Source organism: Rhodococcus sp. MEB032 (assembly GCF_030208925.1).
Lineage (GTDB): Bacteria > Actinomycetota > Actinomycetes > Mycobacteriales > Mycobacteriaceae > Rhodococcus_F > Rhodococcus_F qingshengii.
On sequence record NZ_JARVSY010000020.1, the window covers coordinates 1 to 115343 of the forward strand.

General features: G+C 63.4%; 110 protein-coding genes and 6 tRNA genes. 64 read left to right on the plus strand and 52 right to left on the minus strand.

Annotation, left to right across the window (positions count from 1 at the left end):
* Positions 1-115: 115 nt before the first annotated feature.
* Positions 116-382 carry a hypothetical protein gene (locus QRN54_RS20640; RefSeq protein ID WP_003942156.1) on the minus strand — a complete coding sequence of 89 codons (267 nt, stop codon included), beginning with the start codon at positions 380-382 and terminating at the stop codon, positions 116-118.
* Positions 383-399: 17 nt separating this feature from the next.
* On the opposite strand from QRN54_RS20640, the gene QRN54_RS20645 reads away from it, so the two are divergent.
* A complete protein-coding gene (locus QRN54_RS20645; protein ID WP_003942163.1) occupies positions 400-1098 on the plus strand; it encodes a hypothetical protein in 699 nt (232 codons plus the stop codon).
* On the opposite strand, the gene QRN54_RS20650 is transcribed toward QRN54_RS20645, so the two are convergent.
* The 3 genes from QRN54_RS20650 to QRN54_RS20660 form a co-directional block, all read right to left on the minus strand.
* Entirely contained in the window at positions 1084-1764 is a 681-nt protein-coding gene (locus QRN54_RS20650; protein WP_003942237.1) for a PhzF family phenazine biosynthesis protein, read from the minus strand. The genes QRN54_RS20645 and QRN54_RS20650 overlap by 15 nt on opposite strands.
* A gap of 80 nt (positions 1765-1844) precedes the next feature.
* Positions 1845-2384, minus strand: a complete 540-nt coding sequence (gene ahpD, locus QRN54_RS20655) for an alkylhydroperoxidase, AhpD family (RefSeq protein ID WP_003942122.1) — start codon at positions 2382-2384, stop codon at positions 1845-1847.
* Positions 2385-2386: 2 nt separating this feature from the next.
* The gene (locus QRN54_RS20660; RefSeq protein WP_003942119.1) at positions 2387-2974 is read right to left on the minus strand and encodes a peroxiredoxin; all 588 of its coding nucleotides are present in this window, start codon (positions 2972-2974) and stop codon (positions 2387-2389) included.
* A 229-nt stretch (positions 2975-3203) separates the two neighbouring features.
* Between QRN54_RS20660 and QRN54_RS20665 the strand changes: the two genes are divergently transcribed.
* Positions 3204-4124, plus strand: coding sequence for a hydrogen peroxide-inducible genes activator (locus QRN54_RS20665; RefSeq protein ID WP_042920013.1), 921 nt, complete (start codon positions 3204-3206; stop codon positions 4122-4124).
* Positions 4125-4152: 28 nt separating this feature from the next.
* Here the strand turns inward: QRN54_RS20665 and QRN54_RS20670 are convergent, their stop codons facing one another.
* Together QRN54_RS20670 and QRN54_RS20675 are read right to left on the minus strand one after the other, a co-directional pair.
* Positions 4153-5553 (minus strand): FAD-binding oxidoreductase, encoded by a 1401-nt coding sequence (locus QRN54_RS20670; RefSeq protein ID WP_285182967.1) that lies wholly within the window; start codon positions 5551-5553, stop codon positions 4153-4155.
* Positions 5554-5675: 122 nt separating this feature from the next.
* Positions 5676-6524: a LysR substrate-binding domain-containing protein gene (locus tag QRN54_RS20675; protein WP_003942255.1), complete on the minus strand. Its 849-nt coding sequence runs from the start codon at positions 6522-6524 to the stop codon at positions 5676-5678.
* 56 nt (positions 6525-6580) lie between these two features.
* On the opposite strand from QRN54_RS20675, the gene QRN54_RS20680 reads away from it, so the two are divergent.
* Positions 6581-6988, plus strand: a complete 408-nt coding sequence (locus QRN54_RS20680; protein WP_007732807.1) for a DUF5997 family protein — start codon at positions 6581-6583, stop codon at positions 6986-6988.
* A 53-nt stretch (positions 6989-7041) separates the two neighbouring features.
* Here the strand turns inward: QRN54_RS20680 and QRN54_RS20685 are convergent, their stop codons facing one another.
* From QRN54_RS20685 to QRN54_RS20695, 3 genes are all read right to left on the minus strand, one after another.
* A complete protein-coding gene (locus QRN54_RS20685; protein WP_003942173.1) occupies positions 7042-9546 on the minus strand; it encodes a DEAD/DEAH box helicase in 2505 nt (834 codons plus the stop codon).
* Positions 9547-9572: 26 nt separating this feature from the next.
* Positions 9573-10610, minus strand: coding sequence for an alpha/beta fold hydrolase (locus QRN54_RS20690; protein ID WP_007732813.1), 1038 nt, complete (start codon positions 10608-10610; stop codon positions 9573-9575).
* A gap of 181 nt (positions 10611-10791) precedes the next feature.
* A complete protein-coding gene (locus tag QRN54_RS20695) occupies positions 10792-11751 on the minus strand; it encodes a proteasome assembly chaperone family protein (protein WP_003942198.1) in 960 nt (319 codons plus the stop codon).
* A 355-nt stretch (positions 11752-12106) separates the two neighbouring features.
* On the opposite strand from QRN54_RS20695, the gene QRN54_RS20700 reads away from it, so the two are divergent.
* Together QRN54_RS20700 and QRN54_RS20705 are read left to right on the plus strand one after the other, a co-directional pair.
* The gene (locus QRN54_RS20700) at positions 12107-12862 is read left to right on the plus strand and encodes a sensor domain-containing protein (protein WP_042919947.1); all 756 of its coding nucleotides are present in this window, start codon (positions 12107-12109) and stop codon (positions 12860-12862) included.
* 155 nt (positions 12863-13017) lie between these two features.
* The gene (locus QRN54_RS20705) at positions 13018-14151 is read left to right on the plus strand and encodes a DUF4192 domain-containing protein (RefSeq protein WP_285182968.1); all 1134 of its coding nucleotides are present in this window, start codon (positions 13018-13020) and stop codon (positions 14149-14151) included.
* Here the strand turns inward: QRN54_RS20705 and galE are convergent.
* Together galE and QRN54_RS20715 are read right to left on the minus strand one after the other, a co-directional pair.
* Complete coding sequence (galE, locus tag QRN54_RS20710; RefSeq protein WP_003942257.1) at positions 14148-15137, minus strand: UDP-glucose 4-epimerase GalE; 990 nt, start codon at positions 15135-15137, stop codon at positions 14148-14150. The genes QRN54_RS20705 and galE overlap by 4 nt on opposite strands.
* Positions 15138-15145: 8 nt before the next feature.
* Entirely contained in the window at positions 15146-15832 is a 687-nt protein-coding gene (locus QRN54_RS20715; protein ID WP_003942150.1) for an iron-dependent transcriptional repressor DtxR, read from the minus strand.
* Between the two features lie 176 nt (positions 15833-16008).
* Here QRN54_RS20715 and QRN54_RS20720 point away from each other — a divergent pair, with 176 nt between their 5' ends.
* Together QRN54_RS20720 and QRN54_RS20725 are read left to right on the plus strand one after the other, a co-directional pair.
* The gene (locus tag QRN54_RS20720) at positions 16009-17280 is read left to right on the plus strand and encodes an acetoin utilization protein AcuC (protein ID WP_285182969.1); all 1272 of its coding nucleotides are present in this window, start codon (positions 16009-16011) and stop codon (positions 17278-17280) included.
* Positions 17273-19984 carry a bifunctional acetate--CoA ligase family protein/GNAT family N-acetyltransferase gene (locus QRN54_RS20725; RefSeq protein WP_030536893.1) on the plus strand — a complete coding sequence of 904 codons (2712 nt, stop codon included), beginning with the start codon at positions 17273-17275 and terminating at the stop codon, positions 19982-19984. Before QRN54_RS20720 ends, QRN54_RS20725 begins: the two co-directional genes overlap by 8 nt.
* Before the next feature lie 124 nt (positions 19985-20108).
* On the opposite strand, the gene QRN54_RS20730 is transcribed toward QRN54_RS20725, so the two are convergent.
* The 3 genes from QRN54_RS20730 to QRN54_RS20740 all read right to left on the minus strand — a co-directional run bounded on the left by QRN54_RS20730 (position 20109) and on the right by QRN54_RS20740 (position 23125).
* The gene (locus QRN54_RS20730) at positions 20109-21080 is read right to left on the minus strand and encodes a sigma-70 family RNA polymerase sigma factor (protein ID WP_003942639.1); all 972 of its coding nucleotides are present in this window, start codon (positions 21078-21080) and stop codon (positions 20109-20111) included.
* Positions 21081-21239: 159 nt separating this feature from the next.
* Entirely contained in the window at positions 21240-22739 is a 1500-nt protein-coding gene (locus QRN54_RS20735; protein WP_075833058.1) for a DUF7782 domain-containing protein, read from the minus strand.
* Positions 22740-22765: 26 nt separating this feature from the next.
* Positions 22766-23125 carry a DUF3099 domain-containing protein gene (locus QRN54_RS20740; protein ID WP_003942638.1) on the minus strand — a complete coding sequence of 120 codons (360 nt, stop codon included), beginning with the start codon at positions 23123-23125 and terminating at the stop codon, positions 22766-22768.
* Between the two features lie 83 nt (positions 23126-23208).
* On the opposite strand from QRN54_RS20740, the gene QRN54_RS20745 reads away from it, so the two are divergent.
* Positions 23209-23445 (plus strand): DUF3039 domain-containing protein, encoded by a 237-nt coding sequence (locus QRN54_RS20745; RefSeq protein WP_003942602.1) that lies wholly within the window; start codon positions 23209-23211, stop codon positions 23443-23445.
* Here the strand turns inward: QRN54_RS20745 and QRN54_RS20750 are convergent.
* Positions 23418-24680 carry a YihY/virulence factor BrkB family protein gene (locus QRN54_RS20750; protein ID WP_075833060.1) on the minus strand — a complete coding sequence of 421 codons (1263 nt, stop codon included), beginning with the start codon at positions 24678-24680 and terminating at the stop codon, positions 23418-23420. The two genes, QRN54_RS20745 and QRN54_RS20750, sit on opposite strands and share 28 nt — an antisense overlap.
* A 256-nt stretch (positions 24681-24936) precedes the next feature.
* Between QRN54_RS20750 and QRN54_RS20755 the strand changes: the two genes are divergently transcribed.
* Positions 24937-26715, plus strand: coding sequence for a DEAD/DEAH box helicase (locus QRN54_RS20755; protein ID WP_003942642.1), 1779 nt, complete (start codon positions 24937-24939; stop codon positions 26713-26715).
* 133 nt (positions 26716-26848) lie between these two features.
* On the opposite strand, the gene QRN54_RS20760 is transcribed toward QRN54_RS20755, so the two are convergent.
* The gene (locus QRN54_RS20760; RefSeq protein WP_003942643.1) at positions 26849-27040 is read right to left on the minus strand and encodes a DUF7455 domain-containing protein; all 192 of its coding nucleotides are present in this window, start codon (positions 27038-27040) and stop codon (positions 26849-26851) included.
* Between the two features lie 234 nt (positions 27041-27274).
* Between QRN54_RS20760 and QRN54_RS20765 the strand changes: the two genes are divergently transcribed.
* The 4 genes from QRN54_RS20765 to QRN54_RS20780 all read left to right on the plus strand — a co-directional run bounded on the left by QRN54_RS20765 (position 27275) and on the right by QRN54_RS20780 (position 30232).
* Positions 27275-27652, plus strand: a complete 378-nt coding sequence (locus QRN54_RS20765) for a DUF952 domain-containing protein (RefSeq protein ID WP_007732832.1) — start codon at positions 27275-27277, stop codon at positions 27650-27652.
* 86 nt (positions 27653-27738) lie between these two features.
* Complete coding sequence (locus tag QRN54_RS20770) at positions 27739-28221, plus strand: cation:proton antiporter regulatory subunit (RefSeq protein WP_021344116.1); 483 nt, start codon at positions 27739-27741, stop codon at positions 28219-28221.
* 7 nt (positions 28222-28228) lie between these two features.
* Entirely contained in the window at positions 28229-29401 is a 1173-nt protein-coding gene (locus tag QRN54_RS20775; RefSeq protein WP_003942634.1) for a cation:proton antiporter, read from the plus strand.
* 21 nt (positions 29402-29422) lie between these two features.
* On the plus strand, positions 29423-30232 hold the full coding sequence (locus QRN54_RS20780; RefSeq protein ID WP_270007904.1) for a tyrosine-protein phosphatase: 810 nt from the start codon (positions 29423-29425) through the stop codon (positions 30230-30232).
* 67 nt (positions 30233-30299) lie between these two features.
* Here the strand turns inward: QRN54_RS20780 and QRN54_RS20785 are convergent, their stop codons facing one another.
* Positions 30300-31724 (minus strand): RNA polymerase sigma factor, encoded by a 1425-nt coding sequence (locus QRN54_RS20785; RefSeq protein WP_370333980.1) that lies wholly within the window; start codon positions 31722-31724, stop codon positions 30300-30302.
* Between the two features lie 112 nt (positions 31725-31836).
* Positions 31837-32604, minus strand: a complete 768-nt coding sequence (ppgK, locus tag QRN54_RS20790; RefSeq protein ID WP_042449945.1) for a polyphosphate--glucose phosphotransferase — start codon at positions 32602-32604, stop codon at positions 31837-31839.
* 169 nt (positions 32605-32773) lie between these two features.
* Between ppgK and QRN54_RS20795 the strand changes: the two genes are divergently transcribed.
* Positions 32774-33652 carry an inositol monophosphatase family protein gene (locus QRN54_RS20795; protein WP_214926232.1) on the plus strand — a complete coding sequence of 293 codons (879 nt, stop codon included), beginning with the start codon at positions 32774-32776 and terminating at the stop codon, positions 33650-33652.
* A 6-nt stretch (positions 33653-33658) separates the two neighbouring features.
* Here QRN54_RS20795 and cei read toward each other — a convergent pair whose 3' ends face one another.
* Positions 33659-34342 carry an envelope integrity protein Cei gene (gene cei / locus QRN54_RS20800; protein ID WP_003942618.1) on the minus strand — a complete coding sequence of 228 codons (684 nt, stop codon included), beginning with the start codon at positions 34340-34342 and terminating at the stop codon, positions 33659-33661.
* 533 nt (positions 34343-34875) lie between these two features.
* Here cei and QRN54_RS20805 point away from each other — a divergent pair.
* On the plus strand, positions 34876-35178 hold the full coding sequence (locus tag QRN54_RS20805) for a DUF4193 domain-containing protein (protein WP_003942593.1): 303 nt from the start codon (positions 34876-34878) through the stop codon (positions 35176-35178).
* A gap of 80 nt (positions 35179-35258) precedes the next feature.
* On the opposite strand, the gene QRN54_RS20810 is transcribed toward QRN54_RS20805, so the two are convergent.
* The gene (locus QRN54_RS20810; RefSeq protein ID WP_214926234.1) at positions 35259-35756 is read right to left on the minus strand and encodes a DUF3093 domain-containing protein; all 498 of its coding nucleotides are present in this window, start codon (positions 35754-35756) and stop codon (positions 35259-35261) included.
* 41 nt (positions 35757-35797) lie between these two features.
* Between QRN54_RS20810 and dut the strand changes: the two genes are divergently transcribed.
* Both dut and QRN54_RS20820 read left to right on the plus strand, forming a co-directional pair.
* Positions 35798-36292 (plus strand): dUTP diphosphatase, encoded by a 495-nt coding sequence (dut, locus tag QRN54_RS20815; protein ID WP_003942635.1) that lies wholly within the window; start codon positions 35798-35800, stop codon positions 36290-36292.
* Positions 36293-36295: 3 nt separating this feature from the next.
* Entirely contained in the window at positions 36296-37135 is an 840-nt protein-coding gene (locus tag QRN54_RS20820) for a DUF3710 domain-containing protein (RefSeq protein WP_003942585.1), read from the plus strand.
* Between the two features lie 11 nt (positions 37136-37146).
* On the opposite strand, the gene QRN54_RS20825 is transcribed toward QRN54_RS20820, so the two are convergent.
* On the minus strand, positions 37147-37872 hold the full coding sequence (locus QRN54_RS20825; protein ID WP_217018777.1) for an alpha/beta fold hydrolase: 726 nt from the start codon (positions 37870-37872) through the stop codon (positions 37147-37149).
* 138 nt (positions 37873-38010) lie between these two features.
* On the opposite strand from QRN54_RS20825, the gene QRN54_RS20830 reads away from it, so the two are divergent.
* Positions 38011-38385: an OB-fold nucleic acid binding domain-containing protein gene (locus QRN54_RS20830; RefSeq protein ID WP_003942613.1), complete on the plus strand. Its 375-nt coding sequence runs from the start codon at positions 38011-38013 to the stop codon at positions 38383-38385.
* A 52-nt stretch (positions 38386-38437) separates the two neighbouring features.
* Positions 38438-39151, plus strand: coding sequence for a DUF3159 domain-containing protein (locus tag QRN54_RS20835; RefSeq protein ID WP_003942611.1), 714 nt, complete (start codon positions 38438-38440; stop codon positions 39149-39151).
* Here QRN54_RS20835 and QRN54_RS20840 read toward each other — a convergent pair.
* From QRN54_RS20840 to QRN54_RS20850, 3 genes are all read right to left on the minus strand, one after another.
* Positions 39144-39437, minus strand: a complete 294-nt coding sequence (locus QRN54_RS20840; protein ID WP_003942641.1) for a GNAT family N-acetyltransferase — start codon at positions 39435-39437, stop codon at positions 39144-39146. The genes QRN54_RS20835 and QRN54_RS20840 overlap by 8 nt on opposite strands.
* A gap of 33 nt (positions 39438-39470) precedes the next feature.
* Positions 39471-40133 (minus strand): potassium channel family protein, encoded by a 663-nt coding sequence (locus QRN54_RS20845; protein WP_003942632.1) that lies wholly within the window; start codon positions 40131-40133, stop codon positions 39471-39473.
* Between the two features lie 86 nt (positions 40134-40219).
* The gene (locus QRN54_RS20850; protein ID WP_003942587.1) at positions 40220-40885 is read right to left on the minus strand and encodes a potassium channel family protein; all 666 of its coding nucleotides are present in this window, start codon (positions 40883-40885) and stop codon (positions 40220-40222) included.
* 171 nt (positions 40886-41056) lie between these two features.
* Here QRN54_RS20850 and QRN54_RS20855 point away from each other — a divergent pair, with 171 nt between their 5' ends.
* From QRN54_RS20855 to QRN54_RS20870, 4 genes are all read left to right on the plus strand, one after another.
* Complete coding sequence (locus QRN54_RS20855; protein WP_007732857.1) at positions 41057-43051, plus strand: APC family permease; 1995 nt, start codon at positions 41057-41059, stop codon at positions 43049-43051.
* Positions 43052-43099: 48 nt separating this feature from the next.
* Positions 43100-44368, plus strand: a complete 1269-nt coding sequence (locus tag QRN54_RS20860; RefSeq protein WP_050656625.1) for a class I SAM-dependent RNA methyltransferase — start codon at positions 43100-43102, stop codon at positions 44366-44368.
* A gap of 154 nt (positions 44369-44522) precedes the next feature.
* Positions 44523-45011 carry a MarR family winged helix-turn-helix transcriptional regulator gene (locus QRN54_RS20865; protein ID WP_003942624.1) on the plus strand — a complete coding sequence of 163 codons (489 nt, stop codon included), beginning with the start codon at positions 44523-44525 and terminating at the stop codon, positions 45009-45011.
* 5 nt (positions 45012-45016) lie between these two features.
* Positions 45017-46663: an MDR family MFS transporter gene (locus QRN54_RS20870; protein WP_007732863.1), complete on the plus strand. Its 1647-nt coding sequence runs from the start codon at positions 45017-45019 to the stop codon at positions 46661-46663.
* Between the two features lie 51 nt (positions 46664-46714).
* Here QRN54_RS20870 and QRN54_RS20875 read toward each other — a convergent pair whose 3' ends face one another.
* Positions 46715-47380 (minus strand): SIMPL domain-containing protein, encoded by a 666-nt coding sequence (locus tag QRN54_RS20875; RefSeq protein ID WP_003942616.1) that lies wholly within the window; start codon positions 47378-47380, stop codon positions 46715-46717.
* Between the two features lie 9 nt (positions 47381-47389).
* On the minus strand, positions 47390-49216 hold the full coding sequence (gene glsA / locus QRN54_RS20880; RefSeq protein ID WP_047269337.1) for a glutaminase A: 1827 nt from the start codon (positions 49214-49216) through the stop codon (positions 47390-47392).
* A gap of 252 nt (positions 49217-49468) precedes the next feature.
* Here glsA and dxs point away from each other — a divergent pair, with 252 nt between their 5' ends.
* Positions 49469-51415, plus strand: coding sequence for a 1-deoxy-D-xylulose-5-phosphate synthase (gene dxs / locus QRN54_RS20885; RefSeq protein WP_007732868.1), 1947 nt, complete (start codon positions 49469-49471; stop codon positions 51413-51415).
* 97 nt (positions 51416-51512) lie between these two features.
* Here dxs and QRN54_RS20890 read toward each other — a convergent pair whose 3' ends face one another.
* Complete coding sequence (locus tag QRN54_RS20890; RefSeq protein WP_285182974.1) at positions 51513-52955, minus strand: sugar porter family MFS transporter; 1443 nt, start codon at positions 52953-52955, stop codon at positions 51513-51515.
* A gap of 350 nt (positions 52956-53305) precedes the next feature.
* A complete protein-coding gene (locus QRN54_RS20895; protein ID WP_083057294.1) occupies positions 53306-54322 on the minus strand; it encodes an iron-siderophore ABC transporter substrate-binding protein in 1017 nt (338 codons plus the stop codon).
* A gap of 124 nt (positions 54323-54446) precedes the next feature.
* Here QRN54_RS20895 and QRN54_RS20900 point away from each other — a divergent pair, with 124 nt between their 5' ends.
* Both QRN54_RS20900 and QRN54_RS20905 read left to right on the plus strand, forming a co-directional pair.
* Positions 54447-54998, plus strand: coding sequence for a TetR/AcrR family transcriptional regulator (locus QRN54_RS20900; protein ID WP_042920005.1), 552 nt, complete (start codon positions 54447-54449; stop codon positions 54996-54998).
* Between the two features lie 102 nt (positions 54999-55100).
* Entirely contained in the window at positions 55101-56672 is a 1572-nt protein-coding gene (locus QRN54_RS20905; RefSeq protein ID WP_083197661.1) for a GMC oxidoreductase, read from the plus strand.
* 66 nt (positions 56673-56738) lie between these two features.
* Here QRN54_RS20905 and QRN54_RS20910 read toward each other — a convergent pair whose 3' ends face one another.
* The 5 genes from QRN54_RS20910 to QRN54_RS20930 all read right to left on the minus strand — a co-directional run bounded on the left by QRN54_RS20910 (position 56739) and on the right by QRN54_RS20930 (position 63585).
* Positions 56739-58844 carry a 3-hydroxyacyl-CoA dehydrogenase NAD-binding domain-containing protein gene (locus QRN54_RS20910; protein WP_285182980.1) on the minus strand — a complete coding sequence of 702 codons (2106 nt, stop codon included), beginning with the start codon at positions 58842-58844 and terminating at the stop codon, positions 56739-56741.
* Positions 58845-60065, minus strand: a complete 1221-nt coding sequence (locus tag QRN54_RS20915; RefSeq protein ID WP_003942598.1) for a thiolase family protein — start codon at positions 60063-60065, stop codon at positions 58845-58847.
* 161 nt (positions 60066-60226) lie between these two features.
* Positions 60227-61516 (minus strand): HRDC domain-containing protein, encoded by a 1290-nt coding sequence (locus QRN54_RS20920; RefSeq protein ID WP_007732879.1) that lies wholly within the window; start codon positions 61514-61516, stop codon positions 60227-60229.
* 11 nt (positions 61517-61527) lie between these two features.
* Positions 61528-62934, minus strand: coding sequence for a WS/DGAT/MGAT family O-acyltransferase (locus QRN54_RS20925; protein WP_003942594.1), 1407 nt, complete (start codon positions 62932-62934; stop codon positions 61528-61530).
* A gap of 60 nt (positions 62935-62994) precedes the next feature.
* Entirely contained in the window at positions 62995-63585 is a 591-nt protein-coding gene (locus tag QRN54_RS20930; RefSeq protein ID WP_003942604.1) for a DUF3000 domain-containing protein, read from the minus strand.
* 168 nt (positions 63586-63753) lie between these two features.
* On the opposite strand from QRN54_RS20930, the gene hemE reads away from it, so the two are divergent.
* The 7 genes from hemE to QRN54_RS20965 all read left to right on the plus strand — a co-directional run bounded on the left by hemE (position 63754) and on the right by QRN54_RS20965 (position 71020).
* Entirely contained in the window at positions 63754-64851 is a 1098-nt protein-coding gene (gene hemE, locus QRN54_RS20935; RefSeq protein WP_030536874.1) for a uroporphyrinogen decarboxylase, read from the plus strand.
* The gene (locus QRN54_RS20940) at positions 64848-66209 is read left to right on the plus strand and encodes a protoporphyrinogen oxidase (protein WP_165638346.1); all 1362 of its coding nucleotides are present in this window, start codon (positions 64848-64850) and stop codon (positions 66207-66209) included. Before hemE ends, QRN54_RS20940 begins: the two co-directional genes overlap by 4 nt.
* Before the next feature lie 4 nt (positions 66210-66213).
* The gene (gene hemQ / locus QRN54_RS20945) at positions 66214-66909 is read left to right on the plus strand and encodes a hydrogen peroxide-dependent heme synthase (protein ID WP_003942644.1); all 696 of its coding nucleotides are present in this window, start codon (positions 66214-66216) and stop codon (positions 66907-66909) included.
* A gap of 54 nt (positions 66910-66963) precedes the next feature.
* Positions 66964-69240, plus strand: coding sequence for a molybdopterin guanine dinucleotide-containing S/N-oxide reductase (locus QRN54_RS20950; protein ID WP_285183017.1), 2277 nt, complete (start codon positions 66964-66966; stop codon positions 69238-69240).
* Positions 69241-69322: 82 nt separating this feature from the next.
* Positions 69323-69796, plus strand: coding sequence for a YbaB/EbfC family nucleoid-associated protein (locus QRN54_RS20955; RefSeq protein ID WP_285182987.1), 474 nt, complete (start codon positions 69323-69325; stop codon positions 69794-69796).
* Complete coding sequence (locus QRN54_RS20960) at positions 69789-70100, plus strand: hypothetical protein (RefSeq protein ID WP_285182992.1); 312 nt, start codon at positions 69789-69791, stop codon at positions 70098-70100. The genes QRN54_RS20955 and QRN54_RS20960 overlap by 8 nt, the downstream gene beginning before the upstream one ends.
* Positions 70100-71020, plus strand: a complete 921-nt coding sequence (locus tag QRN54_RS20965; protein WP_003942627.1) for a WXG100-like domain-containing protein — start codon at positions 70100-70102, stop codon at positions 71018-71020. The genes QRN54_RS20960 and QRN54_RS20965 overlap by 1 nt, the downstream gene beginning before the upstream one ends.
* Before the next feature lie 54 nt (positions 71021-71074).
* Here the strand turns inward: QRN54_RS20965 and msrB are convergent, their stop codons facing one another.
* The 4 genes from msrB to QRN54_RS20985 are packed head-to-tail and all read right to left on the minus strand — an operon-like array spanning position 71075 to position 75182.
* Positions 71075-71506 (minus strand): peptide-methionine (R)-S-oxide reductase MsrB, encoded by a 432-nt coding sequence (msrB, locus tag QRN54_RS20970; protein WP_285182994.1) that lies wholly within the window; start codon positions 71504-71506, stop codon positions 71075-71077.
* 9 nt (positions 71507-71515) lie between these two features.
* Entirely contained in the window at positions 71516-72799 is a 1284-nt protein-coding gene (locus tag QRN54_RS20975) for a glycosyltransferase family 87 protein (protein ID WP_007732903.1), read from the minus strand.
* 60 nt (positions 72800-72859) lie between these two features.
* A complete protein-coding gene (locus tag QRN54_RS20980; protein WP_047269330.1) occupies positions 72860-74413 on the minus strand; it encodes an alpha/beta fold hydrolase in 1554 nt (517 codons plus the stop codon).
* A 19-nt stretch (positions 74414-74432) separates the two neighbouring features.
* Entirely contained in the window at positions 74433-75182 is a 750-nt protein-coding gene (locus QRN54_RS20985; protein ID WP_047269329.1) for a pyrimidine reductase family protein, read from the minus strand.
* A gap of 43 nt (positions 75183-75225) precedes the next feature.
* On the opposite strand from QRN54_RS20985, the gene zapE reads away from it, so the two are divergent.
* The gene (zapE, locus tag QRN54_RS20990; RefSeq protein ID WP_003942629.1) at positions 75226-76242 is read left to right on the plus strand and encodes a cell division protein ZapE; all 1017 of its coding nucleotides are present in this window, start codon (positions 75226-75228) and stop codon (positions 76240-76242) included.
* Between the two features lie 12 nt (positions 76243-76254).
* On the opposite strand, the gene QRN54_RS20995 is transcribed toward zapE, so the two are convergent.
* Entirely contained in the window at positions 76255-76788 is a 534-nt protein-coding gene (locus QRN54_RS20995) for a GNAT family N-acetyltransferase (RefSeq protein ID WP_007732909.1), read from the minus strand.
* A 67-nt stretch (positions 76789-76855) separates the two neighbouring features.
* Positions 76856-78052, minus strand: a complete 1197-nt coding sequence (locus tag QRN54_RS21000) for an MFS transporter (protein ID WP_285183001.1) — start codon at positions 78050-78052, stop codon at positions 76856-76858.
* 116 nt (positions 78053-78168) lie between these two features.
* On the opposite strand from QRN54_RS21000, the gene QRN54_RS21005 reads away from it, so the two are divergent.
* Both QRN54_RS21005 and QRN54_RS21010 read left to right on the plus strand, forming a co-directional pair.
* Positions 78169-79554, plus strand: a complete 1386-nt coding sequence (locus QRN54_RS21005; protein ID WP_285183003.1) for a GH1 family beta-glucosidase — start codon at positions 78169-78171, stop codon at positions 79552-79554.
* Between the two features lie 174 nt (positions 79555-79728).
* The gene (locus QRN54_RS21010) at positions 79729-80205 is read left to right on the plus strand and encodes an alpha-isopropylmalate synthase regulatory domain-containing protein (protein ID WP_042919911.1); all 477 of its coding nucleotides are present in this window, start codon (positions 79729-79731) and stop codon (positions 80203-80205) included.
* 146 nt (positions 80206-80351) lie between these two features.
* On the opposite strand, the gene QRN54_RS21015 is transcribed toward QRN54_RS21010, so the two are convergent.
* From QRN54_RS21015 to QRN54_RS21035, 5 genes are all read right to left on the minus strand, one after another.
* Positions 80352-80426 (minus strand) — tRNA-Val (locus QRN54_RS21015).
* Between the two features lie 16 nt (positions 80427-80442).
* Positions 80443-80518 (minus strand) — tRNA-Gly (locus QRN54_RS21020).
* A 92-nt stretch (positions 80519-80610) separates the two neighbouring features.
* A tRNA-Val gene (locus QRN54_RS21025) sits at positions 80611-80685 on the minus strand.
* Between the two features lies 1 nt (position 80686).
* Positions 80687-80757, minus strand: a tRNA-Cys gene (locus QRN54_RS21030).
* 25 nt (positions 80758-80782) lie between these two features.
* A tRNA-Gly gene (locus QRN54_RS21035) sits at positions 80783-80855 on the minus strand.
* A 293-nt stretch (positions 80856-81148) separates the two neighbouring features.
* On the opposite strand from QRN54_RS21035, the gene QRN54_RS21040 reads away from it, so the two are divergent.
* From QRN54_RS21040 to pdxS, 9 genes are all read left to right on the plus strand, one after another.
* A tRNA-Val gene (locus QRN54_RS21040) sits at positions 81149-81220 on the plus strand.
* A gap of 187 nt (positions 81221-81407) precedes the next feature.
* Positions 81408-81860: a TIGR02611 family protein gene (locus tag QRN54_RS21045; RefSeq protein ID WP_030536868.1), complete on the plus strand. Its 453-nt coding sequence runs from the start codon at positions 81408-81410 to the stop codon at positions 81858-81860.
* A gap of 133 nt (positions 81861-81993) precedes the next feature.
* Complete coding sequence (gene thrS / locus QRN54_RS21050; protein WP_007732914.1) at positions 81994-84051, plus strand: threonine--tRNA ligase; 2058 nt, start codon at positions 81994-81996, stop codon at positions 84049-84051.
* Positions 84048-84602 (plus strand): ATP adenylyltransferase, encoded by a 555-nt coding sequence (locus tag QRN54_RS21055; RefSeq protein WP_003943307.1) that lies wholly within the window; start codon positions 84048-84050, stop codon positions 84600-84602. The genes thrS and QRN54_RS21055 overlap by 4 nt, the downstream gene beginning before the upstream one ends.
* Positions 84603-84683: 81 nt before the next feature.
* Positions 84684-85361, plus strand: coding sequence for a phosphatidylinositol phosphate synthase (gene pgsA / locus QRN54_RS21060; protein ID WP_007732918.1), 678 nt, complete (start codon positions 84684-84686; stop codon positions 85359-85361).
* Entirely contained in the window at positions 85358-86260 is a 903-nt protein-coding gene (locus tag QRN54_RS21065) for a phosphatidylinositol mannoside acyltransferase (RefSeq protein WP_030536867.1), read from the plus strand. The genes pgsA and QRN54_RS21065 overlap by 4 nt, the downstream gene beginning before the upstream one ends.
* Positions 86257-87384, plus strand: coding sequence for a glycosyltransferase family 4 protein (locus QRN54_RS21070; protein WP_047269325.1), 1128 nt, complete (start codon positions 86257-86259; stop codon positions 87382-87384). The genes QRN54_RS21065 and QRN54_RS21070 overlap by 4 nt, the downstream gene beginning before the upstream one ends.
* Complete coding sequence (locus tag QRN54_RS21075; RefSeq protein WP_285183009.1) at positions 87381-88403, plus strand: NUDIX hydrolase; 1023 nt, start codon at positions 87381-87383, stop codon at positions 88401-88403. The genes QRN54_RS21070 and QRN54_RS21075 overlap by 4 nt, the downstream gene beginning before the upstream one ends.
* 171 nt (positions 88404-88574) lie before the next feature.
* Positions 88575-89483, plus strand: coding sequence for a pyridoxal 5'-phosphate synthase lyase subunit PdxS (gene pdxS / locus QRN54_RS21080; protein ID WP_003943338.1), 909 nt, complete (start codon positions 88575-88577; stop codon positions 89481-89483).
* A 101-nt stretch (positions 89484-89584) separates the two neighbouring features.
* On the opposite strand, the gene QRN54_RS21085 is transcribed toward pdxS, so the two are convergent.
* Positions 89585-90061 (minus strand): RidA family protein, encoded by a 477-nt coding sequence (locus QRN54_RS21085; RefSeq protein ID WP_050656607.1) that lies wholly within the window; start codon positions 90059-90061, stop codon positions 89585-89587.
* 196 nt (positions 90062-90257) lie between these two features.
* Between QRN54_RS21085 and QRN54_RS21090 the strand changes: the two genes are divergently transcribed.
* Complete coding sequence (locus tag QRN54_RS21090; RefSeq protein WP_285183010.1) at positions 90258-91766, plus strand: HNH endonuclease signature motif containing protein; 1509 nt, start codon at positions 90258-90260, stop codon at positions 91764-91766.
* Between the two features lie 114 nt (positions 91767-91880).
* Complete coding sequence (locus tag QRN54_RS21095) at positions 91881-92702, plus strand: acyl-CoA thioesterase (protein ID WP_003943337.1); 822 nt, start codon at positions 91881-91883, stop codon at positions 92700-92702.
* Positions 92703-92737: 35 nt separating this feature from the next.
* Here the strand turns inward: QRN54_RS21095 and QRN54_RS21100 are convergent, their stop codons facing one another.
* Positions 92738-93361 (minus strand): nucleoside/nucleotide kinase family protein, encoded by a 624-nt coding sequence (locus tag QRN54_RS21100; RefSeq protein ID WP_125052600.1) that lies wholly within the window; start codon positions 93359-93361, stop codon positions 92738-92740.
* A gap of 79 nt (positions 93362-93440) precedes the next feature.
* On the opposite strand from QRN54_RS21100, the gene tesB reads away from it, so the two are divergent.
* The gene (tesB, locus tag QRN54_RS21105; RefSeq protein ID WP_007732935.1) at positions 93441-94310 is read left to right on the plus strand and encodes an acyl-CoA thioesterase II; all 870 of its coding nucleotides are present in this window, start codon (positions 93441-93443) and stop codon (positions 94308-94310) included.
* On the plus strand, positions 94310-94915 hold the full coding sequence (pdxT, locus tag QRN54_RS21110) for a pyridoxal 5'-phosphate synthase glutaminase subunit PdxT (RefSeq protein ID WP_007732937.1): 606 nt from the start codon (positions 94310-94312) through the stop codon (positions 94913-94915). The genes tesB and pdxT overlap by 1 nt, the downstream gene beginning before the upstream one ends.
* Before the next feature lie 25 nt (positions 94916-94940).
* Here pdxT and QRN54_RS21115 read toward each other — a convergent pair whose 3' ends face one another.
* Both QRN54_RS21115 and QRN54_RS21120 read right to left on the minus strand, forming a co-directional pair.
* Positions 94941-95618, minus strand: coding sequence for a response regulator (locus tag QRN54_RS21115; protein ID WP_270007894.1), 678 nt, complete (start codon positions 95616-95618; stop codon positions 94941-94943).
* Entirely contained in the window at positions 95573-96790 is a 1218-nt protein-coding gene (locus QRN54_RS21120) for a sensor histidine kinase (protein WP_285183011.1), read from the minus strand. The genes QRN54_RS21115 and QRN54_RS21120 overlap by 46 nt, the downstream gene beginning before the upstream one ends.
* Before the next feature lie 108 nt (positions 96791-96898).
* Here QRN54_RS21120 and QRN54_RS21125 point away from each other — a divergent pair, with 108 nt between their 5' ends.
* The gene (locus QRN54_RS21125) at positions 96899-97099 is read left to right on the plus strand and encodes a hypothetical protein (RefSeq protein ID WP_003943331.1); all 201 of its coding nucleotides are present in this window, start codon (positions 96899-96901) and stop codon (positions 97097-97099) included.
* 1 nt (position 97100) lies between these two features.
* Complete coding sequence (locus QRN54_RS21130) at positions 97101-97802, plus strand: GAP family protein (protein WP_285183012.1); 702 nt, start codon at positions 97101-97103, stop codon at positions 97800-97802.
* 13 nt (positions 97803-97815) lie between these two features.
* Here QRN54_RS21130 and QRN54_RS21135 read toward each other — a convergent pair whose 3' ends face one another.
* Positions 97816-98736 carry a hypothetical protein gene (locus QRN54_RS21135; protein WP_285183013.1) on the minus strand — a complete coding sequence of 307 codons (921 nt, stop codon included), beginning with the start codon at positions 98734-98736 and terminating at the stop codon, positions 97816-97818.
* Positions 98733-99089, minus strand: a complete 357-nt coding sequence (locus tag QRN54_RS21140; protein WP_003943322.1) for a GntR family transcriptional regulator — start codon at positions 99087-99089, stop codon at positions 98733-98735. Before QRN54_RS21140 ends, QRN54_RS21135 begins: the two co-directional genes overlap by 4 nt.
* A gap of 145 nt (positions 99090-99234) precedes the next feature.
* Between QRN54_RS21140 and QRN54_RS21145 the strand changes: the two genes are divergently transcribed.
* The 10 genes from QRN54_RS21145 (at position 99235) to QRN54_RS21190 (ending at position 110814) form a co-directional block, all read left to right on the plus strand.
* Positions 99235-99987 carry a YebC/PmpR family DNA-binding transcriptional regulator gene (locus QRN54_RS21145; RefSeq protein ID WP_007732951.1) on the plus strand — a complete coding sequence of 251 codons (753 nt, stop codon included), beginning with the start codon at positions 99235-99237 and terminating at the stop codon, positions 99985-99987.
* A 124-nt stretch (positions 99988-100111) separates the two neighbouring features.
* The gene (gene ruvC, locus QRN54_RS21150; RefSeq protein ID WP_003943325.1) at positions 100112-100681 is read left to right on the plus strand and encodes a crossover junction endodeoxyribonuclease RuvC; all 570 of its coding nucleotides are present in this window, start codon (positions 100112-100114) and stop codon (positions 100679-100681) included.
* Positions 100678-101277 carry a Holliday junction branch migration protein RuvA gene (gene ruvA / locus QRN54_RS21155; RefSeq protein ID WP_007732953.1) on the plus strand — a complete coding sequence of 200 codons (600 nt, stop codon included), beginning with the start codon at positions 100678-100680 and terminating at the stop codon, positions 101275-101277. Before ruvC ends, ruvA begins: the two co-directional genes overlap by 4 nt.
* Positions 101274-102371, plus strand: a complete 1098-nt coding sequence (ruvB, locus tag QRN54_RS21160; RefSeq protein WP_003943304.1) for a Holliday junction branch migration DNA helicase RuvB — start codon at positions 101274-101276, stop codon at positions 102369-102371. The genes ruvA and ruvB overlap by 4 nt, the downstream gene beginning before the upstream one ends.
* A gap of 138 nt (positions 102372-102509) precedes the next feature.
* Complete coding sequence (yajC, locus tag QRN54_RS21165; RefSeq protein ID WP_003943339.1) at positions 102510-102857, plus strand: preprotein translocase subunit YajC; 348 nt, start codon at positions 102510-102512, stop codon at positions 102855-102857.
* Between the two features lie 197 nt (positions 102858-103054).
* On the plus strand, positions 103055-104776 hold the full coding sequence (gene secD, locus QRN54_RS21170; RefSeq protein ID WP_007732956.1) for a protein translocase subunit SecD: 1722 nt from the start codon (positions 103055-103057) through the stop codon (positions 104774-104776).
* Positions 104773-105996: a protein translocase subunit SecF gene (secF, locus tag QRN54_RS21175; protein WP_007732958.1), complete on the plus strand. Its 1224-nt coding sequence runs from the start codon at positions 104773-104775 to the stop codon at positions 105994-105996. The genes secD and secF overlap by 4 nt, the downstream gene beginning before the upstream one ends.
* Before the next feature lie 2 nt (positions 105997-105998).
* Positions 105999-107729: an ABC transporter substrate-binding protein gene (locus QRN54_RS21180; protein ID WP_165638354.1), complete on the plus strand. Its 1731-nt coding sequence runs from the start codon at positions 105999-106001 to the stop codon at positions 107727-107729.
* Positions 107726-108304, plus strand: a complete 579-nt coding sequence (locus QRN54_RS21185) for an adenine phosphoribosyltransferase (RefSeq protein WP_165638376.1) — start codon at positions 107726-107728, stop codon at positions 108302-108304. The genes QRN54_RS21180 and QRN54_RS21185 overlap by 4 nt, the downstream gene beginning before the upstream one ends.
* 98 nt (positions 108305-108402) lie before the next feature.
* Positions 108403-110814: a RelA/SpoT family protein gene (locus QRN54_RS21190; protein WP_003943344.1), complete on the plus strand. Its 2412-nt coding sequence runs from the start codon at positions 108403-108405 to the stop codon at positions 110812-110814.
* A 52-nt stretch (positions 110815-110866) separates the two neighbouring features.
* Here the strand turns inward: QRN54_RS21190 and QRN54_RS21195 are convergent, their stop codons facing one another.
* Both QRN54_RS21195 and QRN54_RS21200 read right to left on the minus strand, forming a co-directional pair.
* A complete protein-coding gene (locus tag QRN54_RS21195; protein WP_370333875.1) occupies positions 110867-111679 on the minus strand; it encodes a peptidylprolyl isomerase in 813 nt (270 codons plus the stop codon).
* Entirely contained in the window at positions 111679-112560 is an 882-nt protein-coding gene (locus QRN54_RS21200; protein WP_003943303.1) for a peptidylprolyl isomerase, read from the minus strand. Before QRN54_RS21200 ends, QRN54_RS21195 begins: the two co-directional genes overlap by 1 nt.
* Positions 112561-112755: 195 nt before the next feature.
* On the opposite strand from QRN54_RS21200, the gene QRN54_RS21205 reads away from it, so the two are divergent.
* From QRN54_RS21205 to QRN54_RS21215, 3 genes are read left to right on the plus strand one after another with little or no spacing between them, the layout of a single operon-like run.
* Positions 112756-113436: an MBL fold metallo-hydrolase gene (locus QRN54_RS21205; RefSeq protein ID WP_058227934.1), complete on the plus strand. Its 681-nt coding sequence runs from the start codon at positions 112756-112758 to the stop codon at positions 113434-113436.
* Positions 113437-113451: 15 nt separating this feature from the next.
* Complete coding sequence (gene hisS, locus QRN54_RS21210) at positions 113452-114723, plus strand: histidine--tRNA ligase (RefSeq protein WP_007732972.1); 1272 nt, start codon at positions 113452-113454, stop codon at positions 114721-114723.
* Complete coding sequence (locus QRN54_RS21215; RefSeq protein WP_042919891.1) at positions 114713-115342, plus strand: hypothetical protein; 630 nt, start codon at positions 114713-114715, stop codon at positions 115340-115342. The genes hisS and QRN54_RS21215 overlap by 11 nt, the downstream gene beginning before the upstream one ends.
* Position 115343 lies beyond the last annotated feature (1 nt).

Below are 115343 nucleotides of genomic sequence, written 5' to 3' on the forward strand. Positions count from 1 at the left end.
GTATTTCGGGTCGCGCGGCGGGTCAGGGTGCGATGCAGATTTCGCCGACGTTCGTCATGACCGACGATCAGGTCGCGGAGATGGCAGCAGGAATCCTCGCAGCCCTCGGCTGAAGTCAGCTGCGGCGCCGAAAGAGTTTCTCGATTCGGCGCCGCACAGCGTTGGGCGCAGGTTCCAGTTCCAGAACCTCTTGTTCCGACTGCTTGGCGTACGCCTGGGTGTACCGCTCGTGTAGCACCGAGCGAATTTCGTCCGGAGAGTAGGCCCGACGCTGGCGTTCGCCGCGCGCAACGAGAACCCCGGTGGCGGCAACGCCCATTGCACCGGCGAGGCCGACCAGTTTCCAAACGTGCGAGGCGCGCAGAGGAGTACGGAGTTTCATCCCTCTACGCTAGAGGCATGGACCGACGATTGCTTTCGCAGGTGAGTCTCGACGAGGCCGCCGCGGCGACCCGCACGGGCGACATCTGGATCTTTCGCGGAGAGTCGACGGCCGATCGAGCCATCCAGACGCTGACCAACAGCCCCGTCAACCACGTCGGAATGTCGGTCGTGATCGACGACCTCCCACCGCTGATGTGGCATGCGGAACTCGGTCACTCGCTGCAGGACATGTGGACCGGACGCTTCCAGCGTGGTGTCCAACTGCACGATCTGCGATCGGCCGTTCAGGTTTGGGGCGCCAAGTACGGGCAGCGTGGATGGTTGCGCCAGCTCGACCACGAAGTCACCCGGGAGCAGGAAGACGCTCTGCTCGAGACGATCGCGCGGCTGGACGGTACGCCTTTCCCGTCGACGGCCAAGCTTGCTTCGCGCTGGTTCGGAGGCCGAATCCCGAAGCTGCGCAAGAAGTCCGACGTATCGGCAGTGGCCGTCGAGAGCGCCTACTGCGCCGAAGTGGTTGCCAAGACCTATGAAGCGATGGGTCTGCTCGTCGGCAATCGTCGTGTCAACTGGTTCGACCCGGGCAAGTTCTGGAGTGGAGATCAGTTGCCCCTCGCGCCGGGAGTTGCGCTCGGTGACGAGATCTCGGTATCACTGAGTGCACGTGACCTCGAGGCCGGACGCAATCCCGCCGGGTACTCACAAGGTTCGTGACGGCTCGGCGACGACGCGGCCGCCGACTTCGAGCCAACCTTCCGGAGAGAAGGTGGTGTGAAGCACCGATCCGCGTCCCTGGGTGATGAGCAATGATTTCCTCAATCGGTCCGTGATGCGCAGCGCTGCAGATCCGGTCGCCTCGTCCTCGGCGATTCCCATCACCGGTGCGAACATGCGTGCGCGGATGGCAGCTTCGAGCTTGTCCTGCCACGCCCACAGATACGAATGATCCGCCTCGTAGTCGGACGGATCTGCGTCGATGACGTCGTCCACCGTGTCCATCGGATAGATCGCGAATTCCGGTGCCCATTCGGCACGCGCGCGTACCCACGTCAAAGCGCCGGATTGGCGGACGTCGACACTGCCGGCAGGAACGTCGAGGGCGCTCACGCGACGGCCCTGTTCGCCCAGCCACCACGTGGCACCGACGGTCGGGTGTCCGGCGAAGGGGAGTTCTGCTGCCGGAGTGAAGATCTGGACCCGCGCACGCGAGGCGCCGTCATCCGGAACGTCGATGAAGATGGTCTCGCTGTAGTCGAGTTCCTTCGCGACGGCTTGTCGATCCGATTCTGCAACCGTGGACGCGTCGACGATTCCCAACGGATTCCCGTGCTTGCCGTTCTCGTCCGTGAAGACCCGGACCACACTCACCTCGATACCCATCGGTCCACCCTAGCGCGCGAAAAGCCCTCCCCACCTTCACGGTGGGGAGGGCTCGTCGAACTGCACTCAGGTCCGAGTGATCAGACCTGTGCGGCAGAGAGGATCTCGTTGGCTTCGACAGCCTGTGCGACGCCCGCGACGATGGAACCGGCGCGGATCGCTTCGAAGATGACCTCGCGGTCGACACCTTCCTGGCGGAGGGTGTTCTCGTGAGCTTCGAGGCAGTGGTTGCAGCCGTTGATCGCGGACACTGCAAGCGACCACAATTCGAAGTCGGCCTTGTCGACGCCCGGGTTGCCGATGATGTTCATCCGCAGGCCGGCACGAAGGTCGTCGTACTTACCGTCGAGGTAGCCCTTGGTGCGGTAGAAGACGTTGTTCATGCCCATGATCGACGCTGCGCCGAGAGCGGCGTTGTATGCCTCTGCCGACAGGTTGTCGGCAGCCTCGGAAGCAATCTCCTTGAGCGTGGACGCAGACTTGGTGGCTGCGGCCGTTGCGAGGAGCGTTCCCCACAACTGCTGCTCGTTCAGGACCGTCGTGCGCGCAATGGAACTCAGGTTGAGCTTGAGGTCCTTCGCGTACTCCGGAAGCGAGTTCTTGAGGTTCTCGACGCTCATACTCAGACGCTCGCAGTCAGGAGCTCGCCGGCGTTGATGGTCGGGTCGCCCTTCTTCCAGTTGCATGCGCACAGCTCGTCGCTCTGGAGAGCGTCGAGGACGCGGAGAACCTCGTCGACGTTACGGCCGACGGAACCGGCTGTGACGGAGACGAACTGGATCTCGTTGTTGGGGTCGACGATGAACGTCGCGCGGTCTGCAACGCCGTCGGCGTTGAGGACGCCGGTGGCCTCGGCAAGCTCGCGCTTGAGGTCCGAGAGCATCGGGAAGGGGAGGGTCTTGAGCTCTTCGTGCTGTGCACGCCACTGGAAGTGCACGAACTCGTTGTCGACGGAAGCGCCGAGAACCTGAGCGTCACGGTCTGCGAACTCTTCGTTGAGCTTGCCGAATGCAGCAATCTCGGTGGGGCACACGAAGGTGAAGTCCTTGGGCCAGAAGAAGACGATGCGCCACTTGCCTGCGTAGTCGTCACTGGTGACGGTGGTGAAGTAGTCATCGGGCTGCTGGGCATCGACCTTGGACAGGTCGCCGCCGATGACAGCCGTGAGGTTGTAAGCGGGGAACTGGTCGCCGATTGTGAGCAGAGCCATGTGTCTCATTCTCCTACGTGTCTCGTGAACAGGAATTTCTTGCGCACACGATCCGGCTGTTCGGACTGTGACGGCCGAACGTGCTGGATCGAGAGGGTTTGTCACCGTCAGCGGGTCGGACGGTTTCGACTGGAGTGTCGAGGTTGTGACCGGCGCTTTTTGGTATGAGTCCATTCTGCATCAAACCGTTCAAAAGGTAAAGGTGATGGGTGGCACTACACTGATAGGCATGTCTGATCAGACTTATCAACCTTCCTTGTCACAGCTGCGTGCCTTCGTGTCGGTCGCCGAGTATCGGCATTTCGGTACTGCCGCAGCGCGTTCCGGTGTGAGCCAACCCACACTGTCGCAGGCGCTGGCAGCTCTCGAGGCGGGACTAGGGGTCAAACTGATCGAACGCAGTACGCGACGCGTGCTCGTGACCGCGGACGGACAGCGCTTGCTCGGTCAGGCCAAGCAGATTCTCGAAGCTGCCGACGGTTTCGTCGCGAGCGCGGCCGGCTCCGGCGACTCTCTGACCGGACCGCTACGCATCGGGTTGATCCCGACCGTTGCGCCCTACATTCTTCCGGGGTTGTTGCCGGAGCTGCGCGAGAAGTTGCCGTCGTTGGCGCCGCAAATAGTCGAGGATCAAACGGCGCGCTTGCTTGATGCCCTGCGATCGGGAGCGCTCGACGTCGCGGTGTTGGCGCTTCCTGCCGGAACACCTGGCCTGGTGGAAGTTCCTGTGTACGAAGAGGATTTTGTGATGGTCGTGCCGAACGATCATTCCTTGGCCGGACGTGTCGATCTCACGGCGGACGTGCTCGACGCGCTGCCGTTGCTCTTGCTCGACGACGGCCACTGCCTGCGTGACCAGACGTTGGATCTGTGCCGTTCGGTAGACGCCCATCCGCTTGCCGGCGACACGCGGGCTACCTCTCTCGCGACAGTCGTGCAATGTGTGGCCGGGGGACTCGGGGTGACTTTGGTCCCGGAATCGGCTGTTGCAGTGGAGGTTCGACGCGGGGACTTGTCGACGGCGCGTTTCGCTTCGCCAGCTCCAGGTCGCACGATCGGCGTCGTGTTCCGCTCGTCGAGTGGCCGAGCAGAAGGATTCCGTCAGCTGGCCGAGCTGGTCCGTTCGGTCAGCCCGACGGTTCCTCGATGACGTGACTCGTTCGACGTCGACGTGAAAGCTAGTCGAGAGAGCCTTCTTTCGCGGCAATGACGGCTCCGGGATTGAGAATTCCCAGCGGGTCGAGCGCATCCTTGACCCTGCGATTGAGGGCCATGACGTCTTCACCCAACTGTGACGGCAGCCAGTCGCGCTTGAGTCGACCGACCCCGTGTTCGCCGGTGATCGTGCCGCCGAGCGCGATGGCGAGATCCATCACCCGTCCGAATGCGATCTGTGCGCGTTCGGACATGTCCGGGTCTGCGGGGTCGAAGACGATGAGCGGGTGGGTGTTTCCGTCTCCGGCGTGCGCCACCGTGCAGATCAGGACGTCGAGGTCGTCTGCGATGGCTTCGACCCCGGTTACCAGCTGGGGGAGTGCGCGCATGGGAACGCCCACGTCTTCGAGAAGCAGACTTCCCATCGCGAGCACGGCCGGGAACACCGCTCGCCGTGCCGCCGCAAAAGCGTCACCTTCGGCCTGGTCATCGGTGGCGAATACTTCGGTGGCTCCGTTGTTTTCGCACGCCTGAACAATCGTCTCGATTTCCAGCACGCCTGCCGCGCCGGGTGCGTCGGACTGCGCGAGCAGTAGTGCGTGAGCCTTGCGGTTGAGACCCATGCGTACCGAATCCTCGACAGCATTGATACTGGCGTGATCCATGAACTCGAGCATCGCCGGACGCATGTTGCTGGTGATCGCCAAGACCGCGTCGGCAGCTTCTTGTACCGAGTCGAACGACGCGACGACGGTTGATGCGGGCGGCTGCGCGGGAATCAAACGCAACGTGATTTCCGTGATGATGCCGAGAGTGCCCTCGCTGCCCACGAACAGTTTGGTGAGTGAGAGTCCGGCGACGTCCTTGAGAAGGGGACCTCCGAGGCTGACAGCTGTACCGTCCGCCAGCACGACCCGGAGTCCGAGAACGTAGTCGGTGGTAACTCCGTACTTGACGCAGCAGAGCCCGCCGGCGTTGGTGGCTGCATTGCCGCCGATGGAACAGATCTCGAAGGACGACGGGTCAGGTGGGTACCAGAGTCCGTGCTCTGCGGCGGCTTTCTTGACCTCCGCATTCATCAAGCCGGGCTGAGTAACCGCCACCCGGGCGACCGGGTCGATCGTGATCTGTCGCATTTGCTCGGTGCTGACCACGATGCAACCGTCGACGGCGCTGGATCCACCGGACAGGCCCGACCCGGCACCTCTGGGAACCACCGGTACGCGATTGGCGGTTGCCCATCGCATCACGGTTTGGATGTCTTCGGTGCACGTAGCGCGAACCACGGCAGCGGGGTGGCCGGCGGCCGGATCGGCAGCCCAGTCCTGGCGGTAGCCCGCGGTCACGTCCGGATCCAGCAGGACGGCTCCCTCGGGGAGTGCCGCTACCAATTCGTCGAGGGCTGAAGAACTCGCGGGAGTCATACTCTCATCATGCTCGACGGAGTTCGACGATGCGCCAATTCGCGAGACCACAGCCCGAGTCTGTCGCGCCTGATCAGTTCAGCATTGTCCGGCAGCGATCCTCCGAGTTGCCAGTTGAAGCCCTAGCGGCCCTTCTGCTTTCCGGAGAACCGGCCACCCGAACTCTTGGTCCCACCGGACTTGCCGCTGCCTGATTTGCCGCCCGCCTTGGCCTTACCGGAACCGGCGTTGCGTCCGGATATGTTCTTTGCGGTGCCGGCGCCCTTAGCTTTCTGCCCGTTCTTGGCAGCTTCTGCGCGACGCTCGCGGGCCGCGATCTTGGCCTTGACGGAGCCCTTGATCTTCTCCGCCGGCTCACCGTTTCGGCCGCGGGAACTCTGCGCCGTTCGGCCCCGCACGATGCCGATCAGTTCCTCGACCAGATCTGTGGTCTTGGACTCCATCCATGCCAAAGCCACAGGAGCCTCGGGCGCACCGTCCACCGGACGGAAGGTCAGGTCCTTGCGATGGTGGAACCGCGCCAGCGAATGGGGAACCACGACAACTCCGACGCCGGCGGCCACCAACTCGATGGCGTCGGCGATGGTCGCGGGTCGCTCGGCGGCGGTCTTTCCGGGACGGGTCGGCCAGTCGAGTCTGTCGTCGAGAGGATCGAGCACTATCTCGTCGGCCAGATCGTCGACGGAAATCTGATCGACAGTAGTGAATACGTGATCTTTCGGTACCACCACCACCGGGGTTTCCGCGTACAGCGAGATGGCGCTGATGCCGGTCCGGTCGATCGGCAGTCGAACCAACCCTGCATCTGCTTCACCGGCGCGAAGTGCAGCTTCGAGTTCGAGAACCGGGAACTGAACAAGTTCCAGACGCACCTCGGGGAGCCGCTCGTGCCACACCCGGACCCACTTGGTGGGCGTCACCCCCGGGGCGTACGCGAGTCGAAAAATTGCCTGACTATCCGCGTCTGTCACCAGGCAAGGCTACCGCCTTGGTAAAAGCACCCGTATCGGCTGGTTACTCTTGTTGCATGACGTCGAACAAAACTCCCCAGACGATGAAGCCGACGACGGCTGCCAAGAAGCTGGGTGTGTACTTGGAAGCAACACCTGCGCAGTTCCAGGAAGGCGACGTGACTCGTGACGAGCTGACCGCTCTGCAGACCGATCCGCCGGAGTGGCTGCTGGAGCTGCGACGCACCGGACCGCATCCTCGCCCGGTCATCGCAGCCAAGCTGGGCGTATCGATCGCCGGCCTGGCCCGCGGCGGCGTCGAAGAAGCACTCACCACGGATCAGATCGCCGCACTCCTCGAAGAGAAGCCCGAATGGCTCGAAAAGGAACGCGCTGTTCAGGCCGAGGTGCGGGCCGAGAACGTTCGCATCAAGGAAAAGCGCGCTGCTCGCCGCAACCAGCCGCGGAAGGCTCGAAGGGGCTGACGCCCCCTGTGCGCCTTTTTGGTAGCGCCGACTACCAGAAAGGCGCACAGGCGCTAGCCTTCCACGACGCTCAGCTCGTCGAACACGATTTCACCCGCGGCATCCGATTCCGGGATGTCGACGACGGCAAGCAGTGCCCATCCGTGATCGCCCTCCGGATCCTCGAGCACCTGCCGCACCCGCCAGAACTCACCCTCTTCGGTGACCTGGAAGAGCGCCGGCCCGCGCGCCGATGGCCCGGTTCCGATTGTTGCGTACTCCTCGAAGTACGGGAGTAGTTGCTCCTCCCACTCGGCGGCGTCGATACCGTCCTCGAGGTTTTCCAGCTCATTCCACTGCCGACGCGACGCGAGGTCGATGCGTCGGAACATCGCATTGCGCACCATGACGCGGAATGCGCGCGGGTTCGCCGAGATGGGACGGGGAATGTCGGCGCCGAACGCAACCTCTTCCGTGTCTGCCTCGGCTCCGGGGTCGGTGAGTGACTCCCATTCGTCGAGCAGGCTCGAGTCGACCTGACGGATCAGCTCACCCAACCACTCGATGATGTCTTCGAGTTCCTCGGTGCGCGCTTCCGTCGGGACGGTCTGTCGCAGCGCGCGGTAGGCGTCGGCGAGGTAGCGCAGGACGAGGCCCTCGGACCGGGTGAGTCCGTAATGGCTGATCAACTCGGCAAACGTCATGGCGCGTTCGATCATGTCGCGCACCACGGACTTGGGGGAGAGGGCGAACTCGGTGATCCACGGGTGGCCACCCCGGTACATTTCGAAAGCCGGGAACAGCAAGTCCGACAACGGTTTCGGCCACGTAACCTCTTCGAGGAGTTCCATGCGCTCCTCGTACTCGATGCCGTCGGCCTTCATCTGCGCAACCGCTTCGCCACGAGCGAAGTGCTGCTGCGCCATCAGAACCTGACGCGGATCGTCGAGCGTCGACTCGATGATCGAGACGACATCGAGTGCGTAACTGTCGGATTCGACGTCGAGAAGTTCGAATGCCGCCAAGGCGAACGGTGAGAGTGGCTGGTTCAAGGCGAAGTCGCGTTGCAGGTCCATCGTCAACCGAGCCATGCGGCCGTACTCGTCGGGTTCGTCGAGGCGTTCCACGATGCCGGCGCTGAGCAATCCGCGATACAGCGAGATCGCTTTGAGGATGTGCTTGCGCTGCGCCGGACGCGATTCGTGGTTGTCCTCCAACAGGTGCCGCATCGCGTCGAAGCAGTTACCCGGGCGGGCAATGACATTGAGCAGCATCGAGTTGCTGACCGAGAATCGCGACACCAACGGCTCGGGCGAGGCGGCGACCAAGCGATCGAACGTCGCTTCGCTCCAGGACACAAACCCCTCGGGAGCCTTCTTGCGTTGAATCTTCTTGATCTTCTTCGGATCGTCGCCGGCCTTGGCGACTGCCCGCAGATTCTCTACTTCGTGTTCCGGTGCCTGGACGACGACGGTGCCCATCGTGTCGTAGCCTGCACGACCCGCGCGGCCGGCGATCTGATGGAACTCGCGGGCTTTCAGATGCCGAGTGCGGACGCCGTCGTACTTGGCCAGACCCGTGAGCAGCACCGTGCGGATCGGGACGTTGATGCCGACGCCGAGGGTGTCGGTACCGCAGATCACCTTGAGAAGCCCGTCCTGTGCGAGAACTTCGATGAGCCGTCGGTACTTGGGCAGCATGCCCGCATGGTGAACGCCGATGCCGTGCCGGACCAGGCGGGAGAGTGTTTTTCCGAACCCGGTGGTGAAGCGGAAACCACCCAGCGCCTCGGCGATCGCTTCCTTCTCTTCTTTGGAACAGAAGTTGACGCTCGTCAATGCCTGGGCGCGTTCGAGCGCGGCGGCCTGCGTGAAATGCACGATGTAGACGGGGGACTGGTTGGTGGTCACCAGATCTTCGATGGTTTCGCCGACCGGCGTGGTCGCGTAGGAGAACATCAAAGGCACGGGGCGTTCTGTGCCGGAGACGACGGTGGTGGGTTTCCCGGTACGCCGCGTCAGATCTTCGGAGAAGAAGTCGACCTCACCGAGAGTTGCCGACATCAACAGGAACTGGGCGTGCGGCAACTCGATGAGCGGAACCTGCCACGCCCAACCTCGATCGGGTTCGGAGTAGAAGTGGAACTCGTCCATCACGACCTGGCCGATATCGGAGTTCGGGCCCTCGCGCAGTGCAAGATTCGCGACGATTTCGGCCGTCGCACAAATGATCGGCGCCGACGAGTTCACGGCGGCGTCGCCAGTCATCATGCCGACGTTCTCGGCACCGAAGACCTCACACAGTGCAAAGAACTTCTCGCTCACCAAGGCCTTGATCGGCGCTGTGTAGTACGTGCGCTTGCCGAGCGACATCGCATAGAAATGCGCGCCGATCGCCACCATCGATTTGCCTGACCCGGTCGGCGTCGCAAGGATCACGTTTGCACCCGAGACCAACTCCATGACGGCCTCTTCTTGGGCCGGGTAGAGCGTCAAACCTCGTTCGATGGTCCACGAAGAGAAGGCGTCGAAAACGGAATCAGGATCCGCGTTGTCGGGGAGAAGTTCCGTCAGCAGCACTCGTACAGGCTAGCCGCAACCGTGGATCAGGTTGCGCTTCGCTCGTCCGAGCCCATGGCGTCGAGCACCGCCATGCGGGTGGACGACGTTCCGGTGATGGTGTTCTCGCCGACCCCGGAGATCAGCATGTGGCGCCAGCGAGCCTCGTCGAAGACGAGTGGTGCGGTGCTGGAAAGAAAATCTTCGACGATCTGCAGGAAACGCATCGGATCGTCGCGGAACGGGAAGTGGCCCGAGCCGCGGAAGACTTCGAGGCGTGAGTTCGGCATCGCCGCGTGCGCGAGATGAGCGTGGGAGACGGGAATGACGGAGTCGTCGTCGCCCCAGATCAGTTGAACCGGCAGATTCTCGGTCAGATAACAGCGGTCGAGCATCGTGACGACCTGTCCGCGCCAGTCCACGACGGCCCGCAGCGTACGAAGGTAGGCCTCGTAGGCAGTGGGGTCGGGGAGATCAGCGAGCACGCGAATCAGGTCCGGTGTGTCATGCAACATGGTGCCGGGACGCAGATTTGAACCGTGAACTACGCCGGCAAGGTTCCCGGCCATCCGGACGAGCGGCATCGCACCAGGTATCCGGAGCAGCTTTACCACCTCGTTGACCACCGGAACGGACATGAGGCGCAGCAGCGGATGGACGTCCTTGGTGACGCCACCGGCCGAGACCAGCACGAGGCGATCCACCATGTGTGGGAATTGGTAGGAGAACTGCATCGCTACGCCGCCGCCGAGCGAGTGCCCGATGACGGTGACGTGCTCGATGCCGAGCGTCGACAGAAGATCCCGCATGCCGTTGGCGTACGCGGCTACCGAGTAATCCGCGCGTGGCTTGTCGGAACGGCCGTGACCCAACAGGTCAGGTGCGATGACCGTGTACTTCTTGGCGAGGTGGGGAATGATCTCGGTCCACGTCGACGAGTTGTCGCCGATTCCGTGCAGGAGCAGTACCGCCGGACCCTCGCCGGCTATCCGAAATGCGCGTCGGTAGCCGTGAATCGTCCGGAACATCATCCGCGGTTCCTCGTCGGGGACCGGTCGGAGCTGACGGTTCCGTGGTCTGCTCATGTCGCCTCCTGGCTCGGCGTGTGACCACGTTGACTGTCTGCTCCAGTTGTTGAGCCGTCAACGAAAATCACACAGAGTTTGAGGCTATCCGACGGATGTGTCCTGAACAACAGCCCAGGTAACGGAGGGGTTGCGGAATGCGCACAATGTCGAATTATGCGCCCCGCCCGTCACATTTTCGTCAGTTGTCGCCTCGATCGAGGTCTCCAGCTGAGCCGAAGTCGTCATTTCCTGCCTGTTCGGCCAGGAACTTTTCGAACTCTGCGCCGATCTCGTCACCGCTGGGAAGGTCGGCCTCGCCGGCCAGAAGGGACGACTGTTGTTCCTGAGCGGCGACAAAAGTGTCGTATTGACGCTCCAAAGCGTGGACTACAGTCTGAACTTCTTCGTTCCCGGCTATGTGCTCGTTAACCTGTTCCCGAACGCGCGCCGCGGCCTCACCCAGTGCAACCAAGGGCAACTCCAGATCCGAAACCTCGGAAACGTTTTCGAGCAAAGTTTCTGCGGCGCCCGGGTAGTCCGTTTGCGCGAGGTAGTGGGGGACATGCACCGAAAAGCCCATCGCCTCGTGCCCGTGCTGAGACATACGAAGCTCGAGCAGTGATGATGCGCTGCCGGGAACCTGCAGTTCACCTGACCAACGCTGATGGTCCTGGATCAGGTCCTTGTTGGTCGAATGTGCTGTCACACCCAGCGGTCGGGTGTGCGGGATTGCCATCGGAATGGCGTTGAGCCCGATGGTTCGACGCACTCCCAACTGTTCGGACAACAGTCGAACAGCTGTGGTGAACCGCTCCCACTTGAGGTCCGGTTCCATCCCGGCGAGCAGCAGGAACGGCGTGCCGGCCGTATCGCGCAGTGCGTACAGATTGAGCGCCGGAGCGTCGTAATCGGAGAAATGATCGGCCTTGAACGTCATCGTCGGTCGACGCGAGCGGTAGTCGATCAACTCGTCGACAGCAAACGACGCGACAAGCTCGGTCTCGAGGCTTTCGCGCAGATGCGTCGTCGCCAACTTCACGGCGTGACCGGCGTCGGAGTAACCCTCGAGTCCGTGAATCAGGATCGGTCCCTGGCCGTCGGCAGCCGCCAACTGGGGCGCCGGAAATTCCAGCTCGTACATCCTCGACTGTTCGTCCATCGCAGTCCCCTTCGCTCTTCGGTCTTGATCTCAAGTGTCCACTATCGGCGCACGCGCGACAGCATCGGAGTCAGGTGCCCGACAGCACTGGATCAGACGTTCATCGGTAAGAACACCGAGTCGGTGACCGATCATTCCCGATCCGACGAGACGGGCGTTCGCCGAGAGCGAAGCTGAGCGGTATCTTTCGACACTTGGCCTGGGCGTTCGTTAGATGTCGGGTGCGCGGCTTCGGACATGGCAGAGTGGAACACAAGGTCGGCACGGCCGATTTGTCCGAAATGGATTGGTCGATTGTCGGGATCGGTCGAGTGCGGAGGCTTACATGCGGGTGTGTCCACGATCGTCCAGGCGAGTGGCCGCATGCTCACTTGCTGCGGTGGCCGCCGTTGCATTACTCGCGGGCTGCTCCGGGTCTGTCCAAGGAGCACCCGTTCCGGACTCCGCGCCGGCGACTGCCGGTGCGACCGACAGCGGCACGGCGGCGCCGAGTACGACGGCTGCACCCAAATCCTCGACGCCGAAATCCACCTCTCCGAAAACGGCGGCACCGCTGTCCGAACTGCTGCTGACTCCCGAGGAATTCCCCGAGCCCTTCGGCGCTGTTGTGCTGCCCCCGCAAGCCGTTCCGATGGCAGCGCCGGATCTAGTCGGCGTCCCGCGCGGTGCTACCGTCGATCCGTCCGAATGTGAGCCACCGGAACAGGATTACGGTCCGAACGGGACCGTGATGGCGGTCGGGACCGACAACGCGACGAGGGCAACGATTTCGGTTGAACTCACGAAGGTCGATGCACCACTGGACGAGTTGGAAGCGCAAACTCGGCAGTGCCCGTCCATGACTGTCACTGCGAACGGCGTCACTACGACAGTGACGACGGAAATTCTTCCGCCGTCGCCGATCGATGCCGACAAGACGATGTCACTTCGCCGCACTGTCGTGTCCCCCAAGGCCACAGCCGGTGATCAGACGATGCTGACCTTGATCGCGCAGGTCGGCGACGTACGGGTGGCGACAACACTGATGACGTTCGGTTCTGCGACGCCCTCGACGGCACCGCTGGATCAAGCGTTCACCGCAGCCGTACAGAAGGTCAAAGCAGGCAAGTGATTTCGCAGCACACAGGTCCGACAAGTAGCGGAACTGCTCGGTGCGGCGCGGTACTTGGTCCCCAACAAATGCGGTAATCCACAGACGACTTGGACGCAGCTGTTTTCCCTGGTCGAGCAGACGGCCGGGTCAGGGTGATCAGCGACGGTGTGTGCATGACGACATCACCTCTTCCGGGAGAATTCGAATTCTCCGACGACGACCTTGCCGCCCTTCTCGGATGCGTCGAACGCGTCTCCGATCCAGGCGAATTGATCGCGGCAATACCCGCACTCCTGGGCTTCCATCCGTCCAACTCTGTGGTTGCGCTGTCTCTGATGGGCGCCTCCGCCTCGACGCTCGGACCAGTGATGCGGCACGACTACTTTCCCAGTGTCAGGGGGAAGCCCGCGAGGCAGATGAGCGCGGCGCTGCGCCAGTTCGCCGCCGTCTGTGACGGGGAAGGCGCGCGTGCGGTCGTTCTCGTGGTGATCACCGATTGCTCGGCAGCTGAAACTCTGATCGATGAAACCATCGAGCTGGCCGAGGTATTCGAAGACATGCTCGGCGGAACCTGCGTCGAGCTGGCCGACGTATTGTGCACGGCCGCAATAGAATCTGGCCAGCCGTGGACGAGCGTCATGCGTTCGATTCACCGCGGCACCCTGCCAGACCCGGCATCTTCGTCGGTTGCAGCAGCACAGGTGTTGGGCGGGAGGGTCATTCGCCGTTCGCGTGAGGAACTGGTCCGGTGGGTACACGGCGCCGCTCGCAATCACGACACGATTGCCCGACTGATCGCGAGCCGACGAGAGTCGAGCGCGCACAGTGGGGGACCGAGCGGTGAAACCGCAGTTCAGTGCCGGATCGATCTGGTGTTGGAACACGTCCGCCGTGTCGAGGCAGGCGCTCACCGCCCTGACCCGCAGGAATGCGCCGATCTGGTGGTCGCATTGACGGACGTACGCGTGCGCGACGTGGTGCTGGGATTGGCGATCACGTCCGTTGCGGCACATGCTGAGCAATTGTGGCTCGTGCTCACCCATGAAGTACCGTCGCCCGAACGAGCTTGGCCGGCAACACTTCTCGGCTTCTTTGCTTACGTGCGTGGCGACGGCCCTCTGGCAGGTGTTGCGCTGTCGGCCGCACTGTCGGCCGATTCGGAACACACCTTGGCGGGATTGCTGGATCTATCGCTGCAATCCGGTGTGCGCCCCGACGGAATCCGTGACCTCGCGGCCGTCGGATTGTCCATCGGGGAATCGCTCGGAATCACCGGCTTGCCGCCGGCACTGCCGAGTGGAAGCTAGCGAGCAGCGTGTGAGCGGTCGCCCAGATCCTGGAGGAACTGCCATGCGTCGGCGACGATGACGTCGAGATCGGTACGCGTGGGCGTCCAACCGAGCTCGGCAATCGCCTTGTCGCTCGATGCGATCAGTACCGCCGGATCACCTAGCCGTCGTGACGCGTCCTCGACGTTGATCGGCAGGCCGGTGACCCGCGCACAGGCGGCGATCACCTCGCGCACGCTGAAGCCGGCACCGCTTCCGAGGTTGTAGATGCGGTGCTCGCCGGGAACCGAGGATTCGAGCGCCAGTAGATGTGCTTCGGCGAGGTCCAGCACGTGGATGTAGTCGCGTACCGCGGTTCCGTCCGGCGTGGGCCAGTCGGTTCCGAAGACCGAGATCTTGTCCCGCTGTTCGAGCGCGACCTGCAGGACGAGTGGAATCAGGTGGGTTTCGATCACCCGGTTCTCGCCGGCGGACTTGTACGCACCTGCGACGTTGAAGTAGCGCAAGCTCGTCGCACCGAGGCCGTGGGCGATCGAGTACGAGGTGATCGCATGATCGATCGCGAGCTTGGTCGCGCCGTACGGATTGGTGGGGCGGGTCGGAGCGGTCTCCACGATGGGGGACTGCTCCGGTTCGCCGTACGTAGCTGCGGTGGACGAGAACACGAGGCGCGGAGTACCGGAGACACGGATCGCCTCGAGCAACTCGATGGTCGTGACGACGTTTCCGCGCCAGTACTTTTCGGGGTGCAGCACCGATTCGCCGACCAGCGACTGCGCCGCGAAGTGAAGCACACCGTCGAAAACCGGTGAACCCGCACTGCCGAGGACGTCGGCAGCAAGCGCTCCCACGTCTCCTTCGATGAACTCGGCACCGGCAGGCACCGCGTCGGCATTTCCGGTGGAGAGGTCGTCGATGACGACAACCTCGTGTCCACGCTCGAGCAACACAGTGCTGCACACACTGCCGACGTAACCGGCGCCGCCGGTGACCAGGAGTTTCATCTACTTCCTCAGACCTGCTTGACCTGAACGGCGTGAGCCATTTCCTCGGACAGGTCGAACCCGCTGTGACCCGGCACGATGATCGTCACCGAGCCCGGACGGGTTTCGACCGTCACCCTGGCGTCGGGAACGACGCCGGCGTCACGCAGCTGCGCGATCACCTCGGGATCGGACTGCACGTGCTCGGCCAGTCGCCGAACGACCACAGCTGTCTGTGCGCCGTGCGGAATATCGGTCAGGCGCACCAATGTTTCGGTGGTGGCAACCGGGCCGTCGAGTCCCAACTGGTCCAAGCCCGGAATCGGGTTGCCGTAGGGCGACGTCGTGGGGTTGTTCAGAACGACGACGAGCCGACGCTCGACCTCCTCGCTCATCACGTGCTCCCAACGGCATGCCTCGGCATGTACGTCTTCCCATTTGAGACCGATGACGTCCACCAGCAGGCGCTCTGCCAACCGGTGCTTACGCATGACAGAGATCGCGAGATCGCGACCCTTGTCGGTGAGTTCCAGATGTCGATCGCCGGCGACCATCAGCAAGCCGTCACGCTCCATGCGCGCAACAGTCTGGCTGACGGTGGGTCCGCTCTGTTCGAGCCGTTCGGCGATCCGCGCCCGGAGTGGGACTACGCCCTCTTCTTCCAAGTCGTAGATCGTCCGGAGATACATCTCCGTGGTGTCGACTAGATCCTTCACACTCAACCCCTTCGTCAGTTGATCATTCTACCGTTCAGTTCGTGGTTCCGGTGCCGCCTCCACCGCGGCGAGTCCAGCGCGTGTCCGAATTGGATTCGTGTCACTCGATCTCGGTCTCCGAAGCGGGCCACGAGTGTGGTGTGCAGCACGAAACGAGAAGGAAGTAGCGTGATCCCATGACCGCGTCGATCAGATCTGACGGGGACCCCGCGGCGTCTCGAGCGAATCGAGTCGTGGTGTGGAGTCCGGAGTACCTGAGCTATCGGTGGAGCGCCGATCACCCGATGAATCCCACTCGCCTCGATCTCACGATGGCACTCTCGCGAAGCCTCGGACTTCTCGAGGGCGTCGAATTTCTCGAACCGAGTGCCGCGTCCGATGCCGACCTCCTCAGAATCCACACACCGGCATATCTTGCAGCGGTCAAAGACGCGGGTAACTCTGCGAACAACGGTGTGAGCGGCCAGGATGTTCCCCACGGGCTCGGTACCGAGGACAACCCGGTCTTCCCGCACATGCACGAAGCCAGTGCGATCCTCGCCGGCGGCTCGCTGGCCGCAGCGCAGGAAATCGCTTCGGGACGTACGAGGCGCGCGGTCAGCATCGGCGGCGGCATGCACCACGCGATGGCGGATTGGGCCTCTGGATTCTGCGTCTACAACGATGCGGCGGTTGCGATTTCGTGGCTGCTCGACAACGGCTACGACCGCATCGCCTACATCGACGTCGACGCTCACCACGGCGACGGAGTGCAACATGCGTTCCTCGGGGACCCGCGGGTGCTCACGGTCTCGCTGCATCAGCACCCGGCAACCTTGTGGCCGAACACCGGATGGTCGAGCGAAGTCGGCGACGGGGCCGCCGAAGGTACGGCGGTGAACATCCCGGTGCTGCCCGGAACCGTCGACGCGTTGTGGCTGCGTGCATTTCACGCCGTCGTCCCGGGAGCCATTGCAGCCTTCCGCCCGCAGATCATCATCAGCCAGTGCGGAGTCGACTCGCACCGCGAGGACCCGCTCGCGGATCTCGCCCTCACCGTCGACGGTCAGCGCGCCGCGTTTTTGGCGATGCGTGACCTCGCCGACCGCTACTCCGAGGGGCGGTGGCTGGCAGTCGGAGGCGGGGGATACGGACTGGTGCGCGTCGTGCCGAGGGCATGGACTCACTTGATCGCTGCAGCGCTCGATCGCGAGATCGACGTCGACATCGCTGTCCCCGAAGACTGGAAGGAATCGACGAAGCTGCGAGCGCCGAGCGTCGACCTCCCGCCGACCATGGGGGACGGCGGTGATGTCGCCTACACGCCGTGGGACGGCCCGGGTGGTACACCGGAGACAGGTGTCGCCTCGGTGGACCGTGCACTCACCCGCATCGACTCGGCGATCATCGCGACACGTCGCGCTTCGTTCCCGCTACTCGGACTCGACCCGGAGGATCCCCGTGACTGAACAGTCCGATACCGAAGCTGCAGGCGGCGAGGCGAGCGGCCAGGCGCCGAAGACCGACCCCGCTCACACCTATCCCCATTCCTGGGTAGTCGATGTTCTCGCCTCCGACGGCGGAGCGGTGGCGTTGCGACCCATCGTTCCCGAAGACGCGGACAAGCTCGTCGAATTCCACGGCAAACTCTCCGAGCGCACCCGGTATCTGCGCTACTTCGGCCCGTACCCCACGATGTCGGCGCGCGACGTCAAGAACTTCACGACGGTCGACCACCACAACCGTGTGGCGTTCGTGATGATGCTCGGCGACGAGATCATCGCGGTGGGTCGATACGAGCGACTGCTCGACGTCGGTGACGGAAAGTCTGCCGAGGTCGCCTTCGTCGTCGCCGACGCACACCAGGGGCGCGGCCTCGGCCCGATCCTGCTCGAGTACCTGGCAGCGGCAGCGGCCGAGAACGGTCTGACGATGTTCGTCGCCGAGGTCCTCTCCGAGAACCGCAACATGGTGACGGTGTTCCGTGAGGCGGGGTATCAGGTGAGCCGCTCTTTCGACGGTGGCGTGCTGAGACTCGAATTCGCGATCGACCCGACGGAAGCGCTTGTTTCAGTACGCAATTCGCGTGAGCGGGCAGCTGAGGCCCGCAGCATGGGAAACGTGCTCAGCCCGCGATCGGTGGCGGTGATCGGCGCATCAGCGGACCCGGCCAAAGTGGGTAACGCGGTGTTGACCAACCTGCTGCGCGGCGGATTCACCGGACCGGTCTATCCCGTCAACGCGGAGCATCGTTCGGTACACGGCGTTCGGGCATATCCGACGGTTCGTGACATCCCCGACGACGTCGATCTCGCCGTCGTGGCTGTACCTGCAGAATCGATCAATTCGGTACTCGACGACTGCCTCGACAAGGGCGTCAAAGCGCTGGTGGTCGTCTCGTCGGGCTTCAGTGAGAGTGGTCCGGACGGGCGCTCGTCCGAACGCAAACTGGTCCATGCAGCGCGCGCTCACGGTATGCGCCTCATCGGCCCGAATGCGCTGGGTGTCGCGAACAACGACCCGGCGATTTCGTTGAATGCGACGCTCGCGCCGGTCTTGCCGGTGGCAGGCAACGTCGGCTTCTTCTGTCAGTCCGGCGCGCTCGGTATCGCCATTCTCGACGAAGCCGCTCGCAGCCGAATCGGATTGTCCGCCTTCGTTTCCGCCGGTAACCGTGCGGACGTCTCGGGTAACGACCTTCTGCAGTACTGGGATTCCGACCAGTCCACCGAAGTGGTCCTTCTCTATCTGGAGAGCTTCGGCAACCCACGGAAGTTCTCTCGCATCGCGCGTCGAGTTGCGCGGAAGAAGCCGATCGTCGCGGTGAAGAGCGGTCGGCACGCGGTTCCGCCGGTGCTCGCCGCCACCGGAGTCGAGATCGACGATTCGATCGTCCGCGCCCTCTTCGAACAGGCGGGCGTCATTCAGGTCGGGTCCATTTCACAATTGTTCGACTGCGCCTTGCTCTTCGGATACCAACCGTTGCCCGCCGGCCCACGGCTTGCGGTCATCGGCAACTCGACCGCGCTCGGTGTCCTTGCTGCGGACGCGGCCCGCAGTGAAGGTCTGCAGGTCAGCGACCCGGTCGACCTCGGCGCCCAGGCGAGTCCGGAACTGTTCGCCACTGCCGTGCGCGACGCTTTGGCGTCGTTCGACGTCGATGCCGTCATCGCCGTCTTCGTTCCTCCGGTAGCCATTCCGGTCGAGCCGTTCGCGAAAGCACTCAAGGACGCCGTCGCAGGCTCGGACAAGCCGATTCTCACCACGTTCCTCGCAGCTGAGGGTGTGCCGGACGTCCTGGCAGTTCGTGACGAAGTCGGTAACCCGACCCGCGGTTCGGTGCCGTCCTACCCGGGGCCGGAGCGTGCTGCCCTGGCGTTGGCGAGGGCTTGGCGATACGCGGAGTGGCGCAGCAAGCCTGCGTCGAAGGTGGTTCGCCCCGTGGGTATCGACTCCGAGCGAGCCCAGAAGATGGTGGCTGATTGGCTTGAAAACTCTCCTGGCCGTTGGCTTTCAGATGTGGAAGCGGCGGCGCTGCTCGAGTGTTACGGGGTCGCCGTCGTCGAATTCCGTTCGGTCCTGAGCGAAGACGAAGCAGTAGAGGCAGCGGATGCTGTCGGCTACCCGGTCGCGGTCAAGGCAACCGGCGAAATGTGGCGACACCGACCGGATCTGGGCGGCGTCAGGCTGGATCTGAGTGGACCGGAATCGGTGCGCCTCGCTTACCGAGATCTTGCGGCCGCGTCGGGTGAACCGCTGCTGCACGTGCAGAAAATGGCAACCAAGGGCATCGGATGTGTGGTTGGTGTCCAAGACGACCCGTCGTTCGGTTCGCTGATCTCGTTCGGGCTTGCCGGTGTGATCTCCGATCTCCTCGGTGACCGTGCCTATCGCGTACTGCCTCTCACCGAGGACGCTGCTACGGAATTGATCGACGCGCCCAAGGCCGCGCCGCTTCTCTCCGGATACCGCAACGCCGTTCCGGTCAACAAGGGTGCGTTGGTTGATCTGGTCCAGCGCATCTCGGCGCTGGCCGACGACATTCCCGAAGTCCGCGAACTGGCCTGTGAGCCGGTACTCGCTTCGGCTACCGGCGCGGAGATCACCGATTCACGTGTCCGAATCGGACCTGAGCCGAGCGCAATCGACCTGGGGCCCAGGCGGCTGCGGTAGACACAGCGAACAACACCGGCCACCGCACATTCCCGAGGGGGAGGGAAGTAGCGGTGGCCGGTGCTTTGTGCGGTGCGTCAGCGCGCGTGGTGTGGCGCGCTGACGCACGTGCTGTGTTGTTTGATCAGCTCGCGTAGGACCGCAGTTTCTCGGCGCGATCGCCGACGCGGAGCTTGCCCATGACCTCACGCTCGATCTGACGAACCCGCTCACGCGAGAGGCCGAAGAGCTTGCCGATCTGATCGAGGGTGCGGGGCTGGCCGTCGTCGAGACCGTAGCGAAGTCGGATGACCTGCTGCTCCCGCTCGTCGAGCGTCCCGAGCACGCTGCGCACATCGCTGTGCAGCAGACCGGCGATGACGGCGTTCTCGGCCGAGGTCGCCTCGGAATCTTCGATGAAATCGCCCAAGGGCGCTTCTTCGTCGTTGCCCACAGGCATGTCCAGGCTTACCGGGTCGCGGCTGTGGTCGAGCAGGTCGGCAATCTTGTGCGCCGGGATGCCCGACTCTTCGGCCAACTCGTCGTCCGTGGCTTCTCGCCCGAGCTGCTGGTGCAGTTCGCGCTTGATGCGGGCGAGCTTGTTGACCTGCTCCACGAGGTGGACTGGGAGCCGGATGGTGCGGCTCTGATCAGCCATTCCGCGGGTGATTGCCTGACGGATCCACCAGGTGGCGTACGTCGAGAACTTGAAGCCCTTGGCGTAGTCGAACTTCTCCATTGCACGGATGAGTCCGAGGTTGCCTTCTTGAATCAGATCGAGGAGCGGCATGCCGCGGCCGGTGTAGCGCTTGGCCAGCGACACGACGAGTCGCAGGTTCGCTTCCAGGAGGTGGCTACGTGCCGACTGTCCCTCGCGAACGATCGTTGCGAGATCCCTCTTCTTGGCGACTGTCAGGCGCTTTCCCGTGGCAAGGACGTGGCTGGCGTACAGCCCCGCTTCGATTCGCTTCGCCAGTTCGACCTCGTCTGCTGCTGTCAGCAGTGCGGTACGACCGATCCCGTTCAGGTAGACGCGGACCAGGTCTGCGGCCGGGCTCTGGGCGTCCAGATCTGCGGCGCTCGGACGAATGCGAGTAGTGGTGCTGGGGCTTGTCATGACTTGCCTCCCTATCGGCGGTCTCTCACACAGTTCAACGTGTGAGAGTTCCGGGAAAGTTCCCGTGCCGATTTCCGCTAAATCGCCGTGACCTGCAGTTATTTCCCAGTCGTCCTGAGAAGTTGCTGAGAACACAAAGATCTGCAACTCACCGGGAACTCAGTTCGTGACGGGAAGCACCAACCCGTGTCGAACCAGCGAGACCATCATTGTGACGACGGCCTCACGTAGCTGGTCCGGGTCTTCGCCGTTCGCCGCGGCAAGAAGTTCGATCAATTCGTCGACCACCAGTCCATCCGCTCGGAGTCCGGCCAACAGCGCAGCACCGAGCTCGTCGATCTCGTGCTGCCAGTGCGGTCCGTTGCCGCGGTGCACGCGCGTGACCACTTGTTGCCATCCCTCGTCACCGGGGAGGTAGACGCGTTCGAGAGCCGTGTCCGGATCGAGGACGAAGCGTTCCTCGAGGACGTCGTGTTCACGCAACCAGGCAAGACGGTCGAAGTATGCGAGCGCCTCGGCCCCGAGCGGGTCCGAGAAGCCGTGCATGAGGTCCTCGGCCATCAGGTCGGTGGGGGAGTCGGTGCGGCGAAGAAACACGAAACCGAAGCCGACGCCCTCGACATCGGCTTCTTCGAGGTGATCCAGCCAGGCGTTTGCTCTCGATGCCGTTTCCGGATCTCGAGGATCCTGCCCGCCGTCCTTGAGCCACGTGCCGACGTACAGAGCCGGATCCGCGACATCGCGCTGGACCACCCAGGCATCAACGCCGTGGGCCGGCAGCCACGACGCGATCCGCGACCGCCAGTCCTGCCCTTCGACGTGCACCCAGGACGCCAGCAGAGCTGCCGTGCCGCCGGGGTTCAGGTAATCGATCGATTGCGAGATCATCAATTCGCTCGCACCGTCGAGATCGAGGCCGGAATCGCGGTACGTGTGATGGACGCGTGCCTCGCCGACGACAAACGGCGGATTGGCGACCACCTGGTCGAAGGTTCGACCCTCGACGGGTTCGAACCAGGACCCTTGAAGGAGTTCGACGTCCAGTCCGTTGAGGGCCATGGTTGCTGCCGTGAGGTCGACAGCGCGTTGATTGATGTCGGTTGCGGTGACCGAATCGGCGTACGTGTTCGCGTGCAGGGCTTGGATGCCGCATCCCGTACCGAGGTCGAGCACGCTGCCGACCCTCGCGGTGGGCGTGGCCTGCAGCAAGGACAGTGACGCATGCCCGACGCCCAGCACATGATCGGCCGTGGCCTTCTTGGGACGGATTCCGCCGTCGAGATCCGAGATCACCCAACGATCGCCGTCGCCGACGTCGATGGGGCGAAGATCCACCGCGGCCCGCACGAGCGGATTCTCACTGTCGAAGTTCTCACCTTCGAGCAGACCGGCGTCGACGCACTGCGCGATTGTCAGCGGAGCCAGCGCCGCGGCGACGTCGCCCGCCGGGCAGTCATCGGCGAGAAGGAACAGTCTGATGAGAACGCCCAGGTCCCCGAGTTCTCGGGTGGCGCGGCGCACGGGCACCGGCTCACTTCGACCGAGAGCAGCGTGAACTTCGGGACCCAACGCCTCGAGCATGGTTCCGGTGTCGAATCGATTGCGAAGCAGAGCCTCACGCAGCGCAGGGGTGATGGACAGGAGCGTTTCGCTTCTCACCCTGTCATTCTCGCAGGCGGAACTTGTCAGCCTTCGATGGTGTGGTGCGTCGCGGATTCGATCTCGCCTGCGGTCTTCTTTCGTCCGTCGTATCGACTCGGTTCGTCCTTGGTGCGCGGTGGTCGGTCGTTGGCGATCAGGACGGCGATCCAGGGAAGCGGAATGGATGCACCGATGATGAGCATCGAGATCCAGGCGTTGGCCCAGATGCCGTACGCGATCGCCGCGAGGATCAACGCCGGGAACCGGAAGGACATGATGATCATGTACTTGCGCACTCGGGCTTTGTGCTGTTCTTCGACGGACTGCTGCGCTTCGGTGATCAGTACGGGATTGTCGGGAGTCCCGGCCTCGTCGGACCTGCCGAACGCGCCATTTCGTGCCATGACTCCACTGTTCCACTCTCGGCCGACAATTGCACACGACCCGTGGGTCGCACCGCTGTGACGGAGACGGCATTATTGGAGGGGTGAGCACTCAAACCAAGGAACGTCCCGACGTCTCCACCGACGAAACGACCGACGACGACACCCCGAAGTTCTTCCACTACGTGAAGAAGAACAAGATCGCCGAGAGCGCCGTCATGGGAACCCATGTCGTCGCGCTGTGCGGTGAGGTGTTTCCCGTGACGAAGTCCGCCAAGCCGGGATCACCGGTGTGCCCGGACTGCAAGAAGATTTACGAAGGACTCCGTAAGGGCGACTGACCTCGGGTCACGCGAGCGGGAGTACTTCCGGAGCTCGGCGGATCGACAGCCTCGACGCAGTCGGCCGCCGGGCTCTTCGCGTCTGCGTGCGGTTCATCGCAGGGATCTTGGTCGACGCACGAGTTCTGGCGCGACTCCGATTGTCTGCTCTCGGTTTGTCTGCTGCGGGGCCGCCCGTACGAGGGGACCGTGGCCGGGTCCGCTTTGTCGCCCGAGATGCGGATGGGGCTGGTGGCCAGGTGCCAGGTCAGGTTGGTGACCGGACCGGTCTTTTCGTCGGTGTTCTGAGCCGCAAGCCACTCTCGCATCTGCTCCATCCGAGTGGCACGAGCGGGCCAGAACTCCTGAACCGTCGCGTTGAACTCGGCGCCGAGGACGACGGCAAAACCGAGGAAGAACGTGAAGAGCAGAAACGCGATCGGCGTTGCCAACGCGCCGTACGTGTAGCCGGTGCTGGTGACGAATCCCAGGTACCAGCGCAATCCGGTGCTGGCGGCCATGAAGAACACACCGGCGACCAGGGCGCCCGCGAGCAGCCGATGCCACGGCAGCGACTTCGGCAGAGCGACCTTGTAGAGCGTCGTGAGGCCGATGATCACCAGCAGACCGACAGCGGGGTAGTAGAACGTGTCGACCAGATTCGATCCGACCACGTACCAGGAGGCCGGCAGTGCTCGCCCGACGAGCGTCGGCCCCAGAGCTACCAGCGGCAGGATGAACACCGCCATCACCAGGAACATCACGTAGAGCAGCAGGGCGAAGATGCGCTGCCAGATGGGATTGCGGGCATCCTGCTGCCCGTGTGCTTCCACGATCGAGTCGACGAACGTACTGATCGCCGATGATCCCGCCCACAGGGAGAGCAGGAAGCCCACCGAGATGATCTCCGGGCGTCCGCGCTGAAGGACGTCCGTCACCGTCGGGCGGATGATCTGGTCGACGACGCTTTCGCTGAAGATCGTTCCGCTGAACGTGACGATCTTGGATTCGATGATCTCGACGGTGTTGGGTCCGAACCACCCACCGATGTAGCCGATCATTCCCAGAAGGCCGAGCAGCAGGGGAGCAAGCGACAGCGTTTGCCAGAACGCGGCCGTAGCCGCCTTTCCGAAGATGGAATCGTCCCAGGCCTTGCTCAGGGTTCGACCGATCAACTGCCCGGTGCGGCGTAGCGGATGCCATCTGCGGTGGTGCAGATCACTTCCGCTCGACTTCTCGCCTCGCGCTTCACTCATGATGTCTCCAGCATCCCTGACGACACACCCGGTTGCCCAACCATGGCGCCGACGTGTCGCACATTTCTGAGACAATTCGCGTGCAGGTCGGCAGGATGCGAGAGAAGCGAAACCTCGCCGGCCGGAGTGAGAACGGCCATGAGTACGCGCTTCGAGTGCGGCTTTCGTCGGTGGCGGCGGCTAGGCTCGTCGCCGGACATTGATGAAAATTCGAGGAGCGCGAGACAACAGTGCGATTCCAGTGGAGGCGCGGCCTATGACGTCTGAGACCGTGGCAGCCGAGTTCGGCAAGTCGCCCGAACCCGCCGGAGCTCAATCCGCGGGAACCCAACCTGGCGCCCCTACCGGTTCCCTTCGTGCATGGCAGCGCCGTGCACTGACCAAATACCTTTCCAGCAGTCCGCGTGACTTTCTGGCGGTCGCAACGCCGGGAGCAGGTAAGACCACCTTCGCTCTGCGGGTAGCTTCGGAATTGCTCCGTGACCGGACGGTCGACCAGATAACCGTCGTGGCGCCGACCGAGCACCTCAAGCACCAGTGGGCGGAGTCCGCTCAGCGCTCTGGCCTCGCATTGGACTCGCGGTTCTCCAACTCGACCGGCCAGACCTCGAGTGACTATCACGGCGTCGTGCTGACCTACGCCCAGGTTGCCTCGCACCCGTCGAAGCATCGTGTGCGGACCGAGGGCCGCAAGACGCTGGTCATCCTCGACGAGATCCACCACGGCGGCGACGCCAAGAGCTGGGGCGACGCCATTCGTGAAGCGTTCGGCGACGCGACCAGGCGTCTCGCACTGACCGGAACCCCGTTCCGCAGTGACGACAGTGCCATTCCTTTTGTCGAGTACGAGCCGGACAAGGAAGGTCTGCTCCGCTCGAAAGCCGATCACTCCTACGGATATTCGGATGCCCTCAAGGACGGTGTGGTTCGCCCCGTCGTGTTTCTCGCCTACTCGGGCGAGGCACGGTGGCGAAACAACGCCGGCGAGGAATTCACCGCTCGACTCGGCGAGCCGCTGAGCGCCGAGCAGACGACTCGGGCATGGCGTACGGCCTTGGACCCTGCCGGCGACTGGATTCCTGCCGTGCTGCAAGCAGCAGACACCCGTTTGGCGCAGCTGCGCAGTACCGGTATGCCCGATGCCGGCGGACTTGTCATCGCGACGGACCAGACAGTGGCCCGCGAGTACGCGAAGGCCCTGACCGCGATCACCGGCGAACAGCCGGCTGTCGTGCTGTCCGACGACCCCACCGCGTCCAAGCGAATCGCCGAATTCGGTGCGAGCGACCAGAAATGGATGGTCGCGGTCCGCATGGTGTCCGAGGGCGTCGACGTTCCCCGTCTGGCGGTCGGTGTGTACGCGACCAGCGCGTCGACTCCGCTGTACTTCGCTCAGGCGATCGGGCGCTTCGTGCGCTCGCGTCGTAAGGGCGAAACTGCCAGCGTCTTCCTGCCGTCGGTGCCGGTGCTTCTCGACCTTGCTGCACAGCTCGAGGCTCAGCGTGACCACGTACTCGGCAAGCCGCACCGCGAGAAGGACGGCCTCGAAGACGACCTGCTCGCCGATGCGAACAAGCAGAAGGACGAGCTGGGCGAGGAGGAGAAGGCGTTCACGTCCCTTGGCGCCGATGCCGAACTCGACCAGGTGATCTACGACGGATCATCCTTCGGTACCGCGACATTCGCCGGAAGTGACGAGGAAGCCGACTACCTCGGTCTGCCAGGCCTACTCGACGCCGATCAGATGCGGGCATTGCTGCGTCAACGCCAGCAGACACAGGTCGAGGCCAACTCGGCCAAGGCCGCCGCACCGCAACCCACGGCGGCAGTGGTATCCGATCGAGCGGCCACGGCAGATCAGCTCGGAGCGCTCCGCAAGGAGCTCAACGGGTTGGTGGCGATGAACGTCCACCGCACCGGTAAGCCGCACGGCATCATTCACGCGGAACTGCGCCGGGTGTGCGGCGGTCCGCCGACGGCCATCGCTACTGTCGATCAGCTGACCGAGCGCATCGCGATTCTCCGCAGCTGGTAGCAGCCGATACCGGTCCCGCACGCTTCGCGTGCTTGCGGCCCCGGAATGGCAGAACGGGCGATCACAGTGACTGTGATCGCCCGTTCTGGCGTTCATGGCGCGCCTCGTGAAGAGGCCACCCCCGGCTGACAGGTCAGATTGCGGGTTCGCTTTCGGAGACGACGGCATTCATCTCGCGAAGTCGATCCGCGTGTTCGGTTGCGTGGTGTCCGCAGAAGAGAAGCTCGCCGCCGGTGGGAAGCACGGCGCGTACGCGTGCTCCGGCACCGCACCGGTCGCACCGGTCGGCAGCGGTCAACTGTGGGCTGGTCAGTGTTCCGGGCATGACTCCTCCGTACTGGCTTTGCGGCATTCGGGCCGCGTGCCTGGGGCCTGGTCCGCCGCGTCGGAATGGCGCGGTAGATCCACTCTTACAGACGTTTGGGGTTTACGGGTTGTTCCCGAAGGCGTTTCTTAGTGTTGTGTCTCACTGGAAATGCGCTGGGCAGGCATTCTCGGGTGAAGATTGTTCGCTGACAGCTGATTCGGATCGCCGACCTCAGCCCGATATTCTGGGCGGATGAACCCGGGACGCGAACCACTTGTCGACGAGAGCGTCGAGTTGCTCCACATGTGCACGCGCGAGGAGTGGGCGCGGGCACAACAGCTCGGTGAACGTATCCCCGACGGATTCGAGGCGGAGGGATTTGTCCACATGTCGACTCCGGCGCAAGTGCATCTCCCGGCCAATCGGATCTTTGCCGGCCGTGACGACATAGTCCTTCTGGCTATCGATCCGGCCTTGCTCGGCGGTCAGGTCAAGTACGAACCGGGTGTCCCCTCGGACCCGGAATCGATGCGATTCCCGCATCTGTACGCCCCGATTCCCGTCGCAGCCGTCACCGCTGTCGTCGAGTATTTTCCGGGCGAGAACGGCGTGTTTTCGCCGGTTCGGTAGGTCGCCGGTTGGCCGGTCGTGAACTGTGCCCCGCGGATTACGGCCCTCCCGCGATGCAGGTCACCGATCGGCGCTACCGTTGATATATGAACGTAGAAGTCACCCCACTACCGGGGATCGGGACGCGCAAGGATTTTGTTCTGTCTTCCGGTCGTCGCGTGGGTGTCGTCACCCATCGGGACGGTCATACCGACCTCATCGTTTCCAAGGCAGACGACCCTGACGCGTGTGCTGCTTCGCTGCCTCTGACCACCGAGGAAGCGGCAGCGCTCAGCAATCTCCTGGGTGCCCCACAGCTCGTTGCTCAGCTCGAGGAAGAGCACCGTGATCTTCCGGGCATTCGAACCAAACAGCTCTACATCAAGGACGGTTCTCGCTACGACGGACAGACCCTCGGGGACACCGGCATGCGCACGCGTACCGGAGTGTCCATCGTCGCCGTCATGCGGGCAGGACAGGTGAGCCCGTCTCCGAACCCCGACTTCACGTTCACCGGGGGAGACCTTCTCGTGGCAGTCGGAACGCCGGACGGTTTGGCTGCAGCGGCAAAAATCTTGGCCAACGGCTGACTGGCGCGTGGATACAACCACCCTCGCACTGATCGAACTCGGCGCGGTCTTCTTCGCGCTCGGACTGCTCGGACGGCTCGCTGCTCGCGTCGGCATGTCGCCGATCCCGTTCTACCTGATCGGCGGCCTGTGCTTCGGACAGGGCGGTTTCATCCAGCTCGGCGACATCGGCGAGTTCTCCCATCTGGCAAGTGAGATCGGGATCGTCCTGCTCTTGCTGCTGTTGGGGCTCGAATACACTGCGGCCGAGCTCGTCACCGGTCTCAAACGCTCGCGGGTAGCCGGCATCGTCGACATCGTCCTCAACGCCACACCTGGCGCGGTTGTCGGCTTGATGCTCGGCTGGGGCGTCGTGGGGGCGACGGTCATGGCCGGCGTCACCTACATCTCGTCTTCGGGAATCATCGCCAAGGTGCTCAGCGACCTGGGGCGCCTCGGTAACCGCGAGACACCGGTCGTGCTGTCGATTCTGGTGTTCGAAGACCTGGCGATGGCGCTGTACCTGCCGATTCTGACCGCGATGCTCGCGGGCGTGAGCTTCATGGGCGGGCTCGAAGCGGTCGGGATCTCGTTGTTGGTCATCACCGTGGTTCTTGTCGTGGCCCTCCGATACGGACGGTACGTTTCCGCCCTCCTCGACAGTCCCGACAGTGAGACGCTCCTGCTCAAGCTGCTCGGTGCCGCACTGTTGGTCGCCGGCATCAGTTCGGCGATGCAGGTGTCGGCGGCTGTGGGCGCATTCCTCCTCGGAATCGCGATCTCGGGGTCGACGGCGCACAATGCCAGTCGCGTGCTCGAGCCCCTTCGAGATCTGTTCGCCGCAATGTTCTTCGTGGTCTTCGGTCTCAACACCGATCCCAGTTCCATTCCGCCAGTCCTCGGATGGGCCGCGATCCTGGCAGTGGTCACGGCGATCACGAAGCTGGTAACCGGCGCTTGGGCGGCCAGACGTCAGGGTGTCGCGCGAATGGGTCAGGCGCGCGCCGGTGCCGCTCTGATCGCCCGCGGTGAGTTCTCCATCATCATCGCAGGCCTCGCGGTGTCCGCAGGCGCCGTCGACGCCGAACTTGCCGCATTGGCAACTGCTTACGTGCTCCTGATGGCGGTCATCGGCCCGGTGGCGGCAAGAGTTATCGAACCGGTCGCCTCGTTGTACATCAAGGTTCGTACGAAGTCCTGATTGCGGTCCTATTCTGTCCGGATGTCGAACAGAATCGCCCGTCCCGCCGCGACCGCTCTGTGTGCGCTGATCATCTCGTGTGCACCGGTCCCGGCGCTCGCCGGTGGAATTCCCGCTCTCGACCACGCCGGACCCACAGCTGCGCAGGTTGCCGCGGATCGATCGCTACACCTCGAGGGTGCGTCGAACGCGCGTGACATCGGTGGCTACGACGCCGCGGACGGGCAGACCGTTCGGTGGGGGAAGGTATTTCGCTCGAATGCCCTCGACAAGCTGACACCGTCGGATCTCGCGTCGTTGAGCGAACACGGAGTGGAATCGGTCGACGACTTCCGTACGGTCGTCGAACGAACGCTCTCGCAGGATCGCCTTCCGAACGGGGCGCGAAGCAACTGGTTCGACGTCATCGGAACCAACCCCGCCAACCTCCCGGCGCTGGTGGACATGCCGACGATGTACGCGTTGATGGTGACCGATCCGGGGGCGAGCCGCGCATTCCACGACGCGCTGGTGAACGTCGCGAACACCGACGGTGCAGTCCTCTACCACTGCTCGGCGGGCAAGGACCGTACCGGTTGGATGACCGCAGTTCTCCTGACCGTCCTCGGCGTGAGTCGCACCGACGTGAACGCCGATTACATGCTCAGCAATCAGTACCTCACCGGACCCCGCACGGGGAGCGCGTTCATCGACGGCGTCGAACAGTCTTGGCTGGACACGTCTTTCGCCACGGTGGATCGGGTGTACGGCAACTTCGACAACTACGTCCGGGACGGCCTTCAGTTGAGCGAGGACGATGTCGCACAACTCCGGGACACACTCTTGGTCTGAGGCGGCAAACGCACAAGAGCCGCTCTCCGGAGATCCGGAGAGCGGCTCTTCTGTGCATAGCTGGTGACTAGTCGAGGTAGTCGCGCAGAACCTGCGAACGCGACGGGTGGCGCAGCTTCGACATCGTCTTCGATTCGATCTGGCGGATACGCTCACGCGTGACGCCGTAGACCTGTCCGATTTCGTCTAAAGTCCTCGGCTGACCGTCGGTGAGACCGAAGCGGAGGCGAACCACGCCGGCTTCGCGCTCGGACAGCGTCTCGAGTACCGACTGCAGCTGATCCTGCAGCAAGGTGAACGAGACGGCATCGACTGCGACAACAGCTTCGGAGTCCTCGATGAAGTCACCGAGCTGGCTGTCGCCCTCGTCGCCGATGGTCTGGTCGAGAGAGATCGGCTCACGCGCGTACTGCTGGATTTCCAGCACCTTCTCCGGCGTGATGTCCATTTCCTTGGCGAGCTCTTCCGGCGTGGGCTCACGGCCCAGGTCCTGGAGCAGCTCACGCTGGATACGGCCGAGCTTGTTGATGACCTCGACCATGTGTACCGGGATACGGATGGTGCGAGCCTGGTCGGCCATTGCGCGGGTGATGGCCTGACGGATCCACCACGTGGCGTAGGTCGAGAACTTGTAACCCTTGGTGTAGTCGAACTTCTCGACTGCACGGATCAGACCGAGGTTGCCTTCCTGGATGAGGTCCAGGAACGCCATGCCGCGGCCCGTGTAGCGCTTGGCCAGCGAGACGACCAGGCGGAGGTTGGCCTCGAGGAGGTGGTTCTTGGCGCGGTTGCCGTCGCGGCAGATCCAGCTCATGTCGCGTCGCTGAGCCGCAGGCAACTTCTCGCCCTTGTCAGCGAGGTCCTGCATGATCTGCACGGCGTAGAGGCCGGCCTCGATGCGCTTGGCCAGTTCGACTTCCTCTTCGGCGTTGAGGAGTGCGACCTTGCCGATCTGCTTGAGGTAGGCGCGAACCGAGTCGGCGGACGCCGTCAGTTCGGCATCCTTGCGTGCCTGGCGGAGAGCCTCGGACTCTTCCTCGTCCCAGACGAAGTCGCCGGAAGCCTTGTCCTTCTCGGACGGCTCTGCAGCGGTCTCTTCGTCTTCGCCGACTGCTACGACCTCGACGACATCGGACTCGACCTCGGCAAGGTCGCCGTCCGTGATGTCGATGTCTTCCAACTCGACATCGCCGTCTTCGGCGTCAGGATCGCCGGCCTTCTTGGGGCTGGCCTTCTTAGCTGCTGCCTTCTTGGCCGGAGCTTTCTTGGCCGGAGCCTTCTTTGCTGCTGCCTTCTTGGCGGGGGCCTTTTTCGCCGGAGCCTTCTTGGCTGCCGGAGCGGTGACGGTGGCCGCCTCCACGGCTGGAGATTGTGGCTCTGACTCTGATGGAGAATCAGCAGTCTGACGTGTATCGGTGGCTGCCACGTACGCCCTTTCGTGACGGTGTCGTGCGGCGTCACGCCAGAGTGGTGATCCGGCGGAGAGGTCAATGGTTGTTGGCCGGCGCGCAGCCGGACTTCACCATTGTAACGACTCTCAGGAAACTCTTACGTCACGGCGGGCCGTAACAGGTAGATTTTCCGCTTTTCACGTGCGGGTTTTCTCATCCGGCGACGGAGGCCGGCCTGGTCAGTCCGACCGATGCGAGCGCAGCTCCGGCAATTCCCGCGGTGTTGAGAAGGGTGGCGGGGACGACCTTGGTGCGGTTGGTCAGATGCGGAATCCACTTCTCGTGCTTGCGGCTTATACCGCCTCCGGCGATGAAGAGGTCTGGCCAGAGCAGGTTCTCGAAGGTGGTCAGAACTCGCGAGACCTCGACGGCCCACTCCTTGTAGCTCCAGTCCTTCTTCTCCTTCACCGACGACGCCGCCCGGTGCTCGGCTTCCTTGCCGTCGACCTCGAGGTGACCGAACTCGGTGTTGGGCAACAGAACTCCGTTGTGCAGCACGGCAGATCCGATTCCGGTGCCGAAGGTCAACAAGATCACGACGCCGGAGGTGTCCTTGCCCGCTCCGAACGAGTCCTCGGCGATTCCGGCAGCGTCGGCGTCGTTGAGGACGGTGACCTCGCGCCCGCCCAGTGCCTTGCCGAACAGAGCGGCGGCGTCGGTGTCGATCCAGGACTTGTCGATGTTCGCGGCGCTTCGCGCGACGCCGCCGGTCACGACAGCGGGCAAGGTGATGCCGACCGGACCGGTCCACTTGGCCTGCTCGACGATCTCGGCGACAGTGCCCGCGATCGCATCGGGTGTGGACGGCTGCGGGGTCAGGATCTTGATGCGGTCACCGATCATTTCCCCGGTGCTCAGGTCGATCGTGCCGCCCTTGACACCGCTGCCGCCGACGTCGATCCCGAAACCTGTGGTTGTCATCGTCCTGCGCTCCTGAGTGTCGAATTCGAGGTCACGATCTACCGTTGCAAACACTAACCCGAACGAGGACCCGGGCGCGTCCTCTCGAACCGCCCGCCTCGAGACGTTCGAGTGGTGCCCCTCGGTAGAGATGTGTTGCGATGGTCCGGTGCGCCCTTCAGAAAGAACGTTGCCCGACTTTTCCGCCGATTCTCTGGACCCCGCACAGTTGCGGGAAGTAGCCGTAGCCGTCGCCGAACGCGCAGCCGAACACGTCCGCTTGCGTCGGCCCGAGGTATTCGGCCTGGTGGGCTCCGGTGCCGCCGAGGGTGGTTCGGTTGCGGCGAAGAGCACGCCCACCGATCCCGTCACGGTGGTCGATACCGAAACCGAACAGGTGATTCGCGACCTTCTAGCGCAATGGCGGCCTGCAGATTCGATCCTGGGTGAGGAAGGTGGCGGAGACACCGACGATTCCGCGGGAGTTCGATGGGTTGTCGATCCCATCGACGGCACGGTGAATTTTCTCTACGGAATCCCCGCGTTCGCCATCTCGGTGGCCGTACAGATCGACGGGTTCTCGGTAGCCGGGGCTGTCGTCGACGTGTCGTTGGAAACCACGTACGCCGCGCATCGGGGCGGCGGTGCAACCATGACCACGGCCGACGGCGTCGTCAGCGACCTGCAAGCCAATGAGGTGACCGAGCTGTCAATGGCGCTGTTGGCCACCGGCTTCGGTTACGGAGCGGATCGCCGGAAGGTGCAGGGCACGTTGATCGGGCAGATCCTGCCGCAGGTCCGCGACATCCGACGCATCGGTTCGGCTGCGTTGGATCTGTGCATGGTTGCCACCGGCCGGGTCGACGCTCACTTCGAACACGGACTGAGTCCGTGGGACTGGGCAGCCGGCTCCTTGATCGCTTCCGAAGCGGGCGCCGTGATCAACGTCCCGGCGCCCAATTCCACGTCCGCCGACGGCGATGTCGTTTACGCAGTCGCTCCGGCGATCGCCGAGCAGTTCGCGCACATGCTCAGTTCGATCGGCGCAGATCAGCCGATTCCGAGCTGAGGCCTGTCAGCAGCGCGCCGTGCGCGCTGCTTTGAGCAGTGCGATGTCCATCGGAGCGACTTCGGCGTTTGCGGGCTGCTCGGCCAGAGCATGCAAGATCGCGGTGGCGTCGGTGTTGGGGGTCAGGGCGCCCTTGTTGTAGGTGCCGAGAGCCAGGTCGACGGTGTCGTCGCCGCGGCCGTCCTGGACCAGTTCGGCGCAGGGGGCGACCAGCCAGACGGAACTGGCGGCGGCAAGGCCGTTCGCTCCGAATCGGATCTGACCCTGGCACTCCATGTTCTGGTCGACGTAGACGGGGTCGTTTCCGACCTGGACGTCCGGCGCGCTGGAGAAGCCGAACTCGCTCAGTTGCGCTGCCACCTGGGCCGCCTGGCCGTGTTCACCGTTGGCGTTGAACACACGAACCTTGGTGGCGGCGAGGGGAGCGGGATCCACGTCGAGCAGCTTCGAGCGGTCGACGACGGTTCCCAGCGGTAGTGGCGCCGCTGCCGAAGGATCGGACGAAGGTTGCGGCAGGTTGCAGGCGACGGTGTCACTGACTTCCGCCTCGGCGCTCAGGATGCGGACCCACAAGACACTGCCGATCAATGCGAGTACCGCGAACACGGCGATCACCGGCCACGCGCGCCGACGGCGGAACGGACGTCCCTGGTCATCGGTAGAGCTGCCTTCGGTGATCAGAGAAACCACGGTATCCCTCGACTTTCTTGACGAAACTTCTACTTCGCCATCGGGCCGAGCGGCGCCGGCATGACGTTCGGTGCCTACCTTAGAGGGCCTGTGTGACGAGACAGCCGAAGCGAGGCTCGACGCGTCGAGTCCTTGTCGATTGCGAAACGGCAGTTGGCCGATTACCGGCCTGTTTCTACCCGGATTCGGCCCGAAAACATCGTGGAAAGGTCACAGCTTGCTCTTGCCTTGGTGACAATTCGCAGTCATTTTTCGGAAATTTCCGATTCGGTTACTACTTTCGTGCTCACGTCGGCTACTGTCTGGCGGCCCAGGTCGTTCAACTGGGCATCGGCCGGACGCCGAAATGACAACCAAATGAGGCGCAGATCACGTTCTCGGAAGGAACTTCCGGGCACTAATTCCGGTCCTGCAGCGTTATGCAGCGACAGGGAATGATCTGGATGCCACGGCGGTTTCCATGCGCATCAAGGATCTACCGGATTCTCGGCGCACACGGGACCGGGATACACGAAGAGGATGGGGTAGACGAGATGGCAACTGACTACGACGCACCGAGGCGTACAGAGTCCGACGAGGTTTCGGAGGACTCGCTCGAGGAGCTGAAGGCGCGACGCAACGAAGCGCAGTCAGCCGTCGTCGACATCGACGAGACGGACACCGCGGAGTCCTTCGAGCTGCCGGGTGCCGACCTTTCCGGCGAGGAACTCTCGGTTCGAGTTGTTCCGAAGCAGGCAGACGAGTTCACGTGTTCGAGCTGCTTCCTGGTTCATCACCGCAGCCGCCTGGCCAGTGATGCCAACGGACAGCTCGTATGCATGGACTGCGCTGCCTGATCTCCCTTCCCGGTGGTCGACCCGTCAGCGCGAGGGTCGACCAAGGGTCGGGAAGTACTGCTTTGCTGTGACCGCGCTGGTCAGAGGCCCAGCGCAGCCAGCAGATCAGCGGGCCGACGTGTGCTTACCAACCAGTACGGCGTGGGATCCTCCGGGTCGTCGAGCACGATCAACACCATTGTCTTGACCCATGGGCGATGCTGGACGAACGCCGACGGATCGAGTTGGCGCCCCATCGCAGCACTCTTCGCGGAAGCCGGCACTGCTGCCGCCCGTGAAATCAATTCGACCGGCAGGTGGGCTCTACCCACGTGCAATTCCTTCACCCCTGCTGTCTCCACCACCTCGACGCGCATCCGGCTGAGCCAGAATGCCGCCCAGATCGGGATCGGGAGTAGTACGACGTACGCCAGGTACGAGAGAAGCCCCGGGCGGCCCATGTGGACCTCGGCCGCGAGGAGTCCGGCTACGGCCAACCCGGCGATCCACCACCAGATCGGCACCCACAGGCGCTCGGAGTACAGCGTCGTGGACGGGGGCGTTGTGGTGGCGACGTCAGGTCGAGATGTTTCGGGCACCTGTCAAGGATAGTCCGTCGCTACGAGTAGTCTTGGCCCACGTGAGCGACCATCTCTCCATCGCCTTGAAGCGACTGGATCCAGACCTGCCCGTTCCACAGCGTGCGCATCCCGGAGATGCGGGTGTGGATCTGTGCTCCACCAGCGACGTCACCATCGAACCCGGACACCGAACACTGGTCGGAACGGGGATCGCGATCGCTTTGCCGGTGGGCACCGTCGGGTTGATCCATCCGCGTTCCGGACTCGCCGCCAAATCGGGACTGTCGATCGTGAATGCGCCCGGAACCGTGGACGCGGGATACCGGGGCGAACTCAAGGTCTGCTTGATCAATCTCGATCCGGCCACAGCCATCGACATCCGCCGCGGTGACCGAATCGCTCAGCTCGTGGTTCAACGAGTCGAACTTCCGGTTTTCGAGGAAGTCGAATCGCTGGACGACACGACCAGAGGAACCGGAGGCTACGGTTCCAGCGGCGGGCACGCGATACTCGATACCGATGCGCCTGGCGCGGTAGTCGGAGAGGGAGTCTGAATCATGTTCGGACGCAAGAAGAAGACAGATGTCGACGAGGAAACCACCAGCTTCTTCGGTGACGAGAACGACGAGTCGGTGGAGATCGACGAGGTCGAAGACGATCTCGAAGTCACCGGCGACGAGTTCGGTGACGAATCGGAAGGCCCTTACGACATCTCGGAGATCGATTCCGACGATCCGACGGCAGGCCGTGACGGTCAGCGTCTTGATCTCGGTTCCGTTCTGGTGCCGATGCCGACCGGCGGGCAGTTGCAGGTCGAGATGGCGCCCAACGGTTCGCCGCAGGCCGTGCACCTGGTCACCGAGCACGGCCGCATCACGGTTGCTGCCTACGCCGCCCCGAAATCGCCCGGTCAGTGGCGTGAGGTCGTTGCCGAGCTCGCGCAGTCGCTTCGCGACGACAATTCCGCGGTGAGCGTCGAGAACGGCCCGTGGGGCCGTGAACTGGCTGCTGTGACGGCCAACATGGACCTGCGGTTCATCGGCGTCGACGGTCCCCGGTGGATGGTGCGATGCGTGGTCGCGGGTCCGAGTGGATCCACCGCCGCGAACGCCCCTCTGGTGGCAATCGCACGGGACATTTTGCGTGACACCGTCGTCAACCGAGGATCAGAGCCGCATCCGGTGCGGACACCGCTGCCCGTGGTGCTCCCGCAGGTGCTCGCCGAGCAGTTGGCGGCCGCACACGAGCAGCAGTTGGCGGCAGCGCAGCAGCAACAGGTCGCCGCCCAGCAGCAACAGCAGTCAGCACCGCCCGCTCCGCCGGCACCTCCAGCACGGCCGACCCCGCCGCCTCGTAGCGGCGAATCCGGTTCTGCCATGCAGCAATTGGGTCAGTAACAGGATTTTCTTCAGGCGCTCGCGGTGGTATCGGATTCGATCGCCGCGAGCGCTTTGATGCAGGTGGACCCGAGAATCGCGGGGTCGCGCCCGATCATGTCGAGCGTCGTCGTGGCGACTGCGCCGCGGGGGAGTGAAGCCGCCCAGGCCTGCGCCACTGACGCGGGATGAACCGGATCGTCCACCGCCGACGCAATGCCGACCGGAACGCCCACCGCCCGTAGCGCGCTCTCGCCGAGTGAGTGGTATGACGCCGCCTCGTCGAGCGCAGCCGGGAGATCGGGCCACTGAGAGCGCCAGGAGCGCTCGAGTTCGGCTCCGAGCCACGCCGGACTCGACGCGAGCATCGCAGCGATCACCGACTCCAAGCCTTCGGAGCGCAGTTGCCCGGCGGTGAACCGCGCGCTCGCTGCTGCGGGGGCGTCGTCGGCCGAGCCCGTCCAGGCCGGAAGCGCTGCCAACACACTCACGGTTCGATCGGGATTGTCGGCGGCCCACTGGAGTGCAACGGCCGCTCCGATCGAGACCCCTCCGACGATGATTCGGCCGTGCGTGTCCGCGGCTCTGTCCATCGCGTCCAGATAGCCGTCCACGACACGCCGAGGGTCCGGTTCAATTGCGACGATGCGCACACCCAGAGCCTCCAGCGGCGCCCGGAATGCGCGGTCCGCGAAGTGGGCGTCAGAGCCTGTACCTGGGAGAACGACGGCAACGGTCGCCGATTCAGAGTTCTGCATCTCTTGATCTTGCCCGGTGCCCCCGAGACGCGGACTGACCGGTGTGGTTACACGCTCGTAATGGGTCTACAGTGGCGATCACACAGCCCTTCACGTGACGCGAAACCCTTGCGTCACACATGTTCGCAGGAGCGCGCAATGGCACCCGCCGCCGCAGGATATTTTCGTCGACTGACCCAGCGTCTGACCGAGGACGTCGACCAGTTGGACGCCCAGGAGATGGCCGAGTCCAACAAGGCTTCCGGAGGTCAGAAGGCATGCGATTGTCGTCGCGGTGAAGAAGTCACGATGGTGGGCCGACTCCGCAGCGTCGACGCGTGTCCCAAGTCGGGAAATGCCAGTATCGAGGCCGAGTTCTTCGATGGCACCGAGGTGATCAATCTCGTCTGGATCGGGCGTCGCCGGATCCCGGGAATCGAGACCGGTAAGACCCTGCTGATCCGCGGTCGTGTGGGCGAGCGTGACGGTCGCAAGGCGATCTTCAACCCTTACTACGAACTGCGCGGCGAATAGGCGCGTTTCCCGCATTTACCGTGCAACTCGGTGACTGTGGCACCCTCGACAGGTGACTGAAACACAACAGCGATCGGTAATCGACCAACTCGGCGGGCTGAGTGGTCTGATCTATTCGTCTTTGCCGATTCTGATTTTTGTCCCGGTCAACAGCATCTGGAATCTCACCGCGGCAATCTGGGCCGCATTGGGCGTCGCTGTCGCTATCGCGGCCTGGCGCCTCTTCCGCAAGGATTCCCTCCAACCCGCTATTTCCGGTTTTCTCGGAGTCGGAGTTTCCGCATTCATCGCCTACCGCACCGGCGACGCCAAAGGATATTTCCTCTTCGGTATCTACACGAGCCTCGCCTACGGTGCGGTCTTCCTGATTTCCATCCTCGTGCGCTGGCCCCTCGTCGGAATCATCTGGGGTTATCTCAACGGGCACGGCAATCTCTGGCGCAAGCACAGCTCCGCCGTCCGGCTCTACGACGTCGCGACGGCAGCGTGGGCGTTGGTCTTCGGTGCGCGGTATCTCGTTCAGTCACAGCTCTACGACACCGACCACACCGGATGGCTCGCAGTCGCGCGTATCGGCATGGGGTGGCCGTTGACCGGTTTGGTGCTGCTCGTGACGGTCTGGGCTGTGCGTAAGGCCGATCGCATCGTCGAGCCTGAACCGGTTGTGGAGCCCGAAAGCAGCGAGCCCACCGCCACGGACGCAGGGTCCGAAGAGGTGGGCTCGGTGAATCTGACGAAGCCGCGCGAAGACCGAGATCTCAGCTGATCAGGTCCTGGTACTCGGGGTGCTTGTCGAGGAACTTCACGACGTACGGGCACACCGGGTGAACCTTGAGGCCGCGTGCTCGTAGGTCGTCCAGAGCCTGGCGGACGAGAACCCCGGCCAATCCGAAACCTTCGAAGGCGGGGTAGATCTCGGTGTGGTTGAACGAGACGACGTCACCGGAGGTGGTGTAGTCCTCGATCCCAGCGAGGTCGCCGTCGGCATGGATCTCGTACCGGCTCTGGGCCGGATTGTCGGTGACTACGGTGTTTTCGGGCGCTTGTGCCATGTGATTCCCTTTCGTCGTCAGTGTGTTCGTCGGTCAATTCTCCAGGCGGAGTGCAACGCGCAACTGATCCTCGGCGTCGACGGCCGCAACGAAGAGCAGTTCGTCCCCGCCTTCGATGGGATCGTCCATCTGCGGGACGATCACGCGTCCGCCACGCAGGATGGTGACCAGTGCGCAGTCTCGCGGAAGTTCGAGTTTCTTGACGGCTTTTCCGGCAAGAGGTGTGTTGTCGGGCAACGTGATCTCGACGAGGTTGGCCTGTCCCTGCCGCAGTGTCATCAGTTTGACCAGGTCACCGACCGAGACGGCCTCTTCGACGAGCGAAGCGAGCATCCGCGGTGTCGAGACGGCGACGTCCACGCCCCAGGACTCGTCGAAGAGCCACTCGTTGCGGGGATCGTTGACGCGGGCGACAACTCGGCGAACACCGAACTCGGTTTTCGCGAGCAGACTGAGGACCAGGTTTGCCTTGTCGTCTCCGGTCGCGGCAATCACGACCTCGTACGACTCCATCGACGCGTCCTCGAGTCTGCTGAGTTCGCAGGCGTCCGCGTGCACCCACTTCGCCTCGGGCACCGACTCCGGTTCGATGTGATCGAGTTTGCGTTCGATCAGCATGACGTCATGTGAGCTTCGAATCAGCTCTCGCGCAATGGAACGGCCTACGGCGCCGGCTCCGGCGATGGCGACCTTCATCGAGAACTTCCAATCACGTTGTAGTGCAACACAGTCGCAGTCTTGTTGTGGGGGGCGGCGTACGGATCAGTCATCTGCGGCCTCCCTCAGTCGTCGCTCGGCGGCGGGTTGCCGGCCAGTGCGACAGCTTCGGCGACGGTTCCCGACACGGCGGCGATGTAGACCTGATCGTCGGCCTGGATGACAGTCTTGCGGTCGGGGAGAATGCCGGTCCCGAAGCGGATGATGAAGGCGACTCTCGAACTGGTCGCGCCCTCGAGGAGCGCGATCGGCTTGCCCGCCCAATCCTCGTGCAGGGCAAGTTCGGTGATGGCGACAGTGCCCGAAGGATCGCGCCACTTCGCAGTCTGACTTTCCTTGGTCAACGTGTGCAGGAAACGATCCGTCGACCACGGCACGGTGGCGACCGTGGGAATGCCGAGTCGCTCGTAAACGGCGGCACGCTTGGCGTCGTAAATACGTGCGACGACGCGTTCGACGCCGAAAGTCTCGCGTGCGACTCGCGCTGCGATGATGTTGGAATTGTCTCCCGAGGACACCGCGGCAAAGGCGTCGGCCCGCTCGATTCCCGCCCGGACCAGCACGTCACGGTCGAACCCCATTCCCAGAACTTTGGTTCCCGGGAAGTCGAGATCGAGACGCAGAAACGCACTCTGATCGCGGTCGATGACGGCGACCTCATGTCCGATCCTGGTCAGAGATGCGGCGAGGGAAGAACCCACTCGACCGCACCCCATGATGACGACATACACGCCCTACTCCGTTCATGGACCCTCATGGCGCGATTGCACGCCGAATCGAACGGTACAGCCCCTCACGGGAAGAGCAAGTACAACGGTCGCTCGCGTGCCGGTTGTCACGACAAAAGGTGAAGTTGGGGCTCTGATGACTCCGAATCGGGCGAGACGGCTTACGCTTTGCACGTGTCTAAGCTCTCGACCGCTACCAAGCGGCTCCTGCTCGGTCGGCCGTTCCGAAGCGACAAACTCGGGCACACGCTGCTACCCAAGCGAATTGCACTACCGGTCTTCGCGTCCGACGCGATGTCGTCCGTCGCGTATGCCCCCGAAGAAATCTTCCTGGTTCTCTCCGTCGCGGGTATTTCCGCGTATGCGTACACCCCCTGGATCGGATTGTCCGTCGCCATCGTCATGGCTGTGGTGGTGGCGAGCTACCGCCAGAACGTCCACGCATACCCCTCCGGTGGCGGCGACTACGAGGTCGCGACGGTCAACCTCGGCCCGACCGCCGGTCTGACCGTCGGTAGTGCGCTGATGGTCGACTACGTGCTGACGGTCGCCGTGTCGATCTCGTCGGCGGCGTCGAACATCGGCTCGGCTCTGCCGTTCGTCGCGCAGCACAAGGTGTTGTTCGCGGTTGCGGCGATCGTGTTGCTGACCGCGGTCAACCTTCGCGGTATCCGTGAATCGGGGACCGCGTTCGCAATTCCGACCTACGCATTCATCGTCGGCATGTTCCTGATGCTCGGGTGGGGATTCTTCCGGATCTACGTCCTCGGCGAGGATGTGCACGCGGAATCGTCGTCGTTCACGCTCAACGCCGAGGATTCGCATCTGTACGGAATTGCCTTCGCGTTCCTGATCGCCCGCGCATTCTCCTCGGGCTGTGCCGCACTGACCGGCGTCGAGGCCATCAGCAACGGCGTACCGGCGTTCCAGAAGCCGAAGTCGCGCAACGCTGCCACGACCTTGCTGCTGCTCGGGTCGATCGCCATCGTCCTGCTGATGGGCATCATCATCCTGGCTCAGAAGATCGGCATCGTCTACGCACACAATCCGCAGGAACAGCTGGTCGGAGCGCCGGAGGGCTACCATCAGAAGACCTTGATCGCGCAGATCGCCGAAGCCGTGTTCAGTGGTTTCCCGATCGGTTTCTTCTTCATGGCGATCGTCACGGCACTGATCCTGGTTCTGGCCGCGAACACCGCGTTCAACGGATTTCCGGTACTCGGATCGATCCTGGCGCAGGATCGGTACCTACCGCGTCAGCTGCACACGCGCGGCGACCGACTGGCATTCAGCAACGGAATCCTCTTCCTCTCCGGTGCTGCCATCGCATTCGTCGTGGTGTTCGGCGCCGAGGTCACCAAGCTCATCCAGTTGTACATCGTCGGCGTCTTCGTCTCGTTCGTGCTCAGCCAGACGGGCATGATCAAGCACTGGACTCGGCATCTGAAGTCCGAGACCGACAAGGCGCAACGGGCCCGTATGCAGCGCTCGCGAGTGATCAATTCGATCGGTCTGGCAATGACCGCCACCGTCTTGATCATCGTTCTGATCACCAAGTTCGCTGCCGGCGCATGGATCGCCATCGTCGCGATGGTCGCGATCTTCATCGTGATGAAGATGATCCGCAAGCACTACGACAGCGTCGCAGCCGAGCTCGAGGAGCAGGAGTGGGACGGCGTACTGCCCAGCCGCACGCACTCGATCGTGCTCGTCTCGAAGTTGCACATGCCGACGATGCGAGCTCTCGCCTACGCGCGAGCCACGCGACCGGACACCCTCGAAGCCATCACGGTCAACGTCGACGAGCCGGACACCCGTGCACTCGTGCGTGAGTGGGAGAAGAGCGACGTGACGGTTCCGCTCAAGGTGATCGAGTCGCCGTACCGCGAAATCACCAAGCCGGTTCTCGATTACGTCAAGCGTGTACGACGCGATGCTCCGCGTGACGTCGTCACCGTCTTCATTCCCGAGTACGTCGTCGGACACTGGTGGGAGCAGATCCTGCACAATCAGAGCGCGCTTCGTCTGAAGAGTCGTCTGCTTTTCCAGCCCGGCGTGATGGTGACCAGCGTTCCGTGGCAGCTGAGTTCGTCGGCAAAGGCGAAGCCGCTCGACATCGAGAAGACCGCAGGTGCCACGCGTCGCGGTTACGACACCGGCGAGAAATGATCACCGGCGAAAAATGATCGGCAACATCGAAATGGCAGGCGTAGTTCGTTGAGTGAGAATTGGACCGGACAGACCTTCGAGGTCGATCTGGGCAACCCCGGTCACGGCGGGTTCGTCGTCGCCCGGCACGAGGGGCGGGTCGTGTTCGTCCGTCACGGTTTGCCGGGGGAGCGTGCGCTGGTCCGGGTGACCGAGGACAAGGGCGGATCGTTTTGCCGCGCCGACGCGATCACCGTTCTCGACGCTTCTCCGCATCGGATCGATCCGACATGCCCGATCTCCGGCCCGGGCGGGGCGGGCTGCTGCGACTACTCGCATGCGGATCTGAGCGTCCAACGTGAGATGAAGACCTCGGTCGTGCGGGAGCAGCTTCTGCGACTGGCTCGTGTCGAATCGGACGTCGAGGTAGAGGAACTGCCCGGAACCGGAGGCGGAACGGGTTGGCGCACGCGAGTCCGGTTGGCGGTGGACGGGCACGGTGTCGCCGGATACCACGCGTACCGCAGCAACCGGATCGTCACAGACCTGCGGTGCACCCAGATCGATCAGAGCGCGTACGACGGTCTCGGCGGTGCGCAGTGGGCGCCAGGTAGCGAGCTGCAGGTCGTTCTCGACGCTGCGGGCGAGCGGCACGTCGTGGAAATCGCGGCACCCGCGGTGTCCAAGACGGGACGGCGGACGCCCGGGCGACGCGGCGCGATGGCACGCCGAGCGGCAAGCGGCGGCCCGCGAAAGACCCGAGTTGCCATCGGATCGGACACAGTGACCGAGCGCGTCGGCAGTCGAGAATGGGCGCTGGCCGCGACCGGTTTCTGGCAGGCCCATCGCGGCGCTGCGGCCGCGTACTCACAGGTGGTCGGGGAGTGGGCCGGAGCCGCTACCGCGGACACGGCCTGGGATCTCTACGGCGGTGTCGGCGTGTTCGCAGCTGTGCTCGCCGAGCTTGTCGGGCCGTCCGGCGTGGTGGAGTCCGTCGAATCTTCGGCGCGTGCAGTCGCGGACGGGCAGGCAGCGCTGTCCGATCTCGGTCAGGTGCGCTTCCACAGCGCCCGCGTCGAGAACATCATCGCGGATCTGGAGCGTTCGCCTGCTGTCGTCGTGCTCGACCCGCCACGTGCGGGGGCCGGCCGTCCGGTCGTGGAAGCTCTCGCCTCAACGGGCGCTGAGCGGATAGTCCACATCGGGTGCGACCCGGCGTCGTTCGGTCGCGATATCGGCCTCTACCTGGAGCAGGGCTTCAGAATCGGTGGCCTCCGGGCGTTCGACGCGTTCCCCCAGACTCACCACATGGAGTGCATCGCGCTCCTCGAACGCTGAGACGTCCCGAAATCTTTCCCTGAAACGGTGTGACGCTTCTCGCGTTCACAACAGTTGCTTGCATTACGCAACTAATCGTATAGTTTCGTTCTGCAAGTAGTTTTCCGTTTTCAAGTCACGGCTCGTTCGGGCCACTCGAATTCAGGGGTAGGCAATGTCGGTACAGCCGGAGACGGCCCAAGCGCTCGTCGACACGATCTTCATGTTCGGCAGATCGCTGCGAGCCGCGGTCACCACCGGTGCAGACAGCCTGCTGCCGCCTGCGCTGGTCAGTGTGTTGTTCATGCTGGCAGCGCGTGGGGAGTGCCGACAGAACGAATTGGCCGTCGATCTGTGTGTCAGTCAGTCGTCGCTCAGCCGACAAATGTCGGATCTGGTCGACGCTGGGTATGTCGAGAGAAATCCCGATCCGGCTGACAAGCGGGCGTTCCGCATCCGAGTATCGGAAGAGGGACACGACGTTTTACGGAGAACCACGCAGCGGCGTGCGGCGCGTTTGCGCAACATGCTCGAAGACTGGAGCCAGGAAGAGGCCATGGCCGCAGTGACATCGCTGCAACGTCTCAACGAGACGTTCGGCGCATCGAATCGGCAGGCCTCACCGGCAGTTCCGCACACGGGCGTAGAAAGTATTGGGAGATAAGGCACATGGCAGCAACAGTAGGAGAAACCCGGGCAAGTACCGGAGGTGACGGATCGGCTCGCGAAGCGGGCGCTATGACTCACCGCGAAATTCTCGAAGCACTCACCGGACTCATCGCAGCGCTGTTCACCGCGCTGCTCAGTAGCACCATCGTTTCCACAGCGCTTCCCACGATCATCGGTGAACTGCACGGAACTCAGACGCAGTACGCCTGGATCATCACGACAGCGTTGCTCGCCACCGCGGCGTCGACGCCGATCTGGGGCAAGCTTGCCGACCTCTACAACAAGAAGGTCCTGGTCCAGACCGCGATCGTCATCTTCGTGATCGGCTCGGTCATCGCCGGCGCGGCGCACAACGTTCCGTTGCTGCTCGGTGCGCGTGTCATCCAGGGCATCGGTATGGGCGGTCTGACCGCTCTCGTCGTAGCCATCATCGGCACGATCATCCCGCCGCGAGATCGCGGTCGCTACTCCGGATACATGGGTGCGGCCATGGCCGTCTCGATGTCCGGTGGACCGATCCTCGGCGGCGTCCTCGTGGACACTGCCGGCTGGCGCTGGTGCTTCTACGTATGTGTTCCGCTGGCAGTCATCGCATTGTTCCTGCTTCAGCGCACACTGCACGTCGAGACCGTGAAGAAGGACAACGTCTCCATCGACTGGATGGGCGCCACCTTGCTCACCGCCGGTGTCAGCGTCCTACTGATCTGGGTGTCGTTTGCCGGTCAGGACGACTACTACGCCTGGTTCTCGAAGGAGTCGGCCTTCTTCGTCATCGGTGGTCTGGCCCTGCTCGGCCTGACGATGTTCGTCGAATCCAAGGTCAAGGATCCGATCCTGCCGATCAAGATCATCACCGAGCGCACAACGGCTCTCGCGATCATCGCCTCGATCGCAGTTGGTGTCGGCCTCTTCGGCGCGACGACGTTCCTGACGCAGTACTTCCAGACCGCACGCGGATTCGATCCCACCGAAGCCGGATTGCTCACCATTCCGATGGTCGCAGGCATGCTCGTCGCCTCGGTCGGCTCGGGCCAGCTGATCACCAAGTTCGGTCAGTGGAAGCCCTTCATCGTCGCCGGCGCAGTTCTGCTGCTGGTCGGTTTCGGGCTGCTGTCGACGATCGACCACGCAACCAGCCTCTGGACCATCGGAATCTTCATCGCCATCGTGGGTCTCGGTACCGGCATGCTGATGCAGAACATCGTGCTCGCCGTGCAGAACACGGTCAGCGTCGAGAACATCGGCGCGGCCAGCAGTATCGTGGCGTTCTTCCGCACCTTCGGCGGCGCGATCGGCGTGTCGGTGCTCGGTTCGATTCTTGCGACCCGCGTCAAGACACTGACAGTCGATTCGGTCTCCACCTTGCCGCCCGAGCAGCAGGCAGTAGCTGGCAAGAGCCTCCAGGACGGCCTCGACCTGAGCAATATGCCTGACTTCGTCTCGCAGATCGTTCGGTTCGCCTACGGCGACGCAACAGGACGGATCTTCCTGGTCGCAGCGGTCGTCGCCGTGGTCACGCTCGTGTCGGTCATCTTCATCCCGAACCGTCCGTTGCGCACCACCATCGACATGGCAACCCCCGACGCCGAGCAGAAGTTCGAAGAAGAACGCGAAGAGAAGAACGAGGAGAAGAACCTCACTCGCTGATCCGCAAGCCCGGCTGGTCTACTGCCGGCCGCGTCTTCTGAATTACTGTTGTCACGCCATAGCCCATCGAACGCGGACCGAGATCGATTCTTCGATCTCTCCGCGTTCGACGGCTATCGGGGCCGAATCCGCTTTCATCGCCGCGACACGTCCGCGCATCGGCACGATCTGGTCGAAGTCCTCGAGCACCTCGAGGACTTCGACCAGATCTTTGTCTGCCAGGTCTGCGAACTGTCTGGCCTTCGATTCGGCTGCCGTCCAGGCCAATTCGCGTGCTCTTGTCGCCAGATCGCTGCGGTCGTCGAGATCGAACTCCAGTCCGTCGAGCCGAATCGCGTCGCCACCCACCGATACACATGCCGCGATGACGGCAGCGGGGGAGTTCGCCGCTTCCGGCTCCAGCTCTCGCAGTACGACTCGGAAAGTTGTCGATGCCGTGAATCCTGTTGTCTCCTGGCGGCCTCCGTCGCTCCACTGAGTCTGCGGATGGACGCTCAGCCCGGCGGTGGTGAGGTCCGCTCCGCGCACACCGCGCGCGTGCAGGGTCTCGGTCAGCGCAGTGGACAGACGCGCGACGGCGTCGAACGCGTCGGAAACGGCCGTCTGTGTCACCGATACTCCGATCGTCAATCGCACGATGTCGGGAACAGCTGTTGCAGTGGCGGTTCCGGTCACCGTGACAGTGGACGGCTCCGAGGTGAAGGCGGTGGTGGGCACGTGTGGTTCCTATCCGATTCGTCCGGCGGATATGACACTCCGCAACATCAGGTCCAATTGCTCGTAGGCGCCCGCAGCCAGTCGTTCGAGAAGCGCAAGTTTCAACTCGGGTGCCTGTGCGGTCAGTTCTGCATATCGCTCCGGAGTCAGCACGGCCACGGTGACCGTGGAATCGGCGCGGATGTCGTTGAGGAACGGAGTGTCGAGGAACATCGTCATCTCGCCGAACGTCATTCCGGCGGAGAGCGTCGTGATGCGGTGCTCGACCCCGTGCGCGTCGGTGAACATGGTGCTGACCTGGCCACTGAGAATCAGGTAGAAGCCAGACGCCGATTCACCTCGGCGGGCGATCTTCTCGCCGCGGGCATAGGTTCGCGTCTCCAACTCTGCCGAGAATCCCTCGATCTGTGCCGCGGACAGAGCATCGAGAACTGGGTGGTCCTCGATCGAGATCGTCGACGCCTGCCGATCGGCCTCACAATGCACCGCAAGCAGCGTGTCTTCGCACCACTGCATGGCGGAATCGAGATCCGCAAAAACCCGACCACTTCTTCTGGCGGGGTCGATGCTCGAACTTCGTTGTCCCAGCAGTCCTTGCGGATCGACGACGGCCACAGCACAAGCCTGCTCGGCCAGCTGAACCTGCAGCGCAGTGATCATGCGTACCGCGACGTCGCTGGCGTCGTCGACGCGGCGGACGTCGATGACGACAACTTCGAGGCCCTCGTCCACCGAGCCGATTTCGCGGACCGCCGATTCGGCACCGGTGAAGAGGAGATCGCCGTGCAGTTCGTAGACCCGGCTGCGCTTGCCGACGTCGTCGAGCACGGCTTGTTCGGTCGGGGTGCGTCGTACTCGCGACGGTGCTTCGATGACGCTGTATCTGGCCCGGATCGACGAGCGTGACGCCCGCGTCACGTGGAGGAAGTGCAGTTCGAGTTCCTTCGACAGTGCCCGGGCAGAAGCAACTCCGCGAACACTGTTGCCGTGAACGTCGAGCCTGGGGGAGTACACGGCGATGCCGATCTGGCCCGGCAGAACCGCCAGCACTCCGCCGCCGACACCGCTCTTGGCCGGCAATCCGACCTCTACCAGCCACTTGCCGGCGCCGTCGTACATTCCGCACGTAGCCATGACGCTGAGGACCTGTTCGACGCCTGCGGGTGCCAGCGCGCGCTCGTGGGTGAGCGGATTGACACCGTTGTTCGCCATCGTCGCAGCCATCAGACTCAGGTCGCGGCAGGTCACGTCGATCGAGCATTGACGGAAATACAGGTCGACGGCCTCGTCGGGATTGCCGGTGATGACGTCGAAGGATCGCAGCATGTGGCCGATCGCACGGTTGCGGTGACCGGTGCGGGCCTCGGAGGTGTAGACGGCTTCGTTGAAGGTCAGCTCGCGGCCTGCGTATCGCGAGTACGCCGAGCGGATGCGCTCGAAGCGGGCCTCGGGATTCGGTCCGGCAACCAGTGATGCAGCGGTGATAGCCCCGGCATTGATCATGGGGTTTCGTGGCCGTTCGGTGAGCGGGTCGAGGCTGATTTCGTTGAACGGCTCGCCGGATGGTTCGACGTCGATTTTCGCGGCAACCGCCTCGCTTCCTCGATCGGCGAGAGCCAAGGCGTAGGTGAAGGGCTTCGAGATCGACTGAATGGTGAACGGGATTCGCGAGTCACCGATCTCGTAGACGTAACCGTCTACGGTGGCGATGCAGATTCCGAACGAATCGGGGGCGACCGCCGCGAGTTCGGGGATGTAGTCGGCCAACTCGCCTTCGTCGAGTGATCGGACTTCGTCGAACACTCGCGTTATCAGGTCGTCGACCACAGTTCCCATACGTCGACCTTAAGCTGACATGGCGGTCGTTTTGTGGAAGAAGAGTTGCCGAGTTGATCGCGACGGATCCCATTTGTCTGTGATTGCGATCACGAGCGATCCGCGGGATTTCGCTGTTACGCGAAGTCACACCGGAATCGGGCCGAGTCCGCGTGTCGGTTCGCCGGAACGCTCCGTAGACTGGCAGCACTGTCGCGAAGACAGCCGCGGCGCGCACCGGTGCAGCTGTGAAGCACGGAGGGAGCGATCTCGTTGGGTGTTCTTGCCCGCATTCAGGGTCCTGACGATCTACGTCAGTTGAGCCACGCCGAGATGACGGAGTTGGCCGACGAGATTCGTGAGTTCCTCGTGCTGAAGGTCGCTGCGACCGGTGGTCACCTCGGGCCCAACTTGGGCGTCGTGGAGTTGACCCTCGCACTGCACCGAATTTTCGACTCGCCGCAGGACGCGATCATCTTCGACACGGGCCATCAGGCCTATGTACACAAGATCCTCACCGGTCGTCAGGATCAGTTCGACACTCTGCGTAAGCAGGGTGGACTGTCCGGGTATCCGTGCCGCGCCGAGAGCGAACACGACTGGGTCGAGTCTTCTCACGCTTCCGCCGCGTTGTCCTATGCCGACGGCCTCGCGAAGGCCTTCGCGCTGACGGGTCAGAATCGCCACGTAGTTGCCGTCGTCGGTGACGGCGCGCTGACCGGCGGAATGTGTTGGGAAGCTCTCAACAACATCGCGGCAGGCAAGGACCGTTCGGTGGTGATCGTCGTCAACGACAACGGTCGCTCGTACGCACCGACCATCGGCGGACTCGCCGACCATCTCTCGGCACTGCGCACTGCGCCGAGTTACGAGCGCGCCCTCGACAGTGGCCGACGCATGGTCAAGAGACTGCCCTGGGTGGGGCGCACCGCGTACTCCGTCCTGCACGGAATGAAGGCGGGTCTCAAAGACGCGGTCAGCCCTCAGGTCATGTTCACCGATCTCGGTATCAAATACCTCGGACCGGTGGACGGACACGACGAAGCCGCCATGGAATCGGCATTGCGCCGGGCGAAGGCCTACGGCGGACCGGTCATCGTGCATGCCGTCACTCGTAAGGGCAACGGTTACGCACACGCCGAGAACGACGTGGCCGACCAGATGCATGCCACCGGTGTCATCGATCCCGTCACCGGTCGCGGCACCAAGTCGTCCGCGCCGGACTGGACGTCGGTCTTCTCGGCCGCGTTGATCGAGCAGGCTTCGCGTCGTGAGGACATCGTCGCCATCACCGCGGCGATGGCCGGGCCCACCGGCCTCGCGGCCTTCGGTGAGAAGTTCCCCGATCGGATCTTCGACGTCGGTATCGCCGAGCAGCATGCGATGACCTCGGCCGCCGGTCTTGCACTGGGCGGACTTCACCCCGTCGTTGCTATCTACTCGACCTTCCTCAATCGGGCTTTCGACCAGTTGTTGATGGACGTCGCTCTACTCAAGCAACCGGTGACAGTCGTGCTCGACCGCGCCGGGGTCACCGGAGTCGACGGTGCCAGCCATAACGGGGTCTGGGATCTTTCGCTGCTCGGAATCATCCCCGGAATCCGCGTCGCGGCACCGCGTGACGCCGACACACTGCGGGAAGAGCTGGACGAGGCACTTCTCGTCGACGACGGCCCAACCGTCGTTCGTTTCCCGAAGGGCGCTGTACCCGAAGCGATTCCGGCCGTGAAGCGACTCGACGGAATGGTCGACGTTCTCAAGTCCAGCGAGGGTGAGCGCGGCGACGTGCTCCTCGTCGCGGTGGGCCCGTTTGCATCCCTGGCACTCGAGATTGCCGAGCGGCTCGACAAGCAGGGCATCTCGGTTGCCGTCGTCGATCCGCGGTGGGTTCTGCCGGTCGCGGATTCGCTGGTGAAGATGGCGGACAAGTACGCCCTCGTGGTCACCATCGAAGACGGTGGTCTGCACGGCGGCATTGGTTCGACGGTCTCGGCCGCGATGCGGGCAGCCGGAGTGCACACGTCGTGCCGCGACATGGGCGTTCCCCAGCAGTTCCTCGATCACGCCAGCCGCGAGGCCATCCACAAGGAACTCGGACTCACGGCTCAGGACCTCTCCCGCAAGATCACCGGCTGGGTGGCGGGGATGGGCAGCGTCGGCGTCCACGTCCAGGAAGACGCGTCCTCGGCGTCGGCTCAAGGTGAAGTCGCGCAAGGCTGACAGCTCGTCTCACGATAATCTTCACTACGATCTCGAAAAGCGGTGGCCCACGGATCAATCCGAGGGCCACCGCTTTCGGTGAAATCGTGAGAGCTCGCTACTGGACGGATTCGAGTGTGCTGCCTCGCGTTTCCTTCACGAACCTCAGGACGACGAACAGCGACAACACTGCCATGACGGCGTAGCCGGCGTAGGTGTACGACAGATTCCAATCGGCCAGTGCCGGGAACGTCCAGGAGACCAGGAAGTTCGCGACCCAGTTGGTGGCGGTCGCAATTCCTACTGCTGCAGCACGCACGCGGTTGGGGAACATCTCGGAGATCAACACCCAGACCACCGGGCCCCAGGACAGAGCGAAGAAGAATACGAATGCGTTCGCACCGATAAGTGCGATAGTCGCGTTCGCTCCGGTCAGCGTGGCCACAGATTCGCCGATCTCGTTCTTGGTCACTGTTGCCGAATGGAAACAGAACGCCGCGGTGCCCAGTGAGATGGCCATACCGGCGGAACCGACCAACAACAGCGGCTTTCGACCGACCCGGTCGATGACGGCGATGGCGACAAATGTACCGACGATGTTGACCAAGGCGCTCACGACGCTGATCAGCAGGGATCGGTCGGCGCCGAATCCGACCGCCTGCCAGAGGGTGCTCGAGTAGTAGAAGATCACGTTGATACCGACCAACTGCTGCAATGCGGCGAGTGCAATACCGACCCACACCAGATGGGAGACCCCGAGCCGCTTCGAGAAGAGTTGGCGGACTGTGGTCTTGGCTTGCTTCTCCGTCAGAGATTCGCGGATCTCGTTCATGCGTTCGGTGACGGCGTCGTGATCTCCACCTTCGAGATCGGAGATGATCTTGTGAGCACGATCGTCCTTGCCCTGCGCCACGAGGAACCGTGGAGATTCGGGAATCGTGGTTGTCATGATCAGGTACAGGACTGCGGGAACCGCCTCGAGCATCAGCATCCACTGCCAGGCTTCGAGGCCTGCGATCTGATTGCGATCACCACCGGCCGCGGCTTGGAGGGCGTAATTGACCAACTGCGACACGGCGATTCCGAGAACGATCGCCAGTTGGTACATCGAGCCGAGACGTCCGCGAATCGCGGCGGGGGAGATCTCCGCGATGTAGGCCGGGGCGATGACTGACGCGAAACCCACTGCCAGGCCGCCGACCACACGCCAGAACGTGAGGTCGTAGACGCTGAACGGAATTGCGGAGCCTACGGCGCCGATGATGAACAACACCGCGGCTATCTGCATGACGCGGATGCGGCCGAGTCGGTCGGCGAGTGTGCCTGCGATCCAGGCGCCGAGTGCTGCGCCGAGCAGAGTCAGTGAGACCGTGAGCCCGGTGCCCGAGGCGCCGATGTCGTACTTGTCTCGGATCGCACCGACCGCCCCGTTGATGACGGCGGTGTCGTATCCGAACAGAAAACCGCCGAGCGCGGCGGCGCCGGCGAAGAGCACTGCATGTCCGACGTCGGCGCGAGTAGCGCCTGATCCTCCGCCGGAGGCGGTTCCGCTGAATGCCATTCCTGCCCCCTCAAAGGCCCTACGGTCGACACCCCGATGCGCCGATCCATCCGCGAGCACTCTGCACGCTACGCCCACCGGGGCAGATTTGGCGGGGACTCACGCGCCGTTACCCAGCTGAGTCCATTCCCGCAGCGAATCAGCTTGACACAGTAATGTCGTATTGATTGCAGTTAGTATGCAAACAATATGGTAAGTGCAGGTGAGGGCGCTTTACTCGCCCGAGCGGCGCTCGGCTTTTGCTGCAATGTCTTCGAGATCCTTCGCCATTAATTTCCGGGTCACCCGCCTCTCCGGCGAGCCGTTCGATACGGATCACGCCGGAGAGGGTTGTCGGGAAAATCTCGTTTCTAGGCGGAGGCGCGCTTTGCGGCTTCGCTCAACGTCGGTGTGATCTGGCCGAGGACCCACGGCGTGCTCAGGACGTTGACGTTGCTCAGTCCGCCGATGACCCGGGTGTCGCTGAGGAATGCGGTGGATCCACGCTTGACCGCGCCGAGTCCACCGACTGCGGGTATGCCGGACGGATCACCGGAGCCGTCGGTGAAGCCGACGATCACATCGGCGTCGATGTCGGCGATGTTCTCGTAGGAGATCGTCTTGAAGAACGATCCACCTGCATTGTCCGCGGCTAGCTTCTCGACGCCCGGTGCGTTGACGAACCCGAGTTCGGTCAGCACCTGGACCCGCGGATCAGTGGGCAGATAGACGTTGATGTTGCTCGAATCGGTGTCGAAGTTGACCACTGCCAATGTCTTTCCGGCGAACTCCGGGTGGGCTGTGGCGGTATCGGCGAGAGTCGCGTCGAGGCCGTCGACGAGCTTGTCGGCCTCTTCGCTCTTGCCGACTGCCTTGCCGACGATGCGGGTCTGGTCCTGCCAGGATGTCTGCCAGGCCGCGCCGGGATAGGCGGCCGTCGGTGCGATCTTGCTCAGTTGGTTGTAGACGGATTCCTCGAAGCCCTCGTACGGCGCGAGGATGACGTCGGGGGTCAACGACGCGATGGACTCGATCGGCGGTTCTCCGCTGGCCGGCATGTCGAAGAGCGTTGTCTTGTCCGCGTCGAAGTAGTCCTGCGCCCAGGGCATGACGCCGTTGTCGTCCGCGCCGTAGGTGTACTTGGGCTGTCCGACCGGAGTCAGATCGAGTGCGTACAGGATGTCCTGCGCGTTCCATCCGAGGGTGACGAGGCGCTCGGGTTTCGAGTCGATGGTCGTGGTGCCGAAGGTGTTCTCGATGCTGACGGGGAATCCGCCCGTACCTTGGGATGTCGTGGATGTGCCTGAATCCGAGGAGCACGAGACAAGTGCGGTGACCGCGATTGCAGCCGCACCGAGGGCAGTGAAGCCCCGAACAGAAGTTTTCATGAAGGGCAGCCTAACCTACTGAATTTCGGCAGCCAAACGAAACCGATTGTGCCGTTTATGCAGGTGGGAGTCGGATCTGGACCGCGTTTCTCAGTGCACCGTTTCGGTGGGCAATACTTTCCTCGTGCGATCACAGCAGAAGATTCTCGGTGCCGCCCTCGGACTGATCGAAGGTGGCGGATTCGAGGCTGTGAACATTGCCGCAGTTGCCACCGCGGCCGGTGTCTCGCGCCAGACGGTGTACTCGATTTTCGGCACACGTGAAGAGGTCGTCTCCCAGGCGATGGGCGGTCTCGCTGTCGAGGTTCTCGGGGAGATCACGGCACAGGTGGAGTCGGTCGACACGGCGTGTGAATACGTCGTCGAATTCATCGTTGCCGCGCGAACTGCCGTGCGTGCTCACCCGGTGCTCGCGACTCTGCTCCTCGCCGAGCGGGGAAACCCTGTCTTCGATCTCGAAATGATGAGTCGAGCAATACCTTTCGCTGGTCAGATGCTCACCCCTATGGTCGAACGTGGCCTCGCCACCGAGGCGGAGTTGGATGAGATAGTGGAAATTGCCGTGCGACTGGGGCTTTCGGTTGTTGCATTCGACAGTGACCTCGTACATTCCGACGACTCCTTGCGGGCCTTTCTCTCGAGGTGGCTCGGGCCCGCAATCCGGTCGACCTCGTAGTTCCTTGCCTGCTCCGCCAAAACCTTGACACTCGAGCGTCAGAGTGTCTAGTTTTGGCGTGCCCGGAATTCTCTGGCGACATTCTTCGAGGGAGCACCAGTCATGTCCGGAGTGAAACGTAGATCATTCTTGGCCGGTACGGCCGCCGTGGGAGTCGCGATGATGGCGCCACGCACGGCCAGGGCTGCAACAGGGATTCCGCTGACACGTGAAGTGCACCGTGCCGTGGTTATCGGATCGGGGTTCGGCGGCGGGGTGACGGCACTTCGCCTGGCCGAGGCGGGGGTTCCGGTCACTTTGCTGGAGAGAGGGATTCGGTGGCAGACCGGGCCGAATGCCGAAACTTTTCCGCACCCAGCCAGTCCGGACAAGCGCATCCTCTGGCATCAGTCCAACCCGACTCTGTTCGGCAGGCCGGCGATCTTCGAGCCGTACGCGGGTTTGTTGGAGACGGTGACCGGTGAGAACATGACCGCGATCTGCGCAGCCGGTGTGGGCGGCGGATCGCTTGTGTACCAAGGGATGACGCTGCAACCGGAAGAAGCGGTCTTCAACACGCACTTTCCGGAGGAGCTCGATTACGCACGAATGGACCGCGTCCATTACCCGCGGGTGGCGCGGATGCTGCAAGTGGAAACTGCACCAGACGAACTGATTTCCAGCCCGAACTACGAGGCGGCACGTGTATTCGCGCGTAACGCAACGCGTTCCGGTCTACCCGTGTCGAAGATTCCGATGCCGATCGACTGGAACTTCGCGTTGGCCGAACTGAGGGGTGAGATGAAGCCGTCTTACACCAACGGTGACGGCGCGCTCGGTGTCAACAACGGTGGCAAGCATTCGGTGGATGTCACCTACATTGCGGCTGCGGAAGCGACCGGATTGGTGAATGTGGAGACTCTGCACCAGGTCACCGATGTCGAGCGGGCTGCCGACGGACGGTGGCGCGTGTACGTGGACCGGACCGACATTTCCGGCAAGATTCTCGAGAACAAGATCTTGACGACGGATGCGCTCGTCATGGCTGCCGGCAGCATGAACACCACCAAACTCCTGGTCCGCGCCGCGGCAACGGGGCGGATCAGGGATCTACCGGACGAGCTCGGCGCAGGGTGGGGGACCAATGCCGATCGGATCTACATCTGGTCGGATCTCGCCGAGAACTTCGGTGCGACGCAGGGCGGGCCGGTCGTCTACGGCAGCCGGAACTGGGACGACCCGCATAATGCGTTCACCGTCATTCAGGCGTCGTTCCCGCCCGTTGCGTTCGACGCTCACAGCACGGTGATGGTCGGATTCGGTGTGAGCGACGACCGAGGTCGGTTCGTGTACGACTCGGCGCGGGGTGAGGCGGTGCTCCGTTGGCCGAAGGACGGGGATTCGGCGATCCAGCAAGGCCACATCGGGCCGGCCGCCCACCGGATCGCGGCAGGAGGACTGCTCACCGACACGAACGCGATACTGCCCTCTACGTGGCATCCCCTCGGCGGTGCCTGCATGAACTCGGTGTGCGATCTTGATGGGCGGGTTCTGGGCCAGCGGGGGTTGTACGTGCTCGACGGCGCTCTGCTGCCGGGAAACTCCGCTGCGTGCAATCCGTCGATGACCATCGCCGCCGTCGCGGAGCGTGCGCTCGAGAACATCGTGAAAGACGATGTGGGAACCCTATTCTGAACCTGCGCAAACGCCACGGACGGCCTACCCGAGGGCACGCCGTCCGTGACGGGTCGATCGACTGACTCAGACGCTGGCAACACCGGGCGCGAGGAAGCGCTTGCCGTTGACGGCCTCGGAGGTACCGGTCCGGTCCAGGTACGGCGTGATGCCGCCGTTCCAGAATCCGAATCCGCCGCCGAGCAGCAGGCAGAGGTCGATGTCCTCGGCTGCCGCTACGACGCCCTCGTCGAGCATGATCTGAATTTCCTCGGCAAATGCACGACGTGTGCGCTCGAGGACCTCTTCCGAAGTTGACACCTTGTCACCCTGCGGCCACAGTGCGGCGACCTCGGGGTCGACGGCCTGACCGTTCTCGCCCCAGGTCCACACGCCGGGTTTGCGGGCCTCGACGAGTGCTTCGAGTCCGGGTGAGCTCTTGAACCGGTCCGGGTACGACTCCTGCAGGGTCTCACCGGTGTGCAGTGCCACTGCGGGTCCGACGAGGGCCAGCAAGGTGAACGGCGACATGGGCATGCCGAGTTCGGCGATGGCATTGTCTGCGACGTCGAAGGGGGTGCCTTCGTCGACGGCGGACATGACCTCACCCAAGGTGCGGGTGACGAGGCGGTTGAAGACGAAGCCGGCCTTGTCGCCGCAGAGGACGGCGGACTTCTTCAGCGACTTCGCGGTGGCGAAAGCCGTTGCGAGAGTGGCATCATCGGTCTTGCTGCCCTTGATGATCTCGAGGAGGGGAAGAACGGCCACCGGGTTGAAGAAGTGGAAGCCGACCACACGCTCGGGATGCTCGAGGCCGGACGCCATTTCCGTGATGGAGAGCGAAGAGGTGTTGGTGGCGAGGATGGTTTCGGGAGCAATGAACTGCTCGAGTTCCGCGAAGACCTTCTTCTTGACGTCCATGTTCTCGAAGACGGCTTCGATGACGAAGTCGGTCTTGGCGAACGCGGCCTTGTCGAGGGAGCCGGAGACGAGCGCCTTGAGGCGGTTCGCAGCGTCGGGGGACAGGCGTCCCTTGCCCTGGAGCTTCTCGATCTCGGTGTGGACGTAGCCGACACCCTTGTCGATGCGTTCCTGGTCGATGTCGGTCAGGATGACCGGCACCTTGAGCTGGCGGACGAAGAGCAGCGCGAGCTGGCTGGCCATGAGGCCGGCTCCGACGATGCCGACGCCGCTGACCTTACGAGCGAGCGAGCGGTCGGGTGCTCCGGCGGGACGCTTGGCGCGCTTGTTCACCAGATCGAAGGCGTACAGACCAGCCCGGAGCTCGTCCGTCAGCAGAAGATCGGCAAGAGCCTCGTCCTCGGCCGCGAAGCCCTTGTCGAGCGAGGCGGTATCGGTGATGTCGGTGCTGCGAGCCAGTTCGAGCAACTCGACGGCCTTGACGGCGCCGGGAGCGTTGCCCTTGGTCTTGCCGTCGACGATCGCCTTCGCACGAGCAATCGCGTCGTCCCAGCCCTGGCCACGATCGATCTCGGGGCGAGCGGGGGTCACTGTGCCGGCGAGGACCTGCGACGCCCAGGCGAGGGACTGCTCGATGAAGTCGGCAGAGTCGAGAACGACGTCGACGACGCCGAGTTCGAGTGCCTTCTTGGGGGAGAGCACCTTGTTCTGGTTCAGCGAGTTCTCGATAACCACGGTGACGGCGTTCGACGGGCCGACGAGGTTGGGGAGCAACTGCGTTCCGCCCCAACCGGGGACCAGACCGAGGAATGCTTCCGGAAGACCCAGTGCGCCCGCATTGGCGGCAACCGTGCGGTAGTGGCTGTGCAGTCCGACCTCGAGGCCGCCGCCCAGAGCGACACCGTTGATGAAGGCGAACGTGGGAACGGACGACTCACGCAGGCGTCGGAACACCTTGTGGCCCAAGCGGCCCAGCTCGAGTCCCTGCTCACGAGAGGTGATCGCGGGAACACCCTTGAGGTCCGCGCCGGCGGCGAAGATGAAGGGCTTGCCGGTGACGGCGATGGCAACCGGGTTGGCGGCAAAGGCTTCGTCGAGGGCGGCGTCGAATGCTGCGAGTCCGCCGGGACCGAAGGACGACGGCTTGGTGTGGTCGAAGCCGTTGTCGAGGGTGATCAGTGCAAACGGGCCCTCGATGCCGGGGACCGAGATGATCTTCGTGTAGGCGTTCGTCACGACCTCGTCGGCGAATGCTGTTGCAATATCAGACATTTAGTTAACTCCTGCCTGGTAGTCAGCGTGGTTCGGGTTCTCCCAGATGACGGTGCCGCCCATGCCGAGGCCGATGCACATGGTGGTCAAGCCGTAGCGCACGTCGGGACGCGTCGCGAACTGGCGGGAGAGCTGCGTCATCAGGCGAACGCCCGAGGAAGCGAGGGGGTGGCCACACGCGATGGCGCCGCCCCACTGGTTGACGCGCGGGTCGTCGTCGGCGATTCCGTAGTGCTCGAGGAACGCGAGGACCTGAACGGCGAACGCCTCGTTGATCTCGAAGAGTCCGATGTCCTCGATCTTGAGGCCGGTGCGTGCCAGCAGCTTCTCGGTGGCGGGAACCGGGCCGATGCCCATGACGGCGGGGTCGACGCCCTGGTAGGCGAAGCCCACCATGCGCATGCCGACCGGCAGGCCGAGCTCGGCTGCGGTGTCCTCACCGGCGAGCAGTGCTGCGGTGGCACCGTCGTTGAGTCCGGCGGCGTTACCGGCGGTGATGCGTCCGGCCGGGCGGAACGGCGTCTTGAGCTTCGCGAGATCTTCGACGGTGGTTCCGGGGCGCGGCGGCTCGTCTTCGGTGGCCAGACCCCAGCCCGCGGAACTGCGGGTGGCGACGGGGACCAGGGTGTCGGCGATGAAGCCGGCCTTCTTGGCAGCGTCGTACTTGTTCTGGCTGTTGACGGCGTAGGCGTCCGTGCGGTCCTTGGTGATGGTCGGGAACCGGTCGTGCAGGTTCTCGGCGGTGTTACCCATCACGAGGGCGCTCGGGTCGACCAGGCGGTCGGCGAGGAAACGCGGGTTGGGGTCTGCGCCCTCACCCATCGGGTGGTGACCCATGTGCTCGACGCCACCGGCGATCACGACGTCGTACTGGCCGAAGCCGATGCCCGACGCGGTGGTGGTGACGGCGGTCATCGCGCCGGCACACATGCGGTCGATGGCGAATCCGGGAACGGTTTCGGGGAGACCGGCGAGGATCGCAGCGGTGCGGCCGATGGTCAGGCCCTGGTCACCGGTCTGCGTGGTGGCTGCGACGGCAACTTCGTCGATCCGTGCGGGATCGAGCTGCGGGTTGCGGCGAAGCAGCTCACGAATCGCCTTGACGACGAGATCGTCTGCGCGCGTGTCGGCGTACATGCCTTTCGGGCCGGCCTTGCCGAACGGGGTGCGAATGCCGTCGACGAAGACGACGTTGCGTTGGTTGTTTGTGGATGGAGCCACGCGAATTCCTCCTGATGGAGCTGCCCACCGCACCGAAGGGCGGTGAGACGTTGGTTCGGCGATCACGGCCAGGCGTCCGGCCTCGTATCGAGCGTACTACTGCCCATTACTGACCGGTAACTTAACGTGCCGAATTGCTCCAACCTCACACCGGGGTCAGGTCAGGATTCCGGCTCTTCCACTTCGGGCTCGGCCGGGACCACGGAGTTCAGTGCCTCGGCGAGGACGGGAACGGTCAAAGTGCGTTGCCAGCCACGTGCGCCACCGGAAGTGAGCTTGGTCTCGATCGCACTCTCGACTTCGGCGATGTCCGAGTCGGGTTCCAGTTTCCAGTCCCAGCACAGGCGCCTGACCAGGTCGGGTTGGAGCAGATTCTCCACGGGCACCGAAACCTCTTTGCTCAGGTCCGACAGTGCTGCGCGCGCCGCGGTCAACCGATCAGCCGCCGCTGGATCCTGGCGGGCCCAGCGGCCGGCAGCGGGCGGCCCGACGATGGGCGGGGTTTTCGGCGGAAGCTCGCTGTCGGGGAGCCTGCGCGCGGCTTCCAGTGCGTCCATCCAAATACGCGAATACCGGCGTTGACGTGGTCCGCCGAAGACGGGAAGCGAGCGGAGCGCATCCAGCGACCGAGGATCTTTGAGAGCGGCATCGATGATCGCGGAGTCAGGAAGAACCCGACTCGGAGACACGTCGCGCTTGCGTGCGAGATCCTCGCGCGCCTGCCACAGCGCCCGTACCGCCGCCAACTGACGGGTGGTCTTGAGTGAGGTGATGTGCGACGTACGACGCCAGCGGTCCGGTTTGGGCTTGGGCGGGCCGGCCAGACGGATGTACTCGAACTCTTCCTTCGCCCACTCGAGCTTGCCTTGGGATTCGAGTTCGGCTTCCATTGCGTCGCGCAGTTCGAGAAGCACTTCGACGTCGAGGGCGGCGTAGTTCAACCAGGCGTCCGGCAGCGGACGTGTCGACCAGTCCGCAGCCCCGTGACCCTTGCGAAGTTCCACTCGCAGGGTTCGTTCCACGATCGCGGCGAGTCCGACTCGCTCGAACCCGGCCAGTCGTCCGGCCAGTTCGGTGTCGAACAGCTCGGCCGGCGTCAGGCCCAGTTCGGCGAGGCCGGGGAGATCCTGATCGGCAGAGTGCAGCACCCATTGCAACGGGTTGATCACCTCGGCCAACGGCTGCAGGTCTTGCGCTGTCGGAATCGGGTCGAGCAGGAACGATCCTGCTCCTTCGCGTCGAAGCTGGATCAGGTACGCCCGTGCCGAATAGCGGAATCCGGATGCGCGCTCGGCGTCCACGGCGAGCGGGCCGTGGCCGGAGGCCAGCGCGGCCGCGGCGTCGGCGACACCGGCGGCAGTGGTGATGACGTCCGGAACTCCGTCACGCGGAACGAGCAGCGGAACTACGTCGGAGGTGGGCTCGGTTGCATCATCGGTGACTTCGGACATGGTCACTGACTCTACGTCGCAGTCGGGGCCGGGGTTGTCACCTCAGCGTCGAACAGTTCGTCGAGTGCGGCTCCGAAACCTTGCGCGAGCTGGTCCAATTCGGGTGCCAGATCGGAGCAACTGACGATGCCGACGTCGAGTTTTCCGTCGAGAGACATCACCGTCACGTTGAGACCTGCTCCGTGAAAGATCGGGCCGAGCGGGAACATTCCCTTGATCTGGGCACCGAGGAAGTAGAGCGGGACCGGCGGTCCAGGCACATTCGACACGACCAGGTTGGACACGACGGGGTGACGCTCGGCGAGTTTGAGCGACGAGTACACGCGCATGGCGGCGCCGAACACCGCCGGCGAAGCGAACTGCGACCAGTCCTGGAGCATGTTCGCGCCCAGAGCCTCGTTGTGGTTCTTCGAGGTGGCGTTGTAATCGCTGATCGCGTGCAGGCGTTCGACCGGATCGGCGATCTGGGTGCCGAGTTGCGTGAACATGCCCGAGATCTGGTTCGTGCCCGGACGATCGGATTTGCCGTGGACCGACACCGGCACCATGGCGACGAGGGAGTCCTCCGGCAGCTCGTCCCGGTCCTCCAGATACTTACGCAGTGCCCCGGCGCAGAGCGCGAGAACCACGTCGTTGACCTTGACGCCGTGACGGTCCTTGACGGCTTTGACCTTCGCGAGATCGAGTTGGCTGAACGCGACGTTGCGGTGACCGGTGATCGCGCCGTTGAACGAGGTCCGCGGCGCGGTGAACGGAGCAGGCATCGCTTCACCCTTTCGCGCACGCGTCACCCACTTCGGGAGCATGGCGATTCCGCCGGGGACCAGACGGGCAATTCTTGCGGGTCGGGCGATGACGGCCATGAGTCCGCCGATGGCGATGTCCAGCGTTCCCGCGTCGCCCGCACCCTGTGCGGTGGGATCCACGAGCGCCGGTGAATCCGGTTCGAGACTGCACAGCTGAGCCAGGATGTTCGCGCCGGTGACACCGTCGGCAGCGCTGTGATGGATCTTCGACATGACGGCGATCTGTCCGTCGGCAAGTCCCTCGATGACCCACATCTCCCACAGCGGTCGGGAACGATCCAGCGGTTGGCTCGCGATGTGTCCGGCGAGCTCTGCCAGTTCCGCGTGTGTGCCGGGAGCAGGTACCGCGGTCCGATGGCAGTGCCGCTCGATGTCGAAATCGTGATCGTCGACCCACACGGGGTAGTCGAGATTGAGACGGGAATCTTTGAGTTTGCGCCGGAAGGTCGGCATGGTGGCCATTCGCGAGTCCAACTCGCGAAGCAGCTTCCGGTAGTCGTAGCCGCCCGGGATGGTCGTGGGGTCGAGCAGGACAAGTCCACAAACGTGCAATAGCTGGGTCGGTGTTTCCAAGTAGAGGAAGGTCGCGTCGAGTCCGCTGAGACGTTGCATGACTCATTCTAGAACAGGTTCTAGTATTTTTCCGGGGGAATGCTCAAACGAGTGAAAGAGTCAGTCGTTCTGCCGCGACAGCGTGGTTATCCCGGCAGGCGGAAGCCCCGCCGCGTACGCGAGAACCTCGCAGAAAGCCTCGACGTGGTGAGCCAATTCGGACGAAGTTGCAGTCCAGGACGCTCGCAACTCCAGTTGATGGGCTCGCGGAGGCCCGGCGATGTCGCCGTACCGCACGGAAGTTGTAGCTGTGACCGTACCGCCCAGGGCCACAAAAGGTTCCGGTCCGGCCTCCAAAGCGTCCACCAGCCAACTCCAGGCTACTTCGGGAAGTAGTGGATCCGCGGCGACGGCTTCGTCGAGATCGGCCTGGATGTACGCCACCAACCGCATGGTGCCGTTCCACGCCTCGTCGCCGTCCGGATCGAACAACAGGATCAGGCGGCCGAAAGCGTCACCTTCGGACTGCTCGGCCACGACGTCGGAGTCCGGGTGGAGAACCTCGGCCCCCACCGCGTGGCTGTACGGAGCGAGGCGCTGCGGCGGGCGGATGGGACCGACCTCTATCTCGGGCCGAACCCGCGCAGCGGTCATCGCCTCCACGGCGGCACGGAACTCGGCCGGGTCGGCTGTCGATCCGGATGTCGTCACAGGTCAGGACGTTAGTCGGGGATGCGGGCGGGGAGGTGGAGGCGCGCCGACCGAGTGTGGCTCGGGTGTGTGGCCGCTCACGAACCGCTCGGGTGTCCGATCCCGAGTGTGGGACGTGGCAGCATTGAGTCGATCGAAGACACACGTTGGCGGAGAGCGCGAGGACTGATGAGCGGGTTGGACAACATGAATTCAGGCATTACCGGGTCGGCGGAATACAGCGCTCGGCGAGTCTTGCCCGACGCACCGTTGCTTGCCGCGGCGACCGGACGCACTCCGAGTCGACGGCCGGTGTGGTTCATGCGTCAGGCCGGGCGTTCGTTGCCGGAGTACCGCGAGATCCGCGCCGGGATCGGCATGTTGGAATCTTGTTTCGATCCGGCGCTGGTCTGTGAGATCACGATGCAGCCGGTGCGCCGTCACGACGTGGACGCGGCAATCCTGTTCTCGGACATCGTCGTTCCACTCAAAGCCGCGGGAATTGATCTCGACATCGTTGCCGGCGTCGGACCGGTGGTCGCCAATCCGATTCGCTCCATCGCCGACGTTGCAGCACTCCCGCGACTGGTTCCCGAAGAGGTAGGCGCAATCGCGCAGGCCGTTCGGCTTCTCACCACCGAGTTGGGCTCCACGCCGCTGATCGGCTTTGCCGGAGCGCCGTTCACTCTGGCGTCGTATCTGGTCGAAGGTGGTCCGAGCCGGAACCACGAGAAGACCAAAGCGCTCATGCACTCCGATCCGAAGACCTGGCACGCGTTGCTCGGAAGTTTGGCCGACACCACGATCTGCTTCCTGCAGGCGCAGCTCAAGGCGGGCGTCGACGCGGTCCAGCTGTTCGACTCGTGGGCCGGCGCGCTCTCGCTGGCCGATTATCGGGAATTTGTCCTGCCGCATTCCGAGCGAGTGTTCGCCGAGGTTGCCGCTGCCGGCGTCCCGCGTATCCACTTCGGTGTCGGCACCGGTGAACTTCTCGGCGCGATGGGGGAGGCAGGCGCCGACGTCGTGGGTGTCGACTGGCGGATTCCGCTCGACGTCGCGGCTGGTCGTGTCGGTCCGGGTAAGGCGCTGCAGGGCAATCTCGATCCCGCCGTACTGTTCGCGGGCCCCGAGGTGATCGATCGTGAGGTGCGCCGGATCGCCGCCGAAGGGGACCGCGCGATCGAGGCCGGTGCCATCGGCCACATCTTCAACCTCGGCCACGGAGTTCTTCCCGACACCGATCCCACGGCGATCACCTCGGCGGTGGAGCTGGTGCACTCGCTGTGACAACGACTCGGCCGTCGGTCGCGGTGATCGGAGGAGGAATCTCCGGTCTGGTTGCCGCGTACCGGCTTCGGCGCAGTCTGGGCTCCGAAGCCGACATCACGATCGTCGACGACTCACCGCGACTGGGCGGGAAGCTGCGAACGATTGATCTGGGCGGTGGCCCGATCGACATCGGTGCCGAGGCTTTCATCGCCCGTCGGCCGGAAGTTCCTGCGCTTCTCGCCGAGCTGGGACTGACCGATCAGATCGTCTACCCTGCGGGGCTGAGCCCGTTGATCTGGTCTCAGGGCTCACTGAACCGGTTGCCCACCGGAACCCTGATGGGAATCCCGGCTTCGGCGGAGTCGGTTCGAGATCTTGTCGACGAGCAGACCCTGGCGCGCATCGCCGCCGAGGCCGGCGTCCCGCTGGAGTGGACCCGCGGTTCCGATTGCAGTGTTGCCGAACTGGTTTCGCAGCGATTCGGTGATCAGGTGGTCAGCCGATCGGTGGATCCGCTTCTGGGCGGGGTGTACTCGGGGCTGGCGGAGACCATCGGCGTGCGTGCAGCTTTGCCGACACTCGCTGCGGCCCTCGATGCGGGCTCTCGGAGCCTCACGGATGCAGTCGCAGCCGCATTGCCGACGCCTGCACCGGGGCCGGTGTTCGGAGCGCTCAGAGACGGGTACGGCATCCTGCTCGATGCGCTGCAGCAGGCCGCCGACGCGACCTTCGTCCGCGGCGAGGCTTCTGGGTTGCGCAGCGACGGGGCTGGTTGGAACGTCGATCCGCTCGGAAGCGTCGACGCGGTGATTCTGGCCGTCCCGGCGCCGCGCGCAGCGGCGCTGTTGGCCGGAGTCGATGCGGATGTTGCGAGTACCGTCGCTCGGATCGAACTGGCGTCGTCCGCGGTGGTGGCGCTCCGGTTGTCCGGGCAGGTCGAACTTCCACAGAATTCAGGGATCCTGGTAGCCACCGACGCCGACCTGACCGCCAAGGCGTTCACGCTGTCGAGCCGAAAGTGGACACACCTCGCTGATCGCGGTGAGCACCTCGTTCGGGTGTCGTTCGGTCGATTCGGTGCATCGGAGATCGTCGACCGGCCGGATGGTGAGTTGATCGACTTCGCGCGCGCCGATCTCGAGACCGTGACCGGAATCACCGAGGAGCCAGGCGCGACCTTCGTACAGCGGTGGCACGGAGGTCTTCCCCAATACGCCCCAGGTCACACGAAAATCGTGGCTGAAATCGAGTCCGGGATGACGCAGTTCGACGGCCTCGCCCTGGCCGGGTCGTGGCTGCACGGCGTCGGGGTTCCGGCGTGTGTCGCAGTCGGCACGACGGCGGCTACACGGATATTCGAGCGAGTGGCACGATAGACCCATGGCACGCCTTGATTTCGACAAACTGAACTCTGAAATCCGTTACCTCATGTTCTCCGTGTTCCAGGTGGAACCCGGTGTGCTGGGCGATGATCGGGAAGCTGCGGTCAAGGACGCCCGCTTGTTCTTCGAGGGTCTCGAAGACAAGGGCGTCGTGGTTCGCGGGATCTACGACGTCGCCGGCCTGCGCGCCGACGCGGACTTCATGATCTGGACCCACGCGGCCACCATCGAGGAACTGCAGGCCGCGTACGCGGATTTCCGTCGCACCACCGTCCTCGGACAGGCCAGTGCTCCCATCTGGAGCAACTCGGCGGTGCACCGCCCCGCGGAGTTCAACAAGAGCCACGTGCCCTCGTTCATCGCGGGTGAGGATCCGGGCGACTACATCTGCGTCTACCCGTTCGTCCGCTCGTACGAGTGGTACCTGCTCCCCGACGAGGAGCGTCGCAAGATGCTCGCCGATCACGGTATGGCTGCTCGTTCGTACAAGGACGTTCGCGCCAACACGGTCCCGGCCTTCGCCCTGGGGGACTACGAATGGATTCTCGCGTTCGAAGCACCCGAGCTCATTCGTATCGTCGATCTGATGCGCGATCTACGTGCCACCGAAGCTCGCTTGCACGTTCGCGAAGAGGTGCCGTTCTTCACCGGCCCGCGCGTGGACATCGAGAAGCTGGTCCTTTCCCTTCCCTGATCTGCTTCGAAAGTAGTTCCTGTGACAACTGCACCGAACCGGCGTCGTCAACACATGTCCCATTGGGGAATGTTCACCGCCGAATCGGTCGCCGGCGAGGTGACCGCCGTGCATCCGTACGAGGGTGATGCGAATCCTTCGCCGATGCTCGGGAACCTCGCCGGTTCGGTGCGCAGTCGGGCTCGTGTTTCGGGTCCGGCGGTGCGTCGGGGTTGGCTCGAGAACGGGCCGGGTCCCAGCGACCGACGTGGAGCCGACGAATTCGTCTCGGTCTCCTGGGACGAACTGACCGAACTCCTCTCGCGTGAACTGCGTCGCGTGGTCGACGCGCACGGAAACAACGCGATCTTCGGCGGCTCGTACGGCTGGGCCAGCGCCGGCCGATTCCATCACGCGCAGAGCCAAGTTCACCGATTTCTGAATCAGCTGGGTGGATACACCAAGTCAGTTCACAGCTACTCGCTCGGTGCCACCGGCGTCATCATGCCGCGTGTGGTCGGAACGCACTGGAAGTTGTTCGCGCGCTCCACGTCGTGGGACGTCATCGCGAAGCACTCCGATCTCCTCGTCTCGTTCGGGGGAGTGCCGATCAAGAACACCGGAGTCAATGCCGGTGGTACGAGTGATCATCCGACGCGCGGGGCGCTCGACGCGTTTCGTGCCCGCGGCGGAAAGATCGTCTCCTTCAGTCCGTTGCGTGACGACGTCGAGGGTGACTGCGAGTGGATCGCACCCGTTCCGGGAACCGACGTTGCAATCATGCTTGCCCTGGCGTTTGTCCTGGCGTCGGAGGACCTGCACGATCGCGATTTCCTGGGCCGTTTCTGCGTCGGTTACGAACGCTTCGAGGATTACCTGCTCGGACGTTCCGACGGTGTACCGAAGGATCCGCGCTGGGCGCAGAAGATCTCCGGTGTGTCGGCGGAGTTCATCACCGACCTGGCTCGGAGAATGGCGTCTGGCCGGACGCTGATGACCGTCACGTGGTCGTTGCAACGCATCAAACACGGTGAACAGGCGCCGTGGATGGGCGTGACACTCGCAGCGATGCTCGGCCAATTCGGGCTTCCGGGTGGAGGTTTCGGGCACGGCTACGGTTCGATGAACGAGCCGGGTCTGGCTCCGGTGCCGTATCCCTTGCCGACCTTCTCGCAAGGTGTGAATCCGGTGTCGGATTTCATTCCGGTAGCCGCGATTTCCGACCTGCTGCTTTCGCCCGGGGAGGAGTTCGATTACGACGGCCGACGCTTGACCTATCCCGACATCCGGTTGGTCTACTGGGCCGGTGGCAATCCGTTTCACCACCATCAGGATCTCCCGAGGCTGCGACGGGCATTTGCGCGTCCGGACACGATCGTCGTTCACGATCCGTACTGGACGCCGATGGCCCGCAACGCCGACATCGTTGTCCCGTCGACCACCTCGCTCGAACGAAATGACCTGAGCTGCACTCGAAACGACCCGCTTCTGGTCGCGATGCAGCAGGTCGTTCCACCTTTCGAGAACTCGCGTGACGACTACGACACGTTTGCCGCTCTCGCTTCTGCGCTCGGATTCGGGGAACAGTTCACCGAGGGGCGATCCTCACAGGAGTGGATCGAGCATCTCTACGGTCAATGGCGGCCGTTCGTCGATGCAGACGGCGGCAACACACCGACGTTCGAGGACTTCTGGGCAGAAGGGCACTACCGGATGCGAACCGAAGACAACCTCGTGCTCTTCGGTGACTTCCGTGAGAATCCCGAGAAACATCCGCTCTCGACTCCGAGTGGGAAGATCGAGATCTTCTCCGAGACCATCGAGTCCTTCGGCTACGACGACTGCGCCGGCCATCCGCGCTGGTACGAGCCCGACGAGTGGCTGGGTGGACCGCGAGCCTCGCAATTCCCGCTTCACTTGATCGCCAATCAGCCCAAGACGCGTCTGCACAGCCAACTCGATCACGGCGCTGCGAGCCAGGCGTCGAAGATTCAGGGACGCGAGCCGATTCGTATGCACCCCGATGCAGCGGCCGCGCGCGGCGTCTCGGCAGGAGACGTGGTGCGGGTGTTCAACGAACGCGGAGCGTGCCTTGCTGGTGTGATCGTCGACTCGGACTTGCGGAGCGACGTCGTCCAACTTTCCACCGGTGCCTGGTACGACCCGCTCGATCCTGCCGATCCCGACTCTCTGTGTGTGCACGGCAATCCCAACGTTCTGACACCGGACATCGGTACGTCGTCACTCTCGCACGGGTGCACCGGCCAGCACGTTCTGGTGCAGATCGAGAAATTCGACGGGGCCCTGCCGCCGGTCAAGGCGTTCGATCCGCCCGTGCTTCGTTCACGCTGACGGAACCGATCGGCCACCTCTCGCGTCGAACCTCGTGAGCGCCTGAATCAGGTGTCACGATCTATCGGAGGTGGGGGCCATCGTGAGTGCAGCGGATGTTGGTTCGATGCGGGGGCAAGTCGAAGTACTTCGGGCCCAGATCGATTCGATGCAGCACGTTCTGTTGGAGCGGACTCGATCGCTGGCGGACTTGCAGGAGAGGATCGCTCGAGCGACGGCGAGCGCGCGTTCGAGTGACGGCAGCGTGGAAATCGTCGTCGACGCCTCGGGGGCGGTGGTGGGAGTCGATCTCTCGGGGAGTTCTTACGCCAAGCATTCGCCGGCAGCGTTGGGGAATCTGATCCTGGCTACGGCCGCGTCTGCGGCAGAAGACATACACCGACAGCTTGCCGAGATGACGAAGCCGCTCACGGAGGCGGCCGGAATCGACTTGCCGGACCTGGTTCCGGGCGTGCTCGGATTGCGCGAGATTCTCGAACCTCGTCCGAGCTCCACACCGGCTTCCTGCGACGAGAACTGGAACCGCACCGTTCTGAGGAGCTCCGGCAATGTCTGAACTGGGCGTGAATGTGGCCGCGATGAAAAGTGCTGCACCAGCCTTCGCGGTGGTGGCTGCCGATCTGGACGAGGCGCGGAGCGCTCTCGACGCAGTGGTCGCCGCCGAAGAGGGTTGCTGGGGCGGCGACCAGTTCGGATCCGCATTCTCAGGCGCATATGTTCCCGGTGCTGAGTCAGCGGTCGGTGGGGTGACGCTGGTCGCGGGCGCGCTGCGCGAATTGACCGCCACGCTGATCGAGATCACCGATCGTTTCGAATCGATCGACACCTCGCTTGCCGACGACATGGCGGGTGGGCTCTGATGGGACTCGAGATTCCCGGCTGGTTACAGGCGGTTGCGTCGGTCGCGGTGGGCAGTGACTGGCCGCAAGGAGACGAAACGGCACTGTGGAGGTTGGGTGATGCCTGGTCAGGCGCGGCTGATCGGATCGAGGCTTCGGCCGCTGCCGGTGGTTACGGATTGCAGGCAGTACTGGCATCGATCGACGGTCGAGCCGGCGACTCGTTGTCTCGGTATTGGTCGGAGGCCGGGGGAGTTGCGGAGGTCTTCGAGCGGTTGTCCTCTGCCGCGGCCGAACTGGGTCAGTCATGCACCGATACCGGCACGGACATCGAGTACACCAAACTGTCGATCCTCGCGGCGCTGGGCGCACTGGCGCTCGAGATTGCCGCCATGGTGGCGGCTGCTGTCCCGACACTGGGTGTCAGTACCGCCGGGGTCGTGGCGGCTGAGGTAGCAACAACCCTCACTGTCCGAATGTTGTTGCAGCAATTGTTGATACGAGTGATCGAGGCTGCGGCAGTGGAAGCTGCCGCTGCCGTCTTCTCCGGCCTCGCCATTCAACTCGGGCAGATGACGATGGATCATCGCCAGTCGATCGACGGTGGCAAGGTCGTGACCGAGGGGCGCGACGGTTTCATCAAGGGACTTGCGAACGGAGGGTTGAAGACGACGCCGGATCGTGTCGGCCCTGACCCGAACCCGCTCCCGACCGGTTCGAGAGTGCAGGAGATCGCGCGGGGCGCCTTCGACGACGCGGTGTCGGGAGCGTCCGCTGCGATCGTGACGAAGGAAGTCACGGGCGGCGACGCCTCGTTGACTGACATCACTTCCGGCGCGATCGGTGGCGGGATCGGTTCCGTCAAAGACGGACTTGTCGCTCGCAACGAGGACCTGAATGCGGCTGGTCTGAGCCCGACTGCCCTGAACTGGGACTTCTGAATTGAAAGTCTCGGATCGTGGGCTACCAGTGACACGGGGTAGCCCACGACCTGGCTACCGAGCGGGCTTGAGAACCAGCGAGATCGAGTTGATGCAGTACCGCTGATCGGTCGGCGTCGGGTACCCCTCACCCTCGAAGACGTGACCGAGGTGGCTGTGGCACTTCTTGCAGATGACCTCGACGCGGCGCATCCCGAGTGAGCTGTCTTCCTTCAGGATCACGGCATCCGAATCCGCCGGATCGAAGAAGGACGGCCACCCGCAGTGCGATTCGAACTTCTCGGTGCTGCGGAACAGTTCGGCTCCGCAGGCCCGGCAGGAGTAGACACCTTCCGTGGTGGTGTCGGTGTACTCGCCGACGAAGGGGCGTTCGGTGCCGGCTTGGCGCAGGACGGCGAACTCCTCCGGCGTCAGTTTTTCGCGCCACTCGCTCTCGGTGTACGTGACCTCAGGTGTGCTGTCGATGCCATCGTGTGAAGAACTCATGCCTCCACGCTAATGCTTTGTCGCCGTTTCGGCTTCGTCGGCAGGTGAGACGGTATCGAGTGGGGGATCGAGGAGGTACGCGGGATCGATTCCCCGATCCAAGCGGCCCTCTCGACGCGCGACCAGATACCGGTATCCGAGGACACAGAAGATCACGATCAGCAGAAGGCTCCAGCCGAGGGTGCTCTTGGTGTATTCGGCCGCCCGGCCGAAGGTCGGCCAGCGGTTCGACCACCAGCTGTCGAACGTCATGAAGCCGTAGACCGCAAGCCACGCCGGCCAGTTCCGCATGACCGAGTTCTTGAGTACCACGGACATCAGGAGCGGGAGCAGCATCATCGAGTAGTACATCTGGCCGAGCGAGGGCAGCAGGAACGACGCGGTCATGATCACACCGGTCGCGGTGGTGAGGAAGAAGAGTTCGTCGTTGCGGTAGTAGCGGTACAGAAGCCACAGAGAGACGACGACCATGGCGGCCAACACGACGCGCAAGAGCAGGATCAACCATTCGGGCAGACCGAAGTAAGCGCCGTTTCCGACAATCGAACTGTTGAAGTAGTCACGAGATTCGAGCAGGTACGGCACGGTGCGGCGGACGAAGTCCATCGGATCCGACGCCAGCGGCCATGCCACGACCGTGAGAATGAACGGGATGCCCAGGGCGGTGACGAACACCTTCCACTGACCGCGAACGAGTGGCAGCAGGAGCAGCGGCGCGAGAGTGGGTTTCACTGCGATGGTGAGACCGATCGCGGCGCCGGCCCACAGATCCTTCTTGCGCATCAGCAACAGGAGGAAGGCAACTTCGCCGAGCAGGACGAGGCCGTTGATGTTGGTGAACACCAACGTGTTGGTGACAGTCTCCGACATGAACGCGCCGAGCACCAGAATCGGCGCCGCGATGGAACTGATCGTCAGGTCGAACAAGCGCAACAGCAGGTAGAGAGCCACGAGAATGGCGACGGCATTGACACCGATGAACAGCCACCGTGAGCGCTCGGGATCGAGGATCGCCAGGGGGGCCATCAACAAGGAACCCGATGGTGGGTACAGGTAATGGGGGTCTACGGAGTTGAAATCTGCGGTGTAGACGTCGCGCCCGTTCCAGAACGCCAGCGCGGCGTTGTAGACCGGTCGGAAGTCATCGGTGATGGCGCCGTTGACTGCTGTGACGATGACACGATTGAGCACTGTCATCACGGCGATCGGCCACAAAACGAAGTTGACGACTTGTTGGGTTGTCCGCCCGGTACGCGGCTCGAGCTGTCGAAGGAACACTTCGGCACGGTACACCGGAGCAGGGTGTGATCGGGGGATGCACCCCTTTTCGGTCGTGGTGGACGAGCGCCCGAGTCAGGCCGGGCACACGCTTCCGTTACTGGGCAGGGAGGCGTCGCTGAGGTAGAGGCGCATCGCCTGTTGAGCGCAGGTGGATTGTGCCGCGGGGTGACCCGCACCTTGCCAGTCCAGAGTTGCGAAGCGCGATCCTGCATTGGTCACGACGCCGGTGACGGTCGAGAGTCCGGAGTTCCCGACGGCCGGGTCACCCTGACCGCTCAGCACGAGGACTGGGGGCTTCAACTGATTCGGCAGGGGAGAGTTGGCGGTCGACGGCCAGCTGGCGCACGCCAGCAACCCGAGCGCGGCTTCTTGCCCGAACACCGGATAGTTGGTGCCCCACGTGTTCGCAAGCTCGCGCGCACGCCCGATGCCCGGCCATTGCATGCCGTCGGTGCATCGTCCGATGAACTGGCCGTCGCCGTCCACCTCGTTCTCCGCCCGGGCGGCGCGCTCTCGAATCGGTGAAGCGTTGCCGGTACCGAGCGCGGACAGAGCGTCGGACAGTGAGCGGGTCTCCTGCTCACGGTTGGTTCCGGCAGTCCACAGGCTCGCCGAAATCGCGTTCGACACCGCAGCGGCGGACAGCGGCTGGAATTCATCGGCTCGAGCGCGCTCCATCAAGTCCGTGACCGATTTCTTCGGATCAGGTCCGAGCGAGCACCCCAGCGCCACACATCGCTGAGCGAATGCCGCCAATGCCGCTTCCTCGCCCTGCACGCGGCTTTCGGCCTCGGTCGCAGCGTCGGTGGCCACCGGAGCGGGAGAATCGAGGATCAATCTCGCGAGGTTGTTCGGGTGGGCTGCCGCATAGCTCAGCGCGATGTCCGAGCCGGACCCTGCAGACCACAGAGCGATGGTCTCGACGCCCCACCGTGTACGTAGAGCGTCGATGTCCTCGGCTGCGGAGTCGGCGCCGAACTTCAGTTCTTGAGGGTCGAGGTAGTCCGTGCAGGCAATGGTGGCGTCGTGACCGAGAGCGGCGACCGCGTCGGCGGCGTCACCGGTGGAATCCGCGTCGAACTGGCCCAGATCGTGAAGGCCACGCCGAATTTCCGGCGTCATGCAGTCGATTGCTGTGGACCTGTCGATTCCGCGTCGATCGAGGGCAACCACGGGATGTTCGGCGAGAACCGTGTTCAAGCCGGATGCGGCGAGCATGGCCAGAGAGTTTCCCGACGAACGATCGGTGCCCGATGTGAACACGATCGGATACGCGTCGGCAGGCGTCGACGAGGTCCGAGCGCGGGTCAAGCCGGCAGTGAAGTTGCCGTCGATGGCGCCGGTCACGTCGATGGGGGCATTGAATTCCGCGCATTCGAGAATGACGCCGGCGCTCGACGCCGCGAGAGCCTGGTCGGCGAGTGACGTGCCGGTGCAGTCTCGCCACGGTATGTCATCGGTCGGGACGCCAGGGTCGACCGGCGGCGCATCGGGCGACGGTCCCTCGCTCTGGGCAGGGCTGCCGTCGGTGCGGCCTTCGACCGCGACGGCGGGCCGAAGCGACGGACCGGCGCCGCACGCACAACACGTCGCGAGGACGACGGCCATCAAAGCAACTCTGCGCATGCCGACCAGAGTGCCAGGTTCACCGAAGTGGCTGCTGACGAACCCATCGAGTGAGGATCGTGCCGTCCGTATCACCGAGAATGTGCGCGGGACGCATGGCGGTGGGCATTGCGTTGGGGGAGAGTGAGATTCGGCCGACTTTGCTCCCCACCAGTTGAGGTGACGTGGTGATGCAGAGTTCGTCGACGGCATTGTCCTCGATCAACTGCCCGAAAAGTGACGGTCCGCCCTCGCACAGCACGCGACGGAGCTTGCGAGCCGACAAGGCCCTGTCGATGTCGCCGCTGGTGACGTTCGGTGAGTCCGTCACCTCCACCTGCGCTCCGGCAGATCTCAGCGCCGAAATTGCCGCGGAGTCCGCGTCGCGACCGACAACAAGGATCGGTGGAACTTCGGTATCGCGAAGGAGTCGGCTTTCGGGGTCGATCGACGCGTGCGCCGAGACGACGAGGATCGGTGGGACCGGAGCGAGGCCGCTCGCCTTTCGTCGCGCCCGGGCTTCGTCCGAGACCTGCACACCCCCGTAGTTCTCGGCTCGCGCTGTGCCTGCGCCGACGAGGACGACGTCACAGAGTTCGCGCAAGATCCCGAATACCGACTTGTCGGCCGGTGTGCCCAGTCCATGGCTCACTCCGTCGACGGAGACGCACCCGTCGATGCTGGAAACGAAGTTCACGCGCATCCAGGGTTGCGAGAGGTTCTCCGGATAGGCGTACAAGCCGCGAAGTTCGTCTTCGTGGCCTGGTGTGAAGTAGGTCGCAATATCCATACGGTGCACATGAGAGATCACATCACGTAGATACCCTTGACGGATGCATGAACGTCTTGTCGATCGCAGCCCGGTGGTACCCGCCGATCAACTGGTAGCTCAAATGGTGCCTCCCGCAATGTTCGACGAGGTGAGTTTTGCCTCCTACATTCCTGATCCGAAGGAACCGAGCCAGGCAGCTGCTGTCGCCAAGGCCGAGGAATTCTCCAAGCGCGTCACCAAGATCCGTAGTGGTGGACGCCGCGGACTGTTCGGCAAGAAGACCCAGGCGACCGGCGCCGGCCTGTACCTCGACGGCGGGTTCGGTGTCGGTAAGACTCACTTGCTGGCGTCGATCTTCCACAGCGTTCCGTCGCCGAAGGCTTTCGGAACCTTCGTCGAGCTGACACACGTCGTCGGCGCTCTCGGCTTCAACAAGGCGGTCGAAGCGCTCGCCGACCACAGCGTTCTCTGCATCGACGAGTTCGAGCTCGACGATCCGGGCGACACCATGCTCGTATCCCGCCTCCTTTCGGAGCTTTCCGCGCGCGGCGTGTCCATCGTCGCGACGTCGAACACGCTTCCGGGCCAGCTCGGGGAGGGTCGCTTCGCCGCCCAGGACTTCCTGCGCGAGATCAAGAAGCTCGGCTCGATCTTCGAGACGATTCGCGTCGACGGCCCCGACTACCGTCACCGCGATCTCCCGCCCGCACCCGAGCCCATCTCCTCGGAGGAGTTGGTTTCTCGGGCCGACGCCATCGACGGCGCCACGCTCGACAACTTCGACGAGCTGTGCAAGCACCTCAGCACCCTGCACCCGTCGCGGTACAACAAGCTGGTCGAGGGTGTGAAGGCCGTGTTCATCGACGGTGTCCACCCGGCAACGGATCAGTCCGTTGCACTGCGCATCGTGGTTCTCGCCGACCGCCTGTACGACGCGAGCATCCCGGTCACCGTTTCCGGCGCACGCCTCGACGAGATCTTCACCCCCGAGATGCTCGCCGGTGGGTACAAGAAGAAGTACTTGCGCGCGACCTCGCGCCTGCTCGCACTTTCTCGTTTCGAGGTCGCGGCCGGCTAGTCTGCACGCCTGTCAGCTGACGGGGCGCTCCATCACGAAATCGTGGTGGAGTTGTGCGCCCACGAGGAAAGTCTTCGTGCCGACCTGTGTGAAACCGTGCTTTGCGTAGAACTTCTGGGCGCGCAGGTTCTCCTGATTGACGCCCAGCCAGATCCCGGCACTTCCGCTGCGTCGTGCGTGGTCGACAACCGCGTCCATCAAGGATGCTGCCGCGCCGGTCCCGTGGTTACCCGGAAGCACGTACAACTTGCTCAGTTCCGTTGTCGGGCGAAGTGTCACAGCAGCTTTGACGTCCGGGTCGGAGGGCTCGTCGTCGACAAGCATCGCGTAGCCGACGATCGAACCGTCGCGAATGACCTTGAGAACGGTTCGCGTCGGATCGGTCAGGTACTCGGAGAACTTGTCGACCGAGAGAACGTTGTCGATGAAGGCACTGATGTCGTCGTCGGATGCGTCCGGCGGACACGCCAGTGGAAATGTCACCGCTGCCACGTCGGCTATTGCTTCGGAATCCCAGATCCCGGCCCGGTCAACGGTGATCGTCACGTCAGTTTCTGCCTCTCGTGCACACAATTCGGTCGATCAAGTACACCACTTTCCTCGGGCGCAATGCTCAAGCGGCGTTCTCGGCGACCGGAGTTGTGGCTCGTTTCGGTGCGAACGCGGGAGCAAGAACTATCAAGATCGCGCAGAACGCCAGCGGAATCAGGAACCCGATTCGAAGGTCACTGAAGGCGGCGACCGCGCCGACGATGCCGCCGCCGACGACTGTGCCGACGTAGTTGAAGAGGTTGATGCGTGCGATCACCGCATCGACCTGATCCGGGGGAGCCATCCTGCCGGCAGCGCTGAAGCAGATCGGAGCGATCACCGGTACCCCGAGCCCGACGATGAGGAACCCGGCGATGGCAACGGCGGGAGATTGCGCGAGGACGACAACTGTCATACCGACTACGCCGATGAGAGAGCCGATCCGCACGACGGTCGTCTCACCGAATTTCCCGACCCAGTAGTCCCCGGTCAGTCGTGCGACAAGTGCCGCGATCTGATACGCCGCCACGGAAAGGGCAGCGGTCCCGGCGTCGGCGAGCAGTTCGTCCTTGACGTACAGAGTCGACCAGTTTCCGACGCTGAAGTCGACCGCGTAGAACAATGCCATCGCGACGCCGAGGAGGACGAAGGCGCGGGTGGGTACCGCGAATTTCGCGGTGCTCGTGATGTTTGCCTCGGCAACCGGAGACTCGGACCGATCGAGTAGTTGCGGGCCGAAGGTCAGAAGCATCAGTCCGACAACAACTCCCGCGATCACCTGCGTGACGCGGATCGAAATGTCGAGGCCTGCGGTAGCAGAGATGAACAGGGCGCCGACAATCGCTCCGACGCTCCAGGAAGCATGGAACGAGGAGAGGATGAAGCGGCCCTTGGCGTGTTGGATCGAGACTGCCTGCATGTTGGCGGCCGCGTCGACCATGCCGAGTCCGATGCCGTAGATCGCCAGGAAGACGAAGAACATCGCTGCGTTGGGCGCAATTCCGGTTGCCCCGCCGAAGACTGCGATGACGGCGAGCCCAGTTCGCAGGGTCATCTTGCTCGACGTTCTCACGGCCAGCATCTCGGCGAGCACGCTGCCGAGCCCGGCGATGACGGACACGGTGACAACCGCAACCACAACCAGTGTCTCGCTCAGCTCGAACAAGTCCTTGTACTGCGGCAGCTGCGTCAGAATGGCGGCGAGCAGAAATCCTTGAAGTCCGAAGGCCACCGAAGTGGCGATCCGAGCCCTCGTCAGGGTGCGGGTGTTATCCGTCATCAAGCAGGGCCTTTGTCTCGTTCGTTCGGTTAGGCCGAACGGTACTGGATCTTGATACTGGTCGAGTGTCCAACAAAGCTGCGTGTTTTGCACGGTTCTTTGATTAACTGACCGACATGACTCGGCAGCCGACACCAGAATTTCCGACTTCCTTCGTCTGGGGAACCGCCACTGCGGCCTATCAAATCGAAGGAGCAGTGGCCGAAGACGGTCGCGGACCGTCGATCTGGGACGAGTTCTGTGACCGTCCCGGTGTTGTCGTCGGGGGCGACACCGGGACGGTCGCTGCCGATCATTATCACCGCTGGGAGTCGGACATCGAGCTGATGAATCAGCTCGGGCTCGACGCTTATCGGCTGTCTCTGTCGTGGTCGCGCATTCTGCCCACCGGATCGGGGGCAGTGAATACGAAGGGGCTCGACTTCTACGACCGCCTGATCGACCGACTGTGTTCGGCGGGAATTACTGCCGCTGTCACGCTCTTTCACTGGGATCTGCCCCTTGCCTTGCAGGAGCAGGGCGGCTGGATGAACCGCGACACCTCGTATCGGCTGGGGGAGTATGCGCAGTTCGTCGGCGAGCGGCTGTCGGATCGGGTCGGAATGTGGATGCCGCTCAACGAACCAGTTGTGCACACGCTTTACGGGCATGCCCTCGGAGTTCACGCCCCCGGACTGGCCTTGGGGTTCGAGGCTTTCCAAGCCGCACATTACCAGCTGCTCGGGCATGGCCTCGCTGTCGAAGCGCTTCGGGCAACCGGATGCACGAACATCGGAATCGCCTCGAACCATGCTCCGGTGCGTGCCGCTTCGGATTCGCCGGAAGACGTGATGGCTGCCGACATCTACGACCACGTCGTCAATTGGATGTTCGCCGACCCGGTTCTGGTCGGGAAGTACCCGGCCGACGAATTCGCTCAGCTGCTCAGCGGTCCTGTCGACGAGGACTTGAAAATCATCGGGGCGCCGCTCGACTGGTACGGGATCAACTACTACGAGCCGACGATGATTGCTGCTCCGGTGGAAGGCCAGGGGACCGAAGGTGTGCTCGAAGTCGACCTGCCCCCGGGCCTGCCCTTTGCCCCTGTCGCGATTACCGGTTATCCCACAACCGATTTCGGTTGGCCGATCGTTCCCGAGGGGCTGGGCGAGATCTTGCGGACGTTCCACGCCCGCTTCGGTGACGCACTGCCGCCGATCTACATCACCGAAAGCGGATGTTCATTCCACGACGCCCCGGATGCCGCAGGCGTCGTCGACGACGAAGCACGAATCGACTACCACGATGCGCACCTTCGCGCCCTCCGATCGGCAATGGACGACGGTGTCGACGTCCGCGGTTATTTTGTGTGGTCACTTCTCGACAACTTCGAATGGGCTGCGGGATACAAGGAGCGTTTCGGCCTGGTGCACGTCGATTTCGACACCCAGAAGCGCACTCCGAAGACCTCGTTCGAGTGGTATCGCGCCCTCATCGCCGAGCACAAAGCGGCTCAGGTCTGACCTGTGCGGAGGCGGTCTGGGTTGCATTCTCGAACCGGGCCGCCTAGCCTCGTCTCTCATGAAGCGAATTCTCGTAGTAAGCCGCCGTAGCGGGGTCTGAATCGGACCGACCCCTCGCTGCGGGTCGTCTTGCTACCAGTTGGTCCTCCACTTCATTCCAGGAAGACCACGATCATGACTTACAACTTCGCTTTCGCTTCTGATTCTTCTTCTGCTGCTGATCCCTTCGCGGCGCGTCACGGCAAATCTCTGCCCGCTGGCTTGCGCGCCGAATGCTCAGCGATGTCGTGGACCGAGTTCGAGTCCACGTATGCGGCTATGAGCGGCCCGATCCGTCTGGGTGCGTGGTCCTCCGAGAAGATTGCGCCGGGTCGTTGGGCCTTCGAAGCGACTCTCGGTCTGGGGGAGCGTATCCAGAAAGCGTCCGCCACCTCGACCGGCGCGATCTCGGCCATGACGTCGATGCTGCACGACGCGGGAATCTCGCTCGAGATCCTGTCTTTCCATCAGCACCAGATCGGCCACCGCACTGCGACGTTCATCTTCACCGAGTGCGACGGCCGTCGGAGCTGGGCGATGGGTATTGCGGAGTCGTCGACGGAGTCCTCGCTGCGCGCGATGACTTCGGCAGCGAACCGCTTCTCTCACTGAGCAGTTACAACAATCTGATCAGCTACATCAACCGCAGTACTGACGTGGATTCCCGAGGGGGCTTGCGTCAGTACTGCGGCCCGTGTGTTCGGCGCTCGAACGCAAAAAGCCGGAACCCTGAGGTTCCGGCTTCTTGCATTCTCAAATGGTGCGCGATACTGGGATTGAACCAGTGACCTCTTCCGTGTCAGGGAAGCGCTCTCCCGCTGAGCTAATCGCGCGGGTTCTGGAGAAAAATGGAGCGGACGACGGGATTCGAACCCGCGACCCCAACCTTGGCAAGGTTGTGCGCTACCAGCTGCGCCACGTCCGCATGAGCAATGAACTCCGTTACCGGAACTCAGTACTTTTCTAACTTATCAGACCTGCAAGCAGGTCTTGACCATCAGGCCCTAGGGCCTGACGTGGTGCGCGATACTGGGATTGAACCAGTGACCTCTTCCGTGTCAGGGAAGCGCTCTCCCGCTGAGCTAATCGCGCGAGGTGGAGACGGGAATCGAACCCGTGTGCACGGCTTTGCAGGCCGTTGCCTCACCACTCGGCCACTCCACCGTAAAAGGTTGAGTCACACCTCTCGAGCGGACGACGGGATTCGAACCCGCGACCCCAACCTTGGCAAGGTTGTGCGCTACCAGCTGCGCCACGTCCGCATCGCACCGTGTTGATTGGGGAGCTGCTCGCTCTCCTCGGTGCGTTGGAAACATTAGCCGACCGTGTCGGATACACACAAATCACCAGCTCAGTGGCGTGTTCGGAGTCGAATCGGCCCGTTGCGCGCGTTGCAACTGTCCGTCTTGGCGATGAATACGGTCTGAAATCAGTTCGAATTCGTAGATTTCGGGGTCGCCTGGAGCAAAACGAATGCCAACCTGGTGATTCGTATTCATCGCGCAGCCGTGTTAATGTTCCAACTCGTTCGAGCGCATGCGTTCGGATGACTTACGGTCCCGTGGCTCAGTGGGAGAGCGTCCGCTTCACACGCGGAAGGTCGCTGGTTCGATCCCAGCCGGGACCACAGAAAAACACTGAAGGCGTTCCCGATCATCGGGGACGCCTTCAGTCGTTTGAGAGCACAGCTGGTCGAGGGCACAGCTGTTCGAGGGCACGGTTATTTCGGCATGCAGACCGTCGTCGCAGGTCGCCGGGCGACGATTTCGGTAGCCTGGTCGAAGAGACATTTCGCGACCGAAAAGGTGACTGCTTTGAGTACCGAAAAGGTCGATTCTTCCGTCGACGATTCAGACCTGTCCGTCTTCCAGGACGCAGAGTCCCGCTGGGAGCGGTGGCGCGCGGGAATCGCCGCGCGGCCCACCCTCAATCTTGCGTACCGCATCGGCGTCGGAGTCGTGGGCACGATCGTGTTCGCCGCCGGCATCGTGGCTATTCCGTACCCCGGGCCCGGTTGGCTCATCGTTTTCGCCGGCCTCGGCATCCTGGCGTCGGAGTTCGCGTGGGCACACCGACTCCTTCATTTCGCGAAGGCTCGATACGACCGGTTCATGGAATGGTTCGGCAAGCAGTCGCTGTTCGTCAAAGGGTTGGGCGTTCTGTTCACCACAGTGATCGTCTTGGCGACTTTGTGGGTGCTCGGCACTTTCGGCCTGATCGGGACATGGGTGGGCCTGGACTACTCGTGGCTCGAGTCGCCGCTGTGAGTTGAACGCGGCCCGGTTTCCTTCACTCGGTTGTCTCACCATGTCGGTAGGGCCGATAACATGATCGTGCGCGTGCTCGCAGTGGGTACGACGCCTGTCTAACTTGTCGCAATACCTTTAGGAGCACATCGCCGTGACCAGTCCCGCGCCAGAGCACTCAGCCGCCCCACTTCGGGTGCCCGCGGGGACGACCGCCGGGACTGCAGTGCGCGAAGCCGGATACCCCACGAAGGGGCCCGACGTGATCGTCGTTGTCCGCGATGGCGAGGGAACGCTCAAGGATCTGTCGTGGACACCTGAGGTCGATGTCGACGTCGAGCCGGTGGCAGCATCCACCGAGGACGGCCGCAGCGTCATCCGGCACTCCGCGGCCCACGTCCTCGCGCAGGCGGTTCAGAAAGAATTCCCCGACGCGAAGCTCGGCATCGGTCCGCCGATCAAGGACGGCTTCTACTACGACTTCGCGGTGGACCGCCCGTTCACTCCGGAAGATCTGGCCAAGCTCGAAAAGCGTATGAAGCAGATCATCAAGGGATCACAGCGCTTTTCGCGTCGAGTGGTCGATTCGATCGAGGACGCTCGGGTCGAGTTGGCCGACGAGCCGTTCAAGCTCGAATTGATCGACGACAAGTCCGGTATCGACGATCCCGAGATCATGGAGGTGGGCGGCAACGAGCTGACCATCTACGACAATCTCGATCCTCGTACCGGCGACAAGATCTGGTCCGATCTGTGCCGCGGCCCGCACATTCCGACCACCAAGCACATCCCGGCCTTCAAGTTGACCCGAAGCTCCGCCGCCTACTGGCGTGGCAACCAGGACAACGCCGATCTTCAGCGTGTCTACGGCACCGCGTGGGAGTCCACCGAGGCTCAGGACGAATACCTCGAACTGCTCGCCGAGGCCGAGCGTCGTGATCACCGCAAGCTCGGTACCGAACTGGACCTCTTCAGCTTCCCCGACGAGCTCGGTTCGGGTCTGCCGGTGTTCCATCCCAAGGGCGGCATCATCCGCACCGAGATGGAGAACTACTCGCGCAGCCGCCACATCGAGGCGGGCTACGAGTTCGTCAACACTCCGCACATCACCAAGGGGCATCTGTACGAGGTTTCCGGTCACCTCGACTGGTACCGCGACGGCATGTTCCCGGCGATGCACGTCGACGAGGAACTGAACGAGGACGGCACCGTGCGCAAGCCGGGCCAGGACTACTACCTCAAGCCGATGAACTGCCCGATGCACAACCTGATCTTCCGTGCTCGCGGACGCTCGTACCGTGAATTGCCGTTGCGGCTCTTCGAATTCGGCTCGGTCTACCGCTACGAGAAGTCCGGCGTCATCCACGGCCTGACCCGCGTGCGCGGCATGACCCAGGACGACGCTCACATCTACTGCACCCGTGAGCAGATGCGCGACGAGCTGACCACCACCCTGCAGTTCGTTCTGAACCTGCTCAAGGACTACGGCCTCGACGACTTCTACCTCGAACTGTCCACCAAAAACCCGGACAAGTTCGTCGGTAGCGACGACGTCTGGGAAGAGGCGACCGCAACGCTCGCCGAGGTCGGCGAAGCTTCCGGCCTGACTCTGGTGCCGGATCCGGGCGGAGCCGCGTTCTACGGTCCCAAGATCTCCGTTCAGGTCAAGGACGCACTCGGCCGCACCTGGCAGATGTCGACCATCCAGCTCGACTTCAACCTGCCCGAGCGGTTCGAGCTCGAATACACCGGCAACGACGGCGTCAAGACTCGTCCGGTCATGATCCACCGCGCGCTGTTCGGCTCGATCGAGCGGTTCTTCGGTGTCCTGACCGAGCACTACGCGGGCGCGTTCCCGGCGTGGCTGGCGCCGGTGCAGGTCGTCGGAATCCCGGTGGCCGAGGCGTTCGCCGATCACCTGTTCGACGTCACGAAGAAGCTCAAGGCAGCCGGTGTTCGCGCCGAGGTCGACTTCAGTGACGACCGTATGCAGAAGAAGATCCGTAACCACACCACGCAAAAGGTCCCGTTCATGCTCCTCGCGGGCGAGCGTGACGTGGAGGCCGGCGCGGTCAGCTTCCGTTTCCGTGACGGCACGCAGATCAACGGCATTCCCGTCGACGACGCCGTCCGGATCATCACCGAGTGGATCGGCCGCCGCGAGAACGCCTCGCCGACAGCCGAACTGGTGCAGCCAAGCGTGGCGCAGTGAGCGCCCCCGGTGACGACGGTCCGGGTTCGCTGATCGACCACGGCGTCGGTGACCCTGACCATTTGCAGCGCATTTGGTCGCCGCATCGGATGTCGTACATCACCGAGGCGCCCAACACCCCGGGCACGACAGGTGAACCGTTCATCGACATTCCGAAGATGTCGGACGAAGAAGGACTGATCGTTGCCCGCGGTGAGCATGTCTATGCGGTTCTGAACCTGTATCCGTACAACCCGGGGCACCTGATGGTGGTTCCGTACCGCAAGGTCGCGGCACTCGAAGACCTGACGCCGGAGGAGAGCGCCGAGTTGATGGCGTTCACCCAGCAGGCGTTGCGGGTGATCAAGAGCGTGTCGAATCCTCACGGATTCAACGTCGGCCTGAATCTCGGTGCCGCTGCGGGCGGTTCGCTGTCCGAGCACCTTCACCAACACGTAGTGCCACGTTGGGGCGGCGACGCCAACTTCATCACCGTGCTCGGTGGGGTCAAGGTGATGCCGCAATTGCTGCGGGAGACCAGGGGACTACTCGCCGGTGCCTGGCAACAATAGGTTGACGCATCCGGCTTCATGGCAGGATGCATTGCTGCAACGAGTTCCGAACCGGAACTCACGACGGGGAGGGTTCCTGCGGTGTTGAGCTTCTTCGGGCGCGCATCGGTGTCCAAGGTGACGGCACCTATGGGGAAGGCGCTGGTCAAGACCGGTCTGACGCCGGACTCGGTGACGGTGATCGGCACGGTGGCAAGCGTCGCCGGTGCGGTGACGCTGTTTCCGTCCGGACATCTGTTCTGGGGAACCATGTTCATCTGGTTCTTCGTCATGTTCGACATGCTCGACGGCGCAATGGCTCGTGCTCGCGGCGGCGGAACGCGGTACGGGGCGGTACTGGACGCGACCTGCGACCGCGTCGCCGACGGCGCGATTTTTGCCGGCCTGGCCTGGTGGGCGGTCTACCACGAGAACAGCAAGTGGCTGCTCGTCGCGACGCTCATCTGCCTCGTCACCTCGCAGGTCATCTCGTACGCGAAGGCGCGCGCGGAGGCGAGCGGGCTGACTGCGGACGGCGGGTGGATCGAGCGCCCGGACCGATTGATCATCGTGTTGGTCGGATCCGGCCTGACGGGTATGGGTCTTCCGTGGGCAATCCACATCGCGATGTGGGTACTTGCCGCCGGAAGCATCGTGACGGTCTTCCAGCGAGTGCTCGCGGTGCGCAATTCCCCTGGCGCTCGGGAACTTCTGCCGATCGCCCCGGCCGCATCGACGGTCGAAGGTGCGCCGGACACGGACGGCGAGGCAGAGAAATGAGCTTTGCCGAGCGTGCAACCGACCTGGGATACGCCGCGGGTTGGCGGCTGGTGAGAAGCCTGCCGGAATCGGTGGCGGTCAAGCTGTTCGACGCCGGAGCGGATTTCGCGGTACGCAAGGGCGGACCCGAACAACTCAGGAAGAACCTCGCGAGAGTTCTGGGCACGACGCCGGAGCAAGTTCCGGATCAGTTGATCAAGGATTCGATGCGCTCGTACGCCCGGTATTGGCGTGAGGCGTTTCGTCTTCCGTCGATGGACCTGGTCGCGACAGGTAAGGCGCTGCATGCGCTGGTCGAGGGCCAGGAGCATCTGGAAAAGGCAATGGCTGCAGGTCATGGCGCGGTATTGGCGCTGCCTCACAGCGGTAATTGGGACATGGCCGGCGTGTGGTGCGTTCAGCAGTGGGGCGGGTTGACCTCCGTTGCCGAGCGGCTCAAGCCCGAATCCCTGTACGAACGGTTCGTCGACTATCGCGAGAGTCTCGGCTTCGAGATCTTCCCGCTCAGCGGCGGGGAGCATCCACCGTTCGTCGAACTCTCCAAGCATCTGCGTGAGAACAAGATCGTGTGCCTGTTGGGGGAGCGCGATCTGGCGAAGAAGGGTGTGCCAGTCACCTTCTTCGGCGAACCTACTCGGATGCCCGCGGGCCCGGCGAAGCTCGCGATCGACACCGGCGCGCCGCTACTTCCGGTCCACTGCTGGTTCACACCCGACGGATGGGGTTTCAAGATCGACCCACCGATCGACGTATCCGGCGGAGTCGGCCCGGCCACGCAAGCACTTGCCGACCGTTTCGCGGTCAACATCGCAGCGCACCCCGCTGACTGGCACATGCTTCAACCGCTGTGGCGCTCGGACCTTTCCGAATCGCGGCTCGCCCGCATGGAGGGTGAATGAAAATCGGCATGATCTGCCCGTACTCCTTCGACGTCCCCGGCGGCGTCCAGGCGCACGTGGTGGATCTGGCCGAGGTGCTGATCGAACGTGGTCACAAAGTGAGTGTGCTTGCGCCGTCGTCCGATGACGACGAGTTGCCGGATTTTGTGGTTTCCGCAGGTAAAGCCGTCGCGATTCCCTACAACGGTTCTGTTGCGCGGTTGTCTTTCGGCCCGACGGCGAACAACCGCCTCCGCAAGTTCATCGCGGAAGGTGACTTCGACGTTCTACATATCCACGAACCCAATGCGCCGAGTCTGTCCATGCTCGCGTTGCGCATCGCGGAAGGCCCGATCGTCGCCACCTTCCACACGTCGACCACGAAGTCGTTGGTGCTGAGCACGTTTCAGGGTGTCTTGGCTCCGTATCTCGAGAAGATCAGCGGCCGGATCGCAGTCTCGGAGTTGGCGCGTCGTTGGCAGGTCGAGTCTCTCGGATCCGACGCGGTCGAGATCCCCAACGGCGTCGATGTCGCAGCGTTTGCCGAGGCCGACATGTTGCCCGGCTATCCGCGCGAGGGTGGAACCATTCTGTTCCTCGGGCGCTACGACGAACCGCGCAAGGGGATGGCCGTCCTCCTCGGTGCACTGCCGGAGTTGGTCGAGCGTCATCCTGATCTCGAGGTGATCGTGGTCGGACGCGGCGACGAGGAAAAACTCCGCAAAGAGGCGGGCAAGTACTTCAAGCATCTCCGACTGCTCGGGCAGGTCAGTGACGAGGAGAAAGCGTCGGCGCTTCGCAGTGTGGACGTCTACTGCGCGCCCAATCTCGGCGGTGAGAGCTTCGGGATCGTGCTGGTCGAGGCCATGGCGGCCGGTACCGCCGTCGTCGCGAGTGAGTTGGACGCCTTCCGTCGTGTTCTTCGCGACGGCCAGGCCGGCTTGCTGGTCCCCATCGGGAACTCCGATGCCCTGGCCGAGGCAATCGATTCCGTTCTCGGTGACCCGGATCGACGACGCGCGCTGGTCAACACCGCGACAAGTGTTGTCGCCGAATACGACTGGCCGGTGGTGGCCGAACAGATCCTGCGTGTCTACGAGACCGTCACGGTTGGCGGCACCGGCGTACGCGTGGTGGGGTCATGACCTTCTCCGCTCTGACGATCTTCATTCTCGGGCTCGTCGCTGCCGTCGTCCTGGTCGTCGGACTGTGGGCGTACGGGACGGCGAACCGACTCGATCGACTGCATGTGCGTTCGGATCAGTCGTGGTTGGCGCTCGATGCGGCTCTGTCCCGTCGTGCCGCGGTTGTCCGCGCGGCGGCTGTGGACATGAGAGCCGACGACGCCCGCAGATTCGTCACCTTGGCGGACGCCGCCGAACGTGCGGATCGTCAGGATCGCGAGCTTGCCGAGAACCGGCTGTCCAATGCTCTCGCTGCCTACGGCACGACGTCGCTGCGACCTCAACTGGTGGCCGAGTTGGCCGATGCCGAGGCGAGGGTCCTGATCGCTCGGCGGTTCCACAACGACGCGGTGCGCGACACTCTCGCGTTGCGTACGCGTCGACTTGTTCGCTGGCTGCACCTCGGGGGAACGGCACCGCTACCTCAGTACTTCGAGATATCGGAGCGCACGACCGCGGCGGCGGTGCCCGAGGGCATCACCGTGGATACGTCACGGACCTCTGCCCGCGTGGTGATGCTGGACGAGGAAGATCGGGTGCTGCTGTTGCGCGGGCACGATCCCAAGATCCCGAACACTTACTTCTGGTTCACCGTCGGCGGCGGGCTCGAACGCGGCGAACATCTGCGAGCGGCCGCGGTTCGTGAGATCGAGGAGGAAACGGGGTTCAAGGTAGCGCCGGAGAATCTGCGAGGTCCGCTTTGGCGTCGGGTGGCGATCTTCCCGTTCGACGGTGAGCTGATCCGTTCGGAAGAGCTGTTCTTTGCTACGCGCACTCACGGCTTCGAGCCGGTCTTCCAAGGCCACACGGAATTGGAACAGCGTGCCATCACCGGCCATCGCTGGTGCAGCGCCGAAGAGATCCGCCGGCTGGCCAAGTCCGGTGAGCCCGTCTACCCGTTGGATCTGGCAAACCTCCTGGTGGAGGCCGCGACGATTGCGGACGGTTCCGAGGATCCGGAAGTGCGTTCCATCCGCTGATCGTTCGGTCGTTCAGTGCTCGCGGGCAGTTTAAGGCCAGCAATGGCAAATTGGATACGGAATCGAAGGCCGGTTCGTCCTAGAGTTCTGGCCAGAGGCCTCCGCGCGAATGAACTCGTGTGTTCGCCGTGCCTTGTTTCTTTCGTCACGCCACTACTGCAGGAGTTTGCTGTGAGCACCCCCGACTCTGCCCCCACCACCGCCATCGGCACCGCCCGCGTCAAGCGCGGCATGGCTGAAATGCTCAAGGGCGGTGTGATCATGGACGTGGTCACCGCTGAGCAGGCCAAGATCGCCGAAGACGCCGGCGCCGTCGCCGTCATGGCACTCGAGCGGGTCCCCGCAGACATTCGCGCACAGGGCGGCGTCTCGCGCATGAGTGACCCGGACATGATCGACAGCATCATCTCCACCGTCAGCATCCCCGTCATGGCGAAGGCACGCATCGGTCACTTCGTCGAAGCGCAGATCCTGCAGAGCCTCGGCGTCGACTACATCGACGAGTCCGAGGTCCTGACCCCGGCCGACTACGCCAACCACATCGACAAGTGGAAGTTCACCGCTCCCTTCGTCTGTGGCGCCACCAACCTCGGCGAAGCGCTCCGTCGCATCAACGAAGGCGCGGCCATGATCCGCTCGAAGGGTGAAGCAGGCACCGGAGACGTCTCCAACGCCACCACCCACATGCGCACCATCCGCGGCGAGATCCGCCGGTTGACCTCGCTGAGCGAAGACGAACTGTACGTAGCCGCCAAGGAACTGCAGGCCCCCTACGAACTGGTCGTCGAGGTCGCCAAGGCCGGCAAGCTGCCGGTCACCATGTTCACCGCCGGCGGCATCGCCACCCCGGCAGACGCTGCCATGATGATGCAGCTCGGCGCCGAGGGCGTCTTCGTCGGATCGGGCATCTTCAAGTCCGGCAATCCGAAGCAGCGCGCCGAGGCAATCGTCAAGGCCACCACGTTCTACGACGACCCGGACGTGCTCGCCAAGGTCTCGCGCGGACTCGGCGAGGCAATGGTCGGCATCAACGTCGACGACCTGCCTGTCGGACACCGCCTCGCAGAGCGCGGTTGGTGACAGCAGGTTCGACGACCGGGCCCAGTGCCTGAAAGTCCTCACAGACGAAGGGGCGGCGGTTGCGTTGGCAACCGCCGCCCCTTCGGGGTGTGGCAGACCGATCAGATGCTGTCCGATACCTCGAACACGAACTCGACCTCGACGGCACTGTTTCGGGGTAGTTCGGCGACGCCGATCGCTGAGCGGGCGTGTTGTCCAGCCGAACCGAAGATCTCGGCCAGCAGGTCGGACGCACCGTTGATCACCTGGGGTTGCTGCGAAAATCCCGATCCGGAAGCAACAAATCCAACGACCTTGACGACCCGAACGATGCGATCGAGCCCGACTAAGGCATCGACTGCCGCGAGTCCGTTGAGAGTGCACAACCGCGCCGCCTGGGCGGCGTCTTCGACGGAGACGCCCTCGCCCAACTTACCGATGCACGTCGTAGTGCCGTCGACGAGCGGCAATTGCCCCGACGTGTAGACGTATGACCCCGTCTGAACGGCGGGGAGGTATGAGCCTGCGGGGGTGGCAACAGGCGGGAGCGTCAGGTCGAGTGCGGCGAGTCGTGCGGTCCAGGTACTTGCGTCGTTCATCGGTTCCTCAATGGGTTCTTTTGTCCGGGAATGGTGTTCGAGTCTGTCATCGTCGGTGTCTGCAAGTCCAAGTCGTATTTGCGCCCACCCCATCACTTTTGGTGATATTGGCCGTGGATTTTCGGTCAATCGGGATTGTTCGGACTGATTCCTGGAAATCATGGATATCGAACGTACATTCGAATAATGTTGAGGAATGTTCGATGACGGAGTAGGAAGTTCGGGTACCGCAGCGCAGCTGTCCGGTGCTGAATCCGACTGCGCCCTCATCGATCTCATCGCCGATCTGCATGCGCGCGAATCGATGCTCGTGGAACGGAAACTGGCTGCCATTGCCGAGTTTTTCGAGCGTCGCAGCGCTGACCACACTGATAACGGTGCTTGGTCGTCTACCGCTCACGAACTGGCTGAGGCCGAGCTCGGCGCGGCATTGACCATGGGCCGTGCCGCAGCGGGAAAGTTGATCGGTCTCGGCTTTTCTCTCAAGACTCGCCTCCATCGCACGCGTGCCGCAATGGCGCGCGGAGAACTGGATCTGTATCGGGTCGGATTGATCGACTCCGCTACGGCCAACGTAGCCGACGATTTGATCGACGAGGTGGAACGGCAACTCCTCGAAAAGATCTCGGCGCCACCGATGCCTGGCGGTACCGGCTTGACGGGTCGCCGATTGACAGCGGCTATCGACCGGATCGTCGCCGTGGTGGATCCCGAGGGAATACGCGAACGTCGACGCCGCGCCCTGGCTGATCGGTTCGTGGGTGTGAGCGCTGCCGAGGACGGAATGGCGCGGATATTGGGGAGTATTCCGGCGGAGGAAGCACGGGCTTTCGACCGTCGGTTGCGGGAGTTGGCAATGTCGGTGTGTCGACACGATTCCCGTAAGTACGAGCAACGACGAGCTGACGCATTGGGAGCGTTGGTATCCGGGTCGACGATTCTGCCGTGCGATTGCGGCCGGGACGAGTGCCCACAAGATCGAAGCGGGATTGTGGTGGTGCGTCGGCCGTTGGTTCACGTGGTCATGCTGGAATCAACGCTTCAGGGCGGTGACGCACCAGGTGCAGACGAACCCGCTCACCTCGACGGTTATGGAGTGATCAGTGCAGAGCATGCGCGTGACATCGCCGCGGGTGCGCTGATTCGGAAGGTGAAGGTACCAGCCGATGCCGCGCTCGAGTCTTCCGGTGAGGGCGAGCCAGTACCTCCGCCCGTTGTTCCTTCGGCGTCGGTCTACCGCCCCGGCGCTGTCCTCGACACCTGGGTGCGGGTGATCGCAGGAAGCTGCCAGTGGTTGCACTGCGATGTCGCTGCATGGAATTCAGATCTTGATCACACTAAGCCCTTTGATCATCGCGATCCCACTTGTGGTGGAAAGACCGTGGCGTCGAATCTGAGTGCGTATTGTCGAAACCATCACCGCCTCAAGCATTCCGGTCAGTGGTTGCATATCTCGAACCCGGACCGGAGTGTCATGCTGACCTCGCCGACCGGACATTGCTACCGAACTAGGCCGTCAGGTCTGCTGGCGGGAATGCTCGAGCCTGTGCTGCCCGAGGGTGGTCGGCGTCGGCGCACACGTCTGGAGAACAAGGCCGCACGTGTGTGGGGGGAACGCCGGCGTCAGCGGATACGGATGCACCGGCGGATGAAGAAGGCACAGAGGAGGACCTTCGACGGCGGAGACGATCCACCGCCATTCTGAGTCGATGCGCCCCGTCGCTCAGTGTTTTCGGATGCCCACTTTGGTGGCCGGGGGTGCGTCAGGCATTGTGTGAAGGTCGGTAGACGTCGGTACACGGGAAGATGTGGAGCATCGATGGCGAGGATCGAAGAAATTCTGGAGTTGGAACGCCTCGAGCGGGACATCTTTCGAGGAATCATCGCGGAGACCACCCTGACCCGCACTTTCGGCGGCCAGGTCGCCGGACAGGCATTGGTGTCGGCGGTACGCACGGTCGATCCGGCCTACTCGGTTCATTCGTTGCACGGATATTTCCTGCGTCCGGGAAATCCGATGGAGCCGACGGTTTTTCTGGTTGATCGTGTTCGGGACGGTCGATCGTTCGCGACCCGCTTGGTCACCGGAATTCAAGACGGGCAAGCCATTTTCACGATGTCGGCGTCCTTCCACGTCCAAGACGAAGGCATCGAGCACCAGGACGAGATGCCACCCGTTCCTGACCCCGAGACCTTGGCCATCGCCCAGGATTCGGAGGATCCCGAGACTGCGTGGCTGGCGCGTGAGTGGTCCGATTGGGACCTTCGAATGGTGCCGAAGGCCGACATCGACAAACGTCCGGGCGCTGCCGCGCAGCAGCAAGTGTGGTTCCGTTCCCGCGAGGCACTCCCGGACGACCCGGTATTTCACGTGTGCACGCTTGCCTACATGAGCGACATGACGCTGCTCGGATCTTCTCGCGGCCCCCACATGGACGTGGCCATGCAAAGCGCTTCGCTCGATCACGCCATGTGGTTCCTGCGGCCGTTCCGCGCCGACGAGTGGCTGTTGTACGACCAGACGTCGCCGTCAGCGGGCTTCGGTCGCGCACTGACGCAGGGACGAATCTTCGACAGCCGAGGAAATATGGTTGCTGCAGTCGTCCAGGAGGGTCTGACCAGGTTGTATCGCCCGAAGTGAGGTCGGCCGACGTGAGATCAATCGCAGTGAGACCTTCACTGGCGAGACCGCACCGCAGGCCGGGCCGGATGGTCGTATCTGACCTCGAAATCGACCTCCTCGGACACTTCTGATCGGTGTTCGAGGAGTGCCTCGACGGTCCACAGATCTGCCTCCGGTGTGTGCCGCCGCATGGCAGGTTCGCTCATGTCCAGGCGGACGCTGACGTCGAACTCCAGCCCGCGCCCGAGCAACATCGGACCGGCGATCACGATGACCGCGCGCTCATGGACGGGGATACGGGTCGAACGAGCCGATCGATCGGTGGGTTCGTCCCAGAGTTTCGGCAAGAACGCCCGTTTGGTGCGGGCTGCGGTGATCACTTCACGATCGAGTGCCCGATAGTCGAACCAGATAGTGCGGTAACTCAGCGCATCCTCGTGGCCGAACTCGTATCGCAGCGAAGCCGGCCGTACGTAGTCGTGCAGTGACACAACAGCACTCGGCCTGTCGCGCGACTCGAGGGCGGTGCCAACCAGATCCGCGAGCCGAGACGGCTGTGCACAATCAGGTCCGTCGATCGCTACTACCGCCACCGACGGAAACGATCCGCTAAGCGTTGCAATCTGCTCGGCCAAGGCGAGGGGACTGGACGGGATGAATGTACTCACGCCCACCATGGTGCCGTGCCCGCTCGCCGAGGCGATATTGTGAACCGTCATCGCGCCCAGTGCGGCGGTCTATGTTTTCGGAGGACTCATGGTTGGTATCGAGGAGATCCTCGCGCTCGAACACCTGGAGAAGGACATCTTCCGTGGTGCGGTCCATCCCACCGCACTTCAACGGACGTTCGGCGGGCAGGTTGCCGGGCAGTCGTTGGTTTCTGCCGTGAGCACCGTTGACGAGAGCTACCACGTGCACTCGTTGCACGGATATTTCCTGCGCCCGGGCAATCCGAAGATTCCGACGGTCTACCTGGTGGACCGCATCCGCGACGGGCGCTCGTTCTGCACCCGCCGGGTGAATGCAGTTCAGGACGGCAAGACGATCTTCACGATGTCGGCCTCGTTCCACGTCGACGACGAAGGTATCGAGCACCAGGACCGGATGCCCTCCGTTCCGGCGCCGGAGGACTTGCCGGACGCGCAGACCGTTCCGAAGTTGGCTGAATCGCAGTTCTATCAGGAGTGGAAGAACTGGGACATCAGAATTGTGCCCGCTGAGCAGAGCGCGTCAGCGCCGGATCTCGCTGCGCAACAACGCGTGTGGATGCGCTACCGCGAGGCTCTGCCGGATCGTCCGCTGCTGCACATCTGCACCCTCGCGTACCTCAGTGACATGACCCTGCTCGGAACTTCCAAAGTCCCGCACCGCGGCGTGAAGACGCAGACTGCTTCGCTCGATCACGCGATGTGGTTCCTGCGTCCGTTCCGGGCCGACGAGTGGTTGCTCTACGACCAGACGTCGCCGTCGGCAGGTTTTGGTCGCGCGCTCACTCAGGGGCGTATCTACGATCGCGATGGCAACATGGTGGCAGCGGTGGTTCAGGAGGGTTTGACGCGTCTCGAACGCGAACCCGACAGCCATGAGAGCAAGAACAGCCGTGAGAACAAGACAGGAACTGTGTGATGACGCGTCCGTTGATCGGTGTACTCGCCCTCCAAGGTGATGTTCGCGAACACCTTGCCGCACTCGATGATTCGGGAGCGGATGCGGTGGGTATCCGGCGCCCGGAGGAACTCGACAAGGTCGACGGCATCGTGATCCCCGGTGGCGAATCCACCACGATGAGCCGGCTTCTGCAGGTATTCGAGCTGCTGGAACCGCTTCGTGAGCGACTCCGCGGCGGGCTGCCGGCCTACGGATCGTGTGCGGGCATGATTCTGCTGGCGAGCGAGGTACTAGACACCCGGCCGGACGCCGAGCATCTCGGCGCCATCGACATGACGGTGCGCCGCAACGCTTTCGGTCGGCAGGTCGATTCTTTCGAGTCCGACCTGGAGTTCGAGGGCATCATCGGTGATCCCATTCGCGCCGTCTTCATCCGCGCGCCGTGGGTGGAGCGAGTTGGGCCGGGCGTTGAGGTCCTTGCGCAGGTTCCCGCCGCCGCGGGGGAGGCCGCAGGCCGGATCGTCGCGGTTCGGCAGGGCTCGGTGATCGCCACTTCTTTCCATCCCGAGGTTACCGGGGACCGTCGAGTGCACGAGATGTTCGTCGATCTGGTTCGCGGATAACTGGAGTAGTCAGCCTCGGCCGAACCTACAGCTCCAGTTCGCGGGCAAGGATCGCCGCCTGGACGCGTGAGGTGAGGTGCAACTTCGACAGAACTCGCGACACGTGCGACTTCACCGTCGGAGCACCGACTCCGAGTTCACGCGACAGTTCGGCGTTGGACATACCCGTCCCCAACAGCGCGAGGACCTCGCGTTCACGGTCGGTGAGCTCGCTCAATCCCAGCGGTTCGGTGGGTTTGGGTGCGCGCTGCACGAACTCGCCGATCAGTGCACGCGCCGCACGAGGAGCGAGCACTGCATCTCCGGCTGCGACATTGCGGATAGCGCGGGTCAGTTCGTCCGCTGTCGCAGTCTTGAGCAGGAATCCCGACGCACCGGCGCGCAGGGCCGCGAAGACGTATTCGTCGAGGTCGAAGGTGGTCAACACCAGAACCCGGCTGCGGGTCGTCCCGATGATCTGACGCGTCGCCTCGATGCCGTCGGTGCCTGGCATCCGGATGTCCATCAGCACGACGTCGGGTTGATGCGTGCGGGTGACGGTGATCGCCGACGCTCCGTCACCGGCTTCTGCAACGACATCGATGTCGTCGTGCTGCCGCAGGATCATCGCCAGGCCGGAGCGGATCGCGGCGTGGTCGTCGACCAGGGCGACGGTGATCACCGATCCGTTCCGTTCGGCGCGGGGACCGGTATCTGTGCGCATACCGTCCATTCTCCGTCGACCGGAAGTGCGTCGAGTGAACCGCCCAGCAGTTCGGCGCGGTGACGCATGTTTGCAAGTCCGTGCGTTCCCGCCCGAAAACTGGATGTGTCGCGACCGACGGGGTTTCGGATCTCGATCTGTAATGCATTGTGCTGGAGAGAGATCGACATCGAGATCGGTGCACCAGGCGCATGCTTGAGCGCATTGGTCAACGCCTCCTGGGTGATCCGGTACGCCGTGTGATCGACCACGCTCGGCAGGTCGGCAGTATCGATGTCGATCGCAACGTGCACCGCGGCGCCGGCTGCCCGAACTGCATCCAGGACTACGGGTAACTCGGTCAGCCTCGGGGGAGAGGAACGCGGGTCCGGGGTCTCGTCGTCCCCGGCGTGGAGCAGTTCGATCATCGACCGCATCTCGGAAAGGCCCGCGAGACTACTTGATCTGATCGCCCCGATCATCTCCCGCAAACCGTCGTCGGGTTCACCCCGTTCAGCGGAGAGAGCTGAGGTGGACAGTGCCGCCTCCGAGTGGATGGCGATGGCGGAGAGGTGGCTTGCGATCACGTCGTGCAGATCGCGCGCCATGGTCGCGCGTTCGTGAGCGACCGCGGCCTCGCGGTCCAGAGCGGCGAGTGCTTCGTGGACTCTGGAACGCTCGCGTTCGGCCTCGGTCAGTTCGACTTGTCGACGGATGACCAGTGCCCACCACACCGGTGTACCGAAGAACAGTGCCGTCACGACGCCTGCCCCAGCCGCAGCGCGGACGTCCTGGGTGGACAGGTAGACGAGTGCGGTGAGCGCGGCAACCGTCACCGCGGTCAGAGAACACACCACTCGGCCCAGCCGCGCCGTCCCGTACAGAACTGCGGCGTAGGTGAGATCCGAGAGGACCAGCCACATCGGCAGAGTGGGTCCCAGGGCAGCGTCGACCGCGACGATGACGGCCCCCGCCGCCAAAGCTGTTGCCGGACGCACCCGCCGGAACGAGTCGATCGCACACAGCAGAGCCAGCATCCCGATCCGTACCCCGGCGGGAACGTCGGCGACACCTCCGACATCGGTCCACATTTGGTACAGGCCGACCAGGTAGAGGAGTACCCCGATCGCGAACAGGCCGAAAGCGATGAGCGGATCGTTCCACTTGCCGACACTCCGACTTCTGGTCACCACAGACTTATCAGAGCACATCGGGGCGTCTGACTTGTCATACCAAATGATGAGGTCGGCGTTGTTCCGATGGCTGATGTGCGGATTCGATAGAGAAGACAGGCTCGACGTATGAAAATTCGCTTCGAGTTGATGATCGGCATTCTCTTGGTCGTCGGTGGCGGCTGTCTGTGGCTGTTCGCGCGTGACGCCGAGTTCTTCTGGTTTCGCGGCGGACCACTCGGCGTGATCCTCGCGATCATCGGTGCCTTCGACATCGTGAATGCAGTCCGAACGAGGGAGACAGCGATACCCGAGCGCCGAAACGACTGAGGTGGAACTCGTCCTGCTCACCACGCTGGGCGGGCTCGCCCTGCTGGACAGTACGAGCATCGGAACATTGGTCGTCCCGGTCTGGATGTTGTTGATGCCGGGACGACCGCAGGTTCGCAGGCTACTGACGTATCTGGTGGTCATCACGACGTTCTATTTTGTTGTCGGGGTGGCCGTCTGGACGACGGCACGGGTAGGCATGCCAGTCGTCGCCCCGCTACTCGACACCCCCGCCGCCCGCGTTGCGCAGTTGATTCTCGGTATCGCGTTGTTCGCGTGGGGCTTTCGATTCGATTCCGAGAAGAGACGCACATCCGGTCAGGCCGATCGAACCCATGTTTGGCGAGAGCGGGTGCTCGGCTCGGCCAGTTCCGCGAGAAGTGTTGTACTTCTGGCGATTGCTGCCGGAACCGCCGAATTGGTGACGATGCTGCCCTACTTGGCGGCGATCGCGATGATCACCGCTGCTGGGCTGTCCTCATTCACGTCTGCGTCGATACTTGCCGGATACTGCCTGATCATGGCCACTCCGGCAGTCCTTCTGTTGTGTGGGCGGATCGTGGCCGGCGACCGACTGGACAAGCCGCTGCGCCGAGTGGACTCGCTGATGTCTCGCTACGGCGACAGCGCAATGGGTTGGGTATTCGGCATTGCCGGTTTCTACCTCGCCGGCAATGCCGCTGCCGTGTTGTTCGTGAATTGACGTTGTTCGTGAATCAACCAGCCTGAACCAACGAATTGATCAGCTTCACACCGTCTTCCGGGTGATCGACGGTTACGGCGAACAGTCGTCCGCTCTCGAGAGTGACCACGATGGCCTCACCCGAGCGGAGAGTGACGGCTGTTCCGCGCGGTGTCATTCGGTAACCCCATCCGCCCCATTCGGCTGGACGTATCGCGTCGACCGATGCGGACTTCACCTTCGAGATGGGGATCTTCTTCCATCGAACGCCCCAGGAACTGATGCCGACACCGTGACGGTCGACGCGCACGGTGACCGACGCGAATGCTGTGACGGCGAGGGTGGACACACCCAGGATCACGGCAACCCACCAATCCGAGTACGCGGCAGTCGCGATCACGAGAACTACGAGGCCGGCGGTAACGATCCACGGCCAGACGCTGCGGACCTGCCCGACCCACACTGCACGTTCGGAGGCCGTCAGCGGAGTGTCGAGCGTCGGGGTCGGCAGTGGCGACTCCGGGCCGCTTCGTTGCGGGTCAGGCAGCGCGTATGCCAGAACTCCTACGAGTACCGCCGCGATCGGCGCAAGAATCCACCAGCCGATACGCGCGGCTTCCGGCGACCCGGCGTCGATCGTCAGGGCGACGCTCAGAATCCAGATCGTCGCCAGTGTCGCACTCGAGATCGAGGTTACGGCGAGAAACAAGGGCGCGTTGTCGCTCGAACGGGCCGCGACGACACAGGCGCAAACGACAGCCACCAGAGAAATCACCAGCGCGATGGCGAAAAACGTCGTCGTGGTGCTGAAGCCGTCCGGGGTCGATCCGGACCAATGGCTCGCGACGGTCTCGGGTAGGCGGTCACCCCACGCGAAGCGTGCGAGAACCAGGATCAGGGTCGGGATCAGAGTCAGCGAAGCTGCTGTCCAGAGTCGGATCTTGCTGGTCGTCATTGTGTGCTGGTCTCCTTGATGAGGTCGAGCATGTGCGCAGTGTCGAGTCCGAGATTTCGGGCCTGCCGTACGAACTCGCGCGCAGATTCGTTGAGAGCTGTTCTTCCCGAGTCGAATTCGGCGCGAATGACGGCGCCACGTCCGCGTCGGAGGTCGATCAGGCCTTCGTCGCGGAGTGTTGCGTACGCACGAAGAACCGTGTGGAGATTGACGTCGATCGACTCGGCGAGAGCGCGAGCGGACGGCAGGCGGTCACCTGGTCCGATCTCACCGCGGATGACCGAGCCACGAACCCCGGCTGCAATCTGCTCCGCGAGTGGAGTTGTGGAGGCGTGATCTATTCGGACCAACATGTTTGCATTCTATGCAAACAATGCGCGGTTTGACTAATTCGTGTCGGGGGATGCAGCGAGTTGTGACGTGGGACGGGTAACATCGGCAGAGCTGAAAGACGCGCATTCGGCGTGCGCAACGCAGCAGGAAAGGGGCTTGAATCGCATGAGCGGCCACTCAAAATGGGCCACCACCAAGCACAAGAAGGCTGTGATCGACGCACGTCGTGGCAAATCCTTCGCGAAGCTGATCAAGAACATCGAGGTGGCGGCACGAACCGGCGGTGGCGATCCCACGGGCAACCCCACCTTGTACGACGCCATCCAGAAGGCGAAGAAGACGTCTGTTCCCAATGACAACATCGAGCGTGCGCGCAAGCGCGGCGCCGGTGAAGAAGCGGGCGGCGCAGACTGGCAGACCATCATGTACGAGGGCTACGGACCCAACGGCGTCGCCGTTCTGATCGAGTGCCTCACCGACAACCGCAACCGCGCAGCCGGTGAAGTTCGCACCGCGATGACCCGTAACGGTGGCAACCTCGCTGACCCGGGTTCCGTCTCCTACCTGTTTGCTCGCAAGGGTGTCGTCACGCTCGAGAAGAACGGCCAGTCGGAGGACGACGTCCTGATGGCTGTGCTCGACGCCGGTGCCGAGGAAGTCACCGATCTCGGTGAAACCTTCGAAATCGTCAGTGAGCCACAGGATCTGGTTGCCGTACGGTCGGCACTTCAGGAAGCCGGCATCGACTACGACTCCGCTGAAGCCGATTTCCGCGCTTCCGTCGAGGTTCCCTTGGATGTCGACGGCGCACGCAAGATCTTCAAGCTCGTCGACGCGCTCGAAGATTCTGACGACGTGCAGAACGTCTACACCAACATCGATCTTTCCGACGAGGTTCTCGCGGCTCTCGAAGACTGATTGTTTTTCAACTCAACCCGGTCCTGACGTCCGCGTCCGGGCCGGGTTGCGTGTTGATGCGGGGTAGTAGTCCCGCGCACCGCTAAGCTATCGAACAGCTGTTCGGTATGGAGAGGTGTGACAAGTGCGCGTGCTCGGAGTGGACCCAGGCTTGACTCGCTGCGGGTTGGGAGTGGTCGACGGGAGCAACGGCAGGAAAGTGCGCCCCATTGCGGTCGACGTGGTGCGGACTCCGGCCGAGATGGACCTCGGTTCTCGGCTTCTGCGGATCTCCGATGCGGCTGAACTGTGGATCGAGCAGTACAAGCCGGAGGTGGTCGCGATCGAGCGCGTGTTCGCGCAGCACAACGTCAGTACCGCGATGGGGACGGCGCAAGCAGGCGGAGTTGTCGCGCTCGCTGCCGCCAGACGCGGCATTCCGGTGTGTTTCCACACGCCCAGCGAGGTGAAGGCCGCCGTCACCGGCAGCGGTAACGCCGACAAGGCGCAGGTCACTGCGATGGTGACGCGAATTCTGAATTTGAAGACGGCGCCGAAACCTGCTGACGCTGCCGACGCTCTGGCGCTGGCGATCTGTCACTGCTGGCGAGCACCGATGATCGAGCGGATGGCCCGCGCCGAGGCGATGGCCGCTGAACAAATGCGTAAGTATCAGGCAAAATTGGCCGAGACGAAGAAGGCAGGTTCACGATGATCGCGTCGGTACGCGGCGAGGTACTCGATATTGCGCTCGATCACGCGGTCATCGAAGCATCAGGTGTCGGCTATCGGGTCAATGCCACCCCGGTGACTCTCGGTGCGCTGCACCGGGGAAGCGAAGCGCGACTGTTCACGACGATGATCGTTCGCGAAGACTCGATGACGCTGTACGGTTTTTCCGATACCGAGTCGAAGGACCTGTTCAGCCTCCTGCAGACGGTTTCCGGAGTCGGACCGCGCCTGGCGATGGCAACTCTCGCAGTTCTCGAACCGGACGCGCTGCGGCGGGCGCTCTCGGAAGGCAACCTGACGGCGTTGACGAGGGTGCCCGGTATCGGAAAACGCGGCGCCGAGCGCATGGTTGTCGAACTGCGCGACAAGGTCGACGCCGTCGCGACGACGGCCGGCGCGGCGTCCGGTGTCGTCGTCGGCAGCTCGATCCGTGATCAGATCGTCGAGGCTCTCGAAGGTCTGGGCTTCCCGATCAAGCAGGCAGAGCAGGCCACGGATTCGGTTCTGGCGGAATCGCCCGAGGCCACCACGTCGGTCGCACTGCGTTCCGCTCTGTCGCTGCTCGGTAAGACTCGATGAACTTCGACCCGATCGACGATTTCGACGACGAGTCGCAGGTCTCTGCCGAATTGGTGGCGGGAGACGGTGATGTCGAAGCGAGTCTGCGCCCCAAGAGTCTCGACGACTTCATCGGTCAACCTCGTGTTCGCGAACAACTGCAGCTCGTGCTCACCGGAGCAAAACTTCGCGGCAGCACGCCTGATCACATCCTGATGTCCGGTCCCCCCGGGCTCGGCAAGACGTCGATGGCGATGATCATCGCGGGGGAGTTGGGCTCTTCTCTGCGGTTGACGTCCGGACCGGCGCTCGAACGCGCCGGAGACCTGGCTGCGATGCTGAGCAACCTCGTCGAGGGCGATGTGTTGTTCATCGACGAGATTCACCGAATCGCTCGTCCGGCCGAGGAGATGTTGTACCTGGCCATGGAAGACTTCCGTGTCGACGTCGTCGTCGGTAAGGGGCCGGGCGCCACGTCGATTCCTCTGGAGGTTGCACCGTTCACGCTGGTCGGTGCGACTACGCGGTCGGGTGCGCTGACCGGTCCGTTGCGCGACCGCTTCGGGTTCACCGCTCACATGGATTTCTACGAACCCGAAGAGCTGCAACAGATTCTGATGCGTTCGGCCGGAATTCTGGGCGTCGATCTCGAAGTCGATGCCGGTGCCGAAATCGCACGACGCTCGCGGGGGACACCGCGTATCGCGAACCGATTGCTGCGCCGGGTTCGCGACTTCGCCGAGGTGCGCGCCGACGGAATCGTCACCATGGACGTCGCTCAGGCGGCCTTGGCCGTCTACGACGTGGACCAGTTGGGCTTGGACCGTCTCGACCGTTCGGTACTGAGTGCTTTGGTGCGTTCGTTCGGCGGCGGGCCCGTCGGCGTGTCGACGCTTGCGGTGGCCGTCGGCGAGGAACCGTCGACGGTGGAAGAAGTGTGCGAGCCGTTCCTGGTCCGGGCCGGAATGATCGCCCGGACGCCGCGAGGACGTGTGGCTACCGCCGCTGCTTGGACTCAACTCGGAATGACACCGCCGCCGGATGCCGCAGCGGGCGGTATCGAGGTTCGTGTCAACGAACCGCAGGCCACGTTGTTCGATCCGAACGGCGAGTGAATTTCGACTGGAAAGGCCTACTTGAACGGCCGATCTGTCAGGAATCCTCAGCAACTAATGGCACACTGGTGTATTGCGTAGGTCCATCCGGGACCATCGCGGCGTAAAACGTGCAACACAACCGAGGTTGATCAACACATGTCGAGTTTGCTTTTCCCCCTCTTGATCCTCGCACTGCTGGTGCCCATGTTCCTGGGCATGCGCAAGCAGAAGAAGGCCTTGGCCGCGACTTCCGAGATGCAGGACTCGCTGCAGGTCGGCGATCGGGTGCAGACCACGGCCGGGCTCTACGCCACGATCGCTTCCCTGGACGACGACACCGTGGACCTCGAGATCGCGGACGGTGTCATCACCACCTGGTCGCGTCTGGTCATCCGTGAGCGCGTCGTCGAGACGACCGAGACCGACGAGTACGACGACGACTCGATTTCCGAGATCGAAGAGTCTGCTGCCGACACCGAAATCCGGCTCACCAAGGAGTCCTGACTTCGTCGAACTGGTACGTGTTCTAGAGTTGTGAACTCGGACACACGTCCAGATCGGTTTGTCCGCTCTTACACCAGCAGCTCAGTTCGCCCCGTTGATCAATCGTTGCAGTTCGAACGCCGCAGCTCGGGTGGTCGTCGACCACCCGAGCCGTGCACTTACTGAAGCTCTGCACCTACCGAGGAGACTTAAAGATCGTGGCACCTTCCACCGGAACGGTGCATCCGGTCCGCTACCTGGCCCTTTTCGGGGTCCTGGTAGTGGCACTGTATGCCCTGGTGTTCTTCACTGGAGACAAGTCGGCCACGCCGAAGCTCGGCATCGACCTGCAGGGTGGAACGCGCGTCACGTTGACCGCTCGTACCCCGGACGGCAGCGCTCCCAGTCAGGACAGTCTCAAGCAGGCTCAGGAAATCATCGAGACCCGCGTCAACGGTCTCGGCGTTTCCGGTTCCGAGGTCGTTGTCGACGGTGACAACCTCGTCATCACCGTTCCCGGCGACGACAGTGCGCAGGCTCGCTCGCTCGGCCAGACCGCTCGTCTGTACATCCGCCCGGTGACGGGTTCGATCGACGTCGCCACCCGTGACGCGAATCGGACAGCTACGCCTGAGGCGCCGGCGGCCGAAACTCCGGCCACTGATGCACCGGCCCCCGAAGCACCCGCTGACGGGACGCAGACGCCGCAGAACCGTCCGTTCCTGGCTCAGGACCCGACTACTCCCGAGGCAACGCCCGCGCCGCAGACAACGACTCCGGCCCCCACCGGGGACGCGCCGAGCGACGGCACCGACGAAGGCGACGCAGCAGCAGCGGAAATCGCCGCAGCGCGCGCCCTCCGGCAGAGCAGCGATCCGACAGTGCAGCAGCAAGCAGTGGCGAACCTCGACTGCTCCGTCGCGGATCCGCTCCGTGGAAACGACGACCCGACCCTGCCGCTGGTCGCGTGCTCGCAAGACGGACTGAACATCTATCTCCTCGGTCCTTCGATCATCGACGGCCAGGAGATTGCCGACGCGTCTTCGGTCTTCAACTCGCAGCAGTCGCGCCACGAGATCAGCCTCTCGTTCAAGACGACCGGCAGCAACACCTGGGCCGAGTTCACTTCAGCCAACATCGGCAAGCAGGCAGCGTTCACGCTCGACTCGAAGGTCGTCAGCGCTCCCACGATTCAAGGTGCAACGCCTGCGGGTAGCGCCACCTCGATCACGGGCAGTTTCACTGCCGAGAGTGCCAAAGAACTTGCCAACACACTGAAGTACGGTTCGCTTCCGCTCTCGTTCGCAGCCTCTGAGGCCGAGACGGTCTCGGCCACGCTCGGCCTGGCCTCACTGCAGGCGGCATTGATCGCCGGCGCGGTCGGTCTCGTTCTCGTTCTGCTGTACTGCCTCGTCTACTACCGCATGCTCGGCGTCCTGACGGCGTTGTCGCTGATTCTCTCCGGAGTCATGGTCTACGCGATCATGGTTCTGCTCGGCAGATACATCGGCTTCACGCTCGACTTGGCCGGCATGGCTGGTCTGATCATCGGTATCGGTATGACCGCCGACTCGTTCGTCGTGTTCTTCGAACGCATCAAGGACGAAATGCGTGAGGGCCGTAGCTTCCGCTCGGCGGTGCCACGCGGTTGGGCAAGAGCACGCCGAACAATTCTTTCCGGCAACGCGGTGAGCTTCATCGCCGCTGCAGTTCTGTACGTGCTGGCGGTCGGACAGGTGCGAGGCTTCGCCTTCACCTTGGGTCTGACGACCATTCTCGACGTGATTGTCGTGTTCCTCGTGACGTGGCCACTGGTCAGCATGGCGTCCCGTTCGGCGTTCTGGTCCAAGCCCAGCGTCAACGGTCTCGGCGCAGTGCAAGAGGTTGCCCGCGAACGTAAGGTTGCCGCCGCTGCGTCGGCTAAGGAGACACGAGCATGAGCGAGTCCAACAACTCCCCGGTGGGGTCCACCAACAGTTCCGCCGCCGAGTCCGCCGATGCGGCGGCCCGGTCGGAGATCACTGACTCAGGCGTCGATCAGGGCGCGATGCCCAAGCACAGCTGGCTCTCGCGGTTGTACACCGGAACGGGTGCGTTCGAGGTCGTCGGCAAGCGTCGCTTCTACTACGGACTGACCGGCGCTCTGGTCGCCATTGCGCTGCTGAGCATCATCCTGCGCGGCTTCACCTTCGGTATCGATTTCGAAGGCGGATCACGCATTCAGTTCCCGGCCGAGGGCGGAGTCGAGACGTCGGCGGTGGAAACCGTCTACTCCGACACACTCGGGTTCGAACCGGTCAGCGTGCAGACAGTCGGCTCGGGTGCCAGCGCAACCGTGCAGATCCGGTCGGAGACGTTGAACGCGACGCAGATCAACGATCTTCAGTCGGCTCTCTTCGACGAGTTCCAGCCCAAGGACAAGAACGGGAACCCGTCGGCGCAAGCCATCAGTTTTGCGGACGTGAGTGAAACCTGGGGCGGCCAGATCACCAAGAAGGCGCTGATCGCGCTGATTGTGTTCCTGGTGATCGTGAGTATCTACATCGCCATCCGCTTCGAGCGGGACATGGCGGTAGCTGCGATCGTTGCGTTGTTCTTCGACATCATCGTCACTGCCGGCGTCTACTCGCTCGTCGGTTTCGAGGTGACGCCCGCGACGGTGATCGGTTTGCTTACCATTCTCGGCTTCTCGCTGTACGACACCGTGGTGGTGTTCGACAAGGTCGAAGAGAACACCCGCGGTGTTCTGCATCTGACGCGCCGGACGTACGGCGAGCAGGCCAACCTCGCGGTGAATCAGACCTTGATGCGATCGATCAACACGACCGTCATCAGTGTGCTCCCGGTGATCGCTCTGATGGTCGTCGCGGTCTGGATGCTCGGCGTCGGCACACTCAAGGACCTTGCGCTCGTTCAGCTCGTCGGCATCATCGTGGGTGCGTACTCCTCGATCTTCTTCGCGACGCCGCTCCTGGTGTCGATGAAGGAACGCTGGGGACCCGTTGCCGCGCACACTCGTAAGGTGCTCTCGCGCCGGGCTACGCTGGCCGAGAAGGGTACGCAGACGGTTGCCGTCGGCGCACCAGTTGCACGCCGTGCGCCGGTTGCTCCGCAGCCGGGTGCGCGGCCGACCGGAAAGCGAAACAAGAAGGGGCACTGAACATGCTCCCAAGAACACGCACACTGGTTCGATCGATGACGTTCGTTGCGGCCACCGCTGTGGCTGCGGGTTCGTTGGCGGCCTGCTCGGAAAGCGCCGAGCAGGTTCCGTCCATCGGATATGCCATCGACAACTCCATCTCCACGTACAACGCCAACACGACAGCTGGATCGGTGTCCGGGGCGATGGCCGCGTTCGGCCGGGTGCTTCCCGGCTTCACGTTCACCGGCCCGGCCGGAGCACCTGTCTCCGACACCGACATCGGAACGGCGTCTGAGTTGCCCGGTGACGTGCTCACGGTCTCGTACAAGCTCAATCCGGCGTCCGTGTACTCCGACGGGATTCCGATGTCCTGTGACGATCTCGTCCTCACCTGGGCGGCGTCGAGTGGCAAGTTCACCGAAGACGTCGATGGTGCCGTGAAGCCCATGTTCGACACGGCGAACAATCTCGGATACGCGGACATCGACCGGATCGACTGCCAGAGCGGGGCGAAGGACGCGACGGTGTTCTTCAAACCCGGGCGATCGTTCACCGATTGGCGGTCGTTGTTCGGTGCGACTGCGTTGATGCCTTCACACGTCGTGACGCAGCGCACGGGTGTCAGCGACGTGGTGAGCGCGGTGAATGCCGGTGACACCGAAGCGTTGTCGAAGATCGCGGACTTCTGGAACACCGGGTGGAACCTGACTCCAGGTCAGGTGGACACCTCCGTACTGCCCTCCGCTGGTCCGTATCGAATCGACTCGTACAGTACCGACGACGGCCTGGTGCTGGTCGCGAACGAGCGGTGGTGGGGCAACAAGCCGGCGACCGATCGCATCGTCGTCTGGCCACGTGGTGTGAATCTGACCGAGGATCTCGACAAGAACTCGATCGAGGTAGTCGACGTCGCTTCCGGCTCGGCTGGCGAACTCGGTACTCCGTCCGGGTTCGACGTCCAACAGATTCCGTCGCGGTCGATCGAGCAGTTCGTTCTCGCGACCTCTGGTTCGCTGGGCGACGAAGCCGCCCGTCGAGCGTTCGCGCATTGTGTTCCGCGTACGACTCTGTTCGAGAAGTTCGGGCAGACGGAGAATGCGCCGCAGGCGGGTTTGGGTTCCGGCGTGGTCGATTCGCGACTGATGGCGCCGGATTCACTCGTTTACAGCGACGCCGCTGCGGTCGACGGTGATCGGTACGCCAATGCCGACATCGAGGCTGCGAAGACGTCGTTGTCGGAAGCCGACCTCGACCAGTTGACCGTCCGGGTCGGGTACCTCGCACCGGACCCGGTGCGGGCGCAGATCGTCTCCGAAGCGAAAGCCGCGTGCGCTCCGGCGGGAATCACGGTCGAGGACGCAAGTAGCGACAGCTTCGATCCTGCGAGTCTGCAGACTGGGGGAGTCGACGCCGTGCTTTCCGGTATGGCAGGCAAAGTCGGCGCAGGCGGAACAGCGAGCATGATCGACGCGCGTGGAGCGCTGCGATCGGGCAACGGCGCAAACCTCGGTACGTACGGAAATGCCAGGATCGATCAGATCATCGATCAGTTGAACGTGGATGCGAGCACGAGTGCGCAATTGGGACTCTCGGTGGAGGCGGAGAACATCCTGTGGACCCAGGTGCCTACGATTCCACTGTTCAATCAACTACGAACTGTCGCTGTAGCTCCAGGCATGTCGGCAGTGTTGGTCAATCCGACTCGGGCCGCTACCGGCTGGAACATGGACAGATGGGTACTACGCAGATGAGCGTCTCGAATGGTGTTGCCTTGCACACGACTGAAGAATTGATCGCAATCCACCGGGCTGCCGGGGACGCCGTTGTTCGGCTGACCCGCTGGGCGGACAACTTTCCCGGTCCCGGTGTTCGGTTCGCCGATCTGACTCCGGTGTTCGCCGACGCCGAGGGGTTCGGGGCCGTGCTCGATGCCCTTGTCTCCTGTGCTCCGGACGCCGACACGATCGCCGCCGTCGATGCTCGTGGATTCCTGCTCGGTGCCGGTGCGGCCGCGAAGATGGGTGCGGGAGTCGTTGCCGTGCGGAAGGTCGGCAAACTGCCGCCGCCGGTGCTCTCTCGTTCGTACAGCCTCGAGTACGGATCCTCGACTCTCGAGATTCCCGCAAACGGCTTCGATCTCACCGGGCGGAATGTTCTGGTGATCGACGACGTTCTGGCTACCGGAGGGACACTCGAGGCGGCTGTACAGTTGGTCGAGTTGGGTGGAGCGAACGTCGTCGGCGTCGCAGTGGTGCTCGAGATCGAGGAACTGCGCGGTCGAGATCGCTTCTTGAAGTACCCACTGACATCACTGGTGAAGGTCTGAGTATTAAAGTTGTCTCCTGGGGGTCGAGTTAGACCTCCAGGGCAATTACCCGATGCAGGGCGGTTGCCTCAACCAACTCGGTGGTAGGAGGTGGCGACATGACGTCGAATCTTGATCGATCACAGAACTCGGGTGCAGTGTCGCAGGAGACGGGTGCAGTTCCGGCTCCGGAGACGACACCATCGAAGTCCGCGGTGCCCGACGATTCGGGATCTGCGCAAACTACCGGCAATCGGGGTGGGCAGAATCTGGCCGTGCCCGCTTCCGCCTCCCGTAGGGTGCGCGCTCGGCTTGCTCGACGCATCACCGGTCAGCGCAACGCCACCATCCGCCCGGTGCTCGAGCCGTTGGTCAGCCTCCACCGTGAGCTGTATCCGAAGGCCGACCTCGCGCTGCTCCAGCGTGCGTACGACGTCGCCGAGGACAGACATTCGAGCCAGCGGCGCAAGTCCGGCGATCCGTACATCACGCATCCGTTGGCCGTCGCAAGCATTCTGGCCGAGTTGGGTATGGACACCACCACCCTCGTCGCAGCCCTTCTGCACGACACCGTCGAGGACACCGGTTACTCACTCGAAGAGTTGACCAAGGACTTCGGTGACGAGGTCGCTCATCTCGTCGACGGAGTCACCAAACTCGACAAGGTCGTTCTGGGCACCGCAGCCGAGGGCGAAACCATCCGCAAGATGATCATCGCGATGGCGCGGGACCCGCGCGTGCTCGTGATCAAGGTTGCGGATCGTCTGCACAACATGCGCACGATGCGATTCCTGCCGCCCGAAAAGCAGGCACGTAAGGCGCGTGAGACTCTCGAAGTCATTGCACCACTTGCGCATCGGCTCGGAATGGCGACCGTCAAGTGGGAACTCGAGGACCTTTCGTTCGCGATCCTGCACCCGAAGAAGTACGACGAGATCGTTCGACTGGTCGCCGATCGCGCGCCCTCTCGAGACACTTATCTGGCCAAGGTTCGCGCCGAGATCAACTCGACTCTGTCCGCCTCGCGGATCAATGCCATCGTCGAGGGCCGGCCCAAGCACTACTGGTCGATCTACCAGAAGATGATCGTCAAGGGCCGCGATTTCGACGACATCCACGATCTGGTCGGCGTGCGCATTCTGTGCGAAGAGGTGCGTGACTGTTACGCCGCGGTCGGTGTTGTCCACTCGCTGTGGCAGCCGATGGCCGGACGCTTCAAGGACTACATCGCACAGCCGCGCTACGGCGTCTACCAGTCGCTGCACACCACCGTCGTGGGACCGGAAGGCAAGCCCCTGGAGGTCCAGATCCGGACCCAGGACATGCACCGGACCGCGGAGTTCGGTATCGCCGCGCACTGGCGGTACAAGGAGACCAAGGGCAAGCACGCGGGCGACATCGCCGAGGTCGACGACATGGCGTGGATGCGTCAGCTACTCGACTGGCAACGTGAAGCGGCCGATCCGGGGGAGTTCCTCGAATCGTTGCGTTACGACCTCGCGGTCAAGGAGATCTTCGTCTTCACGCCGAAGGGCGACGTCATCACGTTGCCTGCCGGATCGACCCCCGTCGATTTCGCGTATGCGGTGCACACCGAGGTCGGGCACCGATGCATCGGTGCCAGGGTCAACGGCCGACTGGTCGCGCTGGAACGAACTCTCGAAAACGGCGAAGTGGTGGAGGTCTTCACGTCGAAGGCTGCCACCGCCGGGCCGAGCCGTGATTGGCAGACGTTTGTCGTCTCGCCGCGTGCCAAGGCGAAGATCCGTCAGTGGTTCGCGAAGGAACGCCGCGAGGAGGCGCTCGAGTCCGGCAAGGATCAGATCGCGAAGGAGGTCCGCCGTGTGGGACTTCCGTTGCAGCGGTTGATGAATGCCGAATCGATGAGCACGATCGCGCACGAACTTCGCTATCCCGACGTCTCGGCGTTGTACACGGCCGTAGGCGAGAGTCAGGTGTCGGCGCACCACGTCGTGCAGCGACTGGTTGCTCATCTGGGCGGCGTCGGCGCCGTCGAGGAGGAACTGGCCGAGCGTTCGACGCCGTCGACCATGCCGGTGCGCACCCGCAGTACGGGTGACTCCGGAATTCTGGTTCCCGGAGCACCGGGCACGGTGGCAAAACTCGCGAAGTGTTGCACGCCGGTACCGGGCGATTCGATTCTGGGCTTCGTCACGCGTGGCGGCGCGGTCAGCGTGCACCGTACCGACTGCACCAACGCCAACTCGCTCCACGATCAATCGGAGCGAATCATCGACGTCGAATGGGCACCGTCAGCGACATCGGTGTTCCTGGTCGCGATCCAGATAGAGGCGCTCGATCGTCATCGGTTGCTTTCCGACGTCACCAAGGCGTTGGCAGACGAGAAGGTGAACATCCTGTCGGCCTCGGTCACCACGTCCGGCGACCGGGTGGCGATCAGCAAGTTCACCTTCGAGATGGGCGACCCGAAGCACTTGGGTCATGTTCTCAACGTGGTTCGTAACGTGGAAGGCGTCTACGACGTCTACCGCGTGACCTCTGCCTCGTAAACTGCTGTGCGCCTTTATTAACCGCGGGCGGTTAATAAAGGCGCACAGGGGGTCAGGCGACTACTGCAGTCTCGATGGTGATCGGGGTGTTGGGTGCACCGCCGCCGGTTGCTCCCATGCCACCGTCGTCGCCGTCGGCCGCGATCTTCTCGATCGTCGCCAGGCCGGCGTCGTCGATCTTTCCGAAGACCGTGTAGTTGGGCGGCAAGACCGAATCCTCGTAGACGAGGAAGAACTGACTGCCGTTGCTGCCCGGTTTACCCGAGTTGGCCATTGCCAGCGTGCCGCGGGGGTAGACGGCAGGCAAGGAGAGTGCCGGATCGTTAGCCGGGTAGGCAGTGGTCGGGTACTCGTTGTCGAAGCCGTAGCCCGGTCCGCCCGTGCCCTTGCCCGAGGGATCGCCGCACTGCAGGATCTGTAGACCGGGTGTGGTGACGAGTCGATGGCACGGGGTGTCGTCGAAGTACTTCTGCTCGGTCAAGCTCACGATGCTGTTGACCGTGCAGGGGGCTTCCGCCCGGTTCAGTTCCATCCCGATCGGGCCGGCCGTAGTCGTGAGCGCGACGTTGACGGTTCCCTCGGTGGACACACCCGTGGAGTTCGGCGGATTGACGGTTTTTGCTGCACCCGCCGCGCTCGGGTACGAGCAGTCGACGGTCGCCGAGGCCGGAGTCGGGACAGGCGGGAGTGCGTCGAACTGTGACATGTCGAGCGGCGGCATGGCAGCCGTTGTCGTCTTCGCCTTGGAGGTGCTGGACGGCGAGTCCGAGCTACCGGAATCACTGGAACAACCAGCCAGAAGCAGCGCCGCGGCGCTTGCGGCGGCAATAACTACAGGAAAGCGCATCACAGGATTACGTCGCATCAGTCGAGCCTTACTGTCTTGATGTCGGTGGTCAGATTCGGCTTGCCGTCACCCTCTGGCGTCGATCCGCCGGCCGCGACCTTGTCCAAAGTGGCGAGCCCGGTTTCGTCGATCGTGCCGAAAACCGTGTACTGCGGGGGGAGTTGTGAGTCGCCGTAGACGAGGAAGAACTGGCTGCCGTTGCTACCGGGTGCCCCGGTGTTGGCCATCGCAACCGTGCCGCGCGCGTAGGTGACGGGCTCCTGCGCTGCCGGGTCGGTGGTGGAATACGCCGTGGTGGGGAATTCGTTGTCGAATCCGTAGCCCGGTCCGCCGGTGCCGGTGCCCGACGGGTCACCGCACTGCAGCACCTGGAGCGAGGGGCTCGTCGTCATGCGGTGGCAGGTGGTGTCGTTGAAGTAGTCCTGCTGCGCCAAGCTCACGAAGCTGTTGACCGTGCACGGAGACTTCGTTCCGTCGAGTGTGAGCCCGATGTTTCCCTGCGAGGTCTCGACGCTGATGCTCGGCGTCGCGTCCGGCGCGGTGGTGGGAATCCCGTCGGTACGAGGAGGGTTGTTGGCCTTGGACGCGGTAGCGCCGTCGGCTGGATACGAGCAGGAGACCGTGTCGGCCAGTGGCGTCGACAGACCGGCCGGCATTGCACCCGCGGTCTGTGGCGTGAGGCTCGAGTCGTCGGCAGCAGTGTTGGTGGTGTTCGCGTCGTCGTCACTGCGATTGCTCAGCCAGATGAGTCCACCGACGACGCCGACTACGACGACCACGCCGAGCGCAGTTCCGGCTATCGTCATCTGCTTGCGCTTGCGGGCACGTTCTGCGCGACGTTCGAGCTGACGCTCGAGCTTGCGTTTCGCCGCCTCGCGGCGTTGCTCGTTACTCGGCACTGCTGTAGTCCTCCGTATCGCGGGTGGATCGTGGTCGGCCGGCCGAGCGACACCCTGGGGGTCGGCTTCGGCAAGCGGCTCTACTCGTCGTCAGAGTCTCCCATTGCAACCTGAGAACTTACTGGCGGGGCAGCAGCTTAGGCTGTAACCGACAGCGTGTTGTTCGTTTCCACCCTTCGAAGAGGAGTTGCCCCCGTGCTCGTCACTGGTTTTCCGGCCGGGATGTTCCAAACCAACTGCTACATACTCGCTCAGAACGACGCGTGCGAGTGCGTAGTCGTAGATCCGGGTCAGGATGCAGCTGAGCCGCTCTTCGAATATCTGGACTCCAAGGACATGTCGGTCACGGCAGTCCTCCTGACGCACGGTCATCTCGATCACGTGTGGTCGGCCCGCGAGGTCTGTGAGCGGTATTCCGTACCCGCGTACATCCATCCCGAGGATCGCTACATGCTCAGCGATCCGGCACGGGGGATCGGCCCGACGATGAAGGAATTCATTCAAGGCATGACGTTCGTGGAGCCGGACGAGGTGATCGAACTGGCCGACGGAGACAAGATCACCGAGGCCGGAATGACGTTCGTCGTGGACCACACACCCGGGCACACGCAGGGATCGGTGGTGTTCCGCACCCAGGCGAACACCGAGAGCGGGCCCGTGGATTTGGCGTTCACCGGTGACACCCTGTTCCAGGGTTCCATCGGGCGCAGCGACCTGCCCGGCGGAAATCACGAGCAGTTGCTCGCTTCGATCGCCCGCAAGCTATTGGTACTCGGTGACGAGACAGTGGTCCTGCCCGGGCACGGCGGCAACAGTTCGATCGGCGCCGAGCGAAGCTCGAATCCGTTTCTCGTTGGACTCAGCGCACAAGAATAAGGAAAAGTACCTCTCGTGAGTAAAGCCAGCACCTTCTCTGCACCCAAGGGCATTCCGGACTACGTTCCGCCGCAGTCAGCCGAATTCGTCGCCGTTCGTGACGGTTTGACGCGCGCCGCGAGGTTGGCCGGATACGGCCACATCGAATTGCCGATCTTCGAGGACACCGGCCTGTTCGCTCGCGGTGTCGGTGAGTCGACCGACGTCGTCAGCAAAGAGATGTACACATTCGCCGACCGCGGTGACCGTTCGGTGACGTTGCGTCCCGAGGGAACCGCCGGAGTCATGCGTGCGGTCATCGAGCACAGCCTCGATCGTGGACAGTTGCCGGTCAAGGTCAGTTACGCGGGCCCGTTCTTCCGCTACGAGCGCCCGCAGGCCGGTCGCTACCGCCAGTTGCAGCAGGTCGGCGTAGAAGCCATCGGGATCGACGACCCCGCGCTCGACGCGGAGGTCATCGCGATCGCCGACGCCGGATTCCGGTCGTTGGGGCTCGACGGCTTCCGCCTCGAAATCACCTCTCTCGGTGACGACACCTGCCGGCCGCAGTACCGCGAACTGCTGCAGGAGTTTCTCTTTGCACTCCCGCTCGACGAAGACACGCGTCGACGCGCCGAGATCAACCCGCTCCGCGTGCTCGACGACAAGCGCCCGGATGTACGCGAGATGACTGCGGGCGCACCGCTCATGCTCGATCACCTGTCCGAGAGCTGCAAGGCGCACTTCGACGAGGTGCTCGCGCACCTGGACGCATTGGGCGTTCCGTACGTCGTCAACCCGCGCATGGTCCGCGGCCTCGACTACTACACCAAGACAACCTTCGAATTCGTGCACGACGGACTGGGTGCGCAGTCCGGAATCGGTGGTGGTGGTCGTTACGACGGTCTGATGGAACAGCTGGGTGGACAGCCGCTCTCGGGCATCGGGTTCGGAATCGGCGTCGACCGCACGGTTCTCGCGCTCGAGGCCGAGGGCAAGTCCGTTGCGCCACCGGCGCGTGTCGACGTCTTCTGTGTACCGATGGGTGCCGAGGCGAAGGCTGCACTGGTGAAGATCGCACATCAGTTGCGTGCCAATGGGATTCGCGTCGACCTGGCGTACGGAAACCGTGGCGTGAAGGGCTCGATGAAGGCAGCTGATCGTTCGGGTGCCGCGATCGCTTTGGTTCTCGGCGAGCGTGAACTCGAAGAGGGCGTTGTCGTTGTCAAACAGTTGGCAACAGGTGAGCAGGAGACAGTGGCGCTCGACCAGGTTGTCGACAAGCTCGGGGAACTCGTTGAGCACTGAGGCCGAACCGGTTTCGCTCGATCTGGTTCCCGTGGCGTTGATCGCGCCGCGGCTGAAGAAGTTCGCCGTTGTTGTCGTGGTGTTCGGTGTGGTCGTCGGGTTGATCGTCAGTGTGTTCTCGACGGCGACCGTTGGAGTGATCGTCGGTGCCGTCATCGCGGTGCCGACGTCACTGGCGATCCTGATGACGCTGCGCCGACATATCACGTTGTACGGCAACAGAGTTCGTGCGCAAGCTGGTTTTCGAACCAACGACGTCGACGTGGCCGAGGTACTCACGGCGGCATTGACGGTGCGATCCGGCCGGATCAGCGAAGTCAGCTTGACGCTCGGCGACGGACGGTCCACCGTGCGGATCCCGCTCGCGCTGTATACCGCAGGGGGTGGGCGCGAGTTGGAGATCCTTGCACTCCGCAAGCTCGCCGACGCGCTGGCGGCCAGCGAGTTGGTACCGGCTGCCGCGTTGTCCTCGGTGCTGATCGAACAGTTGCGTGCCGAAGCCCGCGGCGCCGGACTCGCCGAGCGTCCGCTCTACCGCGCCGTCGAACTCGTGACGGCGGAGGGACGAGTGCCGAGGACCACACTGACAGACCACGAAGTGGCCGGTCTACTCGACTAGC

Bases quoted from the DNA above. Each gene is read 5' to 3' on its own strand.
- QRN54_RS20640 (WP_003942156.1), bottom strand. From the start codon at position 382: ATGAAACTCCGTACTCCTCTGCGCGCCTCGCACGTTTGGAAACTGGTC.
- QRN54_RS20645 (WP_003942163.1), top strand. From the start codon at position 400: ATGGACCGACGATTGCTTTCGCAGGTGAGTCTCGACGAGGCCGCCGCG.
- QRN54_RS20650 (WP_003942237.1), bottom strand. From the start codon at position 1,764: ATGGGTATCGAGGTGAGTGTGGTCCGGGTCTTCACGGACGAGAACGGC.
- ahpD (WP_003942122.1), bottom strand. From the start codon at position 2,384: ATGAGCGTCGAGAACCTCAAGAACTCGCTTCCGGAGTACGCGAAGGAC.
- QRN54_RS20660 (WP_003942119.1), bottom strand. From the start codon at position 2,974: ATGGCTCTGCTCACAATCGGCGACCAGTTCCCCGCTTACAACCTCACG.
- QRN54_RS20665 (WP_042920013.1), top strand. From the start codon at position 3,204: ATGTCTGATCAGACTTATCAACCTTCCTTGTCACAGCTGCGTGCCTTC.
- QRN54_RS20670 (WP_285182967.1), bottom strand. From the start codon at position 5,553: ATGACTCCCGCGAGTTCTTCAGCCCTCGACGAATTGGTAGCGGCACTC.
- QRN54_RS20680 (WP_007732807.1), top strand. From the start codon at position 6,581: ATGACGTCGAACAAAACTCCCCAGACGATGAAGCCGACGACGGCTGCC.
- QRN54_RS20690 (WP_007732813.1), bottom strand. From the start codon at position 10,610: ATGAGCAGACCACGGAACCGTCAGCTCCGACCGGTCCCCGACGAGGAA.
- QRN54_RS20695 (WP_003942198.1), bottom strand. From the start codon at position 11,751: ATGGACGAACAGTCGAGGATGTACGAGCTGGAATTTCCGGCGCCCCAG.
- QRN54_RS20705 (WP_285182968.1), top strand. From the start codon at position 13,018: ATGACGACATCACCTCTTCCGGGAGAATTCGAATTCTCCGACGACGAC.
- galE (WP_003942257.1), bottom strand. From the start codon at position 15,137: ATGAAACTCCTGGTCACCGGCGGCGCCGGTTACGTCGGCAGTGTGTGC.
- QRN54_RS20720 (WP_285182969.1), top strand. From the start codon at position 16,009: ATGACCGCGTCGATCAGATCTGACGGGGACCCCGCGGCGTCTCGAGCG.
- QRN54_RS20730 (WP_003942639.1), bottom strand. From the start codon at position 21,080: ATGACAAGCCCCAGCACCACTACTCGCATTCGTCCGAGCGCCGCAGAT.
- QRN54_RS20740 (WP_003942638.1), bottom strand. From the start codon at position 23,125: ATGGCACGAAATGGCGCGTTCGGCAGGTCCGACGAGGCCGGGACTCCC.
- QRN54_RS20750 (WP_075833060.1), bottom strand. From the start codon at position 24,680: ATGAGTGAAGCGCGAGGCGAGAAGTCGAGCGGAAGTGATCTGCACCAC.
- QRN54_RS20755 (WP_003942642.1), top strand. From the start codon at position 24,937: ATGACGTCTGAGACCGTGGCAGCCGAGTTCGGCAAGTCGCCCGAACCC.
- QRN54_RS20760 (WP_003942643.1), bottom strand. From the start codon at position 27,040: ATGCCCGGAACACTGACCAGCCCACAGTTGACCGCTGCCGACCGGTGC.
- QRN54_RS20765 (WP_007732832.1), top strand. From the start codon at position 27,275: ATGAACCCGGGACGCGAACCACTTGTCGACGAGAGCGTCGAGTTGCTC.
- QRN54_RS20770 (WP_021344116.1), top strand. From the start codon at position 27,739: ATGAACGTAGAAGTCACCCCACTACCGGGGATCGGGACGCGCAAGGAT.
- QRN54_RS20780 (WP_270007904.1), top strand. From the start codon at position 29,423: ATGTCGAACAGAATCGCCCGTCCCGCCGCGACCGCTCTGTGTGCGCTG.
- ppgK (WP_042449945.1), bottom strand. From the start codon at position 32,604: ATGACAACCACAGGTTTCGGGATCGACGTCGGCGGCAGCGGTGTCAAG.
- QRN54_RS20805 (WP_003942593.1), top strand. From the start codon at position 34,876: ATGGCAACTGACTACGACGCACCGAGGCGTACAGAGTCCGACGAGGTT.
- QRN54_RS20820 (WP_003942585.1), top strand. From the start codon at position 36,296: ATGTTCGGACGCAAGAAGAAGACAGATGTCGACGAGGAAACCACCAGC.
- QRN54_RS20825 (WP_217018777.1), bottom strand. From the start codon at position 37,872: ATGCAGAACTCTGAATCGGCGACCGTTGCCGTCGTTCTCCCAGGTACA.
- QRN54_RS20830 (WP_003942613.1), top strand. From the start codon at position 38,011: ATGGCACCCGCCGCCGCAGGATATTTTCGTCGACTGACCCAGCGTCTG.
- QRN54_RS20840 (WP_003942641.1), bottom strand. From the start codon at position 39,437: ATGGCACAAGCGCCCGAAAACACCGTAGTCACCGACAATCCGGCCCAG.
- QRN54_RS20845 (WP_003942632.1), bottom strand. From the start codon at position 40,133: ATGAAGGTCGCCATCGCCGGAGCCGGCGCCGTAGGCCGTTCCATTGCG.
- QRN54_RS20865 (WP_003942624.1), top strand. From the start codon at position 44,523: ATGTCGGTACAGCCGGAGACGGCCCAAGCGCTCGTCGACACGATCTTC.
- QRN54_RS20870 (WP_007732863.1), top strand. From the start codon at position 45,017: ATGGCAGCAACAGTAGGAGAAACCCGGGCAAGTACCGGAGGTGACGGA.
- glsA (WP_047269337.1), bottom strand. From the start codon at position 49,216: ATGGGAACTGTGGTCGACGACCTGATAACGCGAGTGTTCGACGAAGTC.
- QRN54_RS20890 (WP_285182974.1), bottom strand. From the start codon at position 52,955: ATGGCATTCAGCGGAACCGCCTCCGGCGGAGGATCAGGCGCTACTCGC.
- QRN54_RS20895 (WP_083057294.1), bottom strand. From the start codon at position 54,322: ATGAAAACTTCTGTTCGGGGCTTCACTGCCCTCGGTGCGGCTGCAATC.
- QRN54_RS20905 (WP_083197661.1), top strand. From the start codon at position 55,101: ATGTCCGGAGTGAAACGTAGATCATTCTTGGCCGGTACGGCCGCCGTG.
- QRN54_RS20910 (WP_285182980.1), bottom strand. From the start codon at position 58,844: ATGTCTGATATTGCAACAGCATTCGCCGACGAGGTCGTGACGAACGCC.
- QRN54_RS20920 (WP_007732879.1), bottom strand. From the start codon at position 61,516: ATGTCCGAAGTCACCGATGATGCAACCGAGCCCACCTCCGACGTAGTT.
- QRN54_RS20925 (WP_003942594.1), bottom strand. From the start codon at position 62,934: ATGCAACGTCTCAGCGGACTCGACGCGACCTTCCTCTACTTGGAAACA.
- hemE (WP_030536874.1), top strand. From the start codon at position 63,754: ATGAGCGGGTTGGACAACATGAATTCAGGCATTACCGGGTCGGCGGAA.
- hemQ (WP_003942644.1), top strand. From the start codon at position 66,214: ATGGCACGCCTTGATTTCGACAAACTGAACTCTGAAATCCGTTACCTC.
- QRN54_RS20950 (WP_285183017.1), top strand. From the start codon at position 66,964: ATGTCCCATTGGGGAATGTTCACCGCCGAATCGGTCGCCGGCGAGGTG.
- QRN54_RS20960 (WP_285182992.1), top strand. From the start codon at position 69,789: ATGTCTGAACTGGGCGTGAATGTGGCCGCGATGAAAAGTGCTGCACCA.
- QRN54_RS20965 (WP_003942627.1), top strand. From the start codon at position 70,100: ATGGGACTCGAGATTCCCGGCTGGTTACAGGCGGTTGCGTCGGTCGCG.
- msrB (WP_285182994.1), bottom strand. From the start codon at position 71,506: ATGAGTTCTTCACACGATGGCATCGACAGCACACCTGAGGTCACGTAC.
- QRN54_RS20980 (WP_047269330.1), bottom strand. From the start codon at position 74,413: ATGCGCAGAGTTGCTTTGATGGCCGTCGTCCTCGCGACGTGTTGTGCG.
- QRN54_RS20985 (WP_047269329.1), bottom strand. From the start codon at position 75,182: ATGGATATTGCGACCTACTTCACACCAGGCCACGAAGACGAACTTCGC.
- zapE (WP_003942629.1), top strand. From the start codon at position 75,226: ATGCATGAACGTCTTGTCGATCGCAGCCCGGTGGTACCCGCCGATCAA.
- QRN54_RS21000 (WP_285183001.1), bottom strand. From the start codon at position 78,052: ATGACGGATAACACCCGCACCCTGACGAGGGCTCGGATCGCCACTTCG.
- QRN54_RS21005 (WP_285183003.1), top strand. From the start codon at position 78,169: ATGACTCGGCAGCCGACACCAGAATTTCCGACTTCCTTCGTCTGGGGA.
- QRN54_RS21010 (WP_042919911.1), top strand. From the start codon at position 79,729: ATGACTTACAACTTCGCTTTCGCTTCTGATTCTTCTTCTGCTGCTGAT.
- QRN54_RS21065 (WP_030536867.1), top strand. From the start codon at position 85,358: ATGAGCTTTGCCGAGCGTGCAACCGACCTGGGATACGCCGCGGGTTGG.
- QRN54_RS21070 (WP_047269325.1), top strand. From the start codon at position 86,257: ATGAAAATCGGCATGATCTGCCCGTACTCCTTCGACGTCCCCGGCGGC.
- QRN54_RS21075 (WP_285183009.1), top strand. From the start codon at position 87,381: ATGACCTTCTCCGCTCTGACGATCTTCATTCTCGGGCTCGTCGCTGCC.
- QRN54_RS21085 (WP_050656607.1), bottom strand. From the start codon at position 90,061: ATGAACGACGCAAGTACCTGGACCGCACGACTCGCCGCACTCGACCTG.
- QRN54_RS21090 (WP_285183010.1), top strand. From the start codon at position 90,258: ATGTTCGATGACGGAGTAGGAAGTTCGGGTACCGCAGCGCAGCTGTCC.
- QRN54_RS21095 (WP_003943337.1), top strand. From the start codon at position 91,881: ATGGCGAGGATCGAAGAAATTCTGGAGTTGGAACGCCTCGAGCGGGAC.
- QRN54_RS21100 (WP_125052600.1), bottom strand. From the start codon at position 93,361: ATGGTGGGCGTGAGTACATTCATCCCGTCCAGTCCCCTCGCCTTGGCC.
- tesB (WP_007732935.1), top strand. From the start codon at position 93,441: ATGGTTGGTATCGAGGAGATCCTCGCGCTCGAACACCTGGAGAAGGAC.
- pdxT (WP_007732937.1), top strand. From the start codon at position 94,310: ATGACGCGTCCGTTGATCGGTGTACTCGCCCTCCAAGGTGATGTTCGC.
- QRN54_RS21115 (WP_270007894.1), bottom strand. From the start codon at position 95,618: ATGCGCACAGATACCGGTCCCCGCGCCGAACGGAACGGATCGGTGATC.
- QRN54_RS21125 (WP_003943331.1), top strand. From the start codon at position 96,899: ATGAAAATTCGCTTCGAGTTGATGATCGGCATTCTCTTGGTCGTCGGT.
- QRN54_RS21135 (WP_285183013.1), bottom strand. From the start codon at position 98,736: ATGACGACCAGCAAGATCCGACTCTGGACAGCAGCTTCGCTGACTCTG.
- QRN54_RS21140 (WP_003943322.1), bottom strand. From the start codon at position 99,089: ATGTTGGTCCGAATAGATCACGCCTCCACAACTCCACTCGCGGAGCAG.
- QRN54_RS21145 (WP_007732951.1), top strand. From the start codon at position 99,235: ATGAGCGGCCACTCAAAATGGGCCACCACCAAGCACAAGAAGGCTGTG.
- ruvA (WP_007732953.1), top strand. From the start codon at position 100,678: ATGATCGCGTCGGTACGCGGCGAGGTACTCGATATTGCGCTCGATCAC.
- ruvB (WP_003943304.1), top strand. From the start codon at position 101,274: ATGAACTTCGACCCGATCGACGATTTCGACGACGAGTCGCAGGTCTCT.
- yajC (WP_003943339.1), top strand. From the start codon at position 102,510: ATGTCGAGTTTGCTTTTCCCCCTCTTGATCCTCGCACTGCTGGTGCCC.
- secF (WP_007732958.1), top strand. From the start codon at position 104,773: ATGAGCGAGTCCAACAACTCCCCGGTGGGGTCCACCAACAGTTCCGCC.
- QRN54_RS21180 (WP_165638354.1), top strand. From the start codon at position 105,999: ATGCTCCCAAGAACACGCACACTGGTTCGATCGATGACGTTCGTTGCG.
- QRN54_RS21185 (WP_165638376.1), top strand. From the start codon at position 107,726: ATGAGCGTCTCGAATGGTGTTGCCTTGCACACGACTGAAGAATTGATC.
- QRN54_RS21190 (WP_003943344.1), top strand. From the start codon at position 108,403: ATGACGTCGAATCTTGATCGATCACAGAACTCGGGTGCAGTGTCGCAG.
- QRN54_RS21195 (WP_370333875.1), bottom strand. From the start codon at position 111,679: ATGCGACGTAATCCTGTGATGCGCTTTCCTGTAGTTATTGCCGCCGCA.